We start from the raw sequence: 115343 nt of genomic DNA, 5'->3' as shown, positions 1-115343 counted from the left end.
TCAGTGCCGCTTCTACGTTACGTTCAGGACATAGCTTCTTGATTAAATTGGCCGAAACTGGTTTTCCTTCGTATACTTCAGTTATCGCAGACAGCGGCAGTTCCTGTGACTCATAATAACCCTCTGCCCAATCAGCGAATGCCTCCGGTGTTTCCTCAATATAGCCCATCAAAAAATCAGCACCGCCTGTGGCGTCGTCTCCGCTTTCCTCGATTAACGCTTGCTGAATCCAGCTTCCTGTCTTCCACTCCGGGTTGCTTCCATCTTGCCAAATACAAAAGGTAACATCCTCCGGCTTCATTCTCTCTTCCTGATCCTCCATGATTGATCTCAATGCCTTCGGCACTTCATCATACATGCCCGGATAGACTTCCCCATCGTCACGAGCATGAGGGCTTAGGGGAGATTCATGATCAAATCCTTTGATTAATGTACCCGATGGGGTAAACAACACATGCAGGTGATCTCCTGCCCCGTTATCGATACTCCCCCAAGCCACACCAGGCAGCAGCTCTGCTTCATAGCGGTGCACACGCAGCCATTCTTCCTCCGACAGGATGATATCCAGTGCAGCAAGTATCCGCACATGTTGGTGCAGCTTATCTGAATCTGTGATCGATGTGAAATTCCAATTCGGCATGGGTATTCCTCCGCTTCAGCTTTCTTCATTACCTGAGTTCTATGAGACTTGTTAGCCTTATAAAAAAACACTTCAAATCCGGATCAGACGATCCAGCTCATTGTGTCCTTGAGCACTTGGTTGAATCGTCAGTGAAATCTGATTGCCTTCTCTTGAGACGATGCAAGCCACATTACCCGGCTGCAGCGATAGGATGATTCCATCGCATGACTCATCAGGCTCCAGTTCTCCCCCACTGACATCTTCAGCTGCACCCAGAAATACGTTGCCGGACGGAACTTGCAGGCAAAATTCCTGCGCACTTTCCGTTTCTTGCGCTGCGCTAGCTGTATCCGAGATGTTCACACTCCATGCCACCTCGTACAATCCATCGGCTCCCAGATTGAAAAAGAGACAATGACCCGCATTCACCTCAGCCAGTTCATCTTCCGGAATGGACCACCAGTCGTTCGGTTCTTCCACACGGTGTTTTAACGAAGCCAGATCGAACAGGCACATGGTTGCCGTTCCCGTTACGAATTGAAATGTCCCACGCATTCTTATCTTCCTCTCTGATCGTCATGATTTATTTCATTAGCCACTCCAAACGATGCAGCAGATCACCATCCAGTTCCTGCCCACATAACGACAGCAGCTTATGAAGACGTTCCCGTTCTGCCGTAGACAATCTTCCGCCGTAGCTGCGGTTCGGGTATCTGGCCCAGTTATACAACTGGCGATGAATGGCTTGCTTCACCCATCCGCGCCTTGCCGCTGGAAGCTGCTCTAGCAGCAGTCCAACCTGATTCCACTTGCTCATGGAAGAAATAATGCGCAGCACATTGCGAACGACATGAGGCAGGGCATCAGGGTCCGACAACAGGCCGGCCATTACATCAGACTGTATAAGATATGGATGATGCATAAGTGCACGGCAGGCCTCTCTGGAGATGCCTGGTTGCGGGCTTCTTAGCGAATGTACAAAATGCGTTCCGTATGAAGAAGCATCCAGCCGCATTAATCCGCGGATAACCGCTTTTCGTACAGCAATCGATGGATGCTTCGCATATTCATACAGTACTTCTGCGTCTGCCTTGTCCCCCGTCTCTCCCAGACCTGAAATTGCTGCAGCGAGATGATGTCGATCATCGCCCCAGATGACATCAAGATACCACTCCGCATAACTCACGTTCATCCACTGTTTGGCATACCTCCGTGCTGTATCCCGCACAGGCAGGTTTGAATCCAGAAGCCGATCCATTATAATGGCCTTTGCATCATCGGGATACATCGTGGCAAGTACAGCCAGACCTTCCCGGCGGATTGAAGGTACACTGTCCAGCTGCATGCCAAGAAGGGCCTCTCTCAGCTTCTGACCGGACAACATACGATCTACTCGCTGTGCTGCCCATCGCCGGATAGCAGGGTTCTCATCCCGTAATGCCTGCTCCATAATCAAGCCTGTATCCGTTCCCTCTGCTTCGAGTGAAATTCGAAAAGCGAACTGACGGATGCTGGATTCAGGGGATACCCGTGCGGTATGAATGACAAATCGGCATTCCTTCTGACGCAGCAGATGATGTACGGATTCGATAAAAGACTCAAATGAATCCCGCCCACAGATCCGTAGTCGCTCCACAAGCATGACATTTTCCATCCATAGCTTGGCATACTCGGGCTTCAGTTTAAGTTCCAGTGCCGCTCTCGCCAAGTGACGAATTTCAGGCACCCAGTCATTCAACCGAAGCAGCAAATAAGCGAAGCTATAGGACTCATCCTCCCGAATCATTCTTTTAACCGCAGCTTCTCTGACGTAGCCGCTCCAGTGCATCGTCAACATGGACAGACGGATTGTACTAGCCTGATCTATCTTATGTACCTCACGTTCTACGACCCGCTTCCAAATAACGGGAGAAGGACGCCATTCCCTTACATGTTCGTTCAGCCACACCAGCTCGGATACTGGACACGCTTCTAACAAACGAGCTACCGCTTGCTCCGCAGCCTGACCAATGATAGGACTGTCATCATCCATCATTCGCAGCAGACTCGGGATCACGATATACTCTCCGGATTGACCAAGATGACGAAGTTGCTCGGCGGTTTCCTGAACCGTTCCCGTCCCGAGTTGATCCAGTTTATCGCGAAATTCCGAAGTTAATTGCCGCATTTCATCCGCTCCTTCCCATCTGATTCAGGTGAGGAATCAGAACCATATCCAACCATTATATCAAGCCAGACACCGGGGTTAAAGGAACTCAGGGGCTATATCTGTGTATGCTATACTTGTGAAAAAATGCAATGAGGTAGGGATTCTAATATGGATGGATGGGAAAGTGGCGTCATTCGGGTTCACGATAGCCTGAAATTGTACTCCGATCTTACGGAAGAGGAATTGAAGGCAAGTTGGTTTTACCAGGAGTATCGTACGGAGGTTCAAAAACTTACTACGGGATATACGTGGTACAAGTTCAAATCAGATGCTTCTGCAGATATTAAAGCATTTTACCTCGCCTTGTGTTTTCATCAGTCCCGGCTGGTTCAGGCCAGTTTTGCACTGGACGGCGAAGAATTCCCCTCTTCATGGGATGACTGGACCGAGGCAGGTGAGATGAAGCGCAAGCTGGCCCATGATGAGTGGCTCCTGAAGCAAATTTCCGCTGCACCGCAAATAAACCGCTCCAAACCCTATCCCTACATGGAATACAAGTTCCCTTGGGGCACGATATATTCCAGCTACGATCCACGGTCTGCCAGTGCGAGCATAGGGCTCACCTTTTCCTGATGTGATGTTGAATCCCCTTCAATGCAAACAAGGCCGTATCTCTTCATTTTCGGGTACAAATTGACGATATATCCATAACATGAATCTTTTGAACTTTGTGGAGGAAACTATGTCAATCAACCTTAGAAGAGAGCCTTTTCGTTATACATTGAAGGAACCCATCATGTTTGAAATTTACATTATCAGCATTAACGGAGTCTCTGCTCCGCACAAACCCATTCAGGCCGAATTAATCGATATCAGCCGATCGGGATGCCAGCTTTCATTTCCGCTAAGCCTGCATGTGGAGTCCAATGAAATCCGGATCGGAATGAATCTGCTTCTTTTTGAAGATCCTTTAGATCTGGAAGGAACTCTGCGTTGGGGCAACGAGGAGAATGAAACCTGGCATTACGGCGTGCAGCTTGAAATACAGGACGGGAACCATGATCGCCTGTCCAGGGAACTGCGCATGCTTGCCGGACAAGGGAAAATCATGGTGAAGTAACGGTTTTGCCTGCGGTAGAAGCATTCTCCATTTTGGACCAGTTCACACTTTTCTCCAGGATCAGCGAGACCAGAACCCCGATTACGAGACCATTGCTAATAATCGGAATGAGGTAAATCGGTAATGCCTGAAAGGCTTCAGCAGGGATGTTCATCACGGCAACTCCGGTTAGCACGGGCAGAGCCACGCGGTAGATCGTCTTGGAATTAAACGCGGTGCCCTCAATGGTGCGGAGAGCCGTTCCAAACATTTGCAGATAGGCTACAAACAGCACGGCACTGCCCACACTCGGTGGTATTTGCGCAAAAAAGGCAGTCACCGAAGGGGTAAGCCCCAAAATAAATAACATGGCAGCCCCGATAATAAAAGCAGCACGCCGCAAAATTCGAGTACTTTCCAGAAAACCGATGGACGAAGCAAATAAACCAAATGGCAGCACACCCACACATGCGGATAGCATGCTGAACAATCCGGTTAGTACATAGGAGCGTTTATATTGCTGATCTGTCGTCTGTGTTTCATATATTTTCTCAACCGTGCTTAATGTCGTAATTGAATTCGTCATGTTGACCAATCCCACGAAGAACGCAGTTACAATAATGCCCGGCTCCCACGTCGGTACTCCCCATGGAAACAGCGTAAACAAACTCCCCCCAGAATTGCCCGATAACCCTGAATGCTGGCCTGGAAACACAAAACTGTAGGCAATCCAGCCTGTCACAATGCCAATGAGGATGGAATAGTTGCCCAGTTTGCCTCTTCCCTTCAGTTGGATCAGGGCGACCAGAAAGGCAATAGCTACAGATAGAGCTGCAACCGGCAAGTTAAATGTACCGAATTCAGTATATCCAATCATGCCTTTGAAGAAATTCATGGTCAGCTGAATCGTCATAAGAAATAACATAGCGCTCTTGACCATGGGTGTAAACAGCTTCTGCAGCAGATGGGCTGCATCCAATCGGCCAAGAACTGCCATGGTTAGTCCTGCGAGCAGGAAGCCGGCAGCAAGTCCGCCTCCGATCCGCTCCAGACTCATGCCGGCGGAAGATGCCGAGACAGTCAGGCTGAGCGTCAATCCCCACCACAGACCGGACGGTCCGTCCATGACCGCATAGCGATGTCCACAGACTGCCTGCAGAATGCACACAGCTCCGGTGAGCAGAAAAGCATGCTGCATGGATGCAGCAATGGCATCCGGTGACATCTGAAAATTATGACCAATGGATAATGGCACCACGACCGTGTTGGTAAACAGGAAGAAGAACCATTGAATTCCTGCCAAAACCAGAGATGATGTCTGACTCATATATTTTGTAATGAAATGCTCTTGATGTCTGTTCATGATATAATTCGTGTCCTTTCGCGCCTCAATTAGAATTAGGCACCTTCATTCAGTCTTCGATAACATCCGTTCCATTTCGGTATAACGGTTCCGTCTGGCATGAGCTAGCGGGGTAACGCCATCCCTATCCGCGATCTCCCGATCGGCACCATATTGCAGAAGCAATGCCACGATCTGCTGATGCCGGGGTCCTCCGTCTCCCAGAATGACGGCCTCCAGCAGAGCTGTCCAGCCCAGATTGTTGACATGGTTCACATCCACATCCGTACAAGTCAGCAGGAATTCCACAATGTTCACATGACCCCGATCTGCTGCAGGGATAAGTGCGGTTCCGCCAAAGCGATTCGTTAATCTTGTATCTGCCCCAGCCGAGACGGCCATTTCAACAATTTCCTTGAGGCCCTCGGCGCTGGCATATAACAATGGATTATCCAATCGACCATCCTGAATGTTGATATCCGCTCCAGCATCAATCAACATGCTAACGGTCTGTATCTTATTGCCATGCACTGCAGCCATTAGCGGAGTCCGCCCAAGCGCATCCCGTTCATTCAACCCGGCACCTTGTGTAATAAACCGGATAACCTCATCTGTATGTCCAGCTTCAGCAGCGGCATGTATCGTTTTAACCAATGCGTTTCATCCTCCAATTCGTTGTTAACCTTGTGGATCAGCGTTCCAATGGAGATCGAATCTTGCTATTTAGGTGCGTAAATCTAATGTATGTTAACATAAGAGGATAGTATATTAAAAATACATGTTTTGTTGGCTAACTATACGAAATACATATACTTGCAACGAGGGTGAAAACAAGTGGATATCAAACAATGTCGCTACTTTATTGCCATTGCCGAAGAGAAACAAATTACCGCAGCTGCCCGAAGACTGCACATGGCTCAGCCTCCACTCAGTCAGCAATTAAAACTGATGGAAGAAGAGCTTGGCGTAGCGTTATTTGAACGCAAAGGGCGCATGATGGAATTGACGCAAGCAGGCCGCAGTTTCTATGACTATGCCGTCACGATGACCAAATATATGGAGGAAGCCGTCATGGAGATGCAGAGCTTCCGTTATGGAATCCGGGGCAAGTTATCCCTGGGCATGAATACCATTTCCGATAGTCTGATCCCGAAGGCGCTCCAGCAGTTTCGCACAAGCCATCCTCAAGTAACCTACAAAATTCAGCAAAATGAATCCGCTCAACTATGCAGCCTGCTGGATGATGGACTGATTGAGCTGGCCTGCGTACGTATGCCGGTGAAAACGAAACACTACGAGGTGCTGCATCTGCCGCAAGAGCCACTCTACTACATATCCTCGGAACCCCTGGAGACCACCGGAGAAAATGGCACTTACTTTGATCAGTTGGCAGAAATTCCACTCCTGCTTCCCAGCACAGAGGGACTCGGCATGTTTGAACTGATTCTCGAGAAGTTCCGTGAACATCAGGTGAAGCCTTCGATTATGGGTGAATGCTCAGATGTCGCCATGCTGCTAGAGCTGGTCCGGCTCGGATTCGCGAATTCCATCGTACCTGGCACCGTGCTGCAGCTCCATCATGAACAATCATTCCATGTATATCGGATCCTTGATCCGAACTCCACCGTGGGCTCAGCGCTCGTCTGGCTTCATCATCGTTATCTGTCCAAGCCGGCCCAGCAATTCGTGCAATTGGTACGGGAAATGCTCCCATAGGAACATAACAGATGAGATGTTGTTTCTGGATGCAACGGTTATGCCGCTGCGGTAACATACCACGAATAGCTTATAGCTATAAACAAAAAACAGCAGGGTCTCCAGTACGTTTGGAAACTCTGCTGTTTCTTATAGGTTAGGCTTTGGCTGTATAGAGCAGTTCTTGCTCTTTAATTGCAGTACGACCTGCAGATACAATCGACTCATATTGATGCATGTTTGTGATGATGACTGGTGTAATGGTTGTATAACCCGCTTTTTCGATTTCTTCACGGTCAAATTCCATCAATACATCACCCACAGCAACTTTTGCACCCGCCTGAACCTTAGGCGAGAAGAATTGACCTTTCAGCTTCACCGTATCAATTCCGATGTGGATCAGCATCTCTGCACCGTTGTCGCTGACCAGACCAATGGCATGTCCACTCTTCGACAAGGAGAACACGGTTCCGTTAATCGGGGAAACGACACGACCTTCAGTCGGCTGAATTGCAAATCCTTTACCCATAATTTCTTCAGAGAATGCAGGGTCTGGTACTTCGCTTAGCGGTTTTACTTCCCCTGTAATCGGGCTGAATACTTCTTGATCCTGTACTTTTTCTTCTTCGATTACAACTGCAGCAGGAGCTGCGTTGTTTACTTCAGCAACCGGTTGAGCCGGAGCCTCAACTACTTTTGGTGCTTCTTCTTCCTGGAAACCAAGGATATACGTAAGGACTGTAGCTGCCACGAGAGCAATTGCTCCACCAACGATAGCGAAGATCAAAGTGCTGATAGCCGGGCTGATGAAGGCTGCGATACTTGGCAAACCAACAAGACCTGTAATTACATATGCTTTAACATTAAAAATCCCCATAAATGCACCGCCGACTGCTCCACCGATCAGGGCAGCAATAAACGGTTTTTTGAATTTCATGTTAATCCCGTACATTGCAGGCTCCGTGATACCCATAACAGCGGTCAAACCTGTAGAGAAACCAAGAGATTTCGTTGTAGCATTTTTGGATCTGAGTGCGACACCAAGTGCACCACCTGCTTGTGCCCAGTTTGCCGCAAACATCAACGGAATAATGAAATCATAACCTAATGTTGTAATCGAACCGATAACGATTGGTGTGAGTGCATAGTGCATACCTGTGATAATCAACAGGGACATTGTACCACCAATCAGAATACTTGCCAGAACAGACATATTGTCAAACAACCATGAGATACCGCCGGACAATCCGTTACCGATAATAGAACCCAGTGGTCCAATTGCAATCAGAGTCAATGGCACCATGATTACCAATGTTACCGTTGGTACAACTAGCAATTTCAACGATGCATGTGTAACGCGGTCAACCGCTTTTTCTACATAAGATGCAATCCAGATTGCAATAACAATCGGAATAACCGTAGATGAATATGTTGCTGCTACGACTGGAATACTTGCAAACGTCGTATTTCCCTCAGCCAGCAATGCTGTGATCGTCGGGTGCATAATCGCAGCACCGAGTGCTGCACCAATGTACATGTTACTGCCCAGTTTGCGGGAAGCACTAATTGCCAGAATGATTGGCAGGAAGTAGAATGCTCCATCACCGATCGCGGACAAAATGATGTAGGTTGAGCTGGTATCAGACATCCAGCCAAGGGCTACGAGGATCGCCACGATCCCTTTGATCATACCAGCACCGGTAATCGCCGGCAGGATTGGTGTAAACATACCCGAGATGAAGTCAAACAGGGCACTCAGCGGGTTTCTCTTTTTCTTCTCCCCTGTGGAAGCTCCAGCCGATTCGGATGTAGGTGCTTTGGACATGTTTCCTACAAGCGCGTTATACACCACAGGCACGTCGTTCCCGATAATGACCTGAAATTGACCACCATTCTCCATAACACCCATAACGCCCGGTGTATTTTTAAGCGTTGCTTTGTCAGCTTTGCCGTTGTCATTGAGATTAAATCTGAGTCTTGTCATACAGTGCGTGACTTGATCAATGTTTTCTTCTCCACCGACCAACTTCAGAATATCTTTGGACAATTGTTGTTTATCCATTGTGTTTTGCTCCTTTGATGTGTAATGAAGGTTAAAAAAAAACCTAAACACTGAATAATGACAAAGCAGTTTCAGCTTATCATTATTCAACGTTTAGGTTTTGCCTTTTTAGCAGTAACAATCCCAAAATTATTCGATTGGTTGTTCATTTCTTACAACACGCTCAATGTGAATCGTCAGATACAGTATTTCTTCCTTAGACAAGACCCGATTATAGATCTTCCGTGTATAATCATTAATCTTGACTGCACAGGCATATGCTTCAGGGTATTGCTTACTCACCAGATCATGAAGCGGATTATCTTCTTCCTTGTCTTCAATGGCTGTACCTTGCAGTACACGTTGAGCAAAGAACTTCAGATGGGTTAAGAATCGATAATAGCTCAGCGAATCCTCATCCAGTTCAATGACAAAACTGCGTCTTACAATGTTGAGTATGTCCTTGACAATATTCGTAATACTGATGGTTTCTCTCATCTCACCGTTCATCTGGGCATTGACCAGATGCATGGCGATGAATGCGCATTCGTCTTCGGGAAGCAGTACACCCAGCGTTTCTTCAATAATCTGAAGTGCCTTCAGTCCAATGGCATATTCCTTGCGGTACATGCGCTTGATCTCCCAGAACAGTGCGTTACGGATCTGCAATCCTTGACGATGTCGATCAATGGCAAAATGAATATGATCCGTTAGTGAAATATAGATGCTCTCATGCAACTTCTCACCTAACACCGTCTCCGCATAACGAATAATTTCATCCGAGCATTCAACATATTCAACTGGAATATCGGACAGAAGCGTTTTCAGTTTCTGCGATACTTCCTTGCTTTCCAATGAGAATATTTTTTCGACAAGACTTTCGTCTATCGATTCACCAGCATGTTTTTTGAAGGCAATTCCCCGCCCCATGACGACCAGTTCGTTTCCACCTGGATCAATCACGGTAACTACGTTGTTGTTGAGCACCTTCTCAATTTTCATTTCTTCACATCACCTTGCACCGTCAAAGTAGTAAAAGGCAAAACCAAAGCAGGTCACGAAAAATGCCCTGCTTCTGGTTTTGCCTGATTGAACAGTAACAATCCAGTTATTCATTAGCCTTAGGCCCATCTTACCATATAATTATCTATATGACAATGTTTTTGTGAAAGCGGTTAATGTGACTAATTATGACATGAGAAGATGCTTGTCAACCATGCCTTTAGAACCACTATTATTCGTTAATGCCTTTCAGGCTTGCACCATTAGTACTAATAACTTCTTTGTACCAATGGAATGATTTTTTCTTGTAACGATCCAGGGAACCTGTTCCGTCGTTGTTGCGGTCCACATAGATGAACCCGTAACGCTTCTTCATCTCTGCAGTCGATGCGCTAACCAGGTCGATACAGCCCCATGAAGTGTAGCCCATAACTTCGACACCATCTTCAAGCGCTTCACCAACCTGCACCAGGTGGTCATTCAGATATTGAATGCGATAGTCGTCGTTTACCGTTTTATTGCCGTTCTCGTCCGTAATCAGTTCATCCACGGCACCCAGCCCGTTCTCAACGATGAACAAAGGTTTTTGATAGCGATCCCAGTATTTGTTCAGCGTCACACGCAGACCTTGCGGATCGATCTGCCAGCCCCATTCACTTGCTTTGAGGTAAGGGTTTTGAACACCTGCAAACAGATTTCCTTTTCCTTCAATGCGTTTCTCCGGATCACCTGTCTCACAGATACTTACATAGTAGCTGAATGAGATAAAGTCTACCGTATGCTTCAGAATTTCCGCATCTCCGTCTTCGAACTTGATATTGATATTATTCGCCTTGAAATAACGGTTAATGTATTTTGGATAGTATCCACGTGCGTGGATATCGGCAAAGATATCGTTGCGTTGTTCTGCATGCATCGCTGCAACCACATCATCCGGATTCGGAGTCAGCGGATACGTTGGCATACTCAGAACCATGCAGCCGATTTTGGCTTCCGGCATAATTTCATGACCCAGTTTAACAGCCAGTGCACTTGCCACCAACTCATGGTGAATCGCCTGATACAGATCCTGCTTGCTCAATTGATCTTTTGGCGTATAGATCCCGCCGCTCATGAATGGCTCCTCCAAAATGGAGTTGATTTCATTAAATGTCAGCCAGTATTTTACTTTGCCTTTGAACCGGTTGAACAGAACCGTTACATAACGTTCGTAAAACTCGATCATTTTGCGGTTAACCCAGCCGTCATACGTTTTGGACAGATGCAGCGGCGTCTCATAGTGAGAGATCGTCACAAGTGGTTCAATCCCATATTTGTGGCACTCATCGAACAGGTCATCGTAAAATTGCAGACCTTTCTCGTTTGGCTCCAGCTCGTCCCCTTTAGGGAAAATTCGGGACCAGGCAATGGATGTACGGAACACCTTAAAGCCCATTTCGGCAAACAGTTTTACATCCTCTTTGTAACGGTTGTAGAAATCGATACCGATCAATTTCAGGTTATCTTCCGTAGGTCCTTCTGTTCTTGGCGTTGTGATCCCGTGAGGCATCACGTCTTGAACAGACAATCCCTTACCGTCCGTATTATAAGCTCCTTCAAGCTGGTTGGCGGCTACCGCGCCGCCCCATAGAAAGTCCTTCGGAAATGGTGTTGTCATCTCAATCATTCCTCTCTTATCGTGTCTTTTCATTGTTTGTCAAAAGCGTTCACGCTATCCGAACCCGTATTACAGCTGTTCCCCATTGGTTGCAATCACGTTTTTGTACCAGTCAAAGGAATCCTTTTTGGAACGTTCAAGGGTTCCGTTACCTTCGTCGTCCAGATCTACGTAGATGAAGCCGTAACGTTTGGACATTTCGGAAGTGGACATGCTCACCAGGTCAATTGGACCCCACGCCGTAAATCCGATCAGATCCACACCATCCTTAATGGCTTCTTTCATTTGCTCGATATGTTTTTTCAGGTAATCCACACGATAGGAGTCATGAATTGAGCCATCTTCTTCTACCTTGTCATAAGCTCCAAGGCCGTTCTCAACGATGAACAAAGGTTTTTGGTAACGATCCCAGAAGTTGTTCAGCGTTACACGCAGACCGATTGGATCAATCTCCCAACCCCAGTCGGAAGCTTCCAAATAAGGGTTTTTCACGCCGCCAGCCAAGTTGCCTGCGGTTTCTTCCAGGTCAGCAGAAGCTGATTTGGTTACGGACATATAGTAGCTAAAGGAGATGAAATCGACCGTGTTGTTCAGCAAAATTTCATCATCGCCAGCTTCTTTTTGAATCACGATGTTGTTTTCTTCAAAATAACGTGCCATGTAGTTCGGGTATTTACCACGAGCGTGCATATCCGTGAAGAAGAGGTTGATCTGATTCTCGTGTTGAGCCAAACGAACATCTACCGGATTACAAGTCGCCGGATACGTCTCCATGCGAGCGAGCATACAGCCCACTTGGGAGCCAGGCATGATCTCATGGGCAAGTTTCGTTACCATTGCACTTGCTACGAATTGATGATGCAGTGCTTGATACGTCGTTTGCAATTTGTTGTCCACTTTATCGATCAGGATGCCGCCGCCAGTGTACGGGCTGAACAGCATAACGTTGATTTCATTGAAAGTCAGCCAGTATTTCACTTTATTTTTATAACGGTTGAATACCGTTTCTGCATATCTAACGTAGTGCCCAATAACTTCACGGCCAGCCCAACCATTGTACTTCTGCGTCAGACCAAGCGGAGTTTCGTAGTGAGACAGGGTTACCAGCGGCTCAATGCCGTATTTCAAGAGTTCATCGAAGACTTCGTCATAGAATTTCAGACCTGCTTCGTTCGGCTCCTGATCATAACCGTTCGGGAAAATACGCGCCCAGTGAATGGACAAGCGGAATACTTTGAAGCCCATTTCGGCAAATAAAGCGATGTCTTCCTTAAAACGATGGTAGAAATCGATACCAAAACGTTTCGGGAAACGCTCTTCAATTTTGCCTGACAGAATTTCTTCAATTCGGGAAGAAGAGATTTCCATCGCATGTCCGCCAGTACGTTTCTCTTTGGGAACATGGGCAATCATATCTGCTGTGGAGAGTCCTTTGCCGTCCTTATCGAATGCACCCTCCAATTGATTGGCAGCTGTAGCGCCGCCCCATAGGAAGTTTTCAGGAAATCCTTTTTTTGCCGTAGTCATGAACAACAACCTCTTTTCAACAATTTATTTTGTATGACAAGTCAGAAAGATAGAATGTCCTATTTCGAGCAAACCAACACGGTAATCAGTAGATCCAAATGAGATTGTTCCTGATCCATGGACCCAAAACAGGCCAGAAAACAAGAAAAACCTAAACTCAAGGTAAAATAGCGCCAAAAAAAGGAGCTTTCATTTCACCATCAGTTTAGGTTTTGCCTGTCTTCGCAGTAACAATCCATCAAACGATGTATTGATTATTCTGTTGTTTTTCTCTCGTGATGTAAGCGTAACATATCTATATTTTAAAATCAACTTCACCACGTGACACCCATTTTATATAGAAGAACTTTAACGCGGCATCTGCATTATCGCTGCTCTCAATGCATTTTCGCCGTCTTTATGACCCAGATAGCTTGCAGGACTTTGGTCGCCTAAAGCAGGCACCTTTTTATTCACCCATGACAGTGCATACTCTCCCATTTCGCATAAAAGCACCTGACATATATCTGCCGGAATTCCCTTTTGTTTTGCGCTTTCCACCAGTTTCGGATCAACCTCCAGATAGCGATCGGTAAAGCTCACAACAAATGAGTCCCAATTCTCCTGCTTGAATTCGGCAAGAAAGATATCTTTCATACTCATGTAAAATGCCTCCCTGAAATGTGATTTGGGACCCCGAAGTCCTATCTAACATAATTCAGCCTTAAGCCGCTTGAAACGATAGGTGAGAAAGGTAAACTTAATTTTACATGTTTTTTGGGAGATTGAACACTGAAGGAGGAACCCATCATGACTGATGAAGCAAGCACAGCCGGCTGGGATGCCATTGATACAGCATTTAATGAACTTTATGGGGAGCAGGAACCCAAACATTATGGCACAGCCATCCCTTATGCACTTGGAGGACCTGACCCTCTGGATGGAATCAGTGCCTATAAAGTGGAACATCCAACGCCTCATTGGCATTTTGTAACGTACGGATTCTCAGAACTGTATGACAAAGAAACCAATGATCCAGAGCACAGTGGATATGGATTCGAACTGACCTTTCGGCTTACCCGAACAGAGGATGAGATTGAACCTCCCGCTTGGGCTCTGAACTTGTTACAGAATATGGGACGGTATGTCTTCAATAGCGGTAACGTATTTCGCCCAGGCGACTACCTGGATGCCAACGGACCGATCTGTCTGGGCTCTGATACCTTGCTGACCGCCCTTTCTTTCATTGAAGACCCGGATCTGAAGCAGCTGTCCACCCCTAACGGCACAATGGAGTTTATTCAGATGGTCGGAATCACCGGACGTGAACTTGAAACGATGCAAACATGGAACACTCGCGGATTCCTCAAATCATGCGAACCTTTCATGCCCAAATATGTCACGGATCTCATGCGTAACTCCTATGTGGATATTCCATCGGTTGGGCAGGCTGTTCAGCGTGGAATTGAGCTTGAAGGCTCCAGCACGGCATTTTTATTCATACAACAACTGGCTTGGACACCTTCCCGCAAAAGATTGCTGCAAAAAAATGTACCTGCCGAGCTCCAGCTTGGAGCCAAACAGGCGGTTCTGATTGGAAAAATACTGCGCAGCCGCATTGCAAAAGGGGCTCCGTTATCACTCATCGGTTCAGGTGTAAATATCACCTTCGAGGCCGGGGAGAACGCTTCTTTTTATGAAGAAGAAACCAAAACCACCGTAACCGTGAATGAACAGACAGTAAACGAACTGACAGCTCATCTTAAACCTTCGGAAATGACATTCGAGATACCTTCCCTTCCCGGCATGGTAATCCGAATACTCAGAACTGAAATTACCGACCAGGAAGGTCGCGTCGTAGAAACCATTGGTTAAATGTAAGGAGGTAATATCATGTCTGTCACTACATCGGCCTTGCTGGAACATTGGTCTGACATCAGTGCACCTAGATCCGGCATGGCTCATATTAAATATATTTCCAGGACCAGTCTGGAAAGATTGCGCAAAATCAATCACTTTCTGATCGGCGCCTTCCAGCACAGTCTGTCGGATATCCGAGAGAACCTGTCCAGCACCTATCTGTTTCTGCTTACGGACGCGGATGGCGTGCTGCTTGCCATGGATTACAGCCACGACCTGGAGGATGAAGTGAAGCACTCACCGATTCGTCCAGGTATGGTTTTTACAGCACAGAGCTGCGGAATCAACGCCATCTCGGCCACGATGGAAAAGAACGAACCGGTATTGCTGCCACCAGAGCAGCATGAGAGCCCGCTTTTTCAACAATGGCACTGTTACGCCACACCTCTGTCTGTAGGACTCAACCATTCCGGTTATCTGGATGTGTCCACCATTAACGCAGATATGCAAAGTGAATTAATCGCCATTGCCAAGCTCATCCCTGCCCATATGCAGAACAGCTACCAGAGCCTGATGTCATCCGTTCCACCCGAGACACCTTCCGTGGAATTCACTGAACGTCAGTTAACCATCCTTGGGATGATCTCAAAAGGATTGACCGTTAAGGCCATTGCTTTGAAATTAAAAATCAAGGAATGCACTGTGAATCACCACAAAAAAGTGATCTTCAACAAATTAGGTGTGCAATCCAGCACGGAAGCTGTTTCAATTGCCAGCCGATTGTCTTATTTATAGAGGGACCCCTATAGTTTCCTATAGGTGGTAAAGAAGAACGTTTGTGCTACAATTTTGGAGTAAGCAACATTACAGAGAGAGAACACACACATTTATTTCAGGAGGGTTTTATGTCTATCACAAAAAAAACGTCTGTATTCGCTATGTTAATCATGATGATGCTTGTTGCAGCTGCTTGCGGTGACAAAGCAGATAACAACGCTCAAACGGAAGACACGACTAAAACAGAAACTGCAGCCGCTACAGACACGGATACAGCCAAGACTGACGAAACAGAAAATACGGAAACGTCGACTGACGCAGCAGCGGAGGAAGAAGACAATTCAGCAAACGTTGAACTGGGTACAACCGAAAAAGGTTCCTACACGAATGACTACTTCGGTGTATCATTGAAATTCCCTGAGGAATGGGAGTTCCAGGATGCAGCTGGAATGAACGAGCTGACAAGTGCTTCTTCGGATGCCATTGCTGGTGACGATGATACGAAGAAAAAACAGCTTGAACTGTCCCAAGCTCAAACATTGAATCTGTTGATGGCTTCCGAGTTGCCACTGGGTGGTCAAGAAGTTGGCCCTTCCGCTATGGCCATTGCCGAGAAAGTCAGCCTGCTGCAAGGGATTCGCACGGGTAAAGACTATCTGGAAGCAACCAAGAAATTCATGGTCGACAGCCAGTTCCCTTATGAATATAAAGAATTCGCAACCGAAACGATCGGCGGTAAAGAGATGGATGTTATGCAAATCACAATGGATGCTGGTGATGGCACAACCATTACACAAGATTACTACAGCACCATCATTGAAGGTTATGCCTTCAACTTCATCTTCACGTATTTGGATGATGCAAGCAAAACCGAAATCGACAACATCAAGAAATCTGTACAATTCAAATAATAAAGTCCACAACCTAAAACAAACGTATAAAGGACCCCGCACAGTTGATCTTGTACAGATCACTGACGGGGTTCTTTTTTTTTGTTTCCGCTTGATTGATCACTCTGATTCAATTCTAACCAGAAACGGCCACCCAGTGTCCTTCCGTTACTTCGACCCACTTGGACTGCTCCAGATTGTAACGATCCGCAAGCTGCTCCCTGCTGTTTTCTTCATACACCGTCCGTTTTTTCTTCGCTTCCACAGCCGGATCAGGGACCGGTATTGCAGAGAGAAGCGACTTCGTATACGCATGCTGTGGATTGGAATAGAGCACTTCACTCTCAGCAAGCTCAACGATTTTGCCGTTATACATCACAGCCACTCGATCACTGATATGTTTGACCATGGACAAGTCGTGTGCAATAAAAAGGTAAGTCAAACCAAGCCGCTGCTGCAATTCCTCAAGCAGCTGCACGATCTGCGCCTGGATGGACACGTCAAGCGCAGACAGCGGCTCATCGCACACAATAAACTCCGGTTCGACAGCGAGTGCGCGCGCAATGCCGATTCTCTGTCTCTGACCGCCAGAGAATTCGTGAGGGTACCGCAGCGCATGGGATGGATCAAGCCCCACCATTTCCAGCAGCTCTTCCACCCGCTTCTCTCTCTCGGCTGTTGTCTTGGTCAGCTGGTGGATATCGAGAGCCTCACCGATAATGTCCATAATTCTTAATTTCGGATTCAACGATGCATAGGGGTCCTGGAAGATAATCTGCATATGCCGTCTCATCGTTTTCATTTCCGAAGCAGACAGCCGGTTCAGTGGAACACCTTTGAACAAGACATCCCCACCTGTCGGTTCATGCAGTCTCAAGATGGCACGCCCCGTCGTAGATTTACCGCTGCCAGACTCCCCTACGACCCCCAGTGTTTCGCCTTGGCGGATATAAAAGCTGATATCATTCACTGCCTTCAGTGTATTGCCTTTGCCAAGATTAAAATGCTGCCGCAGGGATTTCACCTCAAGCAGAGGCTGATCATCTTGTAGATCCTTAGGGAACAGCGAAACGGGTTTTGGTTTCTTCTTCTCATCCAACCGCGGCAAGGCATTCAGGAGTCTGGACGTATATTCGTGTTTCGGACTTGCGAAGATCTCTGCCGTTGTTCCGGATTCCACGATCTGTCCCTCTTTCATGACCACGACGCGGTCACACATTCCGGCCACAACTCCCAGATCATGTGTAATCAGTATAATGGACGTCCCGAGCCGCTCCTGCATGTCTTTCATCAGATTCAAGATTTGCGCCTGGATGGTCACGTCGAGTGCAGTCGTTGGTTCATCGGCAATAAGCAGCTCGGGACGGCAAGCAAGTGCAATGGCGATCATGACCCGCTGACGCATGCCTCCCGAGAACTCGTGCGGGTACTGATTGTAGCGCACCTCACTCCGTGATATGCCAACCAGTTCGAGCATGGCGATGGCTTGCTTTTTCGCTTCCCTGCGGGACAGTTTCTGATGCTTGATCAGACTCTCAGAGATTTGTTTTCCAACTTTAATGGTCGGATTAAGCGAACTCATCGGATCCTGAAAAATCATGCCGATGTCACGGCCGCGGATGCTTTCCATCTCCTTTTGCGTTTTGGTCGCCAGGTTGACTCCACGGAACAGAATCTCTCCCTGCTTCATCTGAGATGGAGGAGAAGCAAGCAGCCTCATAATGGAACGGGCTGTTACACTTTTGCCGCTTCCAGACTCTCCAACAATCCCAAGCGTCTCCCCTTTCCGTACCTCGAAGCTGACCTCCCGTACCGCTTGAAACTCACTCTCACCGGAATGAAAAGAGACCGACAAATCACTAACTTTCAGTAAAGGCTGCATGCAAACACCTGCTTTCCTTCATTTTTACGCGTTTCATAATATGTACACAATTCCATACCTTGACAATTGAATAGACCCTAAATAATATATACTATATCAATCGGAATAATGCAATTTAAACCTGAATGAAGGGAGGTTTGCTCGGTTTGAATCTTGCAGTAGGCGGCAAAATGTCACGGCTTGCACAGAATCTGAGTTTCATTTATGGCAAAATGCTGCTTCATCCCTCCTACCGATATGTTCTGTTTATTCTCGGGCTGCCGATCAATCTGATTGTACTTCTGGTGTGGCAATCCAGACGCCAAAAGGATGGATGGCAAACGGCTCAACGAGCTGTAGAACAGGAGATGCATTCTTCTTCTTACCGAGATAAGCTTCGAACCATAGTAGAAGAACAGCTGAGGCGCAAACATCGCTTCTTCCAGCAGCAGGTCAGTGAAACTGAATTCAAGCGTCAGGCAGAGCTATGGCTGGAGGAGACCTATCAGAAAGAGTTGTATGAACGAACGTCACACAGGTTGCAGGAACATGGAGAACAGCGCCTGACCATGGCCGACACGTTCCGTGCATTGCTGGATAAACCCTGGTTTGTGGGCTTATCTATTATTCCAGGCTGTCTGATGTACGTCATTCTATGGATCTATGGCAATCCTTATCTAAAGTACATATTCGAAAGAATACTGATGACCATGTTTGTCATTTTGGGTGTAGCTACCCTCGTATTTACCATCTTGTATCTGTCTCCGTTCAATCCGGCAGCCAACATTCTCGGAGAGACAGCGACACAGGAGCAGATTGCAGCCTTTAATCATGTATACGGTCTGGATCAACCCTATCTCGTTCAGTTATGGAACAATATCAAGGGAATTGCGCTGTTTGATCTAGGCAAATCCTTCTCGGGAAATGAGGATGTGACCGCGACCATAGCCAGAAAGTTTCCAATTACACTGACACTTGCAGTTATTTCTCTACTGCTTGCCCTGGTCATCGCTCTTCCAATCGGGATCATCTCGGCGATCAAGCCCAATTCGCTGTTTGATTACACATTTATGTTTATCGCTCTAATCGGATTATCGATCCCGAACTTCTGGCAGGGACTGATCTTCATCCTGAACTTTTCAATTAAAATGCAGTGGCTGCCTGCGACCTTCAATCCTCAGAACTGGCTGTCCATCATTATGCCAACCATTGTTCTGGGAACAGGATTAACGGCTGCAGTGGCCCGGATGACCCGTTCATCCACTTTGGAGGTCATTCACGAAGATTATGTGATGACAGCTCGCGCCAAAGGATTAAGCGAACGAAGTGTTTTGCTGAAACATGCGGTCCGCAATGCGTTGATTCCAATTGTAACGGTCGTTGGATTGCAATTCGGAGGTATGCTCGGCGGAGCAGCTGTAACGGAGAAAGTGTTCAATATTAGCGGACTCGGCAGTTACATTGTGGATAAACAGTTCATTCCCGATATTCCGAGTATCATGGGCGGAGTAGTGTATACAGCGATTACCATTTCCATCATTAATGTGATCGTAGATCTGTTGTACGCATTTATCGATCCAAGAGTACGTTCCAAGATGAAACAATATTAAAGCAGGTGCAATATGACAAATTCGGGTTCCTTAACACAAGAAGTTCGTTTCCGGCTTAAGTCTTCACCAGAGTACAGTCAGGCCAGCTTTGCGTGGGTCACTTCTCTCCTATTGACGGTGTTACTGCTGTTCAACAGCTATGACCTGGGCAGGCAAGAATTCAGACCCTTTCTGCTGACCGCACTTTGTATCTATCTTTTCTTCACGATCATTCAGAGTATCCTGATGCTGCTCATCCGAAAAGACTTGACCAGACACGGACATATTTCAGCATTAACCCGCAGGCTCGCTTGGGTTCAGTTGCTGGCCATCTGCTCTGGCAACATATTTATCGTCACAGCCGCATTTCATTTGATCAAAAAAGCAAAGCAAGTGGAGTACACCTTCGCGGTCTATATGCTGCTGACGCAGCTGTTTGTTATTGGCGTATCGGCACTCAATATGTTCAAACCCTATGTATCAGATACGTTTTTGCCAGCCATGGCCGCATTGCTATTTATTCTGGTCATTGACCTGGTCGTCCTGATAATTGTTGCCCAGTACACTGCAGCTTCGATCATTCCGCGCTGGATGATTGCTGTCAGCATCCTGCTGATCCTGACTTCAGTCACAGGAAACGTGTTTGCACTGCTGCTCGGCATTTCCATCATCGGGCGCTACCGGAGACAAGGGAAACAGAAATCAAACTTCTGGAACGATCTGTGGGACCGACTGGCTCCCTACGTAACAGCGATGTCCGGCATGTTTTTTATCATCTTTCTATTTTCCATCTCGATCTGCAGTTTCTTCACCTTTGATTACAGCATGGCGGTCGAAAACAATTATTCCGCCCTGCTGCAACCACCATCTCTGGCTTATCCACTCGGGACGGATGATTTCGGGCGATGCCTGTTCTCACGAATCGTATTCGGGGCCCGTATCTCGCTGATTGTAGGCTGCCTGTCAACCATTATTCCTGTGATCATTGGTGGAGTCCTTGGAGCCTTCTCCGGATTCTACGGAAGACACACAGACAATATCATCATGCGGCTGCTAGATGTCCTCTATGCCATTCCGGGCATCCTGCTGGCCATTGCCATCATCGCAGCATTTGGTGCGAATACGGTCAATCTGATTCTGGCACTCAGTCTGGGCTCCATCCCGACTTATGCACGTACCATGAGAGCCAGCGTCCTCTATGTTTCCACCTTCGAATTCGTGGAGGCTGCGCGTGCACTTGGCTATAACAACCGTTCCATCATTTTCAAGCACATCATTCCCAACTCGCTTGCGCCAATGATCATCAAATCCACGCTTACGATTGGCGGAGCGGTCATTGCGACCAGCAGCCTGAGCTATCTGGGACTGGGTGTCGAACCACATATCCCGGAATGGGGCAACATTCTCAAGCTGGGCAGTACATATCTGGAAACGCACTCGTATCTCGCCATTTATCCAGGGCTGGCTATCATTCTGCTCGTTCTGTCATTCAACTTTCTCGGTGATGGTCTGCGCGACGCACTTGATCCGAAGTTAGTAAAGGCTTAATTCAAAACCATTCATTCAATTCATAATTATCCAGGAGGTAATCCCATGAAAAAACGTTCGTTGATCTCATTGCTGCTTATTCTCGTCATCGTGATTTCGGGCTGCAGCGTGAAGACCAAGTCCGAATCCCAATCGGAAACTGCCCCGACTGCGCCAGCAGAGAACGCTCAGAATCAGGCCCCAGTCGACATTGAGTTGCTCGCCCAAAGTTCTTCCGAAAATGACGTTAATATCATCCGTGATCAGCTGACCAAAAACGGCTTCAATGTGAAGCTGAATCTGCAGCCCGATTACGGCAGCTACAAATCCCAACAGGATGCAGGCAACTATGATATCGCTCTCTCCAGCTGGACAACAGTAACCGGTAACCCGGACTATGCGGTTCGTTCCCTTTTCAAAACCGGTGGTGATTACAGCATTCTGGCGGATGAAGAGATCGATAAACTCATTGACGCCGCAGCTACCCAAACACCTGAAGAATACAAGGAAACATACAAACAATTGGAGGACCGCCTGGTAACGGATCAAGCCTACATCGCTCCATTGTACATTTCCCTGAAGAGTCAGGCCGTGAATCAGGACATCCTGAATCCGGATACGGTGCGCCTGTCCAAATCCCGTGCCATGGCTTGGGAACCCATTGAATTCAAGGACAGTTCCAAGAATACTAAAGATCCGCTGATCCTGACTCAAAGTGCATCCGTGCTGACTTCCCTTGATCCAATCAAAGGTAACGACGGCTCCATCAACCAATTGAACACCAACATGTATGTTCGTCTTGTTAACCTGACGGATGATGATCAACTGACGGCCGAAGGATCACTTTCCCACAATTTCAGCATTGCTGAAGGGAATTCGGAGTATTATTTCATTCTGAGAGACGACATCAACTTTGCGAAAATCGACAATAAAAAAGCAGTGGATACCGGAGAGCGCGTGGGTGCCGATGACGTCATCTTCTCTCTGGAACGTGCCAAAAATAAAGACTCTGTTCCGGATCACCGGACATACAGCTTACACGAGCATATCAAAGAAGCTGAGCTGGTAACCGACCTGAGCACCCTGGAATCCATCCAGCAATCCGGCGGTAACGGAACCATCAAAGACGCGCTCGAGCAAGGACTCGATTCCAAAATCACCGAACTCGTCTCTGACAAAACAAAAGCGGATAATAATGCAGGTAAATATCAGGTCGTGAAACTGACCACAACGGAGCCTTTCCCTCAAGTCCTGAATTACCTGGCTCACCAATCTGCGGGGATCGTGTCCAAAAAACAGGTGGAGAGCATCAACACCTATGACGTAGCTTCTTTTGACGTAAACAAGGATATCCCTTATGGTGACCAGAACACGGTAACAGAGGGTGCTTCGTACAACAACACATTGTATGCAAGCGGACCTTACATTCTGGCTTACAAAAACGACTATGAAGGCGTATTCTATCAAAACCCCGGATACCGCAAAGGATCTGAATATGCTCCAAAAATTTCTCAGGTAAACGTGCGCTTCATCGCGGATGCTGACAGTGCGCTGTCTGCCCTTCGCAGCAGTGAAATTCATTTATATTACGGGGTACCAGAAACGAAGTATGACATCATTGAAAGTGACAGCAAGCTGAAGCTGCAGAGCATTCCAAGCAACGCCGTTTCCTATCTGCTGTTTAACACCAAGAATAGAGAAGTGGCGAAGAGCAGTGACTTCAGAAAGGCAGTACTGTACTCCATCAATCAGGATGAGATTCTGCAGTTCTATAAGAACAACAAGCTCAAAGCCTACTCTACGGTAAGTCCGCTCGTTCAGACAGGGAATGAATTGAAGTCTGATCCGGCCAAAGTAAAAGAGTTCTTGAGCAATTACAACGCATCCAAGTAAATAAAAGCATAAACGGCTGCTGACAGGATCACTCCAGGTTCTGTCAGTAGCCGTTTTCATATAATGCAGATTGTATTCATGTTGAATGGTCTATCTGGAATATCTTCGCTGTACTTCAGGCAGCAGAGTAACAACCTGAATTGCGACGCCCCATGCAAAATAGATCAGATGAATGACTGAGACATTCTGTATCCAGAATACCTGAACCATAATCCAGATATGAAGTGCGAACCCCATATACAATGAGAACGTCCAAGCCCAATACCGATCCGTATAGAGATTAAGTTTCACCCCTATCCCCCAATGAAAGTGAGTCATAAGCGCAATAGCAATCACGATCGGCATTATGCCAAGAACCAACAATAATATGATTCCCGGGATCAAAAAATGGCCAAACGGGGAATGCTCCAACAACGAGTTTGGCATTTGGAGGAGACTTCCTGATGGATCGATAATGAGGCCTCCCCCTCCAACGATCGCACCAACACCCAAAAATCCGTGCAATATAATGAGTACCCACGATAATCTACCCAGACTCTGCTTGGGTCTGATTCGTTCTTCACCTGCTTGCATACCTCACCCTCCAGACAAGTGTACAGATGGCACTGAATTTTCTATTCCATTTTCACATATGGAAGGGACTGCTCCTGTGCTCTTTTTCACAGAATCAGTTCAGGATACAATGATTAATGGTAAAACTTGATAAAAGAACGTACGTTCGGTATAATGATGTTATCCTGAATGAGCGAGAGGCAGATATGGACGACAAATTTATTAAAGAATTACGCGAGATTAGTCGGGATGATAGACGAAGATCCGAATTCATGATTCAAGGCATGAAAGAGACACTGGAAGAAAGAAAGCAACAGAACATACTTAAGCGCTGGATTCGGCGCAAGAAAGCCGAGAAGAAAATCTCACAACGATTCAATCCGAATCCCCATTCGGATCAAAAGTAAGACATAAAAAAGGAGGCAACGCGTGCCTCCCTTACGTTTACATATGAGAATTGATCTAGTAAATAGCATGTAGATTAATTGGACACTTACTTTCAATAGAACTTCATTTCATTCGAGAGCTGCTGTATCAAGGCAAAATGGCAAAGGATCTAACCGGAAATCCGGAAGCCCTTTCGGCCTTGGGTACAATATTGAAGATCACTGCACCTTTAGCTGGCACCTGATCCAGATTGGTTAACAACTCTACCTGATATGTATCCTGAGCAAGTACATAATATTCCGCGAGAAGTGCGCCATTCTTCTGATAATCCACTGCTGAATCGGTATCGAAGGTTTCATGACCAATAGCCTTGATTCTGCGTTCCTCGAACAAAAACATCAATGCACTAACCGACCAACCGGGTGCATGGCTATTGCCTTCTGCATCCTTGTTGTCGAACTTTTCATGATTGGGCCAACGTTTGCTCCAATCTGTACGAAGTGCCACGAAGCTGCCTTCTTCAATAACCCCATGTTCCTTCTCGAATTCAAGAATATGCTCGACATCCAGCGTAAAGTCCGGATTGCTGGACACGGCAGCAGACTGGTCAATGACCACAAGCGGCAGCACAAGTTCCTTCAGCCCTAGCTCATCCAGATAACGCGTGTCACGCACAAAATGAATCGGTGCATCCAGATGGGTGCCGTACTGGCCGGGGAATTTGAAGCTCTGCGCGAAAAAGCCCTGGTCGTGATTAAACAGCGTATCAAACTGGGCTGCATCAAAAGCAGAGAAATGCGGCGATTCCGGGCCGAATGTATGGGTCAGATCAACCCACTTCTTTTCTTTTAACACTTGAATGGCTTGAATAAGTTCGTTGGACAATTGGATCACCTCATGCGCAGAATGGAATAAATTTCTACTATTATATCTTAAACCTCCATCTATGGGAATGCAGTTCTGTTGCTGCCATCAACAATAAAACAGCCACCTTCCCAAACGGAAGATGGCCATTATTCAGACTCTTAATTTAATGTAATATAACTGTTTTTGCGAGTTAACTCCTATTGCGCACGGATGACAAGCTTCCCACGTGTATGATGTGTTTCGCTCTTCTTGTGCGCATCCCGAAGTCCCTGTTCGCTTAGATCATACGTCTCGTCAATCACAGGTTTGAGTTTCCCTTCTGAGGCGAGCTTCGCCAATTGGTCGAGCTGATCCCCTTTCGGTTCCATCATGAATACATTCGCGGTTACGCCTGCCTCCTTGGCTAGGTTATGGTCCGGTTGTTCCACTAGCGAAACCAGATGTCCGCCAGGCTTCAGCACCTTGAAGCTGTCCCGCTGAATGTCACCACCCATCGTGTCGAGCACGACATCATACCCGGAGAGAATCTCCGAGAAATCTTCTTTTTTGTAATTGATAAAATGATCCACGCCCAAGGAGCGAAGCAGCTCCTCATTCGACTCGCTAGCCGTGGCCGCCACTTCAGCACCAATATATTTGGCAATCTGTATCGCATAAGTCCCCACACCGCCGGCTCCGGCGTGAATCAATATCTTTTGCCCCTTGGCGAGATGCGCATGATCAACAAGTGCCTGCCAGGCTGTCATGCCCGCAAGCGGTATGGCCGCAGCCTCCTCAAAACTCAGCTTGTCCGGAATACGGGATACGATATCTGCATCTACTGCCGCATATTCTGCATATGTTCCGAAGCTTCGCGGACGGGCAAATACACGGTCACCCTCTCTGAACTGTGTAACATTGGATCCTACCTCTGCTACAATACCCGCAGCATCCCCGCCCAAAATCAAAGGGAATGAATCAGCCGCTTCTTCCATATGTCCTTGCCTGACTTTGAAGTCGACCGGGTTCACCGAGGTCGCATGAATCTGGATGATGACCTGATTGATTCCACATGTCGGCTTGGGTACTTCCTGTTCCTTCAATTGTTCCGCTCCACCAAACTTATCAATAACAATAGCTTTCATACCAAATCCCTGCCTTTCGATTGAATTATCGCAATGCTCTCTTTCTTCATTACCCTGTGCAGCCACACACTTGACCTTGGTTCATCAATCGCTGGCCATCCTCATTCCATCTAAAACCAGCCATTAAGCATGCTATAATAGGAACATTCTCATTTTTATGAACTAACGGACAAGCGAGGGAAAACAAGATGGATATTGAGGTAATCACATTACATGCATTTTCGGATATCGCTGAGGGAGGTAACCCCGCTGGGGTCGTTCTGCAGGCAGAGCATTTGTCCGCGTCGCAGATGCAGGAGATTGCCAGACAAGTCGGATTTTCCGAGACGGCATTTGTTATGCCTTCGAATTCAGCTGATTACAAAATACGTTACTTTACTCCAAATCATGAAGTTGACCTATGTGGACATGCTACGGTGGCACTATTCTATCTGATGAAGGCAGAGCAGATGGTTGACGTGGGAAGGTATACACTTGATACACTTGCGGGAATTCTCGAAGTAACCGTCGAGGAAGGCGGTGACGTCTATCTGTCCCAGACACTTCCGCGGTTTGAAGAACTAGTTAACCGGCAGGATATCGCAGACTCCTTGCAAATTCCGTTGCAGGACCTACACCCTGAATTGCCTGTGCAGATCGTGTCTACCGGGCTGCGCGACATATTAATTCCAGTTAGGCATGCTGATGTTTTGACAACCATTAACCCTGACCTTCAGCAAATCTCCGACATCAGCAAAGCTCATCAAGTGGTGGGCTATCATGTGTTCGCACTCGAAACGCAAGATAATGCAGCCCTGGCAGAGTGTCGGAACTTCGCCCCTCTATACGACATTCCGGAAGAGAGCGCTACAGGTACATCCAATGGGGCATTGCTATGTTACCTGCATAAGTATCAACAACTCAGAGCTCCCCATGATCAGACGTATATGATCAAACAAGGGTATACGATGAACCGTCCCTCCAAAATTAAGGGCAGATTGACGCTCAGCCCTTCCAACGAGATCACTCAAGTTCAGATCGGCGGTGTCGCCGTGCATATTGAGAATATTCAAATTCATCTATCTTAAGCAAAAAATATCCGGGCTTGCTCGTCTTCTAACTTACCGTACTTGGTGGCATAGGCACCAAAAAAGCGCCACACCCGAGAGATGAAGTCTCTCCCGGGTGTGACGCTGCTACCAAAATCCAATCTAACCTGTCTCTTTCCTTCGTATTCGATTCCTCAGACGCTCATACTGCCCATATATCCACGGCGCTTCCTTCGTCAAGATCGGGCCCAATACCGCCAGAATCAGCACATACAGCACAGCAAAAGACTGGATTGAAACCATCAGTCCCCCGGCCTTGCCAATGTTAGCCATAATAATGGAGAACTCTCCTCGGGAAACCAGAGTGAATCCCACCTTGAGTGAGGCTTTGGGCGTCATTCCGGACATTCTGCCTGCAATCATTCCTGCGCCATAATTGCTCGCGATGGTTAAAATAACCGCAATGATCGTCATCCCAACAGCACCCCCAAGAGAGGAGGGTTCAATGGTTAGTCCAAAGCTAAAAAAGAAGATCGCACCAAAAAAGTCCTTGAACGGCATGACCTGATGCTCAATTCGGTTCGCATGTCTCGATTCACCGAGTACCAGACCCATCATTAATGCACCAATAGCCTCGGCAACGTGCAGCGTTTCCGAGAAACCAGCGACCAGGAAGAGCAAGGTCATCACGGTAAGCAGAAACAGTTCAGATGACTTGATATTTAGCGCCTTGTCAATATATTTGATGCTTTTCCGGCCAATGATTAGAAACAGCACAATGAACAGCATCGCAGACAAGGATACCAGCAGTACGCTGAGAAATGAGGTCGCCCCGCTAAGAACGAGACCAGTAAGGATCGAGATATGAATGGCAATGAACAGATCATCAAACATGATCATGCCCATAATAATCTCCGTTTCGGGATTCGCTGTGCGCTTCAGATCAACGAGCACTTTGGCCACGATCGCTGTCGAAGAGCTGGTCATGATGCCGCACACTACCAGCGTCTCTTTTAACGGCAACTCCATGAACCAGCCCAGCAGCAGACCGGAAGCAAAATTAAGCCCTACATAGAACATGCCTCCGGTCAATATGGCTTTGCCCGATTTCATCAACCGGGAGACCGAGAATTCAAGTCCAAGATAAAATAAAAGAAACAAAATGCCAAGCCTGCCCATAAATTCAATAAATGCCGAGCTTTCGATGAAACGCAAATCCACGATACCGATCTGTGGTGCATGCGGTCCAACCGCCATTCCGATCAGAATATAGAAAGGAATGACCGAAAATCGTAATCGTGCAGATATTAGCCCCGTAAGTGTAATCAGCGCAACAGCAATTCCCACTTCGAATATGAGCATATCCATAGGCTACAACCGTCCATCGGATAACAACTGTTTTAATTGCCTGATCTGATCCCGCTCTCCTGCAACAACAATAGTAGCCCCAGAGGTAAATACATAGTCTGGACCCGGATTAAACTGTTTTTCCCTGTTCTTCTCCACCACCGCCAGAATGACAGCCCCTGTCGCTTGGCGGATATCCAGTTCTCCAATCGTTCTTCCAATGCTTCGCGAATGAGGCTCGATTCGTAACCATTCAATCAGTAAGCCCTCGAGTATGACTTCCCGTTCCTCCTGGAACTTGGGCTTATAGGTCATGCCTCCCACGATGGCGGCTACCGCCCGTGCCTCTTCGTCATCCAAGGTTACAAGAGACACCATATCCCCCACTTCTTCAGGCGTGTCTCCGGCTTCCATGTGAAAAAGATCGCGACGCTCATCATTATGAATCACAATGATCAAATGCTCCCCACTACGAGTATGCAGCCAGTACTTACGTCCAATTCCCGGTAAATCCGTCTCTTTAAAGTGCATGATCTACACCTCCTGAAGATACCGGATTCAAGAATGTACCACTCCACGTGATTTCCGTAATACGCACCCTCATGGAACCAGCAGGGATCGTTACGGATCTCGTTTCCCCTTTGCTGCTAAGCAGCAATTGACGTCCTACAGGCGAGAGAAAGGAGATGCGTCCTGCATCCGGATCTGCCTCGTCAGGCATGACAATCCTGAATGCATCCGACGTATGGAAATCAATGTAGTCAAATCGGATCTCGCTCCCAATAAGTACGACGGAATGGAGAAGCTCATCCGGGCCGAGCAGCAGCTTCTGGACATATCCGGTGTAAGCAGACAATAATTTCTCCATCTGTACCCGTTCAGGTTCACGCACGTCAAAATAGGCGTCGAGAAATGTCCTTTTCTCTTCACCCAATGTAATCAGCTGTTTCACCAGTATTTCTCTGCAAGGTTGAAGGTTAGACCTATGGTTCATAATAGATCTCACCTCCTATACAAGCTTTGTTCTCCACATGAATTCGCATGTTGCTGTTCATCATCCTGTTTTCCTCCTTCTGTTAAATAAAAGCCCCGGAAACCGGGGCCTTCTTACCATCTTACCAAAACTAATTTTTTAATCCAGTCTATTCAGCTAACTTCCCGTTTAAAATTAGGAATTAGCTATATTATCCAATTATTAGAATTCAATCTTTACACCGTATGATAGATCCATAGAACATTTTAATAACGTCATAAAAAACATTTTATGGGTTTTCATCTCGTATTTTTATTTTCTTTCCTGTATATTTAACTACAAACTTTTATGCAATTTATGCAAATAGCCAACCACAGACTTTAACACAATAAAGGAGTGCATCGAAAAAGTGTCCACTATTACTCAAGAATCAACTCAAGTCACTGCTGCAGAATATGTTCATTCCGTCTATGAATCGGTTATCGCCAGAAATCCGCAAGAACATGAATTCCATCAGGCTGTAAAAGAGATTCTGGACTCACTCATTCCTGTGATTGAAGCACACCCGAAATACATGAACAACAGCTTGCTCGAACAGCTGGTTGAACCCGAACGTGTCATTACGTTCCGTGTACCTTGGGTTGATGACCAAGGCAAGGTTCAAGTGAACCGTGGATTCCGCGTACAGTTCAACAGTGCCATCGGTCCTTACAAAGGCGGACTACGCTTCCACCCTTCCGTTTATTCAGGAATCGTCAAGTTCCTGGGCTTCGAACAAATTTTCAAAAATGCATTGACTGGATTGCCGATCGGCGGTGGTAAAGGCGGTTCCGACTTCGATCCCAAAGGAAAATCCGATCTGGAAGTAATGCGTTTCACGCAAAGCTTCATGACAGAGCTGTATAAATATATCGGCTCCGATACAGATGTACCTGCAGGAGATATTGGTGTAGGCGCGAGGGAAATCGGTTACATGTTTGGTCAGTACAAACGCATTAGCAGCGGGCATGATGCAGCTGTATTAACGGGTAAAGGCCTGCTCTATGGCGGAAGCCTTGCACGCAAGGAAGCCACTGGATTTGGTTGTGTGTACTTCGTAAACGAGATGCTGAAATCGAAAGACTTGAGCTTCCAGGACAGCACAGTGGTTGTTTCCGGTTCAGGCAATGTATCCATTTATGCCATCCAAAAGGCTCAAGAACTCGGTGCCAAGGTCGTGGCTTGCAGTGACTCGGGAGGATACATATACGATGCAGAAGGAATTAACCTGGACACCGTAAAACGATTGAAAGAAGTGGATCGCCTGCGGATCAGCGAATACGTCAAAGAGCATCCTCACGCGGTGTACACCGAGGGCTGTGCAGGTATCTGGTCCATCCCATGCGATATCGCGCTGCCTTGCGCAACGCAAAATGAGATTGATGAGCAGTCTGCTGCGCTTCTCGTGCACGGCGGCGTCAAAGCTATCGGTGAAGGAGCCAATATGCCTTCCACGCTTGCTGCAATCGAGCTTTTCCTGAAAGAGGGCGTTCTGTTCGGACCGGCGAAAGCAGCCAATGCTGGTGGGGTTGCGGTGTCCGCTCTTGAAATGTCTCAGAACAGCATGCGCCTGTCCTGGTCATTTGAAGAAGTGGACGCGAAGTTGCATGAGATCATGCGGAATATCTACAGCAGCTGTGTAGAGGCAGCGGATCAATATGGCTGTACTGGAAACCTCGTGGCAGGTGCCAACATTGCAGGCTTCCTGAAGGTAGCCGATGCCATGCTCGCTCAAGGCGTAGTCTAAGTTTTAAGCCATTTGACTGTTTCACTCGAAGCGCGTGTACATCATAATTAATCTTAACTTTATTGATGAAGGACAGTTCTCCCTGAGGAGAGCTGTCTTTTTTTCATCTTTAGAATGAAGGGAGCCACGCCAAGCTTCCACAGGTTGAGGCGGTCAATGGGTCACTGTCCTTCGCTGTCCTCCCTCACGCAAAAAAGCCGCCAAAATGGCGGCTATCACATTCCATATGATTATGAACGAACGGTTTTCAGTGCCCCGCTCCAGGACAACACTTGGTCCAACATTCCGTTGAGATTGGTCAAGTGCAGATCAGCCGGTTTGAAGGTTCCGTTATCAAAATCAGTGAATAAAGAAAGCGCCGGGTGCACACGAACATCCGCAACCGACAGTTCTCCGAGAATACCACGAAGGTGTTCTGCCGCACGTGCACCACCTACCGAACCATAGCTGACAATTCCTGCAGCTTTATCGTTCCAGGCTTCACGAGCATAATCCAGTGCATTTTTCAGTGATGCGGAGATACTGTGATTATATTCCTGCACGATAAATACGAATCCATCGAGGCTCGCCAGCTTGGTGTTCCAGGCTGTAGCCTGTTCTGTTGCATCAGCTTCGCCCAATAGCGGCAGCTTATAATCAGCAATATCCACGATTTCATAGTTGGCATCACCGCGTGAATCTGCGATACGTTTTACCCATTCTCCAACTTGCGGACTCAACCGACCTTCACGCGTACTCCCAAGAATAATCCCAATATTTAATTTCGACATCTTTGTTTCCTCCTCTTGTATGTTGTTGTTTGTTTTTCCGAATAACTTATCCATAAATCCCATATCTACACCATCCTGCATCCGTTTAATTGTTTGGCTTTGTATTGATAATAAGTTATATGGTTTAATTAGTCAAGTAACTTACATAAAGTTTGCAAATATTTTTTTTATCTCTACTTATCATATCAATGTTGGTCCCTATTTATTCCGCATATGCAGCTCTCTCAATCAAAAAAAAAGGCACGTTCCCAAACGAATTTGGGAACGAACCTTTTCGTAATTATAAGAAGTAATCTCACCTTTGGGTTCATTTCACAGTAATCAAAACATCGCCATGATGGATGTGTCCTTGCTGTTTGGCCTCAATATCTGTGTACACAGCAGTATTCGATACGATTACCGACGTCGTCGTATCCAGACCGGCAGCGGTGATGCCCTCCAGATCGAATTCTACCAGTTTGTCTCCCTTGCGCACCGTATCCCCATCCGAGACAAAGGACGTAAAGTGTTTACCTTTCAGACTTACGGTATTAATCCCTACGTGGATCAATATCTCCACGCCATCCTCAGACAGCAGACCAATCGCATGTTTCGTCTTGAATATGGTCACAACCACACCATCGAATGGTGCATAAGCTACGCCTTGCGTTGGTACGATTGCCGCTCCCTGCCCCATAGCACCGCTGGAGAAAGCCTCATCCCCTACCTCTGTCAGTGGAATCAGTTTACCCGCAAGCGGACTAAATACGGTTTTCTCCACAAGCGATTCCGCCGCAGTATCAGCTGACGCTGAAGCAGTAGCAGAAACATTAGCGGATTCGATGGAAGCGGACGTCGTATTTGATGACTTTTCCTTCTCGGCATGCTTCTGATTTGTTGAAGCAGACCCAGCCGTATTTTTGTAACCAAACATGTAAGTCAGGATAAAACCTAAACCAAAGGCAATCAGCAGAGAAAGGATAAAACCAACGAACCCGGTATCCATTCCTGATGGATTGATAAAGATCGGAATACCAAACAGACCGCCAGCAGCAAAACCATATGCGTTTGAGCCCATCAGACCTGCCACAGCACCGGCGATACCGCTTGCAATGGATGCCATAATAAATGCCTTCTTGAGAGGCAGCGTGACCCCATAAATGGCTGGTTCGGTTACCCCCATGAGACCGGCAATGGTTGCCGAGGTCGCAATCGGTTTCAGACGTTTGTCACGTGTCTTGATCGCGATGGCAAACGCTGCCCCGGTTTGTGCAAATGTAGTACAGAACAGCATGCCGTTAATCGGATCGAAGCCGTTTGTAATGATGTTGTTGAGGAGAATCGGAATAAATGCCCAGTGCAGTCCAAAAATAATAACCGTTTGCCAAATTCCTGCCAGAATCAGTCCTGCAATAATTGGGCTAAGCTTGTAAACCCACATTGCACCGTCAGCCAGATAATCACTTACAAGTGTTGACACCGGACCAACCGCCAGGAAAACAATCGGTGTAATGACAGCTAGTGTAACAAGCGGTACAAAAAACATTTTAATGGAAGATGGCGCAATCTTGCCTAACCACTTCTCGAAGTTCGCGGCCAGGTAGGAAGCGACAATAATAGGAATGACGGATTGTGTATAATTCATCAGAACGACCGGAATGCCGAGAAACGACATAGCCGTACCGTCTGTATAAGCTGCTGTCATGGTTGGATAGACGAGCGCCGCACCAAGGGTTGCCGAGATAAATGGATTACCTCCGAATTTCTTGGCTGCTGAGAATCCAAGTAGAATCGGGAAGAAATAAAACAGGGCATCTGCTATGGCAAACAAAATCTTGTACGTACTCATCTCTTCAGTAAGCCAGCCCAGCGTAATGAACAGCGCAAGGAGTCCTTTCAGGATACCTACAGCTGACAGTACACCAACGACGGGCATGAACACACCCGAAATGACATCGACAAAACGGTTAAACAATCCTTTTTTCTCGCCTTGCGTTTCATTATCCGAAGACGATGCTTCCGGGCTTCTCCCCATCGTTTTCAACAGAGCGTCGTAAACTTTGGGTACTTCATTTCCGATAACGACCTGGAACTGCCCTCCACTCTCCACAACGGTAAGCACTCCATCAATCTGCTTAATCTCTTCCTTCTTGGGTGCCTGCATGTCTTTCAAGGTAAACCGGAGACGGGTTACACAGTGAATGACGTTATTGATATTATCATTGCCACCAACGGCGCTGAGGATTTCTTTCGCTGTTTTGTCGTGATTCATGTCCTATACTCCTTCACATGGATGCCTTAGTATCTTGCTATAAACACATATTCAGGTAACTAACTATTGAAAATACGTTGTTATAAGACCTTTTCTTTGTTTTTATTTCTTAACCGAGGTTGTCCATGAAGCCACGAGTGCTGCACTTATGCCACCTGCCAGCTTGCCCACAATCATGGCGAATACCATCGTTTTGTCCATTCCGGCCACGAAGCCCAAATGTCCTCCGAGCACGAAAGAGCCGCTGACTGCAAAAGCAATGCTAATGACCTTTCCTCGTGGATTCATATCGCGGACCAGCCGAAAGGTTGGAATATTGTGAGCCAGTGAAGCTACAATTCCGGCTGTGGCCTTTGCATCCAGGTTAAGCCATCGTCCAGCACGTTCAAGCGGCGCTTTGCAGGTTTTGTTGATGATCGCCACCATTGGGAATGCACCGGCCAGTACAATCGCAATCGTTCCCACGGTTGTAATGCCTTCCGAAAGCGGAGCCATATCTGGAATTACCGTGAAGCCCGTAAGGGTTTTTACAGCGATAGCCACCAATCCAACCAGCGACAGCAAGGTGATACCGCTTCCAAATATTTTAAACAGCCTGACCGTTTGATTCGTAAAAAAGCGCAAGCCGACCATAATGACGACGGACAACAGCACGGGAATAATCAAGTTCCGGTAGATGATCGTAAAATCAATTCCTGCTACCATTCCTCCAATTAGACACCCAATTGGGATTGTACTGATACCGATGAGGACGCCCTTCGCAAAGTACGGATGATCCTCCCGATCCAGAATGCCAAGTGCAACGGGGATCGTGAACACAAGTGTCGGCCCAAACATTGTTCCAAGGAGCACCCACGAAAAGAGTCCTGCCTGTTCACTCTGAGCCATCTGTCCCGCCAAAGCGTATCCCCCCATGTCCACGGCAAGGATCGTATTGGCGAACGATGCCGGGTCGGCACCGATCGCTTCATACAGCGGAGAGATGATCGGAATGAGCACATTTGCAAGTACAGGAGCCAATGAAACAATTCCTACCATAACCAGCGCGAGTGATCCCATCGCCATAATGCCTTCCGTAAACGCTGCTCCCAGCCCCATTCGGTTACCGAGAGCCTTGTCTGCGGCGCCGAGCACCAGGAAAAATGCAATGATGATCATGACTATATCATTAATGGACATTATTGTTCCTCTTCATACCGTTTTACGTTGTGGTTCGCTGCACTATCATACGTATCAAACACCAAGCGAAGCGTTTTGACATTATCCGAACCACTGGTCTGGAATTCCGCACCTGTATTCAAACATTCAATGAAGTGTGACTGGAGTTTACGGTGACTATCCTCGTAATTCAGCTCCGTATGTGCAGCGTATACCGTCTCCACGCCAGCGTTATCGATAATGGTCAATCGGCCATCCTTATAGAGTTTGATCGTAGCTAGATCCCCTTCGATAATGAGCTGTTCCTTATGATCAGGAAGTACCTGCTCCGGTAACGGTTCACTTAGCTCACGGCGCGTTGCCCAGCTCATATCCATGAGTCCGACATAATCGTTATATCCGAGCATGACCATTCCGCTGTCTTCGCCGAGTGTATGGCTGCTTACCTTTCTGGTCTCCGCATACAAACGCTCAGGTTCACCGAATAGGAAACGCCAGGTATCAAACCAATGCACCCCCATCTCATAAAACAACAATTGCGGCATGTCCCTGAAAAAAGGCTGAGGCAGCGTCTGTTCCGGCGCAAACCTTGGTGAATAATAATCCGTATGGATATAACGAATCGTATTCAGATGACCTACTGTATTTTCCTCAAGCAGCTTCTTGATCAATTGAAAAGGTTCAAGCCAGCGCCAATTCTCCGTTACCATCAAACGCACACCGGCATCTTCGGCAATTCGTACCATCTCTTCGGCTTCCTCCATGGAACGCGCAAACGGCTTCTGGCACATGATATGTTTGCCAGCTGCTGCAGCCAGCTTTACGAGTTCCAGATGGGTATCCGGAGGCGTAATAATATCAAGCACATCCAGATCCGCTTCTTCAAGCATGGTAGCCACATCCGAGTACCGGAATGCCTGTGGAATCCCGAACCTGTCCGATTTCTCATTCAGTGTTGCTGCATGTCGATCGCATATTCCTGTTATTTCGGCTTCCGCAATGAATTGCCAAGCCTTAATGTGTTTCTCTGACCAGTACCCTGTACCTACGATACCGATTTTCCACATACCTTCACCCCATCTATAATGTAAATCTCCCTATACGTATCTCAGCGTGTTGTATGTCCACCCTTACTTCCGTCTACCAATAATCACCACATCATGTTCAAACGCATGCATGGGGATAACACCGTATTCGTTCTCTCGGAATGGCTCTGTCTGGGCGAAGCGGCGTTGGACCAGATCAATGGTTATGAACTCGTAATCTTCCACCGGAAAATCAAGTCTTACCTTCGTGTTGACGGGAACATACAGGACAATGGTGTCCTCATTGCCTGCCGCGCGGATTTCCTTCGTTGGGTTTAATACGATATCCAGCGGCTTCGCACCGACCAGCTTGTATTGATCGAAGAGGTATTTTATAAATGAATAATCCCATGCACCCTCGAAGCGAAGAGCCGATCTCCAGTCATAGGGGCTATCAAAGCCTTCCCCTTCCACAATGCCAAAAGACTTGCCTTTTTTGTGCCAGCTCCAGATGCCGTGTGCCCCATACGTGACCCCAGCACCGCCTCCTGCAAGCAAACTCTGCCATGCAGCCTTGCGCGCGTCGAATGCGGAGTAGCGCCCATATACGTTGCGGCTGTAGCTAATCTGCTCGTAACAGGGTTCACCGTTGATGACCGGACGCACCGGTGCCTGATTGTAAAAATGCTCTGCAATCTCATGCGCATAGGCCTGGAATTCCGAGTTATGCCCGGATTGATACATATAGAAATCCAGCCCTTCATGGTTCGCAAATGTCTCCGGAATGTTCCGCAATCTGCCTTGAATGTGCAGTGTGGTCAGACTGGACGGGCTGATCCGCTTGACGGTCTCCAGTGCCGTTTGATAGTAAGCATTAGCCTCTTCAGAAGGGAAATCTGTATCACCACTCACCAGATATACCGGGTTGAACTTGGAGAAGCGATTGACCGCATAAGTCACATAAGGCTTAACGGCCTCCAGTGGCATTTTATGATTCTTCTGAAACTTCGTAGCCCATGTATCTGGTACATAATTGCACCATAGAAGCACAAGCGCGGGCGTGAATCCACGTTCTGCAGCCATGCGCACCATCTCTTCGGCACGGTCAAAATACCTTTCGTTATAGACGGAATAATCGGTTGTCCCATCTTCGTGCTCTGCGAAAGGCTCCAGCTCCAGATCAGATCCACTGGCATCCCACTGACGCAGGATGTTGATCTGTAATACGTTAAATCCCTGCATTTTGCGATAATCCAGATACTCTTCCCATTCTTCCAACGTAGCGTTGGTAAATGCACTCCATACGGTATCTGCCAAATAAAACAACGGCTTACCGTGGTTTTCTAACGACCGTCGGTCAGCAGCAATTTGAATTGTCATCTTGTCACCTCGTCATTTTACTAAACTAATTTAATTATTTTAGTTAATTTAATATTAATTAAGTCATCACAACCGCTATGAATGCGTTTCACAATTGAATATTAGCACCCGTTTTATAAACAGTCAATCAAAATTTTAGTTTTCAATTATTTTATTTAGTTAAGTTTAGTTTAGTAATCAACTGAAAATTTAATATAAACCGTGGTATACTGATCGTATGTAGTCCATTTTAGGAGGTTGTACCTTGAAGATTGACGATATTGCGAGACTCGCTGGCGTGTCCAAAGCGGCTGTATCTCTTGCATTTAACAATAAACCTGGCGTTAGTGAACAGACACGGGAACATATATTAAACATTGCCGAGGCCCACGGGTATAAACCAAGAACCATTAAACCCGGTAGGGAGATCCAAAAATCGGCCAATGCCATCATTCGTTTTGTTGCCTGCAAAAATGCAGATATTGTAACCGAACATTATGATACACTCCCCTTTTTCAACGAGCTGATTCACCATATCACCGATCAGGTCAAGCAGCATGGCAATACACTTGTTATTTCCTCTATTGATATTCAGAATTTACAGAACGAACTTGAAGTTTTGGAAAAAGAGCAGCCTTCGGCGGGTATTTTGTTACTGGGTACCAATCTGACTCCGCCGATGATTGAACACATTCAGTCCATTCACACCAACGTTGTCATTTTGGATACATGCTTTGAACATGTGGACGCCAATTTTGTATCCATTAATAATACGCTTGGCGGTTATCAGGCAGGTAAACATGTGGTTAACCTGGGTCATCGCAACATTGGCTATGTAAAATCCAATGCCCGCATTCCGAACTTCATTAAACGGGAGGAAGGATTCCGGGCTGCACTGGCAGAGCATGGTCTTTCCGTGAAAGACGCGTTGACGTTTGAATTGAGTCCCATGCGCGTGATGCCACAGGAAGATTTCCAGCAGGCTATTCAGCAGCTTCAGGAGATGCCCACCGCTATCTTCTGTGAGAATGACTACATGGCCATCAGTGCCATCAAGTCACTGCAGAATATCGGCATTCGCGTACCTGAAGATATCTCGGTCATGGGATTTGACAATATATTCGAAGCCAAGGTTATCAGCCCCGAGCTAACCACCGTACACGTCAAAAAAGACATTCTCGCCAAAACGGCCGTGAAGCTGATCATTGATCAGCTGGATCACCGGCAAAACAGCGGTGTGCATATTTATGTCAACACCGAGGTTGTGGAACGCCGTTCCTGTATAGCCGCACACGCTAAAAAGGCTTGATGCCGCTGCTTCTTGATGGTGTCACATGTGATAAATGGCAGCAGCCATTATCAGGTAAATAATACCTATACAGGAATTGATCAAATTCGAGTGTAGTGGTAAAGTGTTACTGACATTCTATCGCCAGTTTTTTTCATGGATTAAAGGAAGTGTACACATTGTCTAATCTATCCCACGGTAGCACGATGAGCCCACATTTATACACGGACTGTGAGCAATGTTTCGGACTGTGCTGCGTTGCCTTGCCTTATGGCAAGTCATCCGACTTTGCTTTTGACAAAGCCAGCGGCACCCCTTGCTCCAACCTGCGCTCAGACAATCGCTGCGGCATTCATACGCAGCTCCGGCAAAAGGGCTTCAAGGGCTGCACCGTCTATGACTGCTTTGGTGCAGGTCAGAAGCTGTCCCAAGTAACCTATGCGGGCAAGGATTGGCGGGATCATCCGGAATCGGCTGCCGACATGTTCGACTGCCTGCCTGTCATGAGACAACTGCATGAGCTGCTCAGTTATATGAACGAAATGCTCTTGCGGCCGGAAACCGCCTCTCTTCACGACGCCATCCGCAGTGTATACCAAGAGACGGAACGTTTAACCGATCTGGAGCCTTCCGCGATTCTGCGTCTGGATATCCCATCTCAGCGGGCGATCGTGAATGATCTTCTGATACAGGGGAGTGAACTGGTACGTGCACATGCGCCATCCAGCAGTCATGAACAAGGGAACTCCAAACGCAAGAAACTGAAAGGAAGAGACTTCCTGGGAGCCAATCTAAGAGGAGCCGACCTCCGGGGAGCAAGCTTTCGGGGCGCCTTAATGATTGCTTGTGACCTGCGCAATGCCGACTTAAGACATGCTGATCTGATCGGTGCCGACTTGCGTGATGCGGATCTGGGCGGAGCAGATCTGACCGGGAGCATTTTTCTGACACAATCCCAGCTGAATGCAGCCAGAGGCAATTCCCGTACCAAACTGTCAGCTCATCTCAACTTGCCTGAGCACTGGTTGTAACGTTATCCTGCTGCTTCATAGTGGCTAAAACAGGAACAGCCCGTCCCTCATGATGAAGGACGGGCTGTTTCTATTTATTGCGATGAATGAATCATTATATTTAAAACCTTACAGAAGATCGCGGCGAAGTTCCTCAGCGGATTTCGGGGACAGGTGACCAAGTGGAATATCAAATACAGTTTTGGCACCTTTATGTCCTTCCAAGCTCAAACGCTGTGCAGCCCGTGCATACGCCACCAGTACACTAGCAGTGAATTCAGGGTTGCTATCGAGCTTCAGACCGAACTCCACAATTTGCTTTTGTCCTGTACCGGTAACACCACTGCGAATAACAAACCCACCGTGCGGCATACCTTCATGTTCTGATTTAAGCTGCTCTTCGGTAATGAATGTTACAGTTGTATCGTAATCTGCAAAATAGTTCGGCATGGATACAATCGTTTCACGAATTTCATCCTGATTGGCACCTTCTTCAGCTACGACAAAGCATTGACGCAGGTGTTTCTCGCGTGTGGACAATTCAGGTGTCTCTCCTGCACGAATCCGGTTGATCACTTCTTCAACAGGTACAGTGTACTGAACACCGGCTTTAACACCTGGAACACGACGGATCGCATCGGAGTGACCTTGACTGACCCCTTTGCCCCAGAAAGTGTACTCTTTGCCTTCTGGCAGAATGGATTGAGCGAGCAGGCGGTTCATGGAGAACAAGCCCGGGTCCCAGCCTGTAGAGATTACGCTTACGTGACCGCCTTGTTCTGCTGCAGCATGAACTTCCGCATAGAATTCAGGAATTTTGGCATGTGTATCGAAGCTGTCCACAGTATTGAACAACTTGGCAATGGCAGGTGTCTGCTCCGGAAGATCCGTTGCCGAACCGCCGCACAGAATCATGACATCGATTTTACCTATGTACTGCTCAGCAGCAGAGATATGTTCAAAACGTACCTCTGTACCTTCTGCAACCATCTGCTCCGGGTTACGCCGTGTAAATACGGCAACGAGTTCCAAGTCCGGGTTTTGCACAATAGCTTTCTCTACGCCTTTACCCAGATTTCCGTAACCTACGATACCAACTTTAATCATGTTCGATCCTCTCCTGTCTTCTTCTATAGTTGTCTACTACTCTAGTATAAACATATAACATACCATGTAACCTGTTAGGTTTCCAGTCGAAATCAAAAATACTTTGCACAAAATGCAGCATCAGGCTGCTTTCATGCAAAGCAAGTGTCATTCTTTCCTATCCTGGATCTAGAAAAATAATCGAAACACATGAATAATGTAACCCGACTGATTTGTAAGATGGGTAACAGATGCTGCATCTACTCTGGCTGTGAAGCACAAGAAAGATAGCGTTAGAATCAAGAGAGAGAGTACACTGCTTGCCAGGAGCAAGGATGCGAACTTGGTGACGACCCTTAATTTTCTCATCCATTCTGCCTCCTGTTCGCTGTTTATTTCGGAGATGATATGATTCATTTGTAACCTGTTAATTCAGCCATTTCCAAAATGGCACCTGCAACGTCATCCGGTTGACTATTGTGGATATAATGTTTAGCGTGAGGTACAATCTGCTGTCTCCCCTGCATGGACCATGAAGCAAACTCGGCTTGATCAGCCTGCCATGCCCGGCTTCCCTCACTTGGTTGATCTGATCCGGCCGTAAGAATCATTAGAGGAAAGGAAAATGGCTGTTTGTTCTCCAGCACGCGCGCTGCGTTAATCTTGGAACGATGAATCTCATCCATCACGTTGTCGTTGTACGCATGCTTCAGCGTCGAACTGGTAGCGGCCTTTTTCATCGGTTCCGCCACCAGATCCGGGTCAATAACCAGCGTTGCCATCATCCGATCCGAATGCAGCAATGTACGTGCAATGCCAGTTTTCACTAGAAACCTCGCTGAATCGAAATACCAGTCTGGCGTATCCATCTCCACTGTGCTGTAATATTCAGGACTACCCCCATCGATCATAACGATACCTGCCACTTCATCCGGATACAATTGTGCATAGCGAATGGTCTCCAGAGATCCCAGGGAGTGGCCCACCATGATGTACGGTGGTCGCTGACCGGATTTGCGCAGCAATTGATGAACTTCATCTACAATGGTATCAATGTCACGCGACTGCTCCGTATAGTCACTGTATCCATACCCGAAGCGGTCATACACGGCAATTTTCACATCGGATTTCAGCTTGTCGTACAGCGGACTGAAATCCACGTAGGGATTCGGTGTTCCCCAGCCTGATGCAAGTACAACGGTCACGGATCCCTTTCCCGCCGAGTAAAGGTGCATATTACGTCCACTTACCTCATACAGCCTGCCAGGCGGCGTATATGACTTCATATCCTGTGCAGACTGATAAGCTTCGTAAGCCGTACCTGTAAGCAGCAGCAGACCTGTTGCCAGCATCAGGCCACCTAATACCTTCAGTCCCCGCCGTAAACCTTTGTTCATCGCTTCTCTACCCCTTACACGATAATCTCATCTTCTTCTGTGCCTTGCATAACGTTCCTATATGTATTCTTTAATCCTACTCAAGATCCGTTGTAACCGGAACAATCCAGGGTCCAGTTCTTCCCCCAACCAAAGTCCAGTTGAACACCTACCCTACGGGCGGAGGTGGTCCTGTCCAGCAGTCTTTAGAGGTACCAGACAGCCCAGTTCATACCAAAAAACCGCAAATCCCCGATGAATTATCGGGAACCTGCGGTCCTCATCTTATTCTGAAGTTCAGTCTCTTCTACGTACGCTATAGTTGTAACGTCAATCCGACTGGACAGTGGTCACTGCCCATCACATGACAGTCGATGTTTGCATCTTCAACCCGTGGTGCCAATTGATTGGACACGAGAAAATAATCAATGCGCCAGCCCACATTCCGCTCCCGTACCTTCGGCATATAAGACCACCAGCTATATACGTCCGTGCGATCTGGATACAAATGCCGGAAGCTGTCCACATATCCCGCCGCCAGCAGTTCGGTCATTTTCCCCCGCTCTTCCAGCGTAAATCCGGAGTTGCCCATATTGGGCTTCGGATTCTTCAGGTCAATCTCCTGATGAGCCACATTCAGGTCACCACAGACAATGACCGGCTTGGTCTGCTCTAGCTGCAGGATATATTTCAGGAAACGATCCTCCCACTCCAGTCGATACGGAAGACGGGTCAGATCACGCTTCGCATTGGGAGTATATACATTGACCAGGTAAAAGCGGTCAAACTCCAGCGTAATCATCCGGCCTTCCGGTTCGCTGTCTTCCTCCATCCCATAGCGGACGGATAACGGCTTGATCCGGGTAAATACGGCAGTACCGGAATACCCCTTTTTGATGGCATAGTTCCAATATTGGTACACATCTTCCCCGAGGTCCATCTCAATCTGCCCTGCCTGAAGTTTGGTCTCCTGCACACAGAAAATATCGGCCTGGCTTTCCTTATAATAATCCATGAATCCTTTGGTAACACATGCCCTTAAACCATTCACATTCCAGGACACCAGCTTCATATCCTCATCTCCTCACATCTCCCCAATATAGCATGGGCGAATTCATAAGGACAAGGCTATCGTCCTGGAAATAGGACGAGGGCTGCTCAGAGTCAGTTCTGTCTAGGTAAACAGCCACTCCAGCGCTTCGGGAAAATGTTTGGCAAAGAACAGCATGTCATGTGTTCCTCCCTCTTCCTCTACGTAGTTCAACCGATCAGCCGGATATCCCTTTGCCAGAATCGCCCTGACCGCTGCACGCGTATAGTCCAGCATATGGGCCTGAATATTTTGTTTGTAGATCCCCTCCAGGCTGCCCACATACATGTACAGCTTCAGCTCACCTCGATCAGACCAGGATTGCCCGGTCATGTAATCCAAAAAGCCTTCGTACCACATCGATGCAGACAACGCCCCTACCTTGCCGAATACGTGCGGGAATTCAGTGGCTGCATACAGGGAGATCAATCCCCCGAGGGAACAACCCATGATCCCCGTATTCGCTCGATCTGCCCATGTGCGGTAGTTCGAATCCACGTGCGGTTTCAACTGCTTGATGATCGTATCCAGATAGGTTCTGCCATGCCCCCCAAAAGAAGAAAATGAAGCCGTAAGTGCAGGCAATGGCCAAGGCGTATAATCATCGTTCCGATTATGGGGCTCAATGCCAACTAAAATCACTTCCGGCAGCCTTCCCGTTCGATAATAATGATCCAGAAGATTGCTGCCGGCCTTGGCTACTGCTCCCCCATCCTGAACATATACGACAGGATAACGACCTCCATCGGCGTAGGAGGGTGGAAGAAGAATATGAAGCGTCCAGCCGCCCACTGTCTCATGTATCCATTTACTCATGCTAGGATTCCTCTCTTCCAATGCGAGTTCGGCCAATCACATCCGGTTTTTGAGCAGCAAAAATATAAAATACGGTACTCCGATAATGGAGATCACAATGCCTACAGGCAGCTCTGCCGGGGCAAATACGGTTTTGCCAATCAGATCACCCACGACGACCATGGCCATACCCACCAGCCCGGATACCGGAATGACCCGCTTATAATGAAGACCTACCAGTCTTCTGGCAATGTGAGGAGCAATGAGTCCAACAAATCCGATACTTCCGGATACGGCAACACAGGCGCTGACCAGTCCCACACTGCCGAGCAGCAGCAGTCTTCTCTCCCGGTGCACATCCACGCCAAGTCCCTGACTGCTGGCCTCCTGCAGCTGCATCACGTCAAGTACACGGGATTTCAGCCAAAGCAGTGGAATAAGCAGCACCAGCCAGGGTATCATGGCCGCAATGAAGCGCCAGTTGGCATTATAGATACTGCCCGTCAACCAGACAGTGGCCATCTCAAAATCCCCAGGGTTCATTTTCAGGGAAAGATAGAGCGTGATCGCACTGAAACCCGATCCGATAGCGATTCCGACCAGTATCAGTCGCTGCGAATCCAGCTGTCCCTGTTCCTGGGCAAACCACAGAATAAGAGCTACCGCTACTAAGCCTCCAATCAACCCAAACAGCGGCATGGCCATAATGGACAACCAGCCGGTCCCCGTTATGGAACCCTGGAACAGAAGCATAAACAGCACCATGGCCGTTCCCGCTCCTGCGTTGATTCCGAGCATGCCTGGATCAGCCAGCGGATTGCGGGCAATCCCCTGAATAACTGCCCCTGCAATGCCGAGTCCCAGCCCAAGCAGCAGAGCAATGACGATCCGCGGCAGCCTGAAGTCGAAAATAACCAGGTCATGTTCATGCACGGGGTCCAGCCGCAATAAGGTTTTGACTACCTCCATGACCGAGATATCGAACGTACCGTTCGTCAGACTGATATACACTGCCGTTGCGATAATAGCCGCACATACGAATATTACGGTCCATAATCTTCCCCGCTTCCGTTCAGGCATGTTTTCCCCCTCCTTTGGTCTTAATCAAATAGAGGAAAAATGGCACGCCAAACAGTGCGGTGACAACCCCAATTGGTGTTTCAAATGGTGAATTAATGAACCGACTCAGAATGTCGCACCACGCAAGGAATATGCCGCCCAGAATGGCGGAACAAGGAACAACCCAGCGATAATCCACACCGAAGAAAAAACGAGTGATGTGCGGTATCAACAAACCGACAAATGCGATCTTCCCCGCCAGGGCCACGGATATCCCCGTTAAAATAACAACACTCAAAATGGATAACGCCTTGACCCATGCGGTCCGTTGTCCCAGGCTTGTTGCAACGTCATCTCCCATGGACAGAATGGTAACGGACTTCGAAAGGATCAGCGCCAGTGCCAATCCCACCACGGCAAAGGGAATAATCAGCTTGATCATGGTTGGATCCATCTGATGCAGTCTGGCGTTGTACCAGAAGCTGATGGTCTGGGAGACCTGATAGTAGGTTGCTACTGCCTGCGACACACCACCCAGAAACGTGCCAATAATCGTGCCCAGGATAGCAAGCCGCACGGGGGACATACCGCCGGGCAACAGCCAGGCAATGAAAAATACGAGTCCTGCTCCCAGAGCAGATCCCGCCAGGGAATAAAAAATGAGCCCAAGGGAAGACGTATTCGGCAGAAATACCATGCATAGCGTAATTACAACGACCGACCCGTCGGATACCCCCATAATGGAAGGAGATGCAAGATAGTTTCTTGTCATCCCCTGCATGAGAGCCCCGGATACGGCCAAAAAAGCGCCGATCAGCAGCGCACCAATCACGCGAGGAAGCCGTGAAGACACAATGATCTGATGATCGATGCTGTTCGTGTCAAACTCAAAGATACTTGCAATGACCGTGGAAACATCAATACTTTTGGCTCCATACAGAATGGATGCCAGAATGGTGGCTGCAATAATCAGGGGTGCTGCTGCGAACAGCACCGCCGGATTCAATCTTCTTTTTTGCATGGATTATACACGCCTTGCTCTAATTATTTGGTTAGCTGCTCCACAGCAGCCTCCAGGAAATGAATTCGGCTCCACGCCGGACCCCCTTCGGCAAGCGGATCAATCACGTTAACAAACGCCTGATTATTTTGCAGTGCTGTCGTCTTCTGCAGAATCGGGTTATTCTTCAGATCTTCAAGCGCATTCGGCGTGTCTGCATTCTCTGTTGCTTCGAATTGAATAAACACCACATCCGGATTCATCTCGGCAAATTTCTCCACGGAGATCGCTTCCTGTGCTTTGGCTGCCTGAATCTCGGCAGGGACCTGGAATCCAAGGTCATTGTACAGAATCGGGTTCACGAAGACCGACTCGGGATATACATACATCTGTCCATTACGAATACGGACCGCCACAACCTTTTTGTTCTCAAGTGTGTCACCGAGCTCTGCCTGAGCCGTTGTCAGGGCTGCTCTGTATTGTTCAATCTCCTGTTTGGCCAGATCCTGCTTGCCTGTCAACTCAGCGAGCAGATTGAGATTGGCCTCCCAGTTCGTGGAAATGTGAGATACCTGAATAAACGGGGCGATTTTGCCGAGCTGCTCAGCCACTTCAGGCTTGAATTTGGTGGTGCCCAGAATAATATCCGGTTTCAATGACAATATGGTTTCAAAGTTCGGCTCAATCTTCTGTCCAATGGACTCTGCTTGATCAGTAATCGAGGTATACATCTCCGGGAACTCCCCGCCAAAGGTAATTGCACCTACAGGGTGTACATCCAGTACCAGTGCATCTTCCATGGCTTCCATCGAACCGGTGATTACAATTCGTTGAACATCCGTTGGAACCGTGTATTCCTGATCCAGATACTGAATGGTTCGTATGCCTTCTGCTCCTTGGCTCGTGTCCGTTTCACTACTCGCTGCCGTACTTTCGGCCTGCGCTGAATTTTCCGTTCCTCCTGCTGTATCTTCCTGATTACCGCATGCCGCCAGAACAGTCAGCATACAGATCATTGCCAGCAACAACCCCAATTTTTTCTTCATCTCTAGTGATCCCCCTTCAATAGTTCCATCCTCTAATTGAGAATAATAATCATTATTGAATGATAAACAAGAATGACAAACAGGACCATGGACTCTGTCCTGAATCCCTATGGATTATTTACCGAAGCAGATTCATCATGTCATCCACCATTCGTTCATTCGATACAGGGGAATTTTCAAGCCAAGGGTCAGCCGTAATGATATACAGACGGTTATTCTGCACCGCCTTGATGTTTTGCCATAGAGATGTTTTCTGCACATCTTCCCATACGGATAATGTTTCACTCTCCTGACACACCATCAGGAAAATGTAATCCACCTTCATGGCGCTTAATTGTTCCAGGCTAATGGGTTCGTTGTATACCGCGCCCTGTGGACTCGAATAGGCAGGTCTAACGCCCAAATCACCATAGAAAACCTCCGCCATGGAAGGCGAGCTGTACCGGGTGAACTGCTGTTTCAGCAGACGTACAACTACAGCTGTGTCATTACCGAGTTCCTGCTGCACCAGCACCTTAGCCTGCCGGACCTTGAGGTCGTAGCTTGCCAGCCAGGCTTCGGCATCCTGCTCTCCCCCCACCTGCGCAGCCAGCTTCTGCAGCTGTACACGCCAAGAATGCTCCGAAGCTGCAATATACTGCACAGGCGCAATCTCTTCCAGCCGTTTCCTCTCTTCAGGCCGCAAATGGTCATAACTGATAATCAATTCGGGTTGATGCTCCTGCAGAGCCTGAATTTTGGATTCCCATTCCACATCCAGACGATAGGCACTGAGGTGCACCGGGATGTCCTTGCCGAACATGCGATAGTAATAGGCCGTCCATTTGGGGTGCAGCGGGGCAGCATACGGAGTCATGTTCAGCGCGAGCAAATGTCCCGTCACCCCAATATGATAGGCTGCAATTTTACGGCGGCGACTGTTCATATATACCGAAGGGGATACGCCTACGATTTTTTTGAATTTGCGACTAAAGTAAAACTCATCCTGATACCCGACCTGGTGGGCGATGTCCCGCAGACGCAGATCCGTGATGGCCATGAATTGCTTCGCCCGGTTGATCCGGAGTCCTGATATGTAGTCCGTGGTGCTCATTCCATATCTTCGTTTGAACAAGTCCACGTAATATTTCGGGCTGAGTCCGGCCATGCCTGCGAGAAGTTCCACCGTCAGATTCTCATTGGAATGCTCATCAATGTATTCTTTGGTACGCTGAATCAACATTTGAGAGTCTTCCTTGAGTGGTGTGTGAGCCTCTGTAACGTGAACCAGGAACTGCAGGAATTCCAGGTAAGCATGGTACCGGCCCATCGGTTTGCCGCTGTGCCAGAAGTTATTCATTTCTTCACAACGGAAAGCCAGCTGCAGGGTGGAAGCGACAGCCAGTTCCCTACCCGATCGAAACAAAGGTGTGTCTTTAATGAGACGGAGCGAACCTGTGTCTTCTTGGTCTTCCTCATACAGATCGAAGCGGACCAGCGTTACTTCAGCGCCCTCTTCTCCAAAAGATGCCAAGCCAAACGTCGATTCAGGTACACATGAATATACGCCTTGTGCCCTGATGTTCACAGAACGGTGATCCAAGGTTAATAAAGCTTCACCACCTGTAACCATGACCAATATATAAGAGGATGTATGCTGCTGGGGCAGCACCCAGCCTGTTGTGGATTTGATTTTCTCAATATCTCGTATTTTCAAAGTCAGACGATCGAGCGGATGTTCAGAACCCACCAGGCGATCCTTGTGAAAGTTTTGGGAAATCATCTATTTTCCTACCTCCATTTGATAACCATTCTCATTTACTCGTTCTAGTATATCAAATGTTCGCAGGATGTCGCACGACCTTCTCAGGATCGACACATTCGAAAAAGAAATGATCCACTATCCTCTGGAGGCAAATCGGATTGCCCTGCTCATCAATATCGGCAGTACCGAAATATGACCTTCATCTTCAAAGCATGTAAACTCGGCACTGAAGCCCTCAAGTCCAGTCTGGCCCAGCCAATGTGCGAGCTCCCTGGAACGGTCCACTACGCCGCTCGGGTGACTTCCTTCCTGCTCCCCTGCTGTGATTAAAACATGCATCTCCTTCCCGCAATTCTCCGCGAGCGAGACCCATGACACTCTCTGCTGCGCAATCCAAGCTGAATTCCAGTGGATGGACGGACTGCCTGCGATGTAATGGCGAAACGTTCCGGGATTGCCCAGCAGCATCTGCAATACCAATAACCCGCCGAGGGAGTGACCTACGATGGATTGCCTGCTGCGATTAATGGAATACTTCTCCTCCACCTCCGGCTTCAACTGTTCTTCAATAAAATGCATGAACGCTTCTGCCCCTCCATGTTCAGGCCAGCTTGCGCCATCCGGTCTTCGAGGCAAGTCCGCTTCCGGAACCGGCATCATGAAATCGTAGTATCTCTCTGGTGGAAAGGGCTGCTTAGCCTCGTAACCAATCCCGACAATCAATGCCGGGACCACTCCCGTTTTGTCCGAACGAGCGGATTGTACGCGCATGGCCTCCACCATGGTACCGAACACGGCATTGGCATCGAGCAAATAGATCACGGGATATCCACTGGAAGGGGGAGCGATCTCCGGAACAAAAACATTAATTACATACTCGCGTCCACTCCGTTCAGCACGTAACTTATATACAGATGTCCCCGGCAAGATCACTCCCGGACCCATGCCATCTTGATTTATGACCAGTTTCATTGACGATTCCTCCTTGTTGTTAATGCAGTAACTTTTGATTATATCCAAGGCTCTTCCATCCTTCCATGGACGATCTCCCCGTCTGATATGGATAATGCACCGTTCATGCAGGGTTCCCAAAAAACGAAAAAAGACCGGAACATGGTTCGGTCTTCGTTCGGCCGCGAAGAGGCGCGGCCTTTAGCCTATGTGAATCCTTGCAGGTTCGTGTTTCCTATACCTCACTCTTTAACTTGGAGAACACCGCAAGATCGATGTACCGTCCCTTCTCAAACTCATGCTGCCGCAGCAGACCTTCCTGTTGAAAACCAAGCTTGTGCAGGAGCCCGATCGAGGCCTCATTCTTCGGTTCCACTCTCGCTTCAATCTTGTTCAGCTGCATGTTCATGAAGCCAAAATGCAGCACGGCACGTGCTACCTCAGACATGACGCCCTTCCCCCAATACTCGGGATGCAAATCGTATCCGATCTCTGCACGATTATGTACTTCTTCTCTATTGAGGAACCCGCAGGTACCCACCACTTTACCGGACTTGGGATCTTCAATCATCCAGCGCAGACCGGACTGCTCCCTGAAAATCTTCGTATACCAACCGATCTCATCCATCGCATCGTTCACACTCTCGAAAGGTGTAAACGGCATGAATTCCACAACCGTCTCATTGGAATACAACGCCATAACATCCAGGGCATCCTCTTCAGCTGCGGCTCGCAGGTTGAAGCGGTCGGTCTTAAGCATAGGGAACTCGTCAAACACAAACGGGGTATTCATGGATCGTCTCCTTTAAGCCAAACTGTCATCAAACTCTATTCATCCATATCCATATGTTTCCTATCCATTGTACCAAAAACATGAAAAAAAGACCCCTATTGCACAGCAGATGATAGAAACAATCACCGTACTGTTCAAAAAGGAGTCCTACTGGACACGGTTAACCATGCCTATTCAGACTTGAAGGTTATTCAATTACAACCCATGGGTATTGGGACGGCTTATCAAACAGAAGTCGTATTCGATCAGGTGCACAACCTTCCTCGTCAAATACGAGCAGTTCATTCTCGTCCTGGAGCCAAGAAACGGGAACTTTGTAATCTTCCTGCGGACCAATCTGCCAATATCGGCCCAGATGATGTCCATTCAGATGGAGTGTTCCCTTGCTCATTCCGGTAAGCCGAACCATCAGGTTCACTCGGTAATGTTCCGGTACATCAGGCCGGGAGAACTTCCAGCGATACCACACCGGCTGGCCATATGAACGATCAATCAACGGGTTGGCCATGTGATTGCCACCATACTGAATGACATCCTTTGTTTCCATAGGATCGGCTGATTCATCGAATGTACCCAGCGTTCCCCACTGCTTGGGAAGCAGTGCTTCGTTGCCAGCCATGCGCCAGTCCGTCAGCTCATCTTCATTTCGGTACAGAATAAGCTCCAATCGGTTCAGAGGACTGGTGCTGTAAGGCATCTCCAGTGTGTTGACTTCACCCCGTTTCAAATAGAGTGACAGATCCACTGTATGGAATGAAAACCAGTCCTGATATCCTTCGAGCGGTACATCGATACCATTAACTCGCAGCCCTTTGCTTACAGCTCCAACCAGAATGGCGCGGTCCATGCCATCCAGCGTGAAATTCCGGCTGAGAAGCGGATGTTCCTCCATATAATTTACTTCCTCCAGATGAACAATTCCACTTGCTGCTTGCCAGTCCCGCCGGATATCCTGTACGGAGCCGCCAAGATACACAGGTCCTGCCAATCCTTTGTTCTCTCCCAGATGTGGGGAGAAATTGAGCCTTCCCATGTGCTGGATCAGGATCTGGAGCCTGTTCGTTCCTTTTACAGTCCTCACCGGGATAGCCGCCGCTCCAACCTGTCTTACCAGCGCCTGTTCCACGCCACCCACGTATACTCTGGCCGTATCCTGAAGATCCGGCAGAATGAGATTGCTCGCACTGCCTTCCTCACTGTGGAAGTCGCATTCATAGAGCAAATATCCGTAGTCCTGCCCGTACTCAGCAAAGTGTTCCGGTTGACCGCTCGGTGATAGCGCCGCTGCTTCCAACTTGATACGCGATACGTCCGGGGATCCAGACAACCTTGGAGGCATCGGCAGCACTGGCAGCTGCTGATGGTGAGTGCCCTTCGTCGCATGGTAATCCTGCGCATGACTGGACTCCACTGCGGCATCCGGGTGAATGAACTCGCGTCCAGTCAGTATCTGTTCACCACAGGGCCAGCCACCGAGCAGCATCATGGACCGGTCCGGATCGGAGATCATGCCCTTGACCTGCCCGGATGGCAGAATGTCAACATCATCCAACCCGATCACATAACGCAGTTGTTCCTGATCCGCGCCTTCAATTCTCCAGGTTCTGTCCATCGCTTCACTGTCCAGTACAATGATACGGAGCGGGACACCGCCAGCCTCCAGACGAATCGTACCGGGTTCACGGAAATGGAACAAATCCAGGCGCCGCACATCACTTTCCGGGTCGTGATCCAGGAGCAGCTGCATGCTGCTGCTTATCACTCGCAGGGACGGAGCTTCCAGTTCCACAACCGAACGCTGTCCCGTATCTCCCACAATGAACAACGTTCGTTCACCATTCACCATTTCGTTGCCTGTAATCCACACACCACCAGTCAGGAAAACATCATCCGCAATCCGAATCCGGTCAAAAACCGGAACGATCTGCCCAGGACCCAAGGCAACATGAAGGGTCCGTCCTTCTTCCAGCGTAATAGGCAGCGTCTGTCGTTCATCCAAGTGACTCTCCAGAAACCAGACCGTCTGGTCGCCAGAACGTCGGCCTCGCATGGAAGTCCCCTTTGGATGGCGCGGGCTAGTCTCCGCTTCCGGCACCTCTTCGGATTCCATGAAGAACGCTCCGAACGCATTTACGAAATAGGACCACTTCTTCGTTACCGCGTACTTCGGCGTCACACGCCCGTATTCATTCAGCGGTGCATCGTAGTCATACGAAGTGACCATGAATATGTCGCTGCTGCCCACGGTTCTTCCGCCATATCCGCCAAAGTTGGTCCCGCCATAGAACATATAATGGCTGATCCCGGTATACCCGGCACGGAGAACCTCCATCAGCCGCTTTTCCAGTAATGGCGCCGTTTTCTGAATGGCAGAGGGTCCACCCCAATTCTCGAACCATCCGGTCCAGAACTCAGTAACCATCTTCGGCGTATCCGGCTGTTTATCACGCAGCTTCGCATAATGCCCGTCAGCACCTGACCAGAAGTTGGCCCCTTCGATCGTCCCCTCTGCACCCCCTACACTGGTAATGAGCGGAACTTCGATACCCCGCTGCAGCAATCCATCCCGGAGGCGAATCATATGGTCGCTTGCTGCGGCGTCATCCATCAGATACCCGTATTCGTTCTCCACCTGGACAAGAATGACGCTGCCTCCAGCGGAAACCTGGCGTTCACGGATGATCGGTATGATCCGGTCGAAGTACAGGTCCACATAGTGCAGATAGGTTTCGTTGTTTTCACGGAATTTCACGTTTGGCTTCGTTTCCAGCCAGTAAGGAAATCCGCCAAAATCCCATTCTGCACAGATGAATGGGCCTGGACGTGCAATGACCCACATACCCAGTTCGGCACACAGATCCAGGAAGGCTCCACAGTCATGATCTCCTGCGAAATTCCACTGTCCTTCCTCGGGTTCATGAACGTTCCAGGCAAAGTACGTATCGATACAGTTCATGCCGGCCAGTTTGGCCTTAACTAATACTTCTCGCCACTCTTCTCTTGGCATCCGGAAGTAATGAATCGTTGCACTGTTCAGAAATACGCGTTGTCCATTCCACATGAAGCTATGCCGGTCATAACTCCATTCCGAAGTAACACGGTTGTCAGCCCCAGGTTCTGTATTCTTCTCCTGCTCATGAAGCAAAAGGGATCGTTTCTCTGTCAAAGCGTTCCCCTCCTTCTTAAATGTTTGAGTTCATATGTCATTCGTCTATTCCTAATTAAGCGAATGGATCTGCGTCTGCTTCATCTACTCGCCCGCCTTCAACGTTACACCTTCCAGCACCACGGTGGTCACGGAATTGTCCGCCACCGGCACTTCCACTCCATTGGCATACACCGGAATGTCCTCAAGCTGTTCCATATTCCGGTCCGGTGAGGTCTGGTACACCTGTGCCGTGGATGAATTCCCAATATCAAAAGACTGCAAATCAAACGCCTTTTTCCCTGCAGACAGTTCATTGCGGATAACCAGCACCAGTCTCTGGCGCTTTGCGTCATAGGCAGCCAGCGTACGTCCATCATCGGTCGGTATAATCTGCGTACCCGGACGAATGTACTTGGTGAACTGGGCCATGCCGTAATACTGCTTGGTCATCTCATACTGCTCATCCCCGTTAAAATTGGCATGGATGAAGCCCCAGTTATTATTCGCACCTTCATCTTCAACCGCCTGCCAGTAGACCCAGGCAGAAGGCTGCATGATTTTCAGATCAAACATGATTCGCTCCGCCAGTTCCTGTACCGATGTCATATCTTCGTGATGATGAGGTTCACTGCCTCCCGTGCCATACTCGGACATCCACAATTTCTTGCCGTACCGCTCGGCCAGCGTGCGCAGTTCCTCCATTTTGCTTCCATTATAAGAATGGGTGTTGATCTGCGCGATCACATCCAGCGTATCCTGATCATAGATGCTGAAGTTGTGTACGGTTTCATCAATACTGTTGTCGTCCGCAGCACTGATGACCGTACCATCCAATCCCTTGCTCTTCAGCGATGCAGCCACCTTCTTGATGATCTCGGCCTGCTTGTCGTTGCTGAAGTGACTGCCTTCCTGCATGTTGCCTTTTTTCCACCAGTCCGAGGAAGGTTCATTCAGGGGATCAAGCGTCCGGAACGTAATGCCCCACTCATCCCGGTAATGCTTCACCACTTCGGTCAAATAATCGGCAAAGGCGTCATACTGATCCTCACGCAGATTATTGCCGCCGTCTACAGCACCCGTTACCGATCCGCTGATTGTCATCCAATACGGTGGTGAGTTGGAGAATGCTTCAGCAATGTTAACTCCGCGTTCCAGGGAGCCCTGCAATACCGATCGCTGACCTGCATCCGCCTCCCAGTCCCACACGCCCGGTTCAGGTTGGAAGCCGGGAACATCACCGCCAGGGCGAAGCGCCTTCATTTCCGGGTTCTCTTCTCCGCCGATATTGTAACGGACGATATTCAGTCCCAGTCCCTTTTCTGCATCAAAGACCAAATCCATGACTTCATCGACCTTCGACTGATCCTTCCATCCTCCCAGATCGTTGGCCCACCATGCAAGCGACGTGCCCCATCCTTCAAAATGGTCATAGGACTGTTCCAGTTGCAGACGTACCGGCTCACCCTCAAATGCGAGCATCTTGGATTTTTCATTGGAAAATTGATTCACGATGATTCCTCCTCCCGCCAGAAGCACAATCAGGGCCATACCGATCAGGGTATAGCTCCTGTTGCGGCTGCTGCGTTGTTTGTTATCCGCCATGGTTCACCCAATCCCTTCTCCATGCACGAACATGACATCCACTGATTTTCACGACAGGTTCAATCATTGTACATACCTCCCGTTACTTGATTCCGCTGCTGCCCCCGCTAATGTTGGCTTCATAGACATAACGCTGTCCGAACAGATAGACCAGCACCATCGGAATGGTCAGGAACAAGGAAGCAATCATGACCAGGTTCCAAGGAGGCATCTGCCCGCCGCCAACGGTTGTCAGGAGCTGAACGCCAAGCGCAAGCGGCATTTTCTCCGGATCATTGATATAGATGAGCGGCCCCATGAAGTTCCCCCAGTTATAGGAAAACGAGAAAATGGCGATGGCCGCCAGGATGGGATACGTCAGCGGCATGATGATCTTCCAGTAGATGCCCGGATGTCCCATGCCGTCGATCATCGCTGCTTCATCCAGCGACTTCGGAATGCTCATCACGAACTGACGGATCAGGAATACGTTGAACGCCCCTGCGAAGAAGCTCGGTACGATGAGCGGATAAAATGTATTGATCCAGTCCAGATGACGGAAGATGATGAACTGCGGTACCATCGTGACCTCACCCGGAATCATCATGGTGCTCAGCAGAACGATAAACAGAAACCGGCTGCCTTTGGCCTTGATACGGGCGAAGCCATAAGAAACGATGGAAGCTGACAGGACCGAACCCACGATGGTGAATACGGTAATGATGATTGAATTTTTCAAATAGGTGCCCAGGTTGTTGTTGGTGAAAATCGTGTAGAAGTTCGACCATTGAAACTCCAGCGGCACAAATGTAAAGGCCGACTTCACCGTGGTTGCGTCACTCGCCAGCGCAATCGAGATCATGTACAGGAAGGGCGAAGCAAGCAGCACCCCGACCAGGATCAGAAAAATGTAGGATATCGTTTTCTCCGCAGTGGATGGATTACTCATTCGCTTTTCCCTCCTCGTAGTGCACCCATAGTGCCGATGAACGGAACACAACCAGGGTGAGTGCCATGATGATAATGAACAGCACCCAGGCTATGGCTGAGGCGTAGCCCATTTTGTAGAACTGGAATGCATTCTGGAACAGGTAGGGAACGACCATCTGGCTCGCATTGTCAGGCCCGCCCGCGGTAACAATGAACACCTGTGCGAACGTCTGCAGCGCTCCGATCATCCCGGTAACCAGATTGAAGAAGATGACGGGCGTGAGCATCGGAAAGGTAATATGGAAGAAGGATTGTGTGCTCTTCGCTCCGTCAATGGCAGCAGCCTCGTACAGCTCCTGGGGAATGCCTTTCATACCCGCCAGCAGCAGTACCACGCCACCCCCAACGCCCCAGAGGGACATGAGAATCAATGCAGGTTTGACCCAGTTCGGATCGAGCAGCCAGGCAGGACCCGGAATGCCGAAGATGGACAGAGCCTTGTTAATCAACCCTTCGGTCGGTGCCAGCAAATGAATGAAGAGCAGCGAGCTTGCTACGACCGGTACGACCGACGGCAGATAGAACAATATGCGAAAAAAGGTAATGCCCTTGATTTTTTTGTTCAGATAATAGGCAATCCAGAGGGAGATCGACATGCCGAGTGGAATGGATATCAATGCATAGAAGAACGTATTACCCACGGACTTCCAGAACAGTGGATCATCGGTGAGCAGCGTTTTGTAGTTGTCGAACCCGATAAATTCCGGGGTCTGGAACAGATCCCAGTTGGTGAAGCTCATATAGATGGAAAACAGGATCGGACCCAGGGTAAGCCCCAGGAAACCGATCAGCCAAGGCGAGATGAAGAGATAAAACCATTTCCCGTCTTTTTTTCTCACGTTAAGCCCTCCCCATGACGTAGAGAGCAGATGGAGATACGCACAAGTTCATGTGCTGCGCTCCATCTGTCCCCCTGTCCATGCTATTTGTAGAGTCGTTCCAGCCCACTCTGAATTTCGGTTACCGTATCATCCAATGAGGCCTTGTTGTTGAAGTAGACGCCAAGCTTGTCATTGATCAGCTTCATCATTTCGTTCCATTGCGGGTTGAATGGTTCTGCATAGATGGTGGATTCGCTGAATGCAGCCATGTTGATCTTCTTGCCGCCATATTCGGCATTCAGGAATTCATCGCTGGACAGTCCCGCCTTCGTAGCCGGTGCATCCTGTCCTGCCTTGATCATCGGCATCTGTGCCTCAGGCGTCGTCAGTGCTTCAATAATCTGGAATGCTTCCTCCTTGTGTTTCGATGCATTGGTGATGGTGAAGCCGTTGAAGAACGCGTTCGTCTCCCCCCATACCGGAGAGATATCCCAGTTGATGCCTTCCACCTTGGCCAGAGAACCGATGTTCCAGAACCCTGTTGTTTCCATCGCGATTTTGCCCTGAGCGAACAGCGGGTCCGCACCAATATTACCCATGTCGGCAATCTCCGTCGGTGTCGGTCCAGCACCGTGCGTGAAGATCAGGTCGTTCATGAATTGCAGCGCATTGCGCACCGGTTCAGTGTTGAAGGTTGGCTTGCCGCTCTCGTCGAACAGCGATCCGCCGTTCTGGTAGATCAGCTGCATCCACTGCGGCCACCAGCTTCCCGGGTAATACCCCCATTGAACCGTCTTGCCGTTCTCCTGCACCGTCAGCTTCTTGGCTGCTTCGAGCAGGTCTTCCTGGGTCCATTCCTTGGTTGGGTATTCCACCCCGGCCTTGTCGAACAGATCCTTGTTATAAAAGAGTACCATCGCGCCAGCACGGTCCGGCATGCCGAACTGCTTGCCATCGTATTTCATGAGGTTTGCGATGTCATCGGAGTAACGCTCTGACATGTTGACATTGTTCGCCTGGATCATCTCATCCAGCGGAATGATCTGATTTTTGGAGGCGTACGCCTGATAGTTCTCGGCAATCATCATGATGTCGGGCGCAGTTCCCCCGGCGATCATGGTCTGTACCTTCTGGTCATAATCCCCGGCAACCACGTTGAGCTTCACATTAATATCGGGATATGTCTGTTTCACAATGTCGAGTCTCTCCTGGTAAATCTTCTTCTCATCCTCGGAGCCCCAGATGGTCATGCTCAGATCAACCTTGCCTCCGGCCCCGCCAGCTGAATCACCGCCGTCTCCACTACTGCAAGCTGTCAGAACCACAACCATAACCAACATCAATAACGAAATGACCTTTAAACTTCTTCTCATACGGTACGCCCCCTCGAAATAATGAATGGATGACCACGCTGAAACCCGTTTCATGAAATGGGTTTCATAAAGCTTAAAACTAAAACCCGTTCCACTTCATGAAAGGGGTTTCATTTACGGACTCATTATATTTCACCATTCGAGGGAATGTCAACGCTTTCTTTTCCAGATGTCCGTCCCTTTACCGCTTGGCAGATCCAGTGCTCTGACGGATAATCAGCTCCGGCTGCAGCACGGTTTGCTTCTTCGCTTGTCCCTGATTAATCAGCTCGTGCAGCTTATCCACCGCCAGCTTGCCAAGCTGATACGTATTCTGTGATACGGTCGTCAGTTCCGGTATAACCGCACTGGCCAGCGGCGTATCATCGAATCCCACGATGGAAATATCCTGCGGAATCGACAGGCCATGTTCAATTGTTGCCTTGATCGCACCAATGGCGGTGTAATCATTCACGCAGATGACTCCTGTCGGTGGATTGTCCTGCTCCAGCAGCTTGGACATCTCCCTTTTGCCGTCATCGATGGAGAAACTGCCGAGCAGCTGGCGTTCTTTCGGAATTTCGAGTCCATGCTCCTTCAGTTTTTTCTGCACGGCCTTGACCTTAACCATTGTTGTGGACAGTTCTCTCAATCCGCCTACAAAAGCGATGTCCCGATGGCCCAGTTCCAGCAAATGTTCGGCAGCGAGTACAGCGCCTGCCGCTTCATCCGTGTAAACCCGGTGGAAACCTCCTTTGGGAATATTGCCATTGACCAAAACAATCGGCATACGTTTGCCCATATCGATCAATTCCTGAGCCATGTCGTCCGGACAATGCTGCATGTTGATTCTTCCACCAAGGAAAATAATCCCGTCCACCCGCTTTTCCCGCAAAATGGACAGATACTCGGACTCCCGGTTGTAATCCCCCGCCGTATTGCACAGAAAGAACGTGTATCCCAAGCCCCGTGCCTCGTTCTCGGCACCCCAGAATACTTCCGGGAAGAACGGATTGGTAATGTCGGGAAGGATAATGGCAATCGTGCCCGTCTCTTTCTTGATCAGGCTTCGTGCCTGCGCATTGGGCTGGAACTGGTGCTTCTCGATAATCGACATGATCTTCTCCCTCGTGCTTGCCCGCACGGGTGCCGTATCGTTGAGCACCCGGGAGACGGTCGCAACAGATACGTTCGCTTCTTTCGCGATGTCATAAATGGTGATCGGTGTCATAAGTGGAACCTTCCTTTGTCTCTAATTTTCCTGCTTATCATACCAGATAAGGATGGGCGATGAAATGGGTTTCACTCTGATACATCAACCTCGTGTCAAAATAAACAACTTGCTGTCGGCATTCACGACCTGCGTGCCGTTGTTCAGCTGCACAAGGGACGTATTCCAGTGGGTATGTCCGCAAAAGACAACCGTCTCCGGCCCGGCCTCCAGGGCCTGCCGGATCAGCGGTTCACCCATGAGCCCAAGCTCGGGAATGCCCGGGCTTTGGTGCAGCAGCAAGCAATCCGGATGCTGCTTCAGCAGCTTGTTCATGGATTGCAGATAATGCTTCTCCGGCAGCCTGTTCGGCTTGTCCGTCCTGCCGATAATGCCGCCCAGGCCAGCGATTCGTAGCTGCTGTGACTGGGCGGCAGCATGCGGCGCGGGGCCATCCGCTGGCGGGCCTGCGTCAATGACGGCCGGGACATCCATGTAGTGGATGCCCTCGCCGCTGTGCAGCCGATGAGCGCCTGCTTCATCGGTGATGTCATGGTTGCCGTCCACGCCGGCAACCCAGCCGAAGGCTTCCCGGAAGGCAAGCCAGACGGGAACCGGATTGCCGCTGGCTCCCCTTTTGCCGCGCCGGGCATACAGGTCTCCGCACAGCAACACCCCCACATGATCCGGATCAACCTCCGGCCATTCCACTTCCAGCAGCAGCCGGACATGGGCAGGCAGCATTGCACCGAGCAATGCATCCATGTCGGATTCAGCCGCTGCATCGGCAGTTATCGTGTGCGTCTCCCTCCGGGGAATTGGCACGATACCCTGCAAATCGGAAGCTACAATAAGGGCATCTACACCCTCAGGCAGCCCGGAAACCGTACCATGATATATGGGCAGCTGTGCCTGAACCACCTCTCCCCCGGGGATGGCATTCAGGTAATCATACGGTTCGACCGGCTGGTCGTTCAGCTTCAAGATTTTCATGCAAATTCGCCTCCTTCGCTGACGAAAAATGTGCTTGTTTTTGTACAGAAGTACTCTAAACTTCTATTAGCATTTATGTATGAATTCCAAGCTTGTACATGGAGCAAATTCTCTTCATTTTTCCTTGATTTTGGCATGGATACTCCTTCTATTTTACATCACTCGCCCATATATTAGATTGTAAGCGAATTCATAAGGTGATTAGAGGAGTGTGAACTTACGTTATGATCATTCAGGTCAGCCCGCTGGCAGAATCAAGACTTAACGCGATGCTGGGAGATCGGCCAGGCTATTTAAAGCTGTTTTATGACACCGATGGATGCGGATGCGATGGCACTGCGGTCCTTCTGATCGTTAACGAACCGGATAGTGATGACATTCCGATTGAATCCGGTGCGCTTCCTTTTCTCATCAACAAACAGCAGCAGATGTACTTCGAGTCCAACTTGCGTCTGCAATCGGAGAATAGCTTCCCTTCCTACCGGCTGACCAGTGATTCCATGATCTACGGCAGCAATGTCAAGGTCCATGATCTTCGGGATACGGCCAACTCTTCACCCGAGCCGCTCAGTTGGTTCGTCCGCTGATTTATTTTACTACGCTTAAACACATATGCAAAAGCCGGCACTCCCGTTGGAGCGACCGGCTTTTGTTATGGAAGGTATGGCAAACTATATCTGTACCGGATCTAGACCTATTTGAGACCCGTTGTAGCAATGCCGCGGATAATCTGTTTTTGGAAACACAGAAAAAGGATAATAAGCGGAAGGACGGAAAGTGTTGCACCTGTCATAATTTGCACCCAGTTGCTGCTGTCTTTGGCTTCGCTTGAAAAGAAGGCCATTCCAACCGGTATCGTAAACATCTCCTCGCTCTGTGTAATAATCAGCGGCCAGATGAATGAATTCCAGCTGCCCAGAAACGTCAAAATGCACAGGGTTGCCAGCGCTGGCTTCACCAATGGAACGGCAATCCGAAGGAAAATGCCCCATTCGCCCATACCGTCAATCCGCGCCGCATCCAGCAATTCCGAGGGCAGGGATTCCATGAATTGCTTCATCAGGAAGATGCCAAACCCCGAGATCAGACCCGGAAAAAGAATGCCCCAATACGTGTCCATACCGTTAAAGCTGCTGGATACCAGGTACCATGGAATGATCAGCATTTCGGTCGGAACCATTAGTGTACTGAGAATTAGCACAAAAATCACTTGCTTCCCCCAAAATGAGAATTTGGCCAAAATGTATCCGGTAATGGAATCAAATGCACACACACTTGCGGTGGCAATGACAGCAATGTACAGACTATTCAGCATCCATGTCGGAAATGGAGTTTCCCGAAACATGGTGGCGTAATTCTCCCACGTGAACCGGGAAGGGATCAAGCTCAATGAATAAATCTCATCCAGTGTCTTAAACGATGTAGAGATCATCCACAGGAACGGGAACACCATTACACCAAGCCCAAGTGTAAGCAACATGTAACTGACAAGGGACCCGGAGCGTTTCCAGTGTACAGTCGCCTTGGATGCGTGCCATGCAGAAGCTCTGCTCATCCTGGCAGCATACCTCCTTTCATATTAATCCTGTTGAAAACGACTTCCCATTACTTTTAACTGAATCAGAGTCAGCACAAGAATGATGGCAAACAGAATGACGATCGCTGCAGAAGCCATGCCCATGTCAAAACTTTTGAAGGCCAAATTGTAAATGTGTAATACAACCGATATGGTTGAATCCAGCGGACCACCACCTGTCATATTCAGCACCTGGGTGAAGGATTGCAGAAACCCAATGCTTGCCATAACGACAGACAACAGCATCACGGGATTCAGCAGAGGCAGGGTAATATGTACAAACCTTTGCCAGGCTGTTGCCCCGTCAATGGAAGCTGCCTCATAATACATCTTCGGAATATTTTCCAGCCCCGCGAGAAAAATCAGCATTTGAAACCCGATATTCTGCCAGACCATTACCGTGATGATCCAGAAGATGGCTTGGGAGGGTGAGTACAGAAAAGACTGTGGACCAAGACCTGCCTCAATAAACAGGGAATTCACAATCCCATTTTTCATCAGTAACCACCGAAATACCCAGCTTACCGCTACCACACTGGTTACATATGGAATGAAATAGGCCGTTCTGAACAAGCCCCTTAGTTTAACCACCTGCTGCAGAAGCAGCGCGACGATCAATCCCGCAATTAACTGTGCAGGTACACCTACTACGACATAGATCCCCGTGTTCATCAATGCCTTGAGGAATAGTGAGTCGCTTAGCAGCGTCGCGTAATTGTTCAAACCCACAAAAGGTTTGTCCGGTGACAGCATGCCCCATTCGCGAAAGCTCACATTGAAGGAATACAGGATAGGCAGGATGCGGACCACGACAAAGTAGAGCAGCGGAATCAGCAATCCGCCATAAATGAACAGAAGCCTCTTCTGCCTGTAATTCAGTATTCTTAATCCCCGTTCGGAAAACAACCGCCGCTTCGGCCGCGAAGGAATGACGCCAGTGGTTCTCATATATTTTTCCAGCCTCCTTGATCAGGCCTTATTTTTGCTTATCCTGCTTAGCCCAATAATCGTCATACAGCTTTTGCGTTTTGGCCACCAGATCAAGAAATGCCTGTTCCTCGGAAACACCATTCAGCAGCACTTCATCCACCGCATTAACAAACAGTGTGCGTTCCTGTGTCTCATCAATGAAGAAGTGGGCATTAGCATCGTTGAGTTGAGAGATGAAAGGGCCCAGCAACGGATCGTTAACATACTTATCCTGGAGAGCCACCTCTTTTTGGGCAGGCAATTCGCCCACTTTCTCCACCCATTGCTCCTGAACCCCCTTACTGATCAGAAACTGCAGGAATGTCGTTGCGGCTTCCAGCTTCTCCCCGGTCACATTGGCAGGGATGGCGTTGGCCCAAAATGAAGCCTGTGTCGATTTTCCTTTATACGCGGGCAAGGGGGCGACGGCAAAATTCAAATCCGGTGCGTCCTTCTTGATGGAGCCCAGCCGGTACGAACCGTCCACGTTGATGGCGGCATACCCCGTTTTGAATGCATTAGCGTCATCAGTATAAAAGCCGTTAATGCCTACCTTATGCTTGGTCGCAAAATCAACCAGATACGTGAATGCTTCAAGTCCAGCAGGTGACTCGTTCCACAGGATCTGTCGGCGATCCTCGCTGGTGTCCTTGCCTCCCGCCTGATACAGCAGTCCATCCCGGAACCAGTGGTGAAGCTGGGAACCTGGTTCCCAGGCAAAGCCCTCAATGACAAACTGTCCATTCTTATCCGTTTCCGTCAAGGACTTGGCATCAGCGACAAGTTCTTCCCAAGTGGTGGGCGGTTTCTCAGGATCCAATCCAGCCTTGGCGAATAGGTCTTTGTTATAGAACAATCCCAGTGTCCTTACCCCCGTAGGGAGAGCGTAGTAGTTTCCGTTCAGCCTCGCTGTCTCGACAAAAGGAAAAAATCGATCGGCTATATCCGGAAATTCAGTTTCCGGCAAGGGCTGCAAATAACCGGATTGCACATATTTGGGCAGCCACCCGTAATACAGATTAATGACGTCCGGCCCTTTGCCGGCAGGTACAAGCGTGGCCACCTTTTGATTGTACTGATCGTATGGAAAATTGGTTTGTTTGACTTTAATATCGGGATGTTCACTTTCAAATTCCTGGATCAACGTATCCATTAGCTCCACCTTGGCCGGGAACTCATACTGCCAATATTCGATGGTCACCGGCCCGGAATCGCCATTCGAAGCTGTACCGGTCTCCGGCGTCTCGCCGGATGACTTCGCTGAACAAGCCGTAATACTAAGTAATAGAACGCCTACAATCAAAAATCGCAGGCCTCTGCGCTGTTTCCATGGATTCACACGTGATATCGTCAAAACAAAACCACTCCCCTTCTCCTTCAGATCCATATCATTCACTCCGATGGTTTCCCGCATTGGTTCCGACTTGATTCAGAGCATGCAGATTGAGCAGCCGCCTTGCATTATTTCCGAAGATAAGCTCGATATCCGCTTCATGGAAACGCAGTTCCCGGCAGACTCGAACCTGATCTTGCAGATAACGATACGGATAACCGCGAGGGAATCCACTTGCATCCGTCCCAAAAATGATTCGTTCCGGGCCGAGCAATTCGTAGGTTTTACGGAACAATGTCTCAAGGTTCAGCTCATAGGGCATCCAGCGTACCCATTGGTTGGAACCCGAGGTATCGATGTAAATGTTAGGGCAGCTCCAGCATAGATGCAGCAATTCCTGAAAGTAGCCCGCCCCAAAATGCGGGATGATAAACGGAATATCCGGATATGTCCGAGCCGTGTTAAAAATCGCAAGCGGATTGATATTAGGATGATGTACGATGCCTCCCGCATGACCTAACAGGCCAAAGTGAATCAATACAGGCAGCCGGCGTTCGGCAAGAAACTCCCATACCGGGTCAAGGGAAGGTGAGTCAAAAGGAATCTGGGTAAGTGGTCCAAAAAGCTTGTATCCCCGCAGCCCCAACTCATCAACCGAACGTCTCAGTTCGACAGCCGCACCATCACCCTCAATCGGATGACAAGCGAAGCCGGTAAATCTGTCCGGATATCGGGATATCTGCTCGGCGAGCTTGTCATTATCCAGAGCTGTCAGGAAGTTAAGCCCGCCAATATGGTATTTATCCAATTCATCTACCCACCGGTCAATTAGGGGTCTTGCGGCATCCTCTGGTGCCAACTCCCCTTCGGGAAAATCCCATGAAAGTCGCATGCGCTCACTCCGCTCTCTCCCATAACGTGATATCAACTCATGTGTTTTATGCTGGGAGAGCAGCAGTTTGTATGGAAGATGTGCATGGACATCAAACACTTCGAAATCAGGATTGGAGAACATCGTTTTGCTCCTTTCGTTTAAGTTCTGTTAAGCCATCCGTTCAGAATTTGATTCAGATTCTCATCCACCGAACAGAGCTTGCTGGTGGTATTGCGACTCCATGCTTCAAGCTCATCGAGCCTTGTTTCTTGACCCGACAATGCTCTATGAACTTCATCCGGACTAGGCCCTCCCTTGATGTTCCGAATGTTAACAAAATGCTGCGGGGATACTGCCTTTTGCAAAGTTTCGCGCGTCAGAACGAGTGCTTGGTCTGCCATGTTTTGCACCGCTGCTTCGACGTTCTCCCAGGTTAAGCCTGAGATCGGCTTGCCGGATTCGATCAATTGACTAACCAAACGGCTTACAATGGAGTGTGATTGGCGAAATGACAATCCTTCCGTACGGACGAGCGTATCCGCAAGTTCGGTCACTGTGGCGAAACTGTTCTCTGCCCGCTCACGAAGCAGCGCCTCATTAACCCTGAGTGAACGAATGACTTCGGATAGCAAACGGTATACGGACTCCAGCGTGCTGAGACTTCTCCACAGATAAGGCTGCATATCATCTTCCGTATCCACAATGTCACCAAAAGGGGTGTTATGCATCATGCCAAGAACGGTGGCTGCATCCCCTTTGGCACTGGAAAGGAGTGAACGAGCATGCTCAAGGGAAACCGGATTTCGTTTTTGCGGCATGATGGAACTAATCTGGACGTAAGGTGCGGCAACCATTATTCCGCCATATTCCTGCGTACACCACAGCAGCAAATCTTGAACATGACGTCCCAGATGGACTGCCGCAAGCTGTGCGGCAGAAGCGGCTTCTCCTGCATAATCTGCACCGCTGACAGCGTCGTAGGCATTTTCAATAACGTCCTCGAATGCAAGTAACTCAGCGGTCCGTTCCCGAGAGATTGGGAAACCGGACGTGGTTAGCGCCGCAGCGCCTAGGCTGCTGCGATTACAGCCTGCGTAGGCTGTTTTCAATCGGTGGAGGTCGCGTTCCAGTGAATCACTAACGGCACAGATGTAATGAGCAAGTGTTGTGGGTTGGGCTTGTTGTGTGTGGGTGTGTGCGATCATGAGGGTATGAATGTGACGTGATGCAAAATCTCTGAGACTTCGGTGAAGTGACAATCCTGAAGCAATGGCCGTGCTCAGCTTCTCTCTCAGCACTATACGATACATGGCTATCCCCATATCGTTGCGGCTCCTGGCTACATGCAAATTTCCGGTGCATTCTCCGCCAAGCTTCTCCAGCTCATATTCAACCTGAAAAAACAGGTCTTCCACCCGGAATGAATAGGTACTGGTCCGAAGTTCATTCACTTGAAGATTTAGAACGGCTGAAGCGATGCGAAGGGCCTCAGGTTCAGATATAATGCGTTGTTCCCGAAGCATAATAAGATGTGCTTTGTTTACGGCCATCATGGGGTTCAGCAGATGCTGTCTGGCCTGGTTATAGGCAGGTTCAAGGACAATTTCGGCATAGGTTGGACTGGGAAATGAAGATGCTTGCTCGCGATCGATTGACGTTGACTTCACTCTCCTTTATGAGAATCCGGGTTAATCCAGTCACCAAAGCCAATTAATCCGGTCGGAATGTATGGTTCAAAACTCTACCACGATCTTGGACAGCATACAACTCAATTCCTAATCGAACTTTTCTATTGTCGTATTTCCATTCTCTATAAGCTGCCTCTTGACCAAACTCGCTTTCAAGTCTACATTATCATGTAAGCTAATCAAGCCTAATCAATCCGCGAGAGGAGGAGCTCTTATCACACCATTCTATGACGTCATTATCGTTGGAGCAGGCTCCATGGGGATGAGTGCAGGTTATTATCTGGCACGAAGCGGGCTAAAAACCCTGATGATTGATGCTTTTGATCCCCCACATACCGAAGGCAGCCATCATGGAGAGTCCCGATTGATTCGCCATGTTTACAGCGGGGGACCTGATTACATCGCGATGGCACTCCTTGCCCAGAATTTATGGCAGGAGTTGGAGGATATAACTGGCAACAACCTGCTTGTTCGTTCAGGGGTTATCAACCTGGTTGACCCAGAGTTCCATTCGTTTCGCGACCGGTTAACTCATGCAGATGATGCCGGAGTCCGATATGAAATGCTGCGTGCAAATGAAGTGATGAAGCGCTGGTCAGGGATTACCATACCTGAACATTATGAAGGCATGTACGAACCGGATGCTGGTTATCTGTTCAGTGAACGCTGCATTCAGACGTATCGGCAAGCCGCAGAACAAGCGGGTGCCACCTTGCTGACGCATACTCCTGTGGAACATGTCGAGTACGGACCTCAGTCCGTATCCGTAAAAACCACTGGTGGAGATACGTATCATGCAAGTAAGCTCATAATCAGCACAGGTGCCTGGTTCCAGACATTGAAGCCATTTGTGGATCTCCCGATCCGGGCCGTTCGCAAAACGGTAGGATGGTTCGATGCACCGGAAGCATTGTTCGGTGAAGAACATTTCCCTGGTTTCACCATATCCGAACAGGAAGGGATCTATTACGGATTCCCTAGTATCGGAGGGGCCGGAGTGAAGATTGGCCGTCATGATACAGGACCAACATGGACGCCAGGAGAGCAACAGACACCGTTCGGAGCAGAAGAAACAGATGAGGGTGAACTGCGGAGGCTGCTTGAGCTTCGAATGCCGCTGGCGGCAGGCCAATTAAAACGTGGCAGTGTATGCAAATACGAAATGACGCCGGACGAGGATTTTATTATTGATCGTCACCCGCTGCATGAGCATGTTTGGCTGGCAGGCGGATTCTCGGGTCATGGCTTCAAATTTGCGAGCGCGATTGGCCAGATCCTGTCCGATTTGGTCCAGACAGGGCATACGGATCAGGATATTGGAAGGTTTGCCCTGTCCCGATTCGCCAAGACTGGCATCTCATCATCACTATAAATTCAAAAGACGTGCAGGGACATCATCAATCCTTATCGATTGGTGTCCTTGCACGTCTTCTTCATGAACCATTTTAATATTATAAAATAAATTCTTATGATACTTGCTTAAAACGGGATGGGTTACTTCATTTTGGGTACTTCATTGGGTTAATTCGTTTTAAACTTCGCGGCTTCCTCTGCAAGCCGTTTGGTCAGCGTATCAATGGTCTGCACCATCTCTGCCAAATGCTCTGTCATCCCCGCTTGCTCCTGCATTGTTGCGGTCACTTCCTCAACTGAAGCCGATACTTCCTCACCGGAAGCAGACAAGTTCTGTGCGGCCCCAAGGACATCATCCTTGTCACGTTCAATGGATTCGATCTCGGAAGCAATGGCCTGTACCTGGTTCATGATCTCATGCATATTTTGCGTAACAAACGTAAAGGTTTCCTTGGTTTGACCAACACTGCTCTTATGCTGTTCCGCAATGGCCTCAATGGCTTGTACGCTGCGGTTATTCTGCTCGACATGTTCAATCGTCTGCATCACGATCCGCTTGATGTCTTCCGACTGTGCGGTCGTCTGCTCTGCCAGTTTGCGGATCTCCGAGGCAACAACGGCGAAGCCGCGTCCCTGATCACCTGCTCTGGCTGCCTCGATGGAAGCATTAAGTGCAAGCAGCTTCGTCTGATTCGCAATCTCGGCAATGGTACCTGTAATCTGATGAATGCCTGAAGAACTCTCGGCGAGTTGCACCGTAATTTTAGAGATATTGCCCACTTCAATCTCATTCTGATTGTTCACGGCAATGAGCTTATCAACGACTTCATGATTGTTTTCAAATGCGTTGGTAATCTCATCGGCTTTGCGTTTCACCGCCTGTGATTTCTCGCTCACACTCGCAATCTTGCTTCCAACGTTCATGAATTTATCCACGATGGATTCCGTATCGCTTGCCTGTGATTCCATGGCCCGCGAAATTTCCATTGCCGTTGTTGTTGTATCCGCAATGGATGCGGAAGTCTGCTGCGTGGATTGATCCAGCTCGGTTGTACTGGTGTTCAACGTATCAATGGAGCTGTTCATGCTGGAGATCAACTGTCTGTTGACACCCACCATCGTGTTGAAGCTGTCCGCCAAGTCTTTGAACTCTCCACTGTATTTGCCTTCTGCCTGAACGGTCAGGTCTCCGCTTGCGAGCTGTCTGAACAATCCGGTCAGTCTGGTTATCGGTTTAGTTAACATAAGCGAGATCAGAATTCCAGCTGCGATGGAAACCGCAATGGCACTGAACAGAACGATATACATTTTGTTCGCCATGGATACGAGCGGCTTCCGCACGTCCTCGTACGAATCCTCCACGATTACCGTCCAATCAGAGCGTGGAATTTTGGAGTAGAATACCACTTTTTCTTCCGAGCTGACTTCCCCTTGCTGCAGCTGTTCGCTTGGAGGCAGATCAATCAATGTCTGATATTCCCCGGACTCCATCTTCTGGCCTGTCAACGTCTCATCTGACGAATGGAACATCACCGTACCTACACGATCCAGGATGATAACACTACCTTTTTCATTGATTTCGATATTCTGCAGCTGGTCGACGAAGAACGAGGTGGTTGCAGTAGATACCAACACGCCTTCTACTTGATTGTCATCATTATAAATTGGCATGGCAAAAGCGTTTCCCAACGTACCTAACGTTTTGGAAATAATCCCGTCACTGATGACATTCCGTCCTTGAATGGCCTGCTTAAAGTAATCACGATCTGCACGTTCACCCTTGAGGGCTGACGGATCATTTGCTGCAACAATAATGCCTTCCTTGTCCAGCAAGATAATATTGCTGTTGCCCTCCATTCCTGCAAGACTGTCTGCCAGTATGCCATTCGCTTTGTCAATCAGTTCACTATTTTCCGTGAAAAATGCATCATCGCTCTGTTCTCCCGAATTCCGTATCTGGAGCAATTCCTCAAATGTACGATGGGTCGTAATCAGAAACGTTGACTGTTCCTCCAGGGTAAGGGATGTGAACAATCCCGCCCCGATCCGATCGGAAGTCGCTTTAATCTCATCTTTACTTTTGTCCAGCGTAATATTTTCTGCAACCCTATAACATAAGATCGCCGTAACTACCAATACGATACATACCAGCACACTGATCATCAGCGGCAATCTGACCCTGAAGGACATATTCGTCATGCTTCCCTTCACCTTACCGAATAACTTCAATTCATTTCACCTTCCATTTTCATCATGTTGTAATCCATACTTTATGTATTTTCTTTATATCGGTATGTATCTGTGAATTGTTCAGTGGTATACAACATTTGCAATGATGTTTTCATATTCGTGCAGTACCTCTGACGCCCTTTCCCTAGGATCTTTCTAGGACAAAGGAGACGGCAACCGATTAACAAAACTAGACTTTGGTTTAATACAAAATATGACATCACTTACGTATAATTAAAGAACTACATATTCATTAGGGAGAGAAATGAAATTGAAAACGAAGATGCCCACATTATTAAACGTCATACGCGCGCTGCTTGGGGTGCAGACGATCTACATCGGGATTTCCATGGGCTTTTTAATCTACGATATCCTGCTGCATAGTTCAGATTACGCCGCATTTCCGCTATCCGACCAGGTTGCCTATTTCACCAATGCAGGAATCCGCATCCTGCTGATCCTGGGTCCACCGATTCTGACCATGATATTCATTGCAAAAAGAAGATATAAATGGACCATGACCTTCATGAGTCTTACCTTTTTGTTCACTGCCGGACTGCTTCAGAATTTTCTAGTCGTTCTGCATTTGTTCATGCTGCTTGTACTCCTGCTCCACAAACCGAGCAAGATGTATCTCAAGCAGGAGGCTCATGTGCGGCAGTATTCCAAGCGGGATTTGCAAGTATAGATTAGTTGTGGAATGGAGTCTGTGAATTAAATGAAAATTCCAAAATGGTTTAATGCCTTTTACTCTCTACTCTGCCTCAAAGTTGTCTATGAAGGGTACTCCCTTTTGAAAGCAATCTCTATGTTTCTCAGCGGCACACTGGATAACGCTCCTGTTGTACTAGCGGATGCCATTACCCGGTTTATTTTGCTTGGCCTTCCCTCGATCTGGATCGTGGTTTGTATCGCTCAACGTAGGTACACCAGAACCATATTTGCGCTAATTTTGGCATTACTGCTCGGTATAGCCCTGCCACCCACCTGGGGGCAAACGCTATATCTATGTTCCATCCCATTCCTTCTGCTCCATAAGCCGAGCAAGGATTATTTAAAACGTCCCAAGGAAGAGCCGTCTGTCATTCGAATTCCTACCAAAAAGGCTCGTATGTAAATGAAATCTGATAACGCAACTTGACTCTCCCTGTGGCAGAAAAGTGCTCTTGTTCAGATGGGCTGGGGCTCCGATTGTTCTATAATGAGACTTGCTCAATTAGATCGGATCGGATCGGTTCTCTTACTGCTGACAGAGAAGAACATAGCTTTAAATGGAAAAGTGAAGAAGCTTGGTTAACGTTATAATAAATCCTTCTAGTTATAAAAGCTCCTGCCACATATGTGGCAGGAGCTTCTTTACGATCGATAACTTATAGTGTGCGATCATAGTGAACGCAAACGTCATATTCCGAATATTTATCATCTTATAAATATATTCCTTGAACCTTTCTTCTTAACCCAGCTGTGCAATTCGCTGCTCTATGCGCGGAAATAAACGGAAAGCATTCTCATAGAACACCTTCTCATGATGCTGCTCTGGCACAAGCCTGCGGATGAATTCGGCATACAGATCGATCGGCGCAAGCGGCCAGTCGGTTCCGAAGAGCATTTTCTCATAGTGATCGGAATATACCAGCGCCCGGCGGAAATGGTCCATGAACAGCGGTTCATTCATGAACCGTTCAAAATGGGGACGATCACCCACCACAAGGCCGGACAAATCGGCATATACGTTAGGATTCTTTGCCACCACTTCGGCGGCATCCATCACCCAGGGGTCACCCAAATGGCAGATCATAAAGTTCACCCCGCGCTGTTGATATGCTAGCTCATCCACAGTCAGCGGATGGGCATACTTCAGCAATCCATTCATGGAGTAGGTGTCCCCCGTATGAATCACGACGGGAATATTGTACTTGGCTGCCAGCTCATAGATCGGAGTATAAATCTTGTCATGGACATAGTAATGATAGTACCCCGCGTACAGCTTGATACCCGCTACCTCGGGAGCCTGCAGCCTTGCTTCAATGCGGTCCAGTTCTTCCTGCGCGTGTTCACCACCAAGCCGGTTCGGATTGACGCCTACGCATTCCATCAGAAAGGGCGGAACCGTTTCTTCCAGATCAAGTCCCATCGGGTTCGGTGAACTGGAGTCCGGAAAGGCTCCCTTGGTCTGCTCGGTTACTCCCATGCCAATACCGAGAATAACGTCGTTCTTGTCAAACTCTGCCTTGAGGCCAGCGGCAGAGTAATCGACCCGGGACAGATCGATCGCCGTTCGATGGAAGCTGTCAATGTCAGACAGATGAATGTGAATATCAATGATCGGCATGCGTGTTCTCCTTTTCAACAGTCGTGTTCCCAAAGGATAGCTTCAACAGGCTACGGACATCTTCCGCATGCAGAGGAATCTGCCCTAAGACCAGATAAGTTGGTTTCATCCAGACTGTTTCCCCGTTGGCTACCGGAAGATGTTGATGCACATTGTGGCTGAGTACCTGGTTGTTCACATATACCGACGGATTATGATTGGGATAGCCATCTACGGCATGAAGCATGTTTTTACGCGTAACCGCACCTATTCGCAAGAGTCCCTTCAATTGAAGACCTGCATCCACTTTCCCTAAGGAGAACCGTCCTTGCTCGGGATGTTCCACCCAACCTTCGGCAAAGATGGGTGACGGCTTGAAGAAATGATCTTCCGTAAGCGAGTAGTCCGCCAGCATCCATCCGGTCTCGTTCGTCACCGAATGCAGCGAGCAGAGAACTGGCACGCCAGGCAGCATAAGGTAACGCTGTTGTAGCGTGATCCCCCGATTCGCTTCCTGCTTCTCGATCCGGGTCGTCATGCAGATTCCTGTCCAGACGTTTCCGTGATCATCCTTCTGCTCCGTCCACTCTGCACTTCGGTGCTCCTGCTGACGGCTGAAACCATTCATGCCGGGGATTCCCACACCAAGCCCGCCGTACCAAGGATTCCACCAGGAACGCGGAGCAGCTTCCGGATACGAACTGTCCAGCCATTCCTCACCCTGATACGTTAAGGAATGCACAACACTTCCGAACCCGGGTGCTGCTGCGATCGTGAGAACTCCATTGCTCACCGTGTACACCGGACCTGCCTGCCCTTCTTCAATCACACAGTTAACCGCGGATTGCGTCTTCGGAAACCAGAGAGCGGTCCGTTCCTGAATCCGATCCTCTCCGCGATATACGGCTCGAATCTTCCAGCCATGTTCACTGTTTTCCTCTGCCACGGTTTCCTCAGGGGAGAACTCCAACTGTACAGAGCGAAGGTCCTGCTCCCGGTTTAATTCCATATCTGCAACTTTAAACTCTGATGCACCACCGTTCTGCGCATACAGCTCCAGATTTCCGGCTAGTGGTATCATTTTTCGCTCTACCAATTCTGCCTGCAGCTTTCCTCCGGCAAACGGATTGCCATTACCCAGAGCCAGTTCGAGATGTTCATCCAGCACAGGTACAATCAGATCGGGCTCTTTACGTGCAAAAGAACGGAAATCCTGCCATTTAACAAAGGTGTTCAACGCAAATACAGTCTTCTTGGTCTGCACAACAGCCCCTGCCGGCATCCGTCCAAGCTCATGTTCCAGCCCCAATGTATATTCTGGACGAAGCAGCTTCATCGAAGGGTCCCAATAGATACCACATGCTCCATACGCTTCCTTGCAGAAAAGCCAATTCTCCGTGATTTGTGCACTATCCCAATGGCCCGGATCACTAGAGTACGTATCACCCATGTCCACATACCGACCTTGATATGGCAGAATTAGCCGATTGCCGTAGAATCCGAAGTTGGTCATCAAACTCATATTCTCTTCCAGCTCTGTACTGCGCGTATTGATTATTTCGTGGTTAAATTCCGCAATGCCGCTGGCAAACAAATGGACCACAGACTTGATCTGCAACCCAGGAAAGTCCTCCGATTCATAGAGAGCTTCAAGAACCTGACGGTCCCCTTCGGGATAGATGTTGACTTCTCTGGCTTGTTTCTTGGAAAACTCCTCGGCAAACGGCTTACCCAGCTTCGGATAGGTCCACCAGAATGTGTGGTGAGAGCCCGGATATTCGATCCACATCGTATTATCTTGTCTGCTCATATGAAGGGAGAATGCGCCATTCACAGCTACCCATTGATCCCCGTGCTCTCCTCCATAACGCCCTTGGGTCCCCTTCATCAGGACGGAGAGTTTACTTGTGAAAACGACTGGCTGGTGACCTGCCGGAACAGCTGTCACTTCCACCTGCCTCGAATAAAGTCCATACGAGCGTAGGATAAAGGATACAGGTATCGAAGCTTTACCCTTCGCAGGCACGGTAACACGTACCGAAGGCTCTGTCCATTCCAGGAATTCATCCTCAGGCAGGTCAAAAGCAAACTCGGCGTCGGCATCATAATTGTTCTCCACGTTCAGAACCAGCTCTGCCGGGACGCCTGTGTACAGTTCCTTCACGGGCAGCACCAGGTTCAGCTTGGCTGGAAACTTCGGTGCAACGCCTATACGGAATTCCGCTTTCCTGCCGCCAATCAGCCATGTGCTGGCGACAACAGGGTGGGTCTTCATCAGGTTCTGTTCCTCTGTGACCGGGTCCAGATGGAACTCGCCTTCCACAATGATCGCCTCTCCCGGAGCCACTTCTCTTGTGGTGTCCAGAGCAAAGCGAATATTTTTGTTGTCCTGCCCCTTGATTTCGAACGTCAGCTCAGATGCTGAGCAGTTCTTGATTCGGTAGCGAACCTTGTATATGGAGCCAAACACCAGATCATGGTCGTCCATCTCTGTCGAGATTTCGTAATCTGGCGTTTCGAGCGCGGTCAAGCCTCGACCGGACTTCTCAAACTCGGCGCGCAGAGAGATGTCTCCCTTTTTCCAAGTGTAATCAAAGAAATCAAAGCCACACTCACGCCGGCCATCCGGCTCAATGACGAGTTCACGCGTACTGTCGGTATACCAATCCAGCACCTCGAAGTATGGAGCGAGCGCCTCGGTCTGCAAGACGGTCGGGATGAAGTTCATCAGGTGCACATTGTCCTCTTTTTTCTCCCAGAAGAAACCGCACTTCTTGTACATCGGCACGGCCTTGGTATTGCCTGCCCACGTGAATAGATCGAGGCGGGGCCACCCCGCTTCCACGGTTTTGCGAACGGCGTTCAGGATCAGATTGCGGCCGACCTTATGGCCATGATAATCGGGACGCACGTTCAATAACGGTACATACAGCGCACCTTCATCGAAACGGTAGTGGGCAAAGCTGCAAAAGCCAACCACTTCATGCTCATGAACCGCGAGAAACACATGCAAATTGGACGAACTCTCCATCTCCCGGCGCACGGTATCCTCCGTTCTCTGGTTCGTACCGCCTCCCCAGCTTTCATTGCTGCGGTTCCACATATCTGCGAGTGCGGCAGCGTAAGAGTGATCGTATTCGATAATGCGAATCTGTTCTAGATTTGAGGTGACTGCCATGTCTCTATCCCCTTTGCTTTATGTATAGGGTGGTCTTCGTGCTCGTTCGTGATGACCCGACCTTATCCGATAGCCTCAGAAATGATAGAGTACGTGTTTGCAGAAGCTATCGATAGTATGATCATACTATAAATGGGAAACATTTTCAGAGGATTAAAATCTTTCTTTTCACTAGGAGTGTCTACTAAATGCATTTAATCACCGGATAAATTCCAAATTCTATATCGAAACAATATAATTCGTTGCTTTATTAAAACTAGGTAAAACAAGAACAGAAGAGTTCGAAAATTCCTTTCGGGATAATAACAAAAAAAATCCACGTCATTGAGATGGACGTGAACTTAAGTATGGGATCTCATTTGGATACTCAAAGCAACTCGTTCCCTTCCGTGCCAAAGTCTATTTCATCATGTCGTTTATCCTCTTTCACTTTAGAGAGCAGAGTCTTTTGATGAGAGCGCAGTTCTTCATTGTAATTGGTCAGTTTGGTTTTTGGGCGCAACAACAATTCATTGTCTGCCGTCACTAAAATCTCAACTTCCGAACCTTCCTTCAGATTAAGACGTTTAAGTACTTGGTTAGGAATACAAATTGCGATATTATTTCCCCATTTTCTAAGTATGGCTGTAGTCATGTCAATCTCATACCTTTCGTTTGATAGTTGCTCCAATTATACCTCGCCCCGCGATATTCTCTATAAAACACCAAAAGTTGCATTGCATCCGTCTGTAAATTAAAAATTATAATTCTTCTACGGCTAGCTAAAATAATAGCATCATGTATCTCAGAATCAATAAATAAAAGAATCCCCGTTTAACTCCAACGAGGATTCCTATACCATAACAAGGATAACTAAATCAGTTCCTGCTTCCGTTTCAGATACACAAACAGCACCACGCCCGACGCCGCACAGATCACAGCGCACAAACCGATAAACCCATACCCTGCCTGCAGACCGCGAAGCAGCCCCAACGGAGTAGTTGCACCATACGCGTTCTTCACGCCTTCAATAACCCAACCAATCGCATAGTTACCAATGACGCTGCCGACCCCCATCAGGGTAACCGCAAATGTAATGGCGGTATCGCTTCCGTTTGGATACCTTTTCGCAATAAATGCCATCACGGTTGGATAGATCATCGCAATACCTGCACCAGACACGGCAAACAGGAACGCCAACCCCTCACCGCCCGCGATGGCCGCGAACGTACATACAGCTGAGTAAGCCGAGAAAACAATTAATGAAAGCACGAAACCAATTCGGTCCGTAAGTGGACCGAGCAGCAGACGCCCGAGTGAGAAGCTAAGGAAAAATGCAGACAGCATCCCCGAAGCCTTCACGGTGTCCCATGTATATGCCTTTTCCAGGAAGTTTACAAGCCAGCCGCCCACAGCCAGTTCGGATACCACGCCAAAAGAAAGAATCAGCACCATCATCCAGATGGCCGGATCACGTGTCAGCATTTTCAAAGAAACCCGGTCTTCATGCGGAAGATCATCTCCCGGAAACGTACTGAGCATTGCCGCAATAATCGGCAATAAACACAAGGACAACATGACCAGATACATGCCGCGCCAGTCCAGTTCATGTCCAAATACCGTCAGTGACATGACTCCCGTTGCCAGCAGCGGAGCTACGGTAGAACTCAGACCATAGAAGAAATGGGACAGGTTCATCATTGTGCCTGTATTCTTCACAAAAATCCGAGCACCCAGTATCGCCAGCGCAATCTCCAGCATGCCGTTACCGATGTACATGAAGAAATACGATGAAGCAAAGAGCGGATATGTATGGGATAAATAAATGAACACACCCGAGAGAATCATGGAGGCAAAGGAGATGATGCTAACTGCCTTGATGCCCCATTTGCGGACAAGGATAGCCGTGAATGAACAAGCGATCAGGTACCCCAATGCGTTCAGGGATAACAACGTTCCGAGCTGCTTCTCGTCCAGATTGAAGTCGAATTGAATGCGCGGAATCGCCGGGCCTTTAATATTTTCCGATATGCCAAACACAATAAAACCAATAAAGATGGTCGCCAGCTGCATGGCATACATCTTATTAAACTTCTTTTTACTTGCTTGCTGCTCCAAAATGAGTACCTCCTGTTGTATAAGACAAATAACGATTCGTCACATATGATCTACCACTTTTTCTCAATTAACTGGATGCGATAGGTTAAGCTCTCCAACGTGACAGCCACCAGGCCGGTAACATATTCACGTCGTGTGTCATTTTGAATCATGACTTGTGGCATGTGCTCCTGTGGAATGGTTTGCAGGCAACCCTGGATCAGATTGTGCTTCATGCCAGCGTCCATCGTGTCTCCTGTAATGACGATCGCTGCCGGGTTAATAATGACAATGATGGATACTAGCGTTTTGACCACCAGCTGATGCAGTCCTTCCGGAGTTTGCAGCAGCCGAAGCTGTTCTTCGGCTGACACCCCAAAAGGCAGGTAAGATACCTCTCCGCTAAAATGCGTGTTCCCTTTCAAAGGGTGACCATCAATGATGAAACCTGCCCCGGGAAAATGATTTTTTGGAAAAGTGACCACCGCAAAGTTTTTCTTTTCCTCAAAATGCTGCTCGTTGTACAGTCCGTACACCGTCAGATTCATGTCATTGTCAATGATAACTTCCACGTCATCGAATCGCTCCTTGAGCTTCGGCCCCAGCGGCTGACCTGCCAGACCTGGCACATCACAAATGCCTATCATTCCGTTGTGGGCCACCCCCGGTATACCAATCCCGATCGCCTGAACATTGTTGTACTTTTCAATCAAGGCTGCAATCAGATCCTCCACCGTAGCCACGGTTATCTCATCCAGAACAAGCGTCTGTTCATCCTTTATCTCGCCATTCAGATTGGCCTGAAGATGCGTGATCGAGTGAACACCGCCCTCTGTTCGAATAAACACGCATAGCACGCCGGCATAGTCCGCATTGAATTGATATCTGCTCGCAGGTCTCCCCCCGCTTGATTCATCCGGGCCCAGATCGATAATCTCTCCCGTCTGGAGCAGCTCGTTGAGGATCGTGCCGCAGGTAGCAACACTGAGTTTTGTCAGATTCGCAAGGGAAGACTTCGTTCCCACGCCCGTTGATCTAAGCGTGTTCTTCACCAGCTCCACATTAATTCGCTTCACCTGCTGGGTGTTGTGTGATGTAGGCTGCATTTAGAATTCAACCCTCCTTTCAATTGATTTATCATTCAAAAAAATGTTTTTAAAAGTATTTTAATAATTGAAGTTTAGGGGGACACAACGCGAAAGTCAATGCTTAATTGAAAGCGGGAACATTATTATTGATACTCGAGATGTTTAGCCATAGTATGTTCTCAAAGGAGGTCAAGGATTATGAGAATAAAACGACTACTTATTATAAGCTTCACCATCTTGGTTGGCTTATTATTGCTGAGTGAATTATTCATATGGTCTTCGGGGAGAATTGGATTGATTAACACGGCAAACAGAATCATTTCAAGTGCACCTAATGTAGAAATTCTAGGCAAGAGATTATCTTACCAAGGAACAGTGAGTTTTGAAGATACACATAGTCTTGAACGATATACATTAAGTGACGAGGGCACAGCCTTGTACAAAGCAAAAGGTACTCCAGTACCACCACCATGGATTTATGTTAAAAAAGATGGAAACAACTTTTTTCGATATAAAATTCCACAGATCCCTTGGCGCATGTGACATTCCAACCCGATCGCAGAAACGTATCTTTCAGGATCTTCTCGTCCCTGTTGACAAACCCACTAAATAAGAATAACCTAATAACGAATCACTCATTCATTATTAAGGAGTCGTTCTCAATGGTGCAAGCCAAGAAAGACGAAGTCAGGAAAGAAATTGAATACGCAGCGCTGAAGGTGTTCTACGAGAAAGGCTTTATCGATGCCAAAATGAGCGATATTGCGAACGAAATCAATATTTCCGTAGGCAATATCTATACGTATTTCAAAAACAAAAAGGATCTGTTCTACGCAGTCGTGCCGCCCGATCTGGTAAATTATCTAAAAAAAGTGCTGGTCGATACCATTCACTTCGATAACCAGAACTTGTTCGAGGCGGAAACGGATAGCGAAAGGAAATCAGCACTGTTACAGGAACAGATTGATGTATTACGCAAATACCGGAACCAGGTCATCATCATTTTCGAAAAGAACAAAGGAACGATCTACACCAACGCCAAGAACGAGCTCGTAGAGACCATGGTCGAAACCAAAAAGGCCTATCTCAAAAAGCAGTACAAGCATTATGAGATCGGAATGGAAGAAAACCTGATCATGCTCGATATTCTCGCGCACAATGTGATCGACATGAACCTGGATTTGTTGAAACGGGACATGAGCGAGGACAGCCGCAAGCAGATTTTTGAAGCGTTATATGTATACCGGTTATACGGCATGAAGAGTTTGAGTGAATAAGCTATATGCCTAGCTGGCACAGCGTGCAGATCAGGTCAAAAAACGTCTTGGTCCGCACGCAAAAAAATGCCTGATCCACCCCCCTTATTTTTTTGATTCAAAAATGAATGATTAATTCAATTTTAAATTCTATACTTATTTCAAGGAGGAACACCCAATGACGAAAACAGCTTATGCATTAAAGAACTGCCATCTGATTCATGGAGACCTTAATCGCAATCTGGAGAAAAACATGACTGTACTGGTCAATGAGCAAGGGCTGATTCAGGGAATTGGAAAATCAAGTGAACAGGCCATTCCGAACCACTATGAGGTCATCGACCTATCGGGAAAATACGTAATGCCTGGCTTAATCAATGCTCACGTTCATCTCTTTGCAGATGGTAAGCCATTCAGTCTGTCTGTCAGCGAAGGCATGCTGCAATTCGCATATGATCGGATCCTGAACACGAAATTCGGCAAGAACGTTCTAAAAAAACGAATGAAACGCAATGCGTTGACCGCACTCCACGCAGGCGTAACCACGATGCGCAGTGTCGGTGAATTCTTCTATACCGATGTAAAATTGCGGGATGAGATTAATAACGGTGATTTCGTTGGTCCCAATCTGCTTGTTTCTGGATTTTTCCTAAGCGTAACGGGAGGACATGGTGCTCCTTTCCTTGCTCTCGTTGGGGACTCCCCTTGGGAAGCTCGAAAGAATGTACGCATCAATGTGAAGAACGGCGTGGATCTCATCAAAATCTGCGTGACTGGCGGCGTGACGGATGCCAAAATGGTCGGCGAAGCAGGCCGTTTGCAGATGACGGTGGAAGAAGTTGCCGCGATCTGCGATGAAGCCCACAAAATCGGGTTGCGGGTGGCAGCTCACGTGGAAAGCACGGAAGGTGTCAGAGTCGCATTAAAAGGCGGCGTCGATACCATTGAGCACGGCTCCGAGATGGATGATGAGATTATCAGCCTGTTCAAAAACAATCCAAATGCCCTAAACGGCTATACTGCGCTTATTCCTACCTTTCTGGCTGCTTATCCCTCTGCTCTGCTCGATACCAGCGTAACGAAGGTGAGTGCAACCGTGAAAGAAAACGCCAGACTCGTGTATACATCCATGTTAAAAGGTGCCCAGCAGGCCATCGACAACGGCATTACCATCGGTCTTGGCACCGATGCCGCCATGTCGTATGTGACTCACTATGACATGTGGAGAGAGATGGACTATTACATCAAACAGACGAATCTTAACAACAAGCAGCTGATCGATATGGTGACCCGAACCAACGCGAAGATCCTCGGCATTGAAGACGTTACAGGTACGGTCGATATTGGAAAACAGGCAGATCTGATCGTGCTGGACCAAAGCCCGCTGGAAAACATTGAAGCACTATCCGATGTACGGATGGTCATGGTCAAAGGAAATCTAATTCAAACACCATCTGTGAAGAGAATACAGCAAGTAGACGATGTTCTAAACTCGGTTTGGTGAATTCAGGAGTGAAATCATGTTAGGAATATTAGTCAATTGCTTTTCCATTGTATTCGGAAGTACCCTTGGAGCGATAACCAAAAAGTTTGTAAATGACGGATATAAAGCCATCTTGTATCAAGTCATCGGGATCAGTGCAATCATCATTGGCATTAGCACAACCATCAACAGCATCACCACCAGCCAATATCAGGTCATGTTTGTTATTTTTCTTACGGTAGGCGGCATTATCGGTCAACTGATTAATTTCGACCAGATCTTGTCCAAGATCATGACCCGCTTCTCATCCAATGGACTGAACGAAGGATTAACGGTTGCGATCTCTTTATTATGCTTAGGGTCGATACCGATTCTCGGACCGCTGCAAAGCGCACTTCAGGGAGATAACACGTTTTTGCAGATCAACACCATTTTCTCGGGCATTACGGCCTTAATTCTGGCTTCCTCCTTCGGCTTTGGCATCATGTTTTCAGCGATTATTTTATTTGTCATTGAAGCTCTGGTCTTCTTCTCGGCTGACTTTATCTCCGTGTACATGACGGCCAACATCATTAACGAAATCACGTTGATTGGTGGTATTCTGGCGCTCTGCACCGGATTGAACGTCCTAAAGATTACAGATATCAAAGTATTGAATCTGCTGCCGGCCTTATTTATTCCCATATTGGTGCTATAAAAGATTGAATCAACTAAAAAAGAGAGGAGCGCCACTTCATGGCACTCCTCTCTTTGTTTTTGAGCAACACATTTCTTTATATTTTACAGGTACATCGCGAGCAGCAATTTGTAAATCATCGCCGTTGCTTCCGCACGGGTGGTCATATTCTCCGCACGAACCGTATTGTCCGTATACCCATTAATAATATTAGCTTGTACAGCTGCATCCATGGCTTCCTGTGCCCAAGCCGGCGTTTGTGCTGCATCGGTGAAGCTTGGTTTGGCATTCTCACCGTTCGTTCCTGCCTGCACATCACTCAACTTCAATGCTTTTGCCATCATCACAGCCATCTCGGCACGGGTAATGGTGCGATCCGGCTTGAATGTATTATCTCCATAGCCTGTCACTATACCGGCTTGCACGGCAGCTGCAATCTCGGACTTCGCCCATGCAGGTACAGCTTCCTCATCTACAAATGAAGTCGTAGGCGCTACCGTTTGGAGAGCCAACGCTTTGCTAAGCAATGTGACAAACTCAGCTCTTGTAATCTCCTTGGACGGTTGGAATGTTCCATCTGCATACCCTTGGATGACGTTCATGCCCATCAGACGATCCGCATAATCAGATGCCCAGTGTCCATTTAGATCCGTCAAGTTCGCAGGTGTGTAACTGGACACAACAAAGGTACCCAGGTGATTCACATTCGCCGTAATGGTTCCAGCAGCATTCGTTTCCCCACCGACAAAAACCCAGCTCTGACGAGCTTCGTTATAATAATAGATTGCTGGCTTCGTTCCACTTATCAAACCTGCCGGATAATAATTCAGACTCAACTCTGCCTGATGGTTCAATGTCCGTCCGCCTGTGCGGCTAATCTGTACCGCTTGACCCAGCACGTTCAGTGTAGCTGTATTCTGCAGTTTGTCCTGTGCGATCACGGACAGCTGTATAGTATCTTTTTCCACTACAGCTCCAGCCGGAGCGTTGAATTCTACCACGTCTTTAATCCCCGTCTGTATAGGCTGATTCGCTTCCACTTCAACCTTCACTTCAGTGGATGAATTCGATCCTGTTTCCGGAGTGGATGGTGTTGTAGGAACGGTAGGCGTTGTTGGTACACTTGGCGTGCTTCCTCCGGAATTGCCACCGGAACTGCCTCCATTACCGCCACCTGATCCACCGCCATTGTTCGAACTGGCTTGTACCGTAATGGTACGTGTGACTTCTGCTGCTGCATTGCCAGCGATATCTTTTACGTTATAACGAATCGTATAGATTCCGGCTGCTTGTGTGTTCACAGTGCCTTCCATCTGCACGGAACCGCTGATCCCCACATTGTCGGATGCCAATGCTCCAGGTTCACTGTAGGTATCCCCCACGTTCAGTGTCATCTGACTGCTGCCTTGCAGTGTAATGACCGGAATTTCGCGGTCGATTTTGACAACCACCGGTAAAGTATACTCACTGTTCAGATCGTCTGTAGCTCGGAACAACAGGCTGTGCTCTCCAGGCTCAGCAATCTCCAGAGGCGTATTCTCGGTATAAAGGTCATACGTTTGACCTCCATCACGGGACAGCTCAATGGTCGCCGAAGTGGCCGGTGCATAAACCGCGCTGGTTACACTAACGATTACAGACTGATTCGTCCATGTATCCGTATGGTACGGCTGGCCGTCTGTGGTCGTCATATTGCTTTTCAGTACCAGAACCTGATTATTAGCACCCTCAACGATGACAGTGAAAACTTTCGTTTGAGTTTCGCTGCCGCGTTGTACCGTTGCCGTCAGTTCCAATCGTTCATTGTTATTCGGTTGTGTCAGCAGCTTGCCTTGATTATCGATCAATTCCGGATTGGAACTGGACCAAGTAATTGTCGCTCCATGTTTCCCTTCAACAGGAAGAGTGAGGTCGGAAGTGACTGCGTTCAGATCTCCCAGATCAATCGCCTGGATTGTGTCGTTTACCGCCTGCACATCACTATAAGGTGCCGCGTTCACGAAGATCGGATTGGAGTAGAACCACAAATCCCGATAGTTGCTGTCATTAATTTGGTTGAAACGCGTTTCTGCATCAGAAGTTGTGTTCTTCGGATCCAGCTGTGGTTCACCATTCACCGTCTCGCCCGGAACGTTCATATCCAGATTTGTTCCACGCAGGCGGAAATACTGATCCTGATCCGTCGCTTTGATCTTATATGTGATAACATTGTAGCCTTCGGCATCTGTCGTCCAATCGTCCGATGTGAAGGTAGCCAGCACGCGTGTGGAATCATTGGTATCCTTGTTATATGCGGCTGTGCCCTTCTCGGCCTTGCCTGTCACATCCCCTGCGATTAGGTCAACGTGATCGACCACAGGCACCTGGCCTGCGGATGTGCCGCTGTTGATTGGTGTTTCATAGTTGTTGCTCGTGGTTGGACTCTTGAAACGGATCTTCAGCTCCACTTCATCGCCCTGAGTCACGTTCAGTTCGTCACCCATTTCAGCCTGAGCGCCTGCTCCGGATGCGGTGAAATCCAGGGCGTTGATCAGATCACCGAATACGGAAAAGGATTTTCCTGAACGAAGGCCCTCCAGTACCGCCTGCATTCCGCTGCCCTCAATCCACGCGTAAGTCTTGGCATATTCCCCAGGGAAGTAACCACTGGAATTCGTGCCAATTGTCTTGAAATGGTAATCCGAGTTACCATAGTTCCAGAAGTGGCGCCCTTCACCCAGCAGTGCGTCCCACAATCCGCCAACTTTGGCTACCATGTAGTCTACCCCGCCATATGTACGGTATTTGTACCCATCGTCTGCCGTCGGATTAGATACATTGTAGGTTGTGTTATACCCGCCGCGATCCGGTTCCATCTGGTTACCCAGCATACCTTCGATACCGAATACCACCTGCGGTGCCAGATCGTTGAAATCGCGGAAGTCCGCAATCGTATATTTATTTTTGCCACGCGAAGGATGGTTGATCATCGCATAGCTCGTTGTTGGATAGTTGGTTTTCAGCCAGTTAATGGCAGTTAAAGCATCCTGGTGTGTCGTATAGGCACGTCCACCTTCCTGATCCCAGGCTGCTACGTCTGTTTGATCAAACAGATTCGGATCGCGATTGGTAAACCGATATTCGAATTCTTTGGCAGCTTCCAGAGCTTCGGTCGAATTCGGCTCATCTGTGAGAATCCCCACTCCGACGTGTTCATGCGTCGGCATGTCCCATTCGAAGCCGGAGAAGATCGTTTTGCCTGCATATTTGCCTTGCTCCTGTAGTGCCTTGATCTGTGGTACCTGATATTCATTCATCCCCACGGACATTGGAATGGATCCACCCGGAATTTCATTTCCGTTGTGATCCCGCTTGGATAACCGCAAATGATCCGTCAGCGCGATCCAGTCCAGCCCATATTGTATCAACCCCGCATCCAGGACGTTCTCCAGCGAATTCTGCGCATCGTCCGATTCAAATGTATGTACATGCAAATCCCCCGTTTGCCATGAGCCTGCAGCCGTGCTGTTGACTGGCGTGTTATCTCCCGCAGCTGCATGAGTAATTGGCGCAGGAAAAACTCCCATGACCATCCCTGTAGCCAGGGGTATCAGAGTAAGCATAGCAAGCATTTTCTTTCCTTTTTTGTTGAACAACCTGATCCCTCCACCCGTTCTGTGTTGTAGTGCCGGGAGTAAATATATGAGACTTTGAGGGCAGGGTCAACGCAATGAAAGCGCCTATTAAAAATTTTACATAGAGCTGCATTCGTTTACGTTCTATTAAAGCTTTCTTTTGCTGTATCCATATATTATATCCTCTCTCTATCTCACATTTTATACGTAGATTTAATTGAAGCAGGGTTCGCTCCAGCTCCTTGCAAAGTTCAAACTTTGTTCACCATTCAGGAAACTTTCACCACTCTTGTGGATGACAGGAAGAGCTTTGTGAGTATTCCATGATAGATGGGATCAAGCTGAAGAATTATGTAAAAATCGTCATGTGAACATGACTCTAAACACTGTAATACCTACCACCTATTTCAAAGATATTTATGCGCTCTACATCCCACCGATACTTGGATTAAAGCATCATTTGACTTAAGTTTTACATCTCCTGTTATGTAAAAAGATTGTTAATGGGATGTAAAACACATACATGTCCTGATATCAAAGACAATACAGAAATAAAAAAAGACGGACCATGGAATGTACAGACCGCTTTGATTAACTTTCAGCCGTCTGTTTCAACATTTATGATCCATCTACCTATTGTTCACGCTGATAGGTTAATGTTAGCTAATGGGTGTCACACTGACATTATCGTAAAACCATTTGCCCCCGCCGTTACCTAATCCCGCGTATCCGGCCAAATACGTAGAGTCATTTACGTCAATGATCGGCGTCTCCTGCCCATCAATGTATACTTTAATATTGCTTCCTGTAGTAACAACCTTCATGTGGTGGTACTCCGTCATATTCGTCATGGCTGCAGAAACACTCGCAAGCGTGGTAACGGTTGATCCAGCTTTCTGCAAACGAACATCTCCCGTGCTCGTAAAGGATACAAAATATCCAGTGTTGTTAGCCGAATGACTTGGATTTTGTTTTCTGAACATAAAGGAAGCCCAGCTGGATCCGTTATCCGATTTGAGATCGACTTCATAGGTAGCATCATACCAGACTCTATCCTTAATTGCCGATGAATACCTCCACGAAGTACTGTTGGACCCAGCGGACTGAATATATTCCCCGCCGCTTGCCGTCCATGTTCCGGTACCCGAAATCCAGTTCGAGCTGCCATTCGTGAAATCATCATTAAAATCCCCTGCTGAGGTGATCAGCATTGTCATATTTACAGTAGTGGATTGAGCTCCGACCACTTCTACTCCTGAAGATGATATTGTGTCATACCCTTCTTTGTCTACTGTCACCGTATAATCATTTCCTACTGGCACATCAAAAATTTTATACACGCCGATTGCGTCTGTTGTCCCTGTGAATAATTCTTCCTCGATTGCCACACTTACTTCTGCACCTTGCACCATCCGTCCAAAGTTATCCTTGATCTGTCCAGTTACCGTACCCGTGCCAGAGGTCTGTTCGACAACAAATTGAAACTCATTGCTGGTTACACCATTCAAAGTAGCTGTTAATGTACCTTGTCCCTGATTGATCGGAACTAGCTTATTGCCTGCAATCGTGGCATGTGACTGTCCAGAAACGAGGGACCAGGTGACCGGCATGCCAACCATCGCATTGTGGGCACGGCCGAATTGATCTTCAACTTGGATACTCAACTGATCCAGATTAAACGGCTCGCCGCTGTCTGCATAGACAACCGGATTGGAACCTGCCACCGTTACGGTAGATACATGAGCCGGCTCTGTTTGCGCTGTACTGTTCGCGCTGTAATAACGAAGGGAGATATCCTTCGCAGGGCTGTCAAAATAAGAAGGATCGATGGTGATGCTTTCCGGTTCTTGACCTACCCCCATATAACCCATTGGAGCGTAGCCGCCTTTTTTGTAGTTCTGAATGGCAAAGCGCAAGCTCGGCACATCGCCAGCCGGATCAAGCACGGCAAGCTGGATCATATAGTCCTTGTTCGATGGGATGCCTGATGGCAGATTAAATGAATTCGCTATCGTATATACTTCAGGTGCTGTCGCATAATCAAGCACCGATTGACTCCAATTTCCTGTCTGGTACTTATTCCATGCGGTATATCCCTCACCCGGCAGCCACTCTCGTGTATCAACGTTCTTGAATGTATCGCTCCAAATCACTTCATTGGTTTGAGGATCCTTCAAGCTCACTTGTACCGGCCAATTATAGTACATCGGAGCTGCTCCCGTATTTTTCACCTTAAACTGTACGGAAAATGGTTGCCCGGGATCGACCTGCTTCGGATAGTTGAATTCCGTGATTACATATCTGTACCCAAAAGCCTTCTGGATCGCTTCTGCACCGGCGTCCAATTGCTCCTTATTTTCGTAATAGGCTGGCAATCCAGGATAACCTGGATCATTACGGTAGGTATACTCCCCGATCCACGTGAGATAGGTCGCATGAACGTTTCGAATCATATTCGCGGCGTTGTTGGCATGTTCCATCATCGTCAAATGCGGGTTGGTCCCGAGCAGATCTGCGCCATTATAATCATAGGCTGTCTCTCCCCCGACCTCTTGTTTCTTCCAATTTGAAATGGTTTTCATGTTGGCAATGGAGTCATTGTATTGCCCAAAGGAAAACGGATCGTGTCCCTCATATCTTACCTCGACCTTCTTATTCGGAAAATACTGGTGGAAGTACGCGTCAATATTAGCAGGCACACCTGTCCCATGCTGCTCTCCCCATGTACCGTATATTCCCATTTGCACATAAGCAACTCGGGGATCGTTATCCCATAAAGCTCCCAAACGCTGAATCAATCGCTTTAATCGCTTATCGAAATTGTCACTCGTAAAATCGTTAGCTCTCATATCTGCAGGCCAATGGTTGCCTTCCAGGCCAAAGAAAGGGTCTTCCGGGAACTTCAAGTAAACGCGCGGGATAACTTTCATATTATAGTCTTCATAGGAGACCCAGTTACCGTTGGTATCTTTCCCTCTCCATCTTTCGTTGGAATACTGAACGATCTTGTCGATCGTATCGTCAACATCATCTTCAAGTACATCCCATGGGATATAAGTCATGGCCAAAGAAGCCCAGGGCATGTAGTCTAATGGCCATTCCTGTGCAAGATTAACTCGAAAATCCTTCGTTGCCATTCCCATTAAAGGGTTTTGAATGGCGCCTGTAAATTCTTCAGGGCTTATAATCGCTCTTCCTTCATCAGGTATGGTAGGAGACTCGGTCGGCCCGGTATAGGAGCTGTCATAATAGACTTCTATTTCAGAGAGGGCTGCCCTTGTATCCGACAAGGTGGTCATCGGTCTGTTCTTTGTTGTATTGATTCTTACATATCTGGCATCGACTGAATCAAACCAATACGAATTAAGCGAAATTTTGGGTCTCAGAATATCATTTACCGTCTTTACCATGGTCCAGTTTATCTCATCTGTAGAGACTTCAATCGTCAAATCTACGGGATACCCTTCTCCAACAATTCCATTTCTCCCGCGATGATCCGACAACCAATTGATGGCAAAGAGATCAACCCGGTTAAATTGACGGCTTGAACCCAAGTCGACTTGAACCCATTGGTTATTTCCTGGCTCGCTAACCCAGCCCATGTTTGAGCCATCAATGCTTCTCTCTTCCCCGTCTGTTAGGTTAGTTGCCCCCCATCCTGTCCCCACCATGGTAGAGGAAGCCGTTACCGTTTGATTCAAAGCATAGTTCGAGGATGGAGGTGCGAAGATGGAGATTTCATCTCCCCAAATTAGAGTTCCACCGTAGTAGGCGGTTACCTTCGGCCAATCAACAAAATCGGATGAACTTGGATTATAGGAGTAATCGTCACTTTGGATAAAGCTTTGGCTTACATTTTTATTAATAGTGACTTCGAATTCTATGGCTGATCCTGCTTCCAGCGTGCCGGCAAATTCATCAAAACCCACTTCGAAATAATAATCGGCATTGGCTGCAGCACTCGGAAGCTTTGTGAACGTTCCAAGAGCAGAATTACGAATGCTTGCGTTGGAAGAGTCAATTCGATAGCTCAGCACATTTGATCCATTGCTCGTAAAATAGTACCTGATCTTTGTGTTTTCTAGAGGTAATGTAGCTGTCCCTGTATTCGTTAATTTGAAAATCGGCTGCAATGTCCCTGTGCTTTCCGTACGGTCTGCGTTATACATCTGGACACTCAAAGAAGGATCCACACTCATCAAGCTTATCTGAGATGCTGAGGAGTCCTCCGTATCTTCGGCTGCCAAAGCTGCTACAGGATTTGCCTGAAGTAACCCTGCAACGATAAGAACACCTACCATAAGCACGCTGGTCCATTTTCTCCAGTTTAATAACGCTCGCATAAGTTCCCCTTCCCGATAAGAAATGCCTCATCCTATCATGAAATTTGTTTTTCACCTACTTTGAACACGCTTACATTTTATAACAACCTACATATCTCCTTTTTTTCATTTCCGCTGGCCTCACCTCCATCAAAAATTGAGAAGGATAACATCTGGATTAATATCGGAATCGAAGAGATTCCCCGATCCCGATATAGCAATTCTAGCTCCGAACGACACGAATTCCCTCCGGTGCTTTAACTTCCGTATCGATGGTTCCATCCGCACCTTTCTCATGCCTTACATATACAATTCCATGAGGCGTTGGAAATGTACCCTCGATCCATTCCAGATCCCCTAGATCTGGGACAATTCGAAGTGTGCGACAACCCGGCTCCTCTATTCGAACACCCAGTACATATTCTGTAAGCCACGCTGTAGGTCCCGAAGCCCAGCCGTGACACAAGCTGTGACGGTAACCTTGATAGCAATAACCACCGTAAGTACCGTGAACATCAATCTTGCCTTCTGGCGTGAGCTCATCTATACGCGCTGCATTTTCCAACCATTCAATATCAAAGTCTTCCCAGAAGGTTGTTGCACCCAGCGACAGCATTCCGCCCCAATATGCACGAATACTATCTAGACTTCCTTGTACATCTCCTGCCTCTCCGCGAGCCTTTAGCATGTAGTAACCATAAAAAGTGGAATAGCCTTTAGGTGATTCAGGTGCAATCATCTTTTCATTTGTCTCTTTAGGTTCAAGCAATCCCACTAGAGCGAGCAAAGAGGCTGCTTGTTTGCTTTGATTAGGGTCAGGGATGATTTGACGAAGTTTTTGTGCTGTCTGTTTACAGAGCTCTCCCGTTACTACATCATCCAAAAAATGACAGAGCTTGGTCCCAACGTCCATACACCATACAAATAAGGCATGTACTCCTGCATTTACACCAACCGGGTTGGTGGAGGAAGGCCAGTCCAGGAACGGATTTGGAATATCAACGGTTCCATCCGAGCGCACACACCCCGTTAATTGACGCAATAAGCCTGTCATATAGTCTTTTTGCTCCATTAAGTAAGACAGATCCCCATTATGCATATACCAGTCATGATGAACCAAAATCCACCAGATAGAGTAAGTAGGAAACGTAGTCATCCACTCGGGTAAAGGATATTCCTCCCGCATAAAATCAAGGCTTTTGGGTACGACCTCATGATAGCCGAATACCGCTTGAATCGTTGAAGTCTCTGGGTGCATGTCTCCAGCCCACACCAATCGATCTCGTTTAATGCCGTCCCACAAGTAATCCTGCATGTTTAAATGTACCGTATACGCCCCGGTGCTCCATATTTGGTTTAATAGCTCATCATTGGATCGAAAGCTTCCTTTATACTCAAGATCATGTAGGATTGCAGCAGCGCGAATACTAATTACCTGAACGGTTTGGTTCGCATCAATGAAGTCGACACGGGCAAATCGGAAACCCGAATTCCCTATGTTTTCCGCTCCCATATAACGAACTTCAAATTCGCCATCTCGTGTAGCATGATCATTCGTTGCGTTCATATCACCGCCTAACTCACTCATGCACTCCATAACGGACTCCCCAAATCTGACACGAAATCTAGCAGACGATTTATGCGGATTGTCCCCCATAGCAATACAGATCTGGATACCTCCATGCAGCTCCACTCCAAAATCAAGCAAAATGCCAGGAGCTTGACCTTTATGTTGAAGCACACACGTTCTTCGGTTGGATGAGTCATGTATCGATTGGCCATCATTACCTTGCAGAAGCAGCTCAAATTCTGTAATGACGGAGCCTTCTTCCTCCGTTTGCCATACGATACGAGCAGGATCCACAAAATAAGTCTTTCTTGGATCCACCTTCACATTTACCTTCGCCCATTCGGGTATCATCGTAATCCTCCTTCTCCCACTGGATGAGTCTAACCTTTTACTGCACCCGACATAATTCCCGAAATAATGAAGCGCTGCAAGAAAATATAGAGCAACATGACTGGTGCTACGCAAATAACGACCATCGGGAACATATGCGCCCAATCGTTACTATACCGACCAGCGAATGAATAGACCGCCACTTGCACCGTTCGCAGTTCATCCGTATTCAGAAATACGACAGGAAGGAAAAAGTCATTCCAGATATGAAGAAATTGAAGGATTAATACGCTTGCAGCCACAGGTTTGAGAAGTGGAAATAAGATTTTGAAAAAGATACCGCTCGGCGATGACCCGTCAATCTGTGCAGCCTCTTCAAGCTCCAATGGCAGTGATCGCATGAAACTGGTGAACAAAAAAATGGTTAACGGCATGCCAAATGATATATATAACAGAATGACCCCCAGCTGTGATTGATTCAATTGAAGGTTATTCATCATTTTAAACAATGGAATCAAGTTAAGCTGCACAGGAACAATAAGACCCGCCACAAAAAATAAACTCAAAAATGCCGACAGCTTGCCAGCTCGCCTCGCCAGCGGATAGGACGCCATAGCACCTAACAAAATAATAAATATAACTGAAACGGTACTGATCAAACTGCTATTAAGAAAAGCTAGCCCAAAGTTCGATCTCGTCCAAGCTTCAATATAGTTACTAAAATGAAATTCACCCTTTAGACCGAATGCACTGGAAAACATATGTTCATTGGTTTTGAAAGAGAGAACCACTAACATATAAAGCGGATAGAGATAGAATACGGATAAAATAGAGACGATAGCCCAACGAACATAGCCCTGTATACGAGAGGTCGTTGTCATTAGATATCAACCTCCCTTTTTCTCAAGAAAGTGAGCTGAATCATTGTAATTACAAAAATGATAATGAACATGACTACCCCCATAGCCTGAGCCTCCCCGAATAAATTACGGGTAAACGCTGTATCGTACATGACCGTACTAATACTTTCCGTAACGTAACCAGGACCTCCCTTGGTCATGGACATAATCAGGTCAAAGGCTTTCAGTCCGTTGATCATTCCTGTAACTAAGGTAATGGTTATAGCTGGCCCCAGAAGTGGAAACGTCACGTTTAGGAATTGCTTCATCACTCCTGCTCCGTCGATGGATGCGGCTTCATAAAGTTCCTTCGGAACAGACTGCAGATTGGCTAGAAAAATGAGCATGCACCAGCCTGCCCCTTGCCAAATGCTTACAGCGATTATGGACCATAAGGCGAGATCCATATCGCCCAGCCAGTTCATAGCCAATTCAGACAAGCCCAGGGAAGTCAGAATCGTATTGAGGCTGCCCGTGGTTGGATCATAGATGTATGCCCAGATATATCCGATTGCGAGCAGACTCATGATTTGTGGACTGAAGAATATGGATCGAAAAAAACTTTGACCTTTAAAACCGCCGTGGAGTAAGAGAGCTAGCAAAAGCCCCAGTATGCTCTGTCCTAATGTAAGTCCCACTGCGTACCAAAGTGTATTCCCAAGAGCAGTCCGAAAACGAAGGTCTTCCAAGAGGTACATGAAATTATCCATGCCTACAAAGTTGAACTCCGGATTGATTCCATTCCAGTCCGTCAAGGAATAATAAAAGCTCTGTATACTGGGATAGATAAAAAACATGACGTACAATAAAACCGCAGGTAAAGCAAAGGCATACGGCACTTTCTGCAATTTGGATTTATTACCCACCCTCAATCCCTTCTTTCTCTTCTCTATAGTGTGTTAAGAAGAACGGAGAAGAGATGTATCTGTCTCTCCTCCGGTCAGGCTTCACTATTTCTTAACGGCTTTGTCCCACGACTTGTCAGCGATATCAAGCAGCTCTGCAAAGGAAACTGCTCCGCCAATCGCGGATTGAGTGCCCTGATTAAACGCGTCGGTATTAGGACCTGCTGGCCAGCCAATATCAAGGAACTGATAAGTTGGAGCGTTCTGTACAACCTCGACAATGTCCGCTGTAATATCTGTGCTCTCTGACTGTACGGTTTGCAAAGTCGAGAACTGGCCCGGCCCAATAAGGGTTAAGTAGTTTTCGTCCGAAAATAGATAGACCAGAAATTTCTTCGCTTCTTCCTGATGCTCGCTTCCCGACCAAATGGATAGACCCGTGGACGGCGCAGAGGATAACCAGATCTCTTCGCCTGCTTTGTTGCCTGGCAATGCAAACATACCAATGTCGATATTGTTGGCTTTGGCAATTTCCTCATAACCACCAATCGACCAGTTGCCGTCTATCATCATCGCCGCTTTCCCCGATCCCAAGGACGTTTTCGCAGATTCATAGGAAACGCCGAGCGTGTTTTCGTCGAAATATCCATTTTTCACAAGCTGTTCATATTGTGCCGCTACCGCTTTCCACGAATCGGAAGTTGCAAATTGTACTTGGTCATTGAATCGCTTCTGATCCCAATCTTGCTCCTGCGCATACACGGTGGAAGGAGCCAGCGCATACCAAGGCAGCTGCACATTCCATGCTTCTTTGCCGGCCAGCGCAATTGGCGTGATTCCTGCTGCCTTCAGCTTCTCGCAAGCTGCCAAAAACTCTTCCCAGTTCGTAGGAACTGCTATATCATGTGCCTGAAAAATATCCTTGTTATAGAACATAGCCAAGTAATTCTTGCTCCAAGGTATACCGTAAACCTTCTCTTCCTTGCTGAAGCCTTGCAATAAGCTCGGATCTATATTTTTCAATGGAGCAACATCGCTTAAATCCGCCAAATAACCTGCGTCAATACTAAGCCCAATTTTGCTAAGACCTGGCCACTGCACAAACATGTCGGGAGCTTCTTTTGCAGAGAGCTGTGCTCCCAAGGTTTGCTTGAATTGATTGTCCGGTGCACGATCAACTGTAATTGTTACATCGGGATTTTGGCTGTTGTATTCTGTCGCGAGTGTTTCAAGACCGCTCATATCTTGAGCTGTTAATGAAATCTTTAGGTTTACCCCCTTGTCTTTATTATTGGTAGCGTTTTCAACTCCGCTGTTGTTGAGGGCTCCATTATCGTTTGTGCTGCATGCCGCGAGCAACAAAAATGCCGGAACAAGCAAACCAACTGCTAATCGTTTTAACATGTTTTTTCCTCCTGTTATGCTGTTTCTCGGGTACATTTTTATTTTGGCATGATATGTACCTTATGATAAGCGGTGTTTTTTTCGGAATAGGACGGATTCTTTGGATATTTCAACAAGACTCCTTCCATGAAAAAATTCCTTGAACTATACTAGGCTTTGCGGGGGGAGGTATAAAATGACTTTCAAACAGAAGCTTAACCTGTCGTATACGCTAATTATCACGATCCTGATTATTATCATTTCATATGGTCACTACCTTCTACATCTTTCAAACACAAAGCACAATATGGAGCTAACCATGGATGAACTCTCCAATCAGATTGCGATTAACCTGGATGTGTATCTGTCCGAATTGATTTCATCTACAATGCAACCACTTTATGATCGTGATCAAATGGAACGTCTTATCACCGGAAAACATCTCCATGATTTAGACCTGTCCGAAACGGTACAAATGGAAAACTATATTCGGAATACATATCTGTATCCCAACGCCGAAGACATTACAGCAGTTCACTTTTTCGACAATCAGATGGGGAGCTTAAGTCTTTATCAGAAGGGGCAACCCTATCCCTACACTCCAGAATCAACAAAAGCTTTCCTTGAAGCACTGAGATTGCAGGGGAAATCGACGATTTCGGATACAAACATGATACAACCATCAAATGGCGGCGGTGTGATTCCATTGTTCTCAGTCTTTAGACAGCTCAATATTTTCGAGTTAAATCAGCCTTACGGCGTTCTTGTTTTAGATGTAAATTTCTCCAAAATAGATGATCTGCTTCATCGTGTTCAAATCGGAAATGGTTCATCCCTAACCATCGTCAATGAGCAAAATCAAGTGATCTACGCGACAGACAAAAAACAAATCACCCTCCCTTCGCCTTCCCTTGATTCCAGCGAATGGCTGCGGGCTGAAGCTAACTTAAAATCTGTTCCATGGAAGCTCCAACTTGATGTCCCTTTGAATTCGGTTTTGAATCGAAAAGAGATGCTTCTCACTACTCTACTTATCATGACAGCGTCCTTGATGGCGGCCATATTATTTTCTGGATGGTTTTCAAGAAAAGTGACACTGCCGATTGAACAGCTCCGGCGACTCATGAGGAGAGCGGAATCCGGAGAGTTTAATCTGAGGTTCCATGCAACGTCAAAAGATGAAATATCTCATCTTGGAAATAGTTTTAACCAGATGCTTACCAGAATCAAAGAATTGATCGACCGTACGTATGTCGCTGAAATCCGGCAGCGGGATGCTCAGTTTTCAGCATTACAGAGCCAAATTAATCCACACTTTCTGTTCAATACGCTTGAAACCATTCGAATGATGGCTGAAACAGAGGGCAATCCACAAACGGTCAAAATGACCACTTCACTGGGCAAATTGCTTAAAGTTCATTTTCAGCAGCGAAGCTGGATAACCATACAACAGGAATTGGAGTATGTAGAGCATTACTTATATTTGCAATCGGCACGCCTGTCCTATCCACCAAAGGTTGAAATCGAATGTGATGAATCATTGAAAAGTATACCGATTCACGCTCTCATGATTCAGCCGCTAGTCGAGAATAGTATTCTTCACGGATTACGTCCTATCTCCCGCTCTGGTTTTGTTCGAGTCCAGGTCAATAAAAACGAATTAAACTCCTTTATTGAAATTAAAGTGACTGATGATGGTGCAGGAATGACAGTGGAACAACTCCATTTAGTCAGAAATCGGATCCAGATGGCCCTCAATGAACAACCGCAAGATGTTAGCATCGGTCTGTTAAATGTTCAGCGCCGAATCAAGTTATCCTATGGAACACAATACGGGCTGGAAATCGACAGTACCCAGGGTAAAGGAACCTCCGTAGTTTGCCAGATCCCTCTTCACCAAATCCCAGATCGTAATAAGATCGGAGGTGCTTCTGAACATGAATACATTTCGGATGATTATAGTCGATGACGAGCCCATGATTCGAAAAGGGCTGCAAGCATTAATACGAAGAATTGCTCCTGAGTGGACAGTGTTAGGTGAAGCAGCTAATGGCAGAGAGGCTTTGGATATCATCAAAAACGTAAAACCGGATCTGATTCTAACGGATATCTCCATGCCTATCATGGATGGGATCGAGCTTTATACCGAGTTAAAGCGTGAGCCTGACTCTCCTTTTGTTCTTGCACTAAGCGGGTATACAGACTATTCGTACGTTCGCCAGATGCTTGTCATGGGTGCCGTCGATTATATCACGAAGCCTGTTGAGGAGCCTATTTTGCTTGAAAAGTTGAGACAAGTAGAAGCTTTGGTTCTGGATACGTCGCATCAAAAATTGGAAGAAAACGAACAATCCCAGCAATTAATCGAATATTGGATACATCAACTGCTAAGCGGGCAAAGTCATACACCGGAAACATGCGAAGTGCGGCTAAGTCGTTTGGGACTTCCAATAGATGGGGTATACTTCGGAGCTGTAGCACTGTATATCAATGTCCAAACACTCACACCCCGAGATCGAAGTCTATATTTATACTTTCTTATGAAGACTTGTCAGGAACTCATTCATCAACAGGGCAAAGTCATTCGAGTCGAAGACAATATGATTATGGCACTCCACTGGTCACGGGATGAATATGCGATTAAAGAAAATTTAGTACAGTTTGAAGAAAATCTCTTCCGTTTCACGAATGTACATACACAAATTCCGATGATCATGGGAAGCAGCCCTGTCTTTAGTGATTTCCGTCAACTGCTCCCTTCTTGGAATATGGCTAAAATGGAAATCCGGTTTCAACTCGTTTCTGACTCTGGCACCGATATAGTCGAATGGATGGCTGCTTTCAAGCAGGGTCAACATTTACAAATCAAAAGCATGATATCTGAGACCTTCCCTCTACATCAGCCGGATACTTGGAGAGACCGGTATGTCAGCTGTTTGGCTATTCTGGGACACTTCGCTGCCGAATCCGGTCTGCCACAACATCGAGTTATAGACCCTTTGTCCGTAGAGGTTCTGAGTGAAGATCAGAATACCTTATCCCGTGAAATCTGGATCAGCAAGCTCAATCAACGAGCAGAGGAAATTCTGGATTATGTTCAACAGAGTCAAAAACAAACAGATCCACCTCTTATCGCCCGAGTAAAGCGTTTTATCCATACGAATATAAATGGAAACTTAACTCTTCAATCGGCAGCTGATTATGTTCGTATGAATCCGAGTTATTTAAGCGAGGTATTCAGAGAAGCGACAGGCATTAACTTCATTGATTATGTCATTCAGCAACGAATGGAGATGGCCAAGCAGCTGATTATCAAGGACAAACACAAGCTATACGAAATCGCAGCCATGGTAGGGTACCAAAGTTCTAAGCATTTCACTTCTGTGTTTAAGAGGGTTGTCGGCATTTTACCGTCAGAGTTTAAGCGGTATGTCGATTCAACGTTGGCCTAGATTAATCATTTTCGCTGCTCCCATTACTTTATACCTAAAACGTACTGCAAAAGAATTATTTCATAGTGGTTTTATAAAAATCTCTTTATGGGGGACCGATAAAAATCATGCGCCATGGTTGCTAAGACGTCACCAAACCATTGATTGACCCAAAAGGAGAAAAGCATTGTGAGAAAAATCGGGAGTTTATTCATCATTTATTCCATGCTTACAGCCTTGTTTATGACAAGTTCTGTTATGGCAACTGGAGATACATTGGATTCAGGGAAAGAAGGAACCATTGCAACAACAAGTGCGACGAGTTATTACGTCTCTCCGAACGGCAGTGATACCAATGCGGGAACGATAAATGAGCCATTGAAGAGCTTGATGCAAGCCCAGTCCCTGGCTTCGTCCGGCGATACGGTCTATATCCGCGGCGGAGTTTACGATGACTTTGAAATCGCCAAAACGGATAGTAATTATAATTACGTTCATGCCTTCAACAAAAATGGAATTACCTACGAGGCATATCCGGGTGAAAGACCTGTTTTTGACTTCAGTCATGTCCCAACCAATTTACGTGTGGCTGCATTCTTTGTTGAAGACAGGACAACGGGAGTCACTTTCCAGGGATTCGATGTCACTGGTGTTAAAGTAGGTGAGCAGCCTCAATCGGAGGCTTTCAGAATCAGAGGGCAAGCCGACTTCGTGAATATGGCCGCTTACGGAAATGAAGCGATTGGTTTTTACTATACGGGGAATGGAACAGGAACCGTTCTTAACTCGGATGCTTATGACAATATTGGCCCAACGGATGTATCTGCCGGGAATACAGATGGCTTCGGAGCTCATGGCGGAGCGGTCTCGTTAATTAATTCCCGCGCCTGGAATAACAGTGATGATGGATTTGACAGCATCAGTTCAAAGGGACCTGTGGTGTACGATCATTGTTGGTCGTTTAACAACAGAGGCAACCAGAATGGCGTAGGCGACCAGAACGGATTCAAAGTCGGAGGATACGCCTATCGGACAACCGGCATTCCAGATCCATTGCCTGTACATACCGTTAGATATTCACTTGCCGTGAATAACGGAGCGAATGGCTTTTATGCGAATCATCAGCCAGGACAATCCGCTAACTGGACCAATAACACCGCGTACAATAACCGGCGGGCCAACTATGATATGCTGGAGCGCGTTAGTCCAAAGGATATCACCAACATTCCTGGTTACAGGGAAGTGTTACATAATAACATTGCCTTCATGGGGACAACCATCAAAAACGATAACCACCCTATTGAAAATGTATCCAATAATTCTTGGACCATTGATGGTGGTCTTCAGCTCACCTCAGAGGATTTTGTAAGTCTGGATACGACTCAATTATCGGCAGCTAGAAAAACAGACGGCAGTTTACCTGATGTCACGTTCATGCTTCCTGTAGATACGAGTCCTTTATTCAAACTTGGTTTAGGATACCTTGCCGATAAGTAAAATTCTGTTTTTAGTAGACCAAAAGGTGATGTCCAAGGAAATGTGGATATCACCTTTTGATTTTTTCACAATGGCTACGTTTATATCATCACAATTTGCGCTACATCCCCCACACTACCCCTCCAACCCGTTAAACTGTCGAAGCATGCTGGTGAAATGTCCCAACTCTTCATCATCCCATCTGGAGATACGGTCATAAAAAGCAGACTCCTTCTCCTTCAGCGCATTCACCGTCGACTGCTCGCCAAGCTCTGTCAGAGACAATAGAATGCCGCGCCGATCATCAGGATCCTGCTCCTTGCTCACATATCCGGATTTCTCGAGCTGCTTAATCAGACGACTTACCGAGCTGCGGTCCATGGCAGTCGCTTCTGCCAAAGCTGCGGCACTTGTTGGACCATAAGAGTACAGCCACCGTACGAGGTGAAAAGCGGCAGGCTGCAACGTCGCATCAAATCGCTCGGCAGACCGAACATTGAGTGCATGCGAAGCACTAATCAGGGCATGGATCTGCTCACCAAGGGCCAGTTCCAGGGTTTCTCTATCTTTTGTTTTGGCTGCATGTTCACTCATTTTGTTGTTCCCCTCTCCTTAATTCATTAAAGCATGTCATCAGAATATATAGTTGACAAATATCAATTAATATTCAATTAATATATATAGTTGATTTATATCAATTATATCTGACGACTCTTTTTGCGTCAAAAGGAGACTTCACTATGAAAACAACACAGCCCATTATTGTAATCACCGGAGCAACAAGCGGATTGGGGCAGCTTGCTGCCATCGAACTTGCCAAACGTGGTGCATCGCTTATACTCACAGCCCGCAGCGAAGAGCGCGCCGAGGCCACCAGGAACAAAATCAAGGCAATCGCGCCCTCTGCCAACATCCACTTTTTCTTCGGAGACTTATCCTTGCTAAGTGATGTGAAACGTATTGGGTTTGAAATTGCAGCTGCGTATCCACGTATCGATGTACTTTTGAATAATGCCGGACTCCATGCGTTTGAGCAGAGAGTGACTTCTGAAGGGTTTGCCGAGATGATTGCTGTGAACTATTTGGCACCTTGGCTACTAACGCATACGTTGCGTAATTCCCTGATCCAGTCGGGTCATGCCCGTGTTGTGAACGTTGCATCTGAAGCCTCACGGAATTACGGTCAACTGGTGCTGCCGGATGACTTGAGGGATACCACTCCTTTTACTGCCCGCGGTTCCTCTCCGATCTATGGCAAAACCAAACTGCTCAATATTATGTTTACCAGTCAACTAGCCAGACAATGGGAGGGGACCGGAGTTTGTGTGAATGCCTTGAATCCTGGTTTCAATGTCACCGGCCTTGGTCGGGAACTGTGGTTCGCGAGTGTGCTGGAGCGCATTCTAACGTTTCTGCATATCGGTGACCCGCGTCGGGGGGCGGACATCATAACTCGTTTAGCTGTAGAACCCAAGTTTGGGGAGGTTTCGGGAGGTTATTTTAACGTGGGCAGCGGAGCGGCTATTACGCCTGCAGCTCCAGGCGGAGATGCCGGAATGCAACACAAATTGTGGGCGGTGACGCATCAATTGATGAAGGAACGCGGCTTGCTTGATAAAAAGTAACTTAGTGATAGATGTAAGGGGTAAGGGGCTAATTTGTCCCTTACGAATGCTTATACAATACTCCACTTCCACCTTGGTTAGGGTAAATTCTTTATATAAGAAAAATGAAAAGACCCATACATCGTGTACGGGCCATATTCATCAATTTATAACTCCGCAAACACGCTATCAAAGCCTGCCTTTGACTTGGCAAACAGCTCGCTTGATTCAAGTGTTGATGCAGGTGCCAGAACCTCCTGGGCTACAACGCCCGTGTAACCAACAGCCTCCAGATTTTTCAGGAAACCCGTCAGATCAATGACTCCCTCGCCTGGATACAGGCGCTCATTATCAAGCAATTCTTCAATCGGCAGATTAGAGGCATCATTGATATGAACGTGAACAATTTGTTCCTTTTTCAATTGCAGTACCTCTTCCATACGCAAACCAAGCGTATGCCAATGATAGGAATCCACCAGCAAGCCTACATTGGGAGCATGAATGGTCTCAATCCAGTCCAACGTGTCCTCCACACTCCAAATAAACGGATTCTTCCACTGCGTCCGCAAATGATGGGGGCCGACAAACTCCAGCCCTAGCCGGATACCGTACGCCCCCAGAATGTCTGCACAGATTCTCAATCGTCTGGTAGCCGCCGCCATGAAAGATGCTGCAGGCTGATCGGTCGAGGGTAGAACATAGGTGCAGCAAGTGAAACAATTCAGCGAAGCAGAGGCTTCAGCCATTTCAACCAGAGATTTGAGTCCTTCACGAAATTGCTCTTCTGAGTTTCTCCAGTCCACGGTGAAATCCGCTGAACCGATGATGATATCGTTGCTTTCCAATAAATGTGCAGCTTGTTCCTTCCCGTACTGTTGAACCAATGAGAGCGGATTCAAATCTACGGACTGGAAGCCATATTGGGCCGCATTCGTAATATATTGTTCATCAGACTCGATCTTCCCCAAACCTGCCTTCGTTAATCCTCTAATCATCCCAATCTCCTCCTGTGACTTGTCTAATAGGCAACAACTGCTGCACCCTCTCAAGCTCAAATTCAGGGTATAAACTCATAATAACAGCCACGTTCAAAAAAGAAACCAGTATGTTCCATTTCTTTTTTTTGCAGATCCCACTGCAACCAGTTCCTGGAATTTACGTAATAGAGAACAAAGTGGAAGGAAGGCGTTCATATGATAACAAGGTTGCGAAAAATCCAGTCCCCCACCCTTATTTTCTTTTCATGCGTTGTGGTTGCGTCCGTGATCGTTGGCTTCCTATCCAAGCCTTATTTCACGGAACACATATTCTACGCAGACAATCAGAAGTATTTATTTGATCGTAAAGAAGAACAGCAGATGATATACCGGAGTAGAACGGCCGATTCCATTCAGGTGCAAGTGGAGCAGCAGAAGCGCACCGTATTTATTGATAATCAGAAATATATCATTACCGAAATCAATTCCAAACCTAATCCAACGTATAGCGTGTTATACCCTAACGGACGCAAGTATGAGGTTCAGGACCAATCCAGGGAATTAAGAAGTTTTGATGAAGAAGGCAATATTATGACTTCCGTCACATTTTACGTTAACAACCAGAGAATACTTAGCGAGGACGAAGAGCAGTATTCACCGGATACAATCGTGACTGCTGCTTACCCGGTATACCATTACACGCAAGGTCAGCCTGTCTACCTTTTTCTCGCCCTCGCCGGTTTGATATTTGGATGGTGCAGCTTCTACTACCGTAATTTCCAGGATCTTCTCTTCCTGCTCTCCCTTCGTTGGATTTGGGTGAACGACCCCGAACCTAGCGACTTTTACTACTTAATGACCAGTATTGGCGGCATCGTTGTCATGATCGGATCTGTCTGGATTGCCTTCAAAGCATTCTGAAGCATGCAGTGTTGTAAACAAAAAGCGGTAACGACGTTGAAGATACGTCATTACCGCTCTTTTTCATCCCCTTCTTAAGGGGACTTAGATTAAGTTTGCCAAATGTGAATATCCATCGTCATGTTGCTCCATTTAGTTCACACGTTCCAGCGTGTACCGATTACGTGGAATTTCGAGCCCCAGGTTCTCCCGAAGCGTCTCATGCTCATATTCCGTCCGAAACAATCCTCGTTCTTGTAGAACGGGAACAACCAGATCCACAAAATCCGCCAGTCCATTCGGCACAACCGTACGGACATTGAATCCGTCTGCGGCTTCGCCTTCAAACCACTCCTGGATCTGATCGGCGATCTGGTCGGGTGTTCCAATGAATGATGTTCGCGGCGTTGACGCTCTTAGCGCGACTTGGCGGAGAGTCAGCCCCTCTTCCCGTGCTTGCTGCTTAATCTTGTCCGTTGTACTGCGGAAGCTGTTGCTGCCCAGATCACCAATCTCAGGGAAAGGCTCGTCCAGCGGATACTGAGAAAAGTCATAATGGTCAAAATAACGCCCCAAATAATACAGCGCGTGGTCAATACTGACGAGTCCGGCAATTTCCTGATACTTTGACTCTGCCTCTTCCGCTGTTCTGCCCACAATTGGACCGATACCCGGGAAGATCAGAATGTCTTCAGCCTGACGTCCATATGCGACCGCTCTTGCCTTAACATCCCGGTAAAACTCCCTTGCTTCCTCAATCGTCTCATGTCCCGTATATACAGCATCTGCCGATCTCGCTGCCAGGTCTTTGCCGGATTCGGATGAACCTGCCTGGAAAATGACCGGATAACCCTGCTTCGAACGTGCCACATTGAGCGGTCCCTGTACAGAGAAATGGTTTCCTTTGTGATCCAGCGTATGCAGCTTAGAAGGGTCGAAGAAGACACCCTTCTCCTTGTCCCCGACAAATGCATCATCCTCCCAGGAATCCCATAGTCCTTTGACCACATTCAGGTGCTCTTCAGCAATTTCATAGCGCAGCGCATGGTTTGGATGCTCGCCTTTGCCAAAGTTCAGTGCCGATCCTTCCAGTGGGGAAGTGACTACGTTCCAGCCTGACCGTCCTCCACTGATCTGATCCAATGAAGCAAATTGCCTCGCCACCGTAAACGGTTCGCTGTAGGAAGTCGATAATGTCGCAACCAGCCCTATATTGGAAGTGGCTCCTGCCAGCACAGACAACAGGGTCAACGGCTCGAAGCGGTTCAGGAAGTGAGGATTGGATTTTTCGTTAATAAAGAGACCGTCAGCAATAAATAGGAGATCGAACTTGCCTTCCTCCGCTTTACGCGCCTGATTTTTGTAAAAATCAAGACTAACACTCGCATTAATCGGAATGTCAGGGTGTCGCCAGAAGGAAATACTATTCCCGACTCCGTTCAGGTTGGCCCCCAATTTCAGTTGTCGTTTCGTCATATTCAAGTCCTCCCTATGTTTTCGTGGGTAATCCGATCACTCTTGTTTAATTGCTTCATGTCACTTGCCTTTACTACCCAGGCAGCCCCGAGAAGTACGATCCCTGTGAGCAGAAAAATAAAAGGAATGCCGGTCCATCCACCAAGAAAGCCGCCAATTAAAGGACCAAGCACAATACCGAATTGGCTCGCCGTTTGGCTGAGACTAACTGCCCTGCCCCGAAATTCGTGCTCCGCATATTTGATAATTAATGCATTGAGAGCCGGGTAAACTGCAGCGAAGAACAGACCATAGATAAATCGCAAACTTCCAAAATACACGAGATTATACGCGGTTAGCTGAAGAAGACTGCCAATGCCGCCGCCGATCAGCCCGATAAACAAGGTTTTCTCATACCCGATCCTGCCACCAATCTTTCCCCATCTGGGTCCCATAATAACTGTCGCTACGCCGATGGCTGAAAATACGATGCCTGCACTGAGTGTTGCATGGCTTATATCTCCGCCGATCTGAACGACATACAGCGTCAGCACCGGCTCGATGATGAGCACGGACGTGGAGACGAGTAAAATGAGGCCATAGATCCGCATTAAACCGGGAGTGGATGCCGCTCTCTTCAGATCACCCAGAATGCTGGTGGAAGCCACTGTATGGGATCTGCGCGATTCTTTTACGCCAAGAACCAGCAGAGCCGAGAACAGTGTAATGATCCCGGATGCAATGAAACATCCCCGCAGTCCAATCCATTGACTGAGCACGCCTCCAGCAAGAGGCCCAAGAATTCCGCCTGCAGCAGTGGATGTGGAGATGACACCCAGCGCGTAGCCAACATGTTTCTCCGGCGTATTCGTGCCAACCAATGTGATGGAGGCCGGATTGAATCCAGCCATCAGTCCCTGAAAGACCCGAACAGCGATGAAGGTGTAAGGATCCTGAACAAAATAGTTGGCAGAATGGGCAATCGCCAGCCCAACCCCCGACCGGATCAGCATCAGCTTGCTGCCGTATTTGTCAGCCAGTGATCCCCAGAAGGGCGCACATAGTCCGCTGATCAGAAAGCTGATTGAGATCGAGACACCGGACCAGGCCTCCAGCCCACTCTCAATTCCGAGATCATTTTGCAGGAACAGAGGAAAGAACGGCACGGACAAGGTATACGCCATATGATTGAAAAAAAGCCCCAACCACAGAATATACAGATTACGCTTCCAATCCGGCATATCGGTATTCTCCATAGTATATAATTCCTATAAAATAAGTAGGTTATTATCCATATTAGGATATGGATGCAGGAAAGTATAATAGAAATGTTCAATAGACCCATTCAAGAATTAAATGAATGGGTCTGTCATTATGCCATTTAAAGATCAATCTTCTGTTAGCTGGACGGACATAAACACATCCACCTCATCTTCACGATCTACAACAAACCCAAAACGTTCATATAACCGCTTCGCCCGGCTTCCCTGCAATACATTCAACAGGACACGTTTGCCCCTGGCTTCGTCCATTCCCAGTAGCAATTGCAATACTTCGGTTCCAATCTTCCTGCCCTGTGCATCCGGATGAATATAAAAGTGTTCAAGCAGAGCTCCCTCTGCGGTAGGCTTCAGCGAGACACAACCTACGGATGAACCCTCCAGCTTAATAATCCATGTATAGATCGGATCGAATGTGTTCCGGAAACGTTCCCGAACCTTCACCTCGTCATACCTTGCCAATCTGGTCAGATCATCATACAGTACCAGAGCACGCAAATCAGCAAGCCGCTCCACATCTTCCTGCACAGCTTGATGCATCGTTAGTTGGTTCATTGTTACGACCTCCGTATCATTACTCCAAGTACCTATTTCTTCGTATATGTACTACTGCTTGCTGACTTCTACATCAATTCATTATCCATTCGCTTGGCACGTATAATCTCGCCAATAATCTTCGAACGATTCCAAACGACAAACTTGAAGACAAGTCCATCCTCCATCGTAATTGTAATGCCATTAGGAATGATTCCCCATGTCTTTCGTTTCTCAATCTTGGTCATGCCCCAGATCTCAAGTTGAAGCCATTCGGTCTGAATATTCAGGCCATGTGGAATAAAGACCAATCGTTCATTGGTCAGGAACAGCTTCCCCCCAACGCCTTCAAATCCCCTTAACCAGTTCGCATTGATGCGTTCAAAAATGACATATTCCGTTGAACCCAACTCTTCCATTGCTGTCAGTCTCCTTTGATCAGCCGATCTTGATTATTCTACCAGTTTGAATCTCTCTTATTATAGGTCGTTTCTGCCCGTTTAGGAATATTTTTGCACCTGGTTATGATCAAAAAAAGCATTGTCCACCGGAGGTCATCCGTCATGGACAATGCTTTTTTCTCTGTTGCTATTACTATGAAAAGGAGCAGCCTCTCTTCCTACATCTCTTGCAGGATGCCTTTAACAAGCCCGATAAAGGTTGTCTTCACTTTTGCAGCTACTTCGATGACTTCATCATGACTGAGCGGCTGATCCAGAATGCCGCAGGCCATGTTGGTCAGGCAGGAAATGCCCAGCACCTTCATGCCGCCATGGATGGCTACGATCGCTTCAGGAACCGTAGACATACCTACAGCATCCGCGCCCATCGTCCGAATCATGCGAATCTCGGCTGGTGTCTCATACGCAGGGCCACTCCACCACGCATACACCCCTTGCTGCAGGCTGACATTCTGCTCTTCTGCAACCTTAAGCGCAATACTGCGCAACTCGCGGTTGTATACCTGGGATACGTCAGGGAAACGCACCCCCAGTTCAGCATTATTAGGTCCCATCAATGGATTGTTGCCTACCAGGTTAATGTGATCCGTAATGAGCATCAGCTGACCCGGCTGGAAGCTTGTGTTGATCGCTCCGCAGGCATTCGTAATGATCAATTGCTCGACACCCAGCGCCTTCATGATGCGAACTGGAAACGTTACTTCATCCAGCGTGAAACCTTCATAATAATGAAGACGCCCTTTCATAGCTACGACCATTTTGCCCATTAGTTCGCCAATGACCAGCTCGTTAGCGTGACCAATAGCTTCTGATTGTGCAAAATACGGAATATCCGTATATGGAATAACTGTAGCGTTCTCGATCTCGTCCGCAAGTGCTCCCAGCCCGGAGCCGAGGATCATGCCTACGACAGGCTTGTTGTTAATTCGGTTTAATATGTAATCTCTAGCTTCTTGAATATGTTCGGATTGATGCATGAATGGTTTCCTCCTGATAATCTGTATTGGGGATTAGTATGACTATACCTCAAGTGTAATGAACAATAGACATGATGTAAATGGAAGTGGGTAACCAATACACCTGGACAGCTTCGCGCGGTATACGTTAAGCATTAACACCCGTCTGTAACACCTGGAAATAACCTTGCAAAAGCTCGTCAAAATCAGGAGTCTCATCTTCAATCTGCTCTATATACTTCCACAAGATCAATTCTTCCGTTTCGATGTTAATTACCTCAACCTCCATTTGTCTGGACTCCCAGACGGTTACTTGTCCCATGGCATACTCTGATTCATGAACAAACCCGGTCGAAGGGTCGGGAATATAATGTTCATCCACATGGCCATGGTTCACCGGTTCGGTGGTTATATGAAGCGTTCGCAGTGGGCCTGCCTTTTGTTCGGCCCATTGATTAAATTGTTTTCGGATCATATGGAATACCCCGCTTTCAGTCTTGACCATTCTTCTTGTTATTCATGCTTCAAATTATACAAAAAACCGATCCTCTGTCGAGAATCGGTGTCATTCATTCACCAACATGTAATAGCTGCCTCACTGCTGCTCCAGCGAATGGCCCATTTTGCTTTTCACGAAATCCATCCCCATGCTCAGCAACAGCATAAGTGCCGCGAACATCATCGACTTGGCAATCGTCCCTTCAGGAAAGATCATATAGGCAGCTGCAAAATTGCCTGCAACAACAAACAGATAATTGCGTATGCGGTCCATCTTCTCATCTCATTTCGGGATCAAGTTCAGAACACAACTGTAACCTACTGCTCTACATTATCATATTTTTCCATATTGATCCATTATGCAAGTTATCTCTTTCGCCCAATCCCCTCATAGACAGCCTCGCACAGTTCAGTTGTAAACCTGCCCAACATGCCCTCCAGAGCTGTATTCGTGAACGCAACAACACTCAACTCTTCTGCCGGATCAACAAACCACGAGTGACCATAGGTTCCTCCCATACGCCATGATCCAACAGACTCGGAGGTCCCCGCCTCTACCGGATCCTTCAGCAACGTGAATCCCAGTCCAAATCCCCTGCCCGGCCAATACGGCATGGCAAGATCGCCAATCTGATTGGTCGTCATTTCGGTGACCAGCGCTTCTGGAAGAAGAGAGCCTCCACCTTGACGCAGCGTTTCAAGCAAAAGAAGAAAGTCTCCTGCACTTCCGACCATCCCCGCGCCACCTGAGAAATAGGCGGATGGATCGAGAACTCTTTCTGGTGCAAGGCGGAAGCCGGCCGTTCCTTCAATAAAAGGAACATGTTCCTCTGCTCCCAAGCGACGGGGTTCAAAACTGTTGGAGCTGTTCGCATAGGCAGCTGTCATTCTCTCCGGATCCACAGCAACAAAATCCGTATCCTTCATGCCCAGTGGATGAGTCACAAGCTGTTGTACCGCCTCTCGCAGGGTCATCCCGGTCACTTTCTCAATGACTGCACCAAGTACATCCGTTGCAATCGAATATCTCCACATCTCCCCGGGCTTATATAATAGCGGGGCAGAAGCAATCCTCAACAAATTTTCTTCCAGCGTAATGCCAGCGATATCCATCCCATCCGATACTCCGGCAAGTTCGTACGTTCCCCCGTTTTCCTGAAAAAATCGATATGATAATCCTGCCGTATGTGTCATCAGATGATGAACCGTCATGGAGGCAATTTCCCCATTCGGCTTCTTGGGACGGAATTCGGGGAGCCATTTCACAACCAGATCATCCAGCTTTAATTTACCCTGGGATATTAATACCATGGCAGCGGTGGATACAATCGGCTTGGTTACAGAAGCATACCTGAACAGTGCGTTCTCTTGCATCCGTCTGTTCTGCTCCCGATCGGCAAAGCCAGTAGCGCTTTTATAAACGAGTTCTCCTTTCCAGGCAATCTGAACAACGGAACCCACGATTCTTTTTTCTGCTAATGTACGGTGAATTACGTTTTCTACAGATGCAAGATTAAATTTCATGTCTCTGTCTCCCATTTGACTCTTCCTCTCCATCTGTACCTTGATTATTTAAAGCAAGTGTGCTTATTATATAAATGATCTCACCCGAATTACATAAGACAACCAAGTTATCCTCATGAATTTGTCATAAATATAAAGGTATTTACAAAGTATTTCCTATAATTTAAAAGGGGGCCTTCTCATGGACCAAATCGATACCAATATCCTCTTTCATTTGCAAAACCAGGCAAGGCTATCCATGACAGAGCTGGGCAAGCTGGTAGGTTTATCTCAACCCGCCGTAACAGAACGCGTAAAGCGATTGGAAGAAAGCAGGGTAATCGAGGAGTACCGCACCATCATTTCTCCACAGAAAATAGGGAAGTCTAGCACGTCTTATCTTCTTTTCCGCACACGGGATTGTCATGCCTTTCTAGATTTCTGCCGTTCGTCACCGGAAGTGGTTGAATGTCACCGCGTGAGCGGAGAGCATAACTACTTGTTAAAGATCATGACCGATTCGATTGCTGATCTCGAAGCGTTTGGAGACCGATGCGATCCATTCGGTACCTACACTACCCTCATTGCCATATCTTCACCTATCGCAGCCAAAAATCTTATTGTAGGAACGAATGTAGTGTAATGGTAGTTTCCGTTCTTAGCTCGTCTTGGAAAAACCATGTTTTCTGGCAGACCAGGCAACAATCAAGGCCATAACGATCAACAGGATCAAGGAAATCGGCAGAGAACGAGCTCCCACCTGGTCCAATAGAACGGCTCCGATGACCCCTCCTCCCCCAATTCCCAGATTCCATGCTGTCACCAGCATGGATTGGGCGATATCGGCACTCTTGCCCCCTGCTTGTGCAATTGCAGTCTGCAGTAACGTAGCGGCCCCTCCAAATGTAAGTCCCCAGGCGACTATCCCTATAATGATCGCAGTCGGTTGATGGATAAAGACCCCCATTACCAGCGAGGCCAATGCAAATATAACTAGACTGATCAGAATCAAAAGCCTCATGTAACGGTCGATCAGCAGCCCAATAATCCATATACCGATCACTGAGGTCAGTCCAAAGATCAGCAGAATCAGATCCACCCGTTCAGACAGCACGGTCTCGCCCAGATAAGGTGAAATATACGTGTACAGAATGTTATGAGCGAGTACCCAGGCGAGAACAACAAACAATATGGAACGGATCCCGGGCATAACCAAAATCCGATGAAGCGCAAGCTGATGACGAACAGGCTCTCCCTTATAATCAGGCACTTTCCATAGCACCCAAACTACAAGTGCAACTGTTAATAATGAGACAGTTCCAAAGATAAGTCGCCACCCTGTGTAATTCCCCAAAAAGGTACCCAAGGGGACACCTAGTGATAGTGCCAGAGGTGTGCCCACCATGGCGACAGCCATCGCTTTTCCCTTTAATGAGCTTGAAACCATCCGGCGTGCGTAACCTGCGGTCATTCCCCACAACACGCCAGCAGATACCCCGGCCATGAAGCGTGCAATGAGGGTCAGTACATATACCGAAGATACGGCCGTAATCGTGTTAAAAATCAGAAAACCGAAGATGCATAATAACAGCAGTGGTCTGCGTCTCCATCCACGTGTAGCTGTCGTCAAGGGAATCGCTGCCAGAAGAGATCCCACTGCATATAATGTGACAAGTTGTCCAGCCAAACCTTCCCTGATTTCCAGATCTTTTGCTATTTGCGGCAGCAGCCCCGCCGGTAGGCTTTCGGTAAGTATGCATATGAATCCAGCCATAGCCAAAGCAAGCAGACCTGACCAGGGAAGACGTTCCTTTGCTATTGTGTTCACGTTCACGAAGATTCTCCTTTATCCTTTATTTGTGTAAGTCCAAAAGCCTTTGGCCTACAAGGATAAGCTTATAAAAACGGGTCCACATTTGGCATACTTAATTAACGGCAATTCGTTCATTTTAGAAGGATAATCCGTTTTATTTCGGAGTTTTACTTTAAGTTTAAATGTAAACGCTACCAAATAGTGATAGCCAAATGATCGATGGTTGAGGAGGATGGAAGGAAACCGAAGTTTATCCTAATAGTGCTCCTGTTACTCACTAAATTAATAGGATAAAGTCAGGCATTGAATTACAACGGAATTACAATGCCTGTGTTCACATACACTAAGCGTAGCTTGATAGAGGAAAAATCAGGATGCACTTGCTTATAATCCATATCTGGTTAGCCAATTACTTTGTTTGAAAATCACTGATACCATTCCCATAACTCACGATGAGCGGTATGTCTGCCGCAGATAACAGGCCAACTGCAGATGGAGGAGATGCTCCTGGTTGCTCAAGGACATACCCAGAATCTCTTCGATTTTGCGAATCCGCTGATATAGTGTATTGATATGAATATGAAGCGTGGCTGCCGTCTGAGCGGCAGATCCTCCGGAAGCCATATATGTCATAAGCGTTTCCTCCAGTCCGCCGGTCTGCCCTTTGACAGGTCGTAGCGGCTCAAAGATCTCCGCCATAAACGTATTCAGATCCTCCGCAGATTGCCGGATGAACAAACGGTTTACGCCAATATCCGTATATCGAATGGTTCCCCGTTCTCCCCTCGTCCTCTGATACGCCAGTGCCTTATCCGCTTCCTGGAATCCCGTATTAATTGCATCTTTGCCTGATCGGATTGAACTTAAGCCTCCGAATAATTTTACGTGATTTTGACTCTCCCAATCCTTCACCAACAAGCTGAACCGCTGTTCCAGTTTACCAGGTTTAATCGATTCGGCTACGATCAGCAGCAAGGTAATTCGTCTCTCATCCCCAAACGCAACAGGCAGCGTTCCGCTTGGCATTTTCTCTCTCAGATAAGCAACGAGCTGAACGGATAATGAGCTATATGTGGAGGGGTTCACCCGATCCGCAAACTCCAAAAGGCTTAATACTATTGATGTTGAAGGACCGATCCCGATCTCCCCCGACTTCTGCCAGTAATCCTCCGAGTCCTGACTGAGTCTCAGTTCATTGAAGAATTGCTGTGTTTTCTTGAAGTAAAATTCAGCCAAAGACTGCTTGCGCATCAGTTCAAGAGCCAGAATGGAGCTTCCCTGCTCCAGCGCAATCAACTGCAATGGTTCCAGCGGATTATTCATCTGCATGATCAGATAGCCGAGACACTGATTAGCCGAAGCAATCGGATACAAGTATTGATATGACCGGCTATCTTCTCCTTCGATACATGTCAGATAATCGGGATGGTGCAAGGATTCGTAAAGATTGCGCAGTTTCTCCATATCCCAATCATTCAGGACACTGCTCCGTTTGGGAATCCATTCATTATCAATAAAATCGATAAATACGATTGGCACGCCAATAATACGTGTCAATTCGTTAACGATCGATACCGCACCCTTATTTTGCAGCGAAAGTCGCATTAAGGATGAGTGAATCTCGTCCCGTTTGATGAGCGTCTCGTTCCGTTTGCTCAGATCCTCATATAGCTGGGCATTCGTGATTGCGATGGAAACCTGATCGGCAAAGCTCTGCAGCAGCCTTACATCCGATTCCGTGAATATGGGGACCTTTCCTTTTTGATAGACAATTAACACGCAATCCGGCTGACCACCCACCTTGATGGGCACTGAAATGATCGAACCGATATTTTGAAAGTCGTATGCCGAATTCAAATGATCCTTGTTGTCGGGTGTCATGTTGCCAAAATCATCTTCGACTGTGGAAAAACTGTTATAAAGCTTGGGTGT

The 115343-nt window shown here is 47.7% G+C and carries 97 protein-coding genes (2 of these 97 running past the window's edge); 28 read left to right on the top strand and 69 right to left on the bottom strand.

Going from position 1 to position 115343, the window contains the following annotated elements; genetic code table 11:
- The 3 genes from MH144_RS10510 to MH144_RS10500 form a co-directional block, all read right to left on the bottom strand.
- Window positions 1-640, bottom strand: partial view of a hypothetical protein gene (locus MH144_RS10510; protein WP_239299621.1) — the 5' portion only. It extends 41 nt beyond the left edge of the window; the window shows 640 of its 681 coding nt (coding positions 1-640); it begins with the start codon at window positions 638-640; its stop codon lies beyond the left edge, outside the window.
- Window positions 641-712: 72 nt separating this feature from the next.
- The gene (locus tag MH144_RS10505) at window positions 713-1177 is read right to left on the bottom strand and encodes a DUF6386 family protein (protein WP_239299620.1); all 465 of its coding nucleotides are present in this window, start codon (window positions 1175-1177) and stop codon (window positions 713-715) included.
- A gap of 28 nt (window positions 1178-1205) precedes the next feature.
- The gene (locus MH144_RS10500; RefSeq protein WP_239299618.1) at window positions 1206-2789 is read right to left on the bottom strand and encodes a HEAT repeat domain-containing protein; all 1584 of its coding nucleotides are present in this window, start codon (window positions 2787-2789) and stop codon (window positions 1206-1208) included.
- Window positions 2790-2939: 150 nt separating this feature from the next.
- Here MH144_RS10500 and MH144_RS10495 point away from each other — a divergent pair, with 150 nt between their 5' ends.
- Both MH144_RS10495 and MH144_RS10490 read left to right on the top strand, forming a co-directional pair.
- Window positions 2940-3404 (top strand): hypothetical protein, encoded by a 465-nt coding sequence (locus MH144_RS10495; protein WP_239299616.1) that lies wholly within the window; start codon window positions 2940-2942, stop codon window positions 3402-3404.
- A gap of 109 nt (window positions 3405-3513) precedes the next feature.
- Window positions 3514-3891 (top strand): PilZ domain-containing protein, encoded by a 378-nt coding sequence (locus MH144_RS10490; protein ID WP_239299614.1) that lies wholly within the window; start codon window positions 3514-3516, stop codon window positions 3889-3891.
- Here the strand turns inward: MH144_RS10490 and MH144_RS10485 are convergent.
- Together MH144_RS10485 and MH144_RS10480 are read right to left on the bottom strand one after the other, a co-directional pair.
- On the bottom strand, window positions 3878-5233 hold the full coding sequence (locus MH144_RS10485; RefSeq protein ID WP_239299612.1) for a uracil/xanthine transporter: 1356 nt from the start codon (window positions 5231-5233) through the stop codon (window positions 3878-3880). The two genes, MH144_RS10490 and MH144_RS10485, sit on opposite strands and share 14 nt — an antisense overlap.
- 45 nt (window positions 5234-5278) lie before the next feature.
- Complete coding sequence (locus MH144_RS10480) at window positions 5279-5866, bottom strand: ankyrin repeat domain-containing protein (protein WP_239299610.1); 588 nt, start codon at window positions 5864-5866, stop codon at window positions 5279-5281.
- Between the two features lie 180 nt (window positions 5867-6046).
- On the opposite strand from MH144_RS10480, the gene MH144_RS10475 reads away from it, so the two are divergent.
- Window positions 6047-6928: a LysR family transcriptional regulator gene (locus MH144_RS10475; protein ID WP_239299607.1), complete on the top strand. Its 882-nt coding sequence runs from the start codon at window positions 6047-6049 to the stop codon at window positions 6926-6928.
- 136 nt (window positions 6929-7064) lie between these two features.
- Here the strand turns inward: MH144_RS10475 and MH144_RS10470 are convergent, their stop codons facing one another.
- From MH144_RS10470 to MH144_RS10450, 5 genes are all read right to left on the bottom strand, one after another.
- Entirely contained in the window at window positions 7065-8969 is a 1905-nt protein-coding gene (locus MH144_RS10470) for a beta-glucoside-specific PTS transporter subunit IIABC (RefSeq protein ID WP_239299605.1), read from the bottom strand.
- Window positions 8970-9098: 129 nt separating this feature from the next.
- Window positions 9099-9950, bottom strand: coding sequence for a BglG family transcription antiterminator LicT (gene licT / locus MH144_RS10465; RefSeq protein ID WP_239299603.1), 852 nt, complete (start codon window positions 9948-9950; stop codon window positions 9099-9101).
- Between the two features lie 232 nt (window positions 9951-10182).
- A complete protein-coding gene (locus tag MH144_RS10460; protein ID WP_481857348.1) occupies window positions 10183-11607 on the bottom strand; it encodes a glycoside hydrolase family 1 protein in 1425 nt (474 codons plus the stop codon).
- Window positions 11608-11676: 69 nt separating this feature from the next.
- The gene (locus MH144_RS10455) at window positions 11677-13134 is read right to left on the bottom strand and encodes a glycoside hydrolase family 1 protein (RefSeq protein ID WP_239299601.1); all 1458 of its coding nucleotides are present in this window, start codon (window positions 13132-13134) and stop codon (window positions 11677-11679) included.
- A 348-nt stretch (window positions 13135-13482) separates the two neighbouring features.
- Window positions 13483-13776 (bottom strand): hypothetical protein, encoded by a 294-nt coding sequence (locus MH144_RS10450; RefSeq protein WP_239299599.1) that lies wholly within the window; start codon window positions 13774-13776, stop codon window positions 13483-13485.
- A 147-nt stretch (window positions 13777-13923) separates the two neighbouring features.
- On the opposite strand from MH144_RS10450, the gene MH144_RS10445 reads away from it, so the two are divergent.
- The 3 genes from MH144_RS10445 (at window position 13924) to MH144_RS10435 (ending at window position 16661) form a co-directional block, all read left to right on the top strand.
- On the top strand, window positions 13924-14988 hold the full coding sequence (locus MH144_RS10445) for a suppressor of fused domain protein (RefSeq protein ID WP_239299598.1): 1065 nt from the start codon (window positions 13924-13926) through the stop codon (window positions 14986-14988).
- A gap of 18 nt (window positions 14989-15006) precedes the next feature.
- Window positions 15007-15768 carry a LuxR C-terminal-related transcriptional regulator gene (locus tag MH144_RS10440; RefSeq protein ID WP_239299597.1) on the top strand — a complete coding sequence of 254 codons (762 nt, stop codon included), beginning with the start codon at window positions 15007-15009 and terminating at the stop codon, window positions 15766-15768.
- Window positions 15769-15878: 110 nt separating this feature from the next.
- Window positions 15879-16661, top strand: coding sequence for a hypothetical protein (locus MH144_RS10435; protein WP_239299596.1), 783 nt, complete (start codon window positions 15879-15881; stop codon window positions 16659-16661).
- Between the two features lie 115 nt (window positions 16662-16776).
- Here MH144_RS10435 and MH144_RS10430 read toward each other — a convergent pair whose 3' ends face one another.
- Window positions 16777-18522 (bottom strand): ABC transporter ATP-binding protein, encoded by a 1746-nt coding sequence (locus MH144_RS10430; RefSeq protein WP_239299595.1) that lies wholly within the window; start codon window positions 18520-18522, stop codon window positions 16777-16779.
- 146 nt (window positions 18523-18668) lie between these two features.
- Between MH144_RS10430 and MH144_RS10425 the strand changes: the two genes are divergently transcribed.
- From MH144_RS10425 to MH144_RS10415, 3 genes are read left to right on the top strand one after another with little or no spacing between them, the layout of a single operon-like run.
- A complete protein-coding gene (locus tag MH144_RS10425; RefSeq protein WP_481857347.1) occupies window positions 18669-20111 on the top strand; it encodes an ABC transporter permease in 1443 nt (480 codons plus the stop codon).
- A gap of 12 nt (window positions 20112-20123) precedes the next feature.
- Entirely contained in the window at window positions 20124-21638 is a 1515-nt protein-coding gene (locus MH144_RS10420; protein WP_239299594.1) for an ABC transporter permease, read from the top strand.
- A gap of 45 nt (window positions 21639-21683) precedes the next feature.
- A complete protein-coding gene (locus MH144_RS10415) occupies window positions 21684-23510 on the top strand; it encodes an ABC transporter substrate-binding protein (RefSeq protein ID WP_239299593.1) in 1827 nt (608 codons plus the stop codon).
- 90 nt (window positions 23511-23600) lie between these two features.
- Here MH144_RS10415 and MH144_RS10410 read toward each other — a convergent pair whose 3' ends face one another.
- Entirely contained in the window at window positions 23601-24083 is a 483-nt protein-coding gene (locus MH144_RS10410; RefSeq protein WP_239299592.1) for a hypothetical protein, read from the bottom strand.
- A 185-nt stretch (window positions 24084-24268) separates the two neighbouring features.
- On the opposite strand from MH144_RS10410, the gene MH144_RS10405 reads away from it, so the two are divergent.
- On the top strand, window positions 24269-24469 hold the full coding sequence (locus MH144_RS10405) for a hypothetical protein (RefSeq protein WP_095290136.1): 201 nt from the start codon (window positions 24269-24271) through the stop codon (window positions 24467-24469).
- 127 nt (window positions 24470-24596) lie between these two features.
- On the opposite strand, the gene MH144_RS10400 is transcribed toward MH144_RS10405, so the two are convergent.
- Both MH144_RS10400 and MH144_RS10395 read right to left on the bottom strand, forming a co-directional pair.
- Window positions 24597-25334, bottom strand: a complete 738-nt coding sequence (locus MH144_RS10400; RefSeq protein ID WP_239299591.1) for a cyclase family protein — start codon at window positions 25332-25334, stop codon at window positions 24597-24599.
- A gap of 179 nt (window positions 25335-25513) precedes the next feature.
- Window positions 25514-26440: an NADP-dependent oxidoreductase gene (locus tag MH144_RS10395; protein ID WP_239299589.1), complete on the bottom strand. Its 927-nt coding sequence runs from the start codon at window positions 26438-26440 to the stop codon at window positions 25514-25516.
- 188 nt (window positions 26441-26628) lie between these two features.
- Here MH144_RS10395 and MH144_RS10390 point away from each other — a divergent pair, with 188 nt between their 5' ends.
- Window positions 26629-27507, top strand: a complete 879-nt coding sequence (locus MH144_RS10390; protein ID WP_239299587.1) for a PhzF family phenazine biosynthesis protein — start codon at window positions 26629-26631, stop codon at window positions 27505-27507.
- A gap of 123 nt (window positions 27508-27630) precedes the next feature.
- On the opposite strand, the gene MH144_RS10385 is transcribed toward MH144_RS10390, so the two are convergent.
- From MH144_RS10385 to MH144_RS10375, 3 genes are read right to left on the bottom strand one after another with little or no spacing between them, the layout of a single operon-like run.
- A complete protein-coding gene (locus MH144_RS10385; RefSeq protein WP_239299585.1) occupies window positions 27631-28836 on the bottom strand; it encodes a cation:proton antiporter in 1206 nt (401 codons plus the stop codon).
- Window positions 28837-28839: 3 nt separating this feature from the next.
- Complete coding sequence (locus MH144_RS10380) at window positions 28840-29346, bottom strand: cation:proton antiporter regulatory subunit (RefSeq protein ID WP_239299583.1); 507 nt, start codon at window positions 29344-29346, stop codon at window positions 28840-28842.
- Window positions 29336-29809 (bottom strand): GreA/GreB family elongation factor, encoded by a 474-nt coding sequence (locus MH144_RS10375; RefSeq protein WP_239299581.1) that lies wholly within the window; start codon window positions 29807-29809, stop codon window positions 29336-29338. The genes MH144_RS10380 and MH144_RS10375 overlap by 11 nt, the downstream gene beginning before the upstream one ends.
- Before the next feature lie 388 nt (window positions 29810-30197).
- Between MH144_RS10375 and gdhA the strand changes: the two genes are divergently transcribed.
- Window positions 30198-31574 carry an NADP-specific glutamate dehydrogenase gene (gene gdhA / locus MH144_RS10370; RefSeq protein ID WP_239299579.1) on the top strand — a complete coding sequence of 459 codons (1377 nt, stop codon included), beginning with the start codon at window positions 30198-30200 and terminating at the stop codon, window positions 31572-31574.
- Window positions 31575-31804: 230 nt separating this feature from the next.
- Here the strand turns inward: gdhA and MH144_RS10365 are convergent, their stop codons facing one another.
- The 5 genes from MH144_RS10365 to MH144_RS10345 all read right to left on the bottom strand — a co-directional run bounded on the left by MH144_RS10365 (window position 31805) and on the right by MH144_RS10345 (window position 38158).
- Window positions 31805-32344 carry an NADPH-dependent FMN reductase gene (locus tag MH144_RS10365; RefSeq protein ID WP_239299577.1) on the bottom strand — a complete coding sequence of 180 codons (540 nt, stop codon included), beginning with the start codon at window positions 32342-32344 and terminating at the stop codon, window positions 31805-31807.
- A 307-nt stretch (window positions 32345-32651) separates the two neighbouring features.
- Window positions 32652-34595: a beta-glucoside-specific PTS transporter subunit IIABC gene (locus tag MH144_RS10360; protein ID WP_239299575.1), complete on the bottom strand. Its 1944-nt coding sequence runs from the start codon at window positions 34593-34595 to the stop codon at window positions 32652-32654.
- A gap of 102 nt (window positions 34596-34697) precedes the next feature.
- A complete protein-coding gene (gene eutH, locus MH144_RS10355) occupies window positions 34698-35774 on the bottom strand; it encodes an ethanolamine utilization protein EutH (RefSeq protein WP_239299573.1) in 1077 nt (358 codons plus the stop codon).
- Complete coding sequence (locus MH144_RS10350; RefSeq protein ID WP_239299571.1) at window positions 35774-36820, bottom strand: Gfo/Idh/MocA family protein; 1047 nt, start codon at window positions 36818-36820, stop codon at window positions 35774-35776. Before MH144_RS10350 ends, eutH begins: the two co-directional genes overlap by 1 nt.
- Window positions 36821-36883: 63 nt before the next feature.
- A complete protein-coding gene (locus tag MH144_RS10345) occupies window positions 36884-38158 on the bottom strand; it encodes a glycoside hydrolase family 140 protein (protein WP_239299569.1) in 1275 nt (424 codons plus the stop codon).
- A 244-nt stretch (window positions 38159-38402) separates the two neighbouring features.
- Between MH144_RS10345 and MH144_RS10340 the strand changes: the two genes are divergently transcribed.
- Window positions 38403-39446: a LacI family DNA-binding transcriptional regulator gene (locus MH144_RS10340; RefSeq protein ID WP_239299568.1), complete on the top strand. Its 1044-nt coding sequence runs from the start codon at window positions 38403-38405 to the stop codon at window positions 39444-39446.
- A 185-nt stretch (window positions 39447-39631) separates the two neighbouring features.
- On the top strand, window positions 39632-40456 hold the full coding sequence (locus MH144_RS10335; RefSeq protein WP_239299566.1) for a pentapeptide repeat-containing protein: 825 nt from the start codon (window positions 39632-39634) through the stop codon (window positions 40454-40456).
- A gap of 108 nt (window positions 40457-40564) precedes the next feature.
- Here MH144_RS10335 and MH144_RS10330 read toward each other — a convergent pair whose 3' ends face one another.
- The 18 genes from MH144_RS10330 to MH144_RS10245 all read right to left on the bottom strand — a co-directional run bounded on the left by MH144_RS10330 (window position 40565) and on the right by MH144_RS10245 (window position 61470).
- Entirely contained in the window at window positions 40565-41542 is a 978-nt protein-coding gene (locus MH144_RS10330) for a diaminopimelate dehydrogenase (protein WP_239299565.1), read from the bottom strand.
- A gap of 168 nt (window positions 41543-41710) precedes the next feature.
- Complete coding sequence (locus MH144_RS10325; protein WP_239299564.1) at window positions 41711-41890, bottom strand: hypothetical protein; 180 nt, start codon at window positions 41888-41890, stop codon at window positions 41711-41713.
- Window positions 41891-41934: 44 nt separating this feature from the next.
- Window positions 41935-42918, bottom strand: coding sequence for an alpha/beta fold hydrolase (locus tag MH144_RS10320; RefSeq protein ID WP_239299563.1), 984 nt, complete (start codon window positions 42916-42918; stop codon window positions 41935-41937).
- A gap of 295 nt (window positions 42919-43213) precedes the next feature.
- Entirely contained in the window at window positions 43214-43969 is a 756-nt protein-coding gene (locus MH144_RS10315; RefSeq protein WP_110821873.1) for an exodeoxyribonuclease III, read from the bottom strand.
- 102 nt (window positions 43970-44071) lie between these two features.
- Window positions 44072-44803 carry an alpha/beta hydrolase gene (locus MH144_RS10310; protein WP_239299562.1) on the bottom strand — a complete coding sequence of 244 codons (732 nt, stop codon included), beginning with the start codon at window positions 44801-44803 and terminating at the stop codon, window positions 44072-44074.
- A gap of 36 nt (window positions 44804-44839) precedes the next feature.
- Window positions 44840-45862: a FecCD family ABC transporter permease gene (locus MH144_RS10305; RefSeq protein WP_275440055.1), complete on the bottom strand. Its 1023-nt coding sequence runs from the start codon at window positions 45860-45862 to the stop codon at window positions 44840-44842.
- The gene (locus MH144_RS10300; protein ID WP_239299561.1) at window positions 45855-46862 is read right to left on the bottom strand and encodes a FecCD family ABC transporter permease; all 1008 of its coding nucleotides are present in this window, start codon (window positions 46860-46862) and stop codon (window positions 45855-45857) included. Before MH144_RS10300 ends, MH144_RS10305 begins: the two co-directional genes overlap by 8 nt.
- A gap of 23 nt (window positions 46863-46885) precedes the next feature.
- The gene (locus MH144_RS10295; protein WP_239299560.1) at window positions 46886-47887 is read right to left on the bottom strand and encodes an ABC transporter substrate-binding protein; all 1002 of its coding nucleotides are present in this window, start codon (window positions 47885-47887) and stop codon (window positions 46886-46888) included.
- A 118-nt stretch (window positions 47888-48005) separates the two neighbouring features.
- Window positions 48006-49649, bottom strand: coding sequence for an AraC family transcriptional regulator (locus MH144_RS10290; protein WP_239299559.1), 1644 nt, complete (start codon window positions 49647-49649; stop codon window positions 48006-48008).
- A gap of 117 nt (window positions 49650-49766) precedes the next feature.
- On the bottom strand, window positions 49767-50603 hold the full coding sequence (locus MH144_RS10285; RefSeq protein WP_239299557.1) for an alpha/beta hydrolase: 837 nt from the start codon (window positions 50601-50603) through the stop codon (window positions 49767-49769).
- A 214-nt stretch (window positions 50604-50817) separates the two neighbouring features.
- Window positions 50818-51375 (bottom strand): GNAT family N-acetyltransferase, encoded by a 558-nt coding sequence (locus tag MH144_RS10280; protein WP_239299555.1) that lies wholly within the window; start codon window positions 51373-51375, stop codon window positions 50818-50820.
- 187 nt (window positions 51376-51562) lie between these two features.
- Window positions 51563-54541 carry a beta-galactosidase gene (locus tag MH144_RS10275; protein WP_239299554.1) on the bottom strand — a complete coding sequence of 993 codons (2979 nt, stop codon included), beginning with the start codon at window positions 54539-54541 and terminating at the stop codon, window positions 51563-51565.
- A gap of 84 nt (window positions 54542-54625) precedes the next feature.
- The gene (locus MH144_RS10270; protein ID WP_239299553.1) at window positions 54626-56125 is read right to left on the bottom strand and encodes a glycoside hydrolase family 30 protein; all 1500 of its coding nucleotides are present in this window, start codon (window positions 56123-56125) and stop codon (window positions 54626-54628) included.
- A gap of 82 nt (window positions 56126-56207) precedes the next feature.
- Window positions 56208-57053, bottom strand: a complete 846-nt coding sequence (locus tag MH144_RS10265) for a carbohydrate ABC transporter permease (protein ID WP_095289651.1) — start codon at window positions 57051-57053, stop codon at window positions 56208-56210.
- A complete protein-coding gene (locus MH144_RS10260) occupies window positions 57046-57933 on the bottom strand; it encodes a carbohydrate ABC transporter permease (protein WP_127538764.1) in 888 nt (295 codons plus the stop codon). Before MH144_RS10260 ends, MH144_RS10265 begins: the two co-directional genes overlap by 8 nt.
- 83 nt (window positions 57934-58016) lie before the next feature.
- Window positions 58017-59288, bottom strand: coding sequence for an ABC transporter substrate-binding protein (locus tag MH144_RS10255; RefSeq protein ID WP_239299552.1), 1272 nt, complete (start codon window positions 59286-59288; stop codon window positions 58017-58019).
- A gap of 181 nt (window positions 59289-59469) precedes the next feature.
- Window positions 59470-60498, bottom strand: a complete 1029-nt coding sequence (locus tag MH144_RS10250; protein ID WP_239299551.1) for a LacI family DNA-binding transcriptional regulator — start codon at window positions 60496-60498, stop codon at window positions 59470-59472.
- Between the two features lie 84 nt (window positions 60499-60582).
- Window positions 60583-61470, bottom strand: coding sequence for a metallophosphoesterase family protein (locus tag MH144_RS10245; RefSeq protein WP_239299550.1), 888 nt, complete (start codon window positions 61468-61470; stop codon window positions 60583-60585).
- A gap of 224 nt (window positions 61471-61694) precedes the next feature.
- Between MH144_RS10245 and MH144_RS10240 the strand changes: the two genes are divergently transcribed.
- On the top strand, window positions 61695-62057 hold the full coding sequence (locus tag MH144_RS10240; protein ID WP_239299549.1) for an iron-sulfur cluster biosynthesis family protein: 363 nt from the start codon (window positions 61695-61697) through the stop codon (window positions 62055-62057).
- Window positions 62058-62164: 107 nt separating this feature from the next.
- On the opposite strand, the gene MH144_RS10235 is transcribed toward MH144_RS10240, so the two are convergent.
- Genes MH144_RS10235 through argH form a run of 5 tightly spaced genes read right to left on the bottom strand, consistent with a single transcriptional unit; the run spans window position 62165 to window position 67889 of the window.
- Entirely contained in the window at window positions 62165-63025 is an 861-nt protein-coding gene (locus tag MH144_RS10235; RefSeq protein ID WP_239299548.1) for a carbohydrate ABC transporter permease, read from the bottom strand.
- A 24-nt stretch (window positions 63026-63049) separates the two neighbouring features.
- Entirely contained in the window at window positions 63050-63994 is a 945-nt protein-coding gene (locus tag MH144_RS10230; protein ID WP_239299547.1) for a carbohydrate ABC transporter permease, read from the bottom strand.
- 28 nt (window positions 63995-64022) lie between these two features.
- Entirely contained in the window at window positions 64023-65402 is a 1380-nt protein-coding gene (locus MH144_RS10225; RefSeq protein WP_239299546.1) for an extracellular solute-binding protein, read from the bottom strand.
- A gap of 1 nt (window position 65403) precedes the next feature.
- Window positions 65404-66363 carry an amidohydrolase family protein gene (locus tag MH144_RS10220; RefSeq protein WP_239299544.1) on the bottom strand — a complete coding sequence of 320 codons (960 nt, stop codon included), beginning with the start codon at window positions 66361-66363 and terminating at the stop codon, window positions 65404-65406.
- Between the two features lie 17 nt (window positions 66364-66380).
- The gene (gene argH, locus MH144_RS10215; protein ID WP_239299543.1) at window positions 66381-67889 is read right to left on the bottom strand and encodes an argininosuccinate lyase; all 1509 of its coding nucleotides are present in this window, start codon (window positions 67887-67889) and stop codon (window positions 66381-66383) included.
- 235 nt (window positions 67890-68124) lie between these two features.
- Here argH and solA point away from each other — a divergent pair, with 235 nt between their 5' ends.
- Window positions 68125-69282 (top strand): N-methyl-L-tryptophan oxidase, encoded by a 1158-nt coding sequence (solA, locus tag MH144_RS10210; protein WP_343226056.1) that lies wholly within the window; start codon window positions 68125-68127, stop codon window positions 69280-69282.
- Between the two features lie 149 nt (window positions 69283-69431).
- Here the strand turns inward: solA and MH144_RS10205 are convergent, their stop codons facing one another.
- The gene (locus MH144_RS10205; RefSeq protein ID WP_239299541.1) at window positions 69432-71462 is read right to left on the bottom strand and encodes a methyl-accepting chemotaxis protein; all 2031 of its coding nucleotides are present in this window, start codon (window positions 71460-71462) and stop codon (window positions 69432-69434) included.
- A gap of 313 nt (window positions 71463-71775) precedes the next feature.
- On the opposite strand from MH144_RS10205, the gene MH144_RS10200 reads away from it, so the two are divergent.
- Complete coding sequence (locus MH144_RS10200; RefSeq protein WP_239299540.1) at window positions 71776-72180, top strand: hypothetical protein; 405 nt, start codon at window positions 71776-71778, stop codon at window positions 72178-72180.
- Between the two features lie 30 nt (window positions 72181-72210).
- A complete protein-coding gene (locus MH144_RS10195) occupies window positions 72211-72609 on the top strand; it encodes a hypothetical protein (RefSeq protein ID WP_239299539.1) in 399 nt (132 codons plus the stop codon).
- Between the two features lie 336 nt (window positions 72610-72945).
- Here the strand turns inward: MH144_RS10195 and MH144_RS10190 are convergent, their stop codons facing one another.
- The 5 genes from MH144_RS10190 to MH144_RS10170 form a co-directional block, all read right to left on the bottom strand.
- Window positions 72946-73824 carry an amidohydrolase family protein gene (locus MH144_RS10190; RefSeq protein ID WP_239299538.1) on the bottom strand — a complete coding sequence of 293 codons (879 nt, stop codon included), beginning with the start codon at window positions 73822-73824 and terminating at the stop codon, window positions 72946-72948.
- Window positions 73811-76981, bottom strand: a complete 3171-nt coding sequence (locus MH144_RS10185) for a GNAT family N-acetyltransferase (protein WP_239299537.1) — start codon at window positions 76979-76981, stop codon at window positions 73811-73813. Before MH144_RS10185 ends, MH144_RS10190 begins: the two co-directional genes overlap by 14 nt.
- 367 nt (window positions 76982-77348) lie before the next feature.
- A complete protein-coding gene (locus tag MH144_RS10180; RefSeq protein WP_239299536.1) occupies window positions 77349-77615 on the bottom strand; it encodes an AbrB/MazE/SpoVT family DNA-binding domain-containing protein in 267 nt (88 codons plus the stop codon).
- A gap of 218 nt (window positions 77616-77833) precedes the next feature.
- On the bottom strand, window positions 77834-79042 hold the full coding sequence (locus MH144_RS10175; RefSeq protein ID WP_239300586.1) for an MFS transporter: 1209 nt from the start codon (window positions 79040-79042) through the stop codon (window positions 77834-77836).
- Between the two features lie 86 nt (window positions 79043-79128).
- On the bottom strand, window positions 79129-80163 hold the full coding sequence (locus MH144_RS10170; RefSeq protein ID WP_239299535.1) for an ROK family protein: 1035 nt from the start codon (window positions 80161-80163) through the stop codon (window positions 79129-79131).
- A gap of 180 nt (window positions 80164-80343) precedes the next feature.
- Between MH144_RS10170 and MH144_RS10165 the strand changes: the two genes are divergently transcribed.
- The 4 genes from MH144_RS10165 to MH144_RS10150 all read left to right on the top strand — a co-directional run bounded on the left by MH144_RS10165 (window position 80344) and on the right by MH144_RS10150 (window position 83581).
- Window positions 80344-80688, top strand: coding sequence for a hypothetical protein (locus tag MH144_RS10165; protein ID WP_239299533.1), 345 nt, complete (start codon window positions 80344-80346; stop codon window positions 80686-80688).
- A gap of 119 nt (window positions 80689-80807) precedes the next feature.
- Window positions 80808-81422, top strand: a complete 615-nt coding sequence (locus MH144_RS10160; protein ID WP_239299531.1) for a TetR/AcrR family transcriptional regulator — start codon at window positions 80808-80810, stop codon at window positions 81420-81422.
- A gap of 157 nt (window positions 81423-81579) precedes the next feature.
- Window positions 81580-82905, top strand: a complete 1326-nt coding sequence (locus MH144_RS10155) for a metal-dependent hydrolase family protein (RefSeq protein WP_239299529.1) — start codon at window positions 81580-81582, stop codon at window positions 82903-82905.
- 16 nt (window positions 82906-82921) lie between these two features.
- On the top strand, window positions 82922-83581 hold the full coding sequence (locus tag MH144_RS10150; protein ID WP_239299527.1) for a DUF554 family protein: 660 nt from the start codon (window positions 82922-82924) through the stop codon (window positions 83579-83581).
- Window positions 83582-83664: 83 nt separating this feature from the next.
- Here the strand turns inward: MH144_RS10150 and MH144_RS10145 are convergent, their stop codons facing one another.
- From MH144_RS10145 to MH144_RS10120, 6 genes are all read right to left on the bottom strand, one after another.
- Window positions 83665-87195, bottom strand: coding sequence for an S-layer homology domain-containing protein (locus MH144_RS10145; RefSeq protein ID WP_239299525.1), 3531 nt, complete (start codon window positions 87193-87195; stop codon window positions 83665-83667).
- Between the two features lie 638 nt (window positions 87196-87833).
- Window positions 87834-91517, bottom strand: coding sequence for a DUF4832 domain-containing protein (locus tag MH144_RS10140; protein WP_239299524.1), 3684 nt, complete (start codon window positions 91515-91517; stop codon window positions 87834-87836).
- A 202-nt stretch (window positions 91518-91719) separates the two neighbouring features.
- Window positions 91720-93417, bottom strand: a complete 1698-nt coding sequence (locus MH144_RS10135) for an alpha-L-rhamnosidase-related protein (RefSeq protein ID WP_239299523.1) — start codon at window positions 93415-93417, stop codon at window positions 91720-91722.
- 29 nt (window positions 93418-93446) lie between these two features.
- Window positions 93447-94277, bottom strand: coding sequence for a carbohydrate ABC transporter permease (locus MH144_RS10130; protein ID WP_239299522.1), 831 nt, complete (start codon window positions 94275-94277; stop codon window positions 93447-93449).
- A complete protein-coding gene (locus tag MH144_RS10125; RefSeq protein ID WP_239300576.1) occupies window positions 94277-95134 on the bottom strand; it encodes a carbohydrate ABC transporter permease in 858 nt (285 codons plus the stop codon). Before MH144_RS10125 ends, MH144_RS10130 begins: the two co-directional genes overlap by 1 nt.
- A 111-nt stretch (window positions 95135-95245) precedes the next feature.
- Window positions 95246-96544, bottom strand: a complete 1299-nt coding sequence (locus MH144_RS10120; RefSeq protein WP_239299521.1) for an ABC transporter substrate-binding protein — start codon at window positions 96542-96544, stop codon at window positions 95246-95248.
- A gap of 175 nt (window positions 96545-96719) precedes the next feature.
- On the opposite strand from MH144_RS10120, the gene MH144_RS10115 reads away from it, so the two are divergent.
- The 3 genes from MH144_RS10115 to MH144_RS10105 all read left to right on the top strand — a co-directional run bounded on the left by MH144_RS10115 (window position 96720) and on the right by MH144_RS10105 (window position 101451).
- Window positions 96720-98492 carry a cache domain-containing sensor histidine kinase gene (locus tag MH144_RS10115; RefSeq protein WP_239299520.1) on the top strand — a complete coding sequence of 591 codons (1773 nt, stop codon included), beginning with the start codon at window positions 96720-96722 and terminating at the stop codon, window positions 98490-98492.
- Entirely contained in the window at window positions 98461-99975 is a 1515-nt protein-coding gene (locus MH144_RS10110; RefSeq protein WP_239299519.1) for a response regulator, read from the top strand. The genes MH144_RS10115 and MH144_RS10110 overlap by 32 nt, the downstream gene beginning before the upstream one ends.
- A 168-nt stretch (window positions 99976-100143) precedes the next feature.
- Window positions 100144-101451 carry a right-handed parallel beta-helix repeat-containing protein gene (locus tag MH144_RS10105; RefSeq protein WP_239299518.1) on the top strand — a complete coding sequence of 436 codons (1308 nt, stop codon included), beginning with the start codon at window positions 100144-100146 and terminating at the stop codon, window positions 101449-101451.
- Window positions 101452-101565: 114 nt separating this feature from the next.
- Here the strand turns inward: MH144_RS10105 and MH144_RS10100 are convergent, their stop codons facing one another.
- Entirely contained in the window at window positions 101566-102024 is a 459-nt protein-coding gene (locus MH144_RS10100) for a MarR family winged helix-turn-helix transcriptional regulator (RefSeq protein WP_239299516.1), read from the bottom strand.
- A 146-nt stretch (window positions 102025-102170) separates the two neighbouring features.
- On the opposite strand from MH144_RS10100, the gene MH144_RS10095 reads away from it, so the two are divergent.
- Window positions 102171-103055 carry an SDR family NAD(P)-dependent oxidoreductase gene (locus MH144_RS10095; protein ID WP_239299514.1) on the top strand — a complete coding sequence of 295 codons (885 nt, stop codon included), beginning with the start codon at window positions 102171-102173 and terminating at the stop codon, window positions 103053-103055.
- 146 nt (window positions 103056-103201) lie between these two features.
- On the opposite strand, the gene MH144_RS10090 is transcribed toward MH144_RS10095, so the two are convergent.
- Entirely contained in the window at window positions 103202-104029 is an 828-nt protein-coding gene (locus MH144_RS10090) for a sugar phosphate isomerase/epimerase family protein (RefSeq protein ID WP_239299512.1), read from the bottom strand.
- 198 nt (window positions 104030-104227) lie between these two features.
- Here MH144_RS10090 and MH144_RS10085 point away from each other — a divergent pair, with 198 nt between their 5' ends.
- A complete protein-coding gene (locus MH144_RS10085) occupies window positions 104228-104932 on the top strand; it encodes a DUF6199 family natural product biosynthesis protein (RefSeq protein WP_239299510.1) in 705 nt (234 codons plus the stop codon).
- Between the two features lie 132 nt (window positions 104933-105064).
- On the opposite strand, the gene MH144_RS10080 is transcribed toward MH144_RS10085, so the two are convergent.
- The 8 genes from MH144_RS10080 to MH144_RS10045 form a co-directional block, all read right to left on the bottom strand.
- Window positions 105065-106387 (bottom strand): LLM class flavin-dependent oxidoreductase, encoded by a 1323-nt coding sequence (locus MH144_RS10080; RefSeq protein WP_239299508.1) that lies wholly within the window; start codon window positions 106385-106387, stop codon window positions 105065-105067.
- Between the two features lie 2 nt (window positions 106388-106389).
- Complete coding sequence (locus tag MH144_RS10075; protein WP_239299506.1) at window positions 106390-107622, bottom strand: MFS transporter; 1233 nt, start codon at window positions 107620-107622, stop codon at window positions 106390-106392.
- 132 nt (window positions 107623-107754) lie between these two features.
- Window positions 107755-108201, bottom strand: coding sequence for a GNAT family N-acetyltransferase (locus tag MH144_RS10070; RefSeq protein WP_239299504.1), 447 nt, complete (start codon window positions 108199-108201; stop codon window positions 107755-107757).
- Between the two features lie 68 nt (window positions 108202-108269).
- A complete protein-coding gene (locus MH144_RS10065; protein ID WP_095289626.1) occupies window positions 108270-108599 on the bottom strand; it encodes a GRAM domain-containing protein in 330 nt (109 codons plus the stop codon).
- Window positions 108600-108799: 200 nt separating this feature from the next.
- On the bottom strand, window positions 108800-109618 hold the full coding sequence (locus MH144_RS10060; protein WP_239299502.1) for a purine-nucleoside phosphorylase: 819 nt from the start codon (window positions 109616-109618) through the stop codon (window positions 108800-108802).
- Between the two features lie 127 nt (window positions 109619-109745).
- Window positions 109746-110072 (bottom strand): immunity protein TriTu family protein, encoded by a 327-nt coding sequence (locus tag MH144_RS10055; RefSeq protein ID WP_239299500.1) that lies wholly within the window; start codon window positions 110070-110072, stop codon window positions 109746-109748.
- Between the two features lie 120 nt (window positions 110073-110192).
- Window positions 110193-110369: a hypothetical protein gene (locus MH144_RS10050; protein WP_239299498.1), complete on the bottom strand. Its 177-nt coding sequence runs from the start codon at window positions 110367-110369 to the stop codon at window positions 110193-110195.
- 92 nt (window positions 110370-110461) lie between these two features.
- Window positions 110462-111619 carry a serine hydrolase domain-containing protein gene (locus tag MH144_RS10045; protein WP_239299496.1) on the bottom strand — a complete coding sequence of 386 codons (1158 nt, stop codon included), beginning with the start codon at window positions 111617-111619 and terminating at the stop codon, window positions 110462-110464.
- Between the two features lie 181 nt (window positions 111620-111800).
- Here MH144_RS10045 and MH144_RS10040 point away from each other — a divergent pair, with 181 nt between their 5' ends.
- Window positions 111801-112241 (top strand): Lrp/AsnC family transcriptional regulator, encoded by a 441-nt coding sequence (locus tag MH144_RS10040; RefSeq protein ID WP_239299494.1) that lies wholly within the window; start codon window positions 111801-111803, stop codon window positions 112239-112241.
- A gap of 15 nt (window positions 112242-112256) precedes the next feature.
- On the opposite strand, the gene MH144_RS10035 is transcribed toward MH144_RS10040, so the two are convergent.
- Both MH144_RS10035 and MH144_RS10030 read right to left on the bottom strand, forming a co-directional pair.
- On the bottom strand, window positions 112257-113372 hold the full coding sequence (locus tag MH144_RS10035) for an MFS transporter (protein ID WP_239300574.1): 1116 nt from the start codon (window positions 113370-113372) through the stop codon (window positions 112257-112259).
- A 486-nt stretch (window positions 113373-113858) separates the two neighbouring features.
- Window positions 113859-115343: the 3' portion of a helix-turn-helix domain-containing protein gene (locus MH144_RS10030; protein WP_239299492.1), read on the bottom strand. Its footprint extends 585 nt past the window's final position; only the last 1485 of its 2070 coding nucleotides appear in the window; its start codon lies beyond the right edge, outside the window; the stop codon is at window positions 113859-113861.

It is taken from the genome of Paenibacillus sp. ACRRY, from assembly GCF_022346995.1.
Classification (GTDB): Bacteria; Bacillota; Bacilli; order Paenibacillales; family Paenibacillaceae; genus Paenibacillus.
Note: the sequence above shows the minus strand (reverse complement) of the source record. Positions and strands in the feature narration are given on the sequence as shown.

What these genes read in the sequence shown, in the direction of transcription:
- MH144_RS10505 (WP_239299620.1), bottom strand. Translation starts at nt 1,177, where the DNA reads ATGCGTGGGACATTTCAATTCGTAACGGGAACGGCAACCATGTGCCTG.
- MH144_RS10500 (WP_239299618.1), bottom strand. Translation starts at nt 2,789, where the DNA reads ATGCGGCAATTAACTTCGGAATTTCGCGATAAACTGGATCAACTCGGG.
- MH144_RS10495 (WP_239299616.1), top strand. Translation starts at nt 2,940, where the DNA reads ATGGATGGATGGGAAAGTGGCGTCATTCGGGTTCACGATAGCCTGAAA.
- MH144_RS10490 (WP_239299614.1), top strand. Translation starts at nt 3,514, where the DNA reads ATGTCAATCAACCTTAGAAGAGAGCCTTTTCGTTATACATTGAAGGAA.
- MH144_RS10485 (WP_239299612.1), bottom strand. Translation starts at nt 5,233, where the DNA reads ATGAACAGACATCAAGAGCATTTCATTACAAAATATATGAGTCAGACA.
- MH144_RS10470 (WP_239299605.1), bottom strand. Translation starts at nt 8,969, where the DNA reads ATGGATAAACAACAATTGTCCAAAGATATTCTGAAGTTGGTCGGTGGA.
- licT (WP_239299603.1), bottom strand. Translation starts at nt 9,950, where the DNA reads ATGAAAATTGAGAAGGTGCTCAACAACAACGTAGTTACCGTGATTGAT.
- MH144_RS10460 (WP_481857348.1), bottom strand. Translation starts at nt 11,607, where the DNA reads ATGACAACACCATTTCCGAAGGACTTTCTATGGGGCGGCGCGGTAGCC.
- MH144_RS10455 (WP_239299601.1), bottom strand. Translation starts at nt 13,134, where the DNA reads ATGACTACGGCAAAAAAAGGATTTCCTGAAAACTTCCTATGGGGCGGC.
- MH144_RS10450 (WP_239299599.1), bottom strand. Translation starts at nt 13,776, where the DNA reads ATGAGTATGAAAGATATCTTTCTTGCCGAATTCAAGCAGGAGAATTGG.
- MH144_RS10445 (WP_239299598.1), top strand. Translation starts at nt 13,924, where the DNA reads ATGACTGATGAAGCAAGCACAGCCGGCTGGGATGCCATTGATACAGCA.
- MH144_RS10440 (WP_239299597.1), top strand. Translation starts at nt 15,007, where the DNA reads ATGTCTGTCACTACATCGGCCTTGCTGGAACATTGGTCTGACATCAGT.
- MH144_RS10435 (WP_239299596.1), top strand. Translation starts at nt 15,879, where the DNA reads ATGTCTATCACAAAAAAAACGTCTGTATTCGCTATGTTAATCATGATG.
- MH144_RS10430 (WP_239299595.1), bottom strand. Translation starts at nt 18,522, where the DNA reads ATGCAGCCTTTACTGAAAGTTAGTGATTTGTCGGTCTCTTTTCATTCC.
- MH144_RS10420 (WP_239299594.1), top strand. Translation starts at nt 20,124, where the DNA reads ATGACAAATTCGGGTTCCTTAACACAAGAAGTTCGTTTCCGGCTTAAG.
- MH144_RS10415 (WP_239299593.1), top strand. Translation starts at nt 21,684, where the DNA reads ATGAAAAAACGTTCGTTGATCTCATTGCTGCTTATTCTCGTCATCGTG.
- MH144_RS10410 (WP_239299592.1), bottom strand. Translation starts at nt 24,083, where the DNA reads ATGCAAGCAGGTGAAGAACGAATCAGACCCAAGCAGAGTCTGGGTAGA.
- MH144_RS10405 (WP_095290136.1), top strand. Translation starts at nt 24,269, where the DNA reads ATGGACGACAAATTTATTAAAGAATTACGCGAGATTAGTCGGGATGAT.
- MH144_RS10395 (WP_239299589.1), bottom strand. Translation starts at nt 26,440, where the DNA reads ATGAAAGCTATTGTTATTGATAAGTTTGGTGGAGCGGAACAATTGAAG.
- MH144_RS10390 (WP_239299587.1), top strand. Translation starts at nt 26,629, where the DNA reads ATGGATATTGAGGTAATCACATTACATGCATTTTCGGATATCGCTGAG.
- MH144_RS10385 (WP_239299585.1), bottom strand. Translation starts at nt 28,836, where the DNA reads ATGGATATGCTCATATTCGAAGTGGGAATTGCTGTTGCGCTGATTACA.
- MH144_RS10380 (WP_239299583.1), bottom strand. Translation starts at nt 29,346, where the DNA reads ATGCACTTTAAAGAGACGGATTTACCGGGAATTGGACGTAAGTACTGG.
- MH144_RS10375 (WP_239299581.1), bottom strand. Translation starts at nt 29,809, where the DNA reads ATGAACCATAGGTCTAACCTTCAACCTTGCAGAGAAATACTGGTGAAA.
- MH144_RS10365 (WP_239299577.1), bottom strand. Translation starts at nt 32,344, where the DNA reads ATGTCGAAATTAAATATTGGGATTATTCTTGGGAGTACGCGTGAAGGT.
- MH144_RS10360 (WP_239299575.1), bottom strand. Translation starts at nt 34,595, where the DNA reads ATGAATCACGACAAAACAGCGAAAGAAATCCTCAGCGCCGTTGGTGGC.
- eutH (WP_239299573.1), bottom strand. Translation starts at nt 35,774, where the DNA reads ATGTCCATTAATGATATAGTCATGATCATCATTGCATTTTTCCTGGTG.
- MH144_RS10350 (WP_239299571.1), bottom strand. Translation starts at nt 36,820, where the DNA reads ATGTGGAAAATCGGTATCGTAGGTACAGGGTACTGGTCAGAGAAACAC.
- MH144_RS10345 (WP_239299569.1), bottom strand. Translation starts at nt 38,158, where the DNA reads ATGACAATTCAAATTGCTGCTGACCGACGGTCGTTAGAAAACCACGGT.
- MH144_RS10335 (WP_239299566.1), top strand. Translation starts at nt 39,632, where the DNA reads ATGAGCCCACATTTATACACGGACTGTGAGCAATGTTTCGGACTGTGC.
- MH144_RS10330 (WP_239299565.1), bottom strand. Translation starts at nt 41,542, where the DNA reads ATGATTAAAGTTGGTATCGTAGGTTACGGAAATCTGGGTAAAGGCGTA.
- MH144_RS10325 (WP_239299564.1), bottom strand. Translation starts at nt 41,890, where the DNA reads ATGAGAAAATTAAGGGTCGTCACCAAGTTCGCATCCTTGCTCCTGGCA.
- MH144_RS10320 (WP_239299563.1), bottom strand. Translation starts at nt 42,918, where the DNA reads ATGAACAAAGGTTTACGGCGGGGACTGAAGGTATTAGGTGGCCTGATG.
- MH144_RS10315 (WP_110821873.1), bottom strand. Translation starts at nt 43,969, where the DNA reads ATGAAGCTGGTGTCCTGGAATGTGAATGGTTTAAGGGCATGTGTTACC.
- MH144_RS10310 (WP_239299562.1), bottom strand. Translation starts at nt 44,803, where the DNA reads ATGAGTAAATGGATACATGAGACAGTGGGCGGCTGGACGCTTCATATT.
- MH144_RS10305 (WP_275440055.1), bottom strand. Translation starts at nt 45,862, where the DNA reads ATGCCTGAACGGAAGCGGGGAAGATTATGGACCGTAATATTCGTATGT.
- MH144_RS10300 (WP_239299561.1), bottom strand. Translation starts at nt 46,862, where the DNA reads ATGCAAAAAAGAAGATTGAATCCGGCGGTGCTGTTCGCAGCAGCACCC.
- MH144_RS10295 (WP_239299560.1), bottom strand. Translation starts at nt 47,887, where the DNA reads ATGAAGAAAAAATTGGGGTTGTTGCTGGCAATGATCTGTATGCTGACT.
- MH144_RS10290 (WP_239299559.1), bottom strand. Translation starts at nt 49,649, where the DNA reads ATGATTTCCCAAAACTTTCACAAGGATCGCCTGGTGGGTTCTGAACAT.
- MH144_RS10285 (WP_239299557.1), bottom strand. Translation starts at nt 50,603, where the DNA reads ATGAAACTGGTCATAAATCAAGATGGCATGGGTCCGGGAGTGATCTTG.
- MH144_RS10280 (WP_239299555.1), bottom strand. Translation starts at nt 51,375, where the DNA reads ATGAATACCCCGTTTGTGTTTGACGAGTTCCCTATGCTTAAGACCGAC.
- MH144_RS10270 (WP_239299553.1), bottom strand. Translation starts at nt 56,125, where the DNA reads ATGGCGGATAACAAACAACGCAGCAGCCGCAACAGGAGCTATACCCTG.
- MH144_RS10265 (WP_095289651.1), bottom strand. Translation starts at nt 57,053, where the DNA reads ATGAGTAATCCATCCACTGCGGAGAAAACGATATCCTACATTTTTCTG.
- MH144_RS10255 (WP_239299552.1), bottom strand. Translation starts at nt 59,288, where the DNA reads ATGAGAAGAAGTTTAAAGGTCATTTCGTTATTGATGTTGGTTATGGTT.
- MH144_RS10250 (WP_239299551.1), bottom strand. Translation starts at nt 60,498, where the DNA reads ATGACACCGATCACCATTTATGACATCGCGAAAGAAGCGAACGTATCT.
- MH144_RS10245 (WP_239299550.1), bottom strand. Translation starts at nt 61,470, where the DNA reads ATGAAAATCTTGAAGCTGAACGACCAGCCGGTCGAACCGTATGATTAC.
- MH144_RS10240 (WP_239299549.1), top strand. Translation starts at nt 61,695, where the DNA reads ATGATCATTCAGGTCAGCCCGCTGGCAGAATCAAGACTTAACGCGATG.
- MH144_RS10235 (WP_239299548.1), bottom strand. Translation starts at nt 63,025, where the DNA reads ATGAGCAGAGCTTCTGCATGGCACGCATCCAAGGCGACTGTACACTGG.
- MH144_RS10230 (WP_239299547.1), bottom strand. Translation starts at nt 63,994, where the DNA reads ATGAGAACCACTGGCGTCATTCCTTCGCGGCCGAAGCGGCGGTTGTTT.
- MH144_RS10225 (WP_239299546.1), bottom strand. Translation starts at nt 65,402, where the DNA reads ATGGATCTGAAGGAGAAGGGGAGTGGTTTTGTTTTGACGATATCACGT.
- MH144_RS10220 (WP_239299544.1), bottom strand. Translation starts at nt 66,363, where the DNA reads ATGTTCTCCAATCCTGATTTCGAAGTGTTTGATGTCCATGCACATCTT.
- MH144_RS10205 (WP_239299541.1), bottom strand. Translation starts at nt 71,462, where the DNA reads ATGACGAATATGTCCTTCAGGGTCAGATTGCCGCTGATGATCAGTGTG.
- MH144_RS10200 (WP_239299540.1), top strand. Translation starts at nt 71,776, where the DNA reads ATGCCCACATTATTAAACGTCATACGCGCGCTGCTTGGGGTGCAGACG.
- MH144_RS10195 (WP_239299539.1), top strand. Translation starts at nt 72,211, where the DNA reads ATGAAAATTCCAAAATGGTTTAATGCCTTTTACTCTCTACTCTGCCTC.
- MH144_RS10190 (WP_239299538.1), bottom strand. Translation starts at nt 73,824, where the DNA reads ATGCCGATCATTGATATTCACATTCATCTGTCTGACATTGACAGCTTC.
- MH144_RS10185 (WP_239299537.1), bottom strand. Translation starts at nt 76,981, where the DNA reads ATGGCAGTCACCTCAAATCTAGAACAGATTCGCATTATCGAATACGAT.
- MH144_RS10180 (WP_239299536.1), bottom strand. Translation starts at nt 77,615, where the DNA reads ATGACTACAGCCATACTTAGAAAATGGGGAAATAATATCGCAATTTGT.
- MH144_RS10175 (WP_239300586.1), bottom strand. Translation starts at nt 79,042, where the DNA reads ATGTATGCCATGCAGCTGGCGACCATCTTTATTGGTTTTATTGTGTTT.
- MH144_RS10170 (WP_239299535.1), bottom strand. Translation starts at nt 80,163, where the DNA reads ATGCAGCCTACATCACACAACACCCAGCAGGTGAAGCGAATTAATGTG.
- MH144_RS10165 (WP_239299533.1), top strand. Translation starts at nt 80,344, where the DNA reads ATGAGAATAAAACGACTACTTATTATAAGCTTCACCATCTTGGTTGGC.
- MH144_RS10160 (WP_239299531.1), top strand. Translation starts at nt 80,808, where the DNA reads ATGGTGCAAGCCAAGAAAGACGAAGTCAGGAAAGAAATTGAATACGCA.
- MH144_RS10155 (WP_239299529.1), top strand. Translation starts at nt 81,580, where the DNA reads ATGACGAAAACAGCTTATGCATTAAAGAACTGCCATCTGATTCATGGA.
- MH144_RS10150 (WP_239299527.1), top strand. Translation starts at nt 82,922, where the DNA reads ATGTTAGGAATATTAGTCAATTGCTTTTCCATTGTATTCGGAAGTACC.
- MH144_RS10140 (WP_239299524.1), bottom strand. Translation starts at nt 91,517, where the DNA reads ATGCGAGCGTTATTAAACTGGAGAAAATGGACCAGCGTGCTTATGGTA.
- MH144_RS10135 (WP_239299523.1), bottom strand. Translation starts at nt 93,417, where the DNA reads ATGATACCCGAATGGGCGAAGGTAAATGTGAAGGTGGATCCAAGAAAG.
- MH144_RS10130 (WP_239299522.1), bottom strand. Translation starts at nt 94,277, where the DNA reads ATGACAACGACCTCTCGTATACAGGGCTATGTTCGTTGGGCTATCGTC.
- MH144_RS10120 (WP_239299521.1), bottom strand. Translation starts at nt 96,544, where the DNA reads ATGTTAAAACGATTAGCAGTTGGTTTGCTTGTTCCGGCATTTTTGTTG.
- MH144_RS10115 (WP_239299520.1), top strand. Translation starts at nt 96,720, where the DNA reads ATGACTTTCAAACAGAAGCTTAACCTGTCGTATACGCTAATTATCACG.
- MH144_RS10110 (WP_239299519.1), top strand. Translation starts at nt 98,461, where the DNA reads ATGAATACATTTCGGATGATTATAGTCGATGACGAGCCCATGATTCGA.
- MH144_RS10100 (WP_239299516.1), bottom strand. Translation starts at nt 102,024, where the DNA reads ATGAGTGAACATGCAGCCAAAACAAAAGATAGAGAAACCCTGGAACTG.
- MH144_RS10095 (WP_239299514.1), top strand. Translation starts at nt 102,171, where the DNA reads ATGAAAACAACACAGCCCATTATTGTAATCACCGGAGCAACAAGCGGA.
- MH144_RS10090 (WP_239299512.1), bottom strand. Translation starts at nt 104,029, where the DNA reads ATGATTAGAGGATTAACGAAGGCAGGTTTGGGGAAGATCGAGTCTGAT.
- MH144_RS10085 (WP_239299510.1), top strand. Translation starts at nt 104,228, where the DNA reads ATGATAACAAGGTTGCGAAAAATCCAGTCCCCCACCCTTATTTTCTTT.
- MH144_RS10080 (WP_239299508.1), bottom strand. Translation starts at nt 106,387, where the DNA reads ATGACGAAACGACAACTGAAATTGGGGGCCAACCTGAACGGAGTCGGG.
- MH144_RS10075 (WP_239299506.1), bottom strand. Translation starts at nt 107,622, where the DNA reads ATGGAGAATACCGATATGCCGGATTGGAAGCGTAATCTGTATATTCTG.
- MH144_RS10070 (WP_239299504.1), bottom strand. Translation starts at nt 108,201, where the DNA reads ATGAACCAACTAACGATGCATCAAGCTGTGCAGGAAGATGTGGAGCGG.
- MH144_RS10065 (WP_095289626.1), bottom strand. Translation starts at nt 108,599, where the DNA reads ATGGAAGAGTTGGGTTCAACGGAATATGTCATTTTTGAACGCATCAAT.
- MH144_RS10060 (WP_239299502.1), bottom strand. Translation starts at nt 109,618, where the DNA reads ATGCATCAATCCGAACATATTCAAGAAGCTAGAGATTACATATTAAAC.
- MH144_RS10055 (WP_239299500.1), bottom strand. Translation starts at nt 110,072, where the DNA reads ATGATCCGAAAACAATTTAATCAATGGGCCGAACAAAAGGCAGGCCCA.
- MH144_RS10050 (WP_239299498.1), bottom strand. Translation starts at nt 110,369, where the DNA reads ATGGACCGCATACGCAATTATCTGTTTGTTGTTGCAGGCAATTTTGCA.
- MH144_RS10045 (WP_239299496.1), bottom strand. Translation starts at nt 111,619, where the DNA reads ATGAAATTTAATCTTGCATCTGTAGAAAACGTAATTCACCGTACATTA.
- MH144_RS10040 (WP_239299494.1), top strand. Translation starts at nt 111,801, where the DNA reads ATGGACCAAATCGATACCAATATCCTCTTTCATTTGCAAAACCAGGCA.
- MH144_RS10035 (WP_239300574.1), bottom strand. Translation starts at nt 113,372, where the DNA reads ATGGCTGGATTCATATGCATACTTACCGAAAGCCTACCGGCGGGGCTG.